The organism is Maridesulfovibrio sp. (genome assembly GCF_963677005.1).
In the GTDB taxonomy this organism is placed as follows: domain Bacteria; phylum Desulfobacterota; class Desulfovibrionia; order Desulfovibrionales; family Desulfovibrionaceae; genus Maridesulfovibrio.
Genome location: NZ_OY781616.1, coordinates 1,374,311 through 1,489,653, shown reverse-complemented (window position 1 = coordinate 1,489,653; position 115,343 = coordinate 1,374,311). Strand labels below are relative to the sequence as shown.

Here is a 115,343-nt window from a genome sequence, read left to right as displayed (position 1 = left end):
GCATAGAGTTTAAGCATGGCCGGAAGGTCTGCGGGGTCATTTTGAAGGTCCGCATCCATTGTGGCAACCTTCGGAGCGCGTGCTTCATCAAATCCAGCGCAGAATGCAGCGGACTGTCCTCTGTTTTCTTCAAAGGAAATATATCTGGCTTCGGTGAATGTTTCTGAAATATCCTTTAGAACGGCAAGGCTGGCATCGGTGCTGCCGTCGTCTATAAATATGACTTCATATGAGAGATCAAGCGGCTTCAAGGCCGAATCGATTTCCTGCATCAGTTTTAGTAAATTGTCCTGTTCGTTGAATACAGGAATCACGAGAGATAGTTCGTATTGGTTTTGCATAGCGAGAGATGAGATAAGAAAATTTAAGAAATTTGTAAATAGCTGTTGACAATGTCAGCCCCGCTCTGTAGAACCCTCTTCACGTGACGCGGGGTGGAGCAGTTTGGTAGCTCGTCGGGCTCATAACCCGAAGGTCGTTGGTTCAAATCCGGCCCCCGCAACCAAGTAAATACAACGGCTTGTAACCAATCGGTTGCAAGCCTTTTTCGTTTTTATGCACTTATTGTTCTACAAACATTAAATGTATTGAGTTCGGTTGACCGGATTCTTTGTTGAGGTGAGTGCTCGATACTTAGTCAGGACACTACTCCGGAAATACTTCAGCGGCGAATTCATTGTGCCTTTTTATGTCTTCTGGTGCTAAAAAATCTTGATACCTTTCCTTGCATCCTTCTAAGTATTTATTGTTTATGATAGTATTTATCCTGTTTATGACTCGTTTTCCCCAAGCATTTTTAGTACATCCCACATATGCAACTATATAATCGTCAGCCTCTCTGATGGGGATATACTTCATTTTGTTTGTTATGTTTTCGTGAGTCGATATCCATGACAAGACTTCTGGATATTCAATGACATAATCAACCCTTCTGCCTGCAGCCAAGGCTATTATGTGTTCTCGAGATACATTTTTGTCATGACTTTTTATTATTTTAGGTGAGTTAGGGGCCCTTGTTATAATATCGTCTACGGCTTTCATATATTTCCGCCCTGACGAAATTCCCATTTTCATGTCCGATTCTTCAAACAATCTGTTTATCGAGATATAGCCGGATTTATCGATGAATGGCTTGAACTCAGCTAGGCGACTTTCAAGGATACAAACACCGCACGGTAAACCGACAATAACTGGTTGGCTGAATTCGAGTATTTTTTTTCGAGCAGGAGTTTTTAATAAGGTTACGCAGCAACCATTTGAAATTCCCAGCTGTTTAATGATTCTGGAGAAATTGGCTTCGAATGAGGTGTGTTCGTATTCATGAAGGTTTGTTTGCAGAGTTTTCATTACCATATCACCAAAACCAGATCCTTTTGATTCTCCTCTTGCAATTGTACATGGCGGAAAGTCTGCATAATACCATTCGATTCGTTCATCTGAGCAAAGTCCGGTTATAGGTAGCATTATTGTCATCAATAAGGTTAACAAATATTTCACGATTCTTGTCCTGTGCATATGTTTAACAGATCAGAGTCATATTTGTTTATTTCTAGCTGTATTTAGTCCTAAATAATAGTATGTTGTCAAATCGTTTTCTTTTTTCTATACTTTATCCCTGCTTTTTTGGATCAACCGAATATAAAATAGTGCACAAAAAACAATTCCCCACTCGATCCACAGAATCGTTTCAAATAATTAACTGCACATCGTGCTCAAATTCGTAGCAAACAAGACCATTCTGTTTTATTTGTGAATATATATGTATGTTTTTTAGAAGACTTTTATGGTTGAGCCGAGTAGAAATTTAATGGCATAAATATAGATAAATAATGTCTGTGAGGTAAGTATGTTGAAGATGCTTTTTGTGATTTTCTTTATGCTGCTTTTATCTTATAGCCCTGCAATATGTTATGCCGAGGGAAATGTTTTTGCTATACTTGGTAAAAGTAGAGACGATTATAATTTTAAATCTGTTGTCGATGGATGCAATAAATTTGCTAAACGTAATGGTGATTCTTGTATAAATATTAGTAGTGAAGGTGCTGCCCATCCTCGAAGTCAGTCTAAAGCTCTTCTTAGAGCTATACGAAGGTTTCGTTTGCATGCTGTTGCTGTGTCTGTTGTTAATTCAAAATCATTAGCTAAAATTATTAATTGGTATAAGTCTAGAGTGCCAATTATAACATTTGATTCTCCTTTTAGTTTAGCTGATATAGAAGCAGAAATGGTATATATTGGGCCTAATAATGTGTCTATAGGGCGAAGCTTGGCGGCTATTGCTCAAAAAAGTTACCCAAACGGTGGAACTGTATGTATAATGACTGATCGAAATGATCCTAATTTACTGCAAAGAGTTAGCGGGGTGAGAATGGAGCTAAGTTGTAATTCATCATTTCCTGGGGATAAGCGGCTTGAAGGTGAAAATGGTTGGACTGAATCGGTGTTTAGTCCTATTAATTCCGGAGATTGTGTTGATAGAACTTTAGCTATACTAGATAAGATTGTTAACCAGATTAAACCGGATGTTTTTATTGCTGTTGGACACTGGCCCATATTAGATGCCTCTGGGTATAGAAGAATTATGGAAGAACATAATACTATTCTGCCTGATGAAAGGGTGTTTATAGCCTGTGCAACAGGGGAGGCTACAGATGAGATGAAAAAACTTGTCGAAGATAATTTGTTAAATGCAATCGTTGGATTTGATTTTTTTAAAATTGGCGAACTTTGTTATGAATGTATGGATTTGTTGAGCAAGAAGCAACCTGTACCTTTGAAAGTTGATGTGCCATTATTTACAATTACCAGTGAATCTGGGAAATAAACTGTTACGATTCAGGCTTGTTACATATTTTCAGATTTCATGGTTATTTAACGGTGTGAACTTGAAGGATATTTTCAGGTGGTAATAGTTGTGTCTTTTGTTTCGGATGATCAATTACCCGGAAACGGGCAATCGAAGACGGAAATTTAGTTGATGTGGCAACTCAAGCAAAAATAGACCGAATTTAAGATTTCATAGGCTGTTTCTCTGAATTATAATGAGAAGTACATTATACCTCCTGTCGGATTTGAAGACGAAAATGTGACTTATTGGTTCTGTTGTCAGGGCGAACAATTCTTATCTATCCGTGTTTTATGTTTATGAGTTTTTTGGCGCCAAGGTTGCATTAATTGGCGGTTGATATGGTTTAGGCAATTTTGTCCGGTGTACCTGATGGTGTGTTGTTTTCTGCATCCGAACAACCACGTCTTATTTACAGACATTGGAGAAGTTATCCTTGACGCCTATGGTGCGAGGGCTTATTTTTTTAATGACAGAAAATGTTCTTAGTCTGGGGAGACGGTAATGAGAAATATATTTGCTGCATTTATACTGCTTTTTATTTTGGTTGTTCCAGGTATGGCGAACGCTTCGTCATATTATCTGACCTTGTCCGGAACTGTCGGGTCCGTTGAGGATGGAGGAGGCCTGGTGAGTGCGGCTGGTATTTCCATCGGTGATACTTTAAGCTACGTGGTCAAGATTGATACTGATCAGACCGGTTCCGTTACGGCTTCATGGGGTACACAGGATAAGTATGGGACAATTTACTCTTCCTTGTATTCAGGAGTTCTAAGCGGCATGAATACGCAAAGTGATAACTATCTGCAGACTTATTGGGAAGGGTTTTATTCCCGTACAAGCGGGGATGATTCAACTATTGAATTTCAGAACTGGACTTCCGATCTTGCCAGCCTCACCGTTGGTTCCAGTATCTCTACTCTGAATGAATTTGCTTATAACTCCAACTATGGTTTTTCCAAGGTTGTGCTGGACGGAGTTACCGTAACCAGTATATCCGAAACCGCCCCGACTCCCATTCCCGGAGCAGGGTTGATGATGCTTGGAGGGCTTGGGGTTGTCGGTTTTGTAAGACGCAGATTTTCAAGCTAGGCGGTATTTCGCTGGTCATCCTGACTGGTTCTATACTGAAAGAATTGATAACGCGGACAGCCGGAAGGCATCCGCGTTTTTTATTTGGCAATATTCAACGTTGTCTTACGGTTCGAAAGGTATTATTTGTTCACTACTGTTTAATCAGTTTCTCCGTTGAGACTATAAAAGGGGCGTATACAATGGCAAAGGATTATCAGCCGAGGATGCATTCGGCAGAGCATATTCTCAATCAGGCTATGGTCCGCAAGTTCAATTGCGGAAGATGCTTCAGCGCGCATATAAATAAAAAGAAATCCAAGTGTGATTATCTTTTTGACCGGGCCATTACTGATGACGAGGTGAAGGATATTGAACGTTCTGTGAACGAGGTTATTTCTTCCGGGGTTGCGGTTACTGAGCAGACAGTCAGTCTCGAAGAAGCGGAGAGACTGTTTAACCTCTCCAGACTTCCCGAAGGGGTTACTAGTGTCAGGGTTATCAGAATAGGTGATTTTGATGCCTGCCCGTGTATCGGTGAGCATGTGGAAAATTCAAGTGAAATCGGTGAGTTCAAAATTGTTTCCAGCAGTTTTGAAGACAATGTTCTGCGTATCCGCTACAAACTTATACTGGCCTGAATTGAAAGGGGGCTGCAGAAATATGTTTACAGCCCTATGATCTGTTGTTAACTAAAGAACAGCTTTTTGAATACGTGTTCCGTGCTACTGGCGATGTGATGTAGAATTAACTACAGGGAAACACGGAACTTATTATCCAGCCGCTCGCCTGGGCCTCGTCCTTTCCGGACGTGTATCCTTTCCTCTGAAAAGAGGTGCAATCTAAAGGAGTGCCCATGCAGCAATATCGAGAACTTCTCCAGAAAAATGATCAGGATGTTTTTAATGCCCTTTCCGGCGAGGAAGCTCGTCAGAAGGCAGGTATTGAACTTATCCCTTCCGAAAACTACACCTACCCTGAAGTGCTCTGTACTTTGGGGAGCGTCTTTACAAACAAATATTCCGAAGGTTATCCCGGCAGGCGTTACTATGGCGGACAGGAATTTACCGACACCATAGAGGACATCGCACGTGAACGTGCGAAGAGTCTTTTCCGCTGCGAGCATGCAAATGTTCAGCCCCTGTCCGGTTCTCCTATGAACCAGGCTGTTTATCTCGGCCTGCTGGAACCGGGTGATACAATTCTCGCCATGGACCTCTCTCATGGCGGTCACCTTACCCATGGTGCTCCCGTTTCATTCATGGGCAAGCTGTTCAATTTCATTCGCTACAAAACAGACCCCACCGACGGCGCGATAGATTTTGATGAGCTGCGCAGAATCTCTTTGGCTGAAAAGCCGAAGATGATTCTTTGCGGTTACACTTCCTATCCTCGCGATCTGGATTACTCCCGTTTCAAGAAAATTGCCGACGAGGTCGGCGCCATAACCATGACCGATGCTTCCCATTACGGGGGTCTTGTTGCCGCGGACGTTCTCCGCAATCCTTTTGATTTCGGTTTTGACGTTGTTACCACCACATCGCATAAGTCTCTTCGCGGACCGCGCGGCGGTATGATTCTGTGCCGGAAAGAGTTTGCAGCCCGGATAGACAAGGCTGTCTTTCCCGGACTGCAGGGCGGACCGCACATGAATACCATAGCCGGTATAGCAGTGACGTTGAAGAAAGCTGCCGAGCCTGAATTCAAGGAGTACGGCAGACAGGTCCTGCTCAACGCTTCGACCCTCGCAGATGAGCTGGTAAAGAACGGTGCCTCACTTGTCACCGGCGGCACCGACAACCACATGATGGTTTTGGATACTGAGAAGAGCTTCGGAATTAACGGTAAAATCGCCGAGGAACTGCTCGACAGTGTCTCCATCACTACCAACAAACAGATAATTCCCGATGATCCAAATCCGCCGCTCAAGCCGAGCGGGATAAGGATCGGAACACCTGCGGCCACTACGCGCGGTATGAAAGAGAAAGATATGGTCAGGCTGGCCGATTGGATGCTCCGTATCCTCGGCAATCCGGATGATAAATCTCTGGCCGCCTCCACCAAAGCGGAGATAGAAGCTTTCTGTTCAAGGTTCCCGGTTCCGGGGATCTAGCCACTTCATTCCTTCCTTCCCATATTGTCCGGGGCCGCCTCCTCCCCGCGGTCCCGGGCAAGAGATTAAAAAAGGCCTCTATCCTCGGATAGGGGCCTATTCTTATGTTGTTCAGGTAGTCTCGAAAGGTCAGGAATAATCTTGCCGCATATTTTTTATTTTGTGGCGTCCACTAATGCAGATCAATCATGAAGTTGATCAATCAAGCCGTTTAGTTCACTCGCCAACTGGGCTATTTCGGAAAGCGCTGCTGATGACTGTGACATTGACTCCGATGTTTCCGAAGCAATGCGGTTTATTTCTCCGGTGGATCTTGCAATCTGGTCGGATGCCGCGGACTGCTGTTCTGCCGCTGTTGCAATTGCACGGACCTGATCGGTCGTTTCTGTTGCCATATCAAGAATTCTATTCAGTGAAGAAGAGGCTTTTTTCACGAGTGAAGAGCTTTTGTAGACTTCTTGCGCAGCCGTATCGGTTTCCGCGATATTTCTGCGTGCGCCGTCCTGAATTGCGACTATGACGTCACTTACTTCTTTGGTGGCAAGCATTGTTTTTTCCGCCAGTTTCCGGACTTCGTCCGCAACTACCGCAAATCCACGTCCCGCCTCGCCTGCTCTCGCTGCTTCAATGGCTGCGTTGAGGGCCAGCAGGTTGGTCTGGTCCGCAATATCGTTGATCACATTGATTACGTTGCCTATTGAGTCGACATGAACTCCCAGTTTCGACATGCCTTCTTTGAGACCATCCGTCATAGAATGGACCAGTCCTGTTGATGCTATCATCTCATCCATTATTTCCATTCCCTCATCGGAGCATCTGCGGCTGCTGTCGGCAGTTTCAAAAGCTTCTTCAGCATTTCTGGCAACCTCCAGAACCGTGGCGTTCATTTCTTCCATCGCGGCAGCTGTTTCGGTGGTCATATTGCTTTGTTCAGCCGCTCCCTGGCTTGATTCCTCAACCTGTGCCGATAACTCCTCCGTGGCCGAAGACAGGCTTTGCGATATCAGGGCCGCCTGATCCGCAACTGCGGTCATTCTCTTTCTGGCATTTACTATATCGGTTTGGTCTACAACCACCTCGAAGGCGCCGATGGCGCGGCTGTCTTCGTTAACAATGGGAACAGCAATATACTTGATTTCAAGTTCGGAATCTGCCGGAGAGGCATGTGTTTCCGAGTGCGACATCTCTTTTGTCTGCATGGATCTGGTGCAGGCGCAATTAGGTGTTTTGCAGTCATTAGTCTTGAAATGGTCAAAACATTTGGTTCCCTGAACCTGCTGCACGGATTTTCCCCCCGCCTTTGCGCCGGCCTTGTTCATGAAGAGTATGTTCAGATCATTGTCAACGCTCATAAGGGGCATCGGAATGGCATCAAAAAAGCTCAGCAGGGTCTCCGCCAGCGTGTTGATATGGGCCAGCATCTGGGCATATGCGCCGTTGAACTTGGAAGTATCTCCCGTTTTGCGCAGGTTCCCTTCCTGAATATGTCTGCAGGTTTCAGCCACTTCGTTGGTGAAAAGTCCTATATTCTGCGGTATCTGGCGCATGGCATCGGCCAGTATGCCTATTTCGTCTTTCTGGACCACATCAAGTTTTCGGTCCAGATCTCCTTCCGCAATGGCCTTGGCAAATGTGACCGTTTTTTTAAGCGGTGAGGTCAGGGATATTGCCACCAGAAGCGCGAGAACAACGATGACCAGAGCTGAGACTGCGCCTGCTGTTATGACTGAATTGCGCAGCGATATTACCGGCTGCAGAACTTCCGATTCGTTCATTTCAACCAGCAGGGCCCATGTTTTTTCCCCTATATGTATCGGAGTGTATGCGGAAAGCACCAGATTTCCGTTGTAATCTTTGATTACCCCGATTCCGGTTTTGCCTGCCAGAGAGTTGCGGACAGCCTCGGTATCCACGGAGCCCTTGTCCGGGTTTTCAAATGATGCCCGCACGCTATGGGTGTCCGGCGTCAGGAAAGAATCCGAGCGCATGAGTTTGTCGGAGCCCACAAGATAGGATTCGCCTGTTTTGCCGAGACCTGCGCGGTTGGACATTACAGCTGTTATCCGGTCCAGCGGAATCTGGAAGACAGCTACGCCGACCAGTTCATCGCCATCATAAATCGGAGATGAGATGAAGCTGGCCGGAGCTTCGTATGAAGGAGTGTACGGTTTGAAATCAGTGAGACAAACATAGTCTCCTTTCGGAGCCTGGCATGCCTTGCGGAAAGCCTTGCCAAGATTGGTGTCGCTGTACGCGCCGTTTTTGAGTGATGTTGTGAAGTCCAGTTCCTTGAAAACCGTGTACACAATATCACCGCTTTTGGCGTCAACCAGAAAAATGTCGTAATAACCGAATTTTTCGAGAAAATTTCTGATCGTGGGGTGATATTTTGCATGTAGGCTGCTGTATGATGAAGGGTCGTCTGCAGCGTCAAGCAGGTGTTTGGAGCCGAGCTTGTTCCTGTTGGCTTTTATGTATTGATACTGGAGGGCAATGGAGTCAGCGTCCAGCGCTGCAAGAAGCTCCATGGCGTTCGGAGACTTGCCGTGATGCTGTTTTTTATACTCGGCCGTAAAATCGCCGGTATAGTATGAGCCAAGCTCTTTTTTCATCCGGGCAACATCTTCCGAATTGAAGTTGTTGTCGGCTCGGAATTGCTGAAACGCGGAATCAAAATCCCTCATCGCATCAATAATCATACGGTCTTCGGAAAAAGTCTGAATCTGGTCGTGAATTGTATTGAAAAAGAATTCAAGACCATCTTTTTTTATGTCCCGAATGCTTTCAAGTTGCGAGTACGTTTTGGCTGTAAGGGCTGTTTCTGCTTTTTCAAGTGACAGCCAGCCGACAATACTCAGAGGTATGAGCCCAAGAATGAGCATGATTATGATCAATTTCGGCTTCATGGGTAGATTTTTCACATTAAGCACTATTCACCTCGGTTGCTTATAGAAGTATATGTGAATTTGTATTTGGCTGTTGGGTCCGGAAATCAATTATAATATGCAAAAATACATATTTGTATGTTTTATGTTGGTGCAATCGGCTTAAAATCTATTCTTTTTCGTTTTTGTTAATCAGCTGGTGATTTTTTATTCAGATAGTTTTATGAGTGCTGACTCGGAATTAACGGTTAAGTGTAATCTTTTTTTTCGGATGGACAGTCTTTGATGTATTGGGTAAAAGCTATAGAATTGACAGATATACCATGTGAATTGAGTTGTGGTGAACGAGACTCTTCGTTCAGGGTCGGTGAAGATTTGCATGATGAGAGATGCTGGGACAATGCAACTGGTAATCGGGTCGGTAGTAAAGTGAGATTAAGCTGCAGCCATTTGTCGCCTCCTTTCTCGTCGGGGAGTATCGGATATGTTTACAGCAAGGCTGTCTGATGATTATTTTCGCTGTCTTATAGAGGCCATTCCTGATCTTGTCTGGCTCAAGGATCCGGATGGAGTGTATATATCGTGCAATAAGGCATTCGAATCTTTTTTCGATGTGAAGGAAGAGGAGATAATAGGTAAGACCGATTATGACTTTATAGAAGAATCACTTGCCGACTCTTTTCGTGAAAATGATAAACTTGCAATGGCTGCCGATGGTCCGCGAGTCAATGAGGAATGGATCACCATGGTCAGGACCGGAGAAAGCCGTCTTGTGGAAACCATAAAGACTCCGGTGAGGAACGTTTCCGGCGAGTTGTTAGGTATCATGGGGGTGGCCCGCAATATAACGGCAAGGAAGAACATTGAAGAAGCGCTGGAAAAGCGCATAACAGCCCTTACCAAACCCATTGAAGATTCGTCCGGGTTCAGTTTTGAAGATTTGTTCAATCTTGACGATATTCAGCGTTTACAGGATGAGTTTGCCGAAGCAACCGGTGTCGGCTCATTGATTACCCGTCCGGACGGAAGTCCTATAACCAGGCCCAGTAATTTTTGCAGGTTGTGCAATGATATTATCAGAAAGACCGAGCTTGGGTTGGCGAATTGCTATAAATCGGATGCCAAACTCGGAAAGCTGAAAAAGGACGGTCCTTCGATTCAGAATTGCATGAGCGGTGGGCTATGGGATGCCGGAGCCGGAATATCCGTGGGCGGACATCACGTGGCCAACTGGCTTATGGGGCAGGTCCGTGATGAAAATCAGGATGAAGAAAAGATTCGGGTTTACGCCCGTAAAATAGGTGCCGACGAGGATGAGGCGGTCGAGGCTTTTATGGAAGTCACTTCTATGCCTTTTGAGCGTTTTGAGCGAATTTCCAAGGTCTTATTCACTCTTGCCAACCAGCTTTCCGGAATAGCCTACCAGAATATGCAGCAGGCCCGCTTCATAAATGAACTGGAGAGGACAGAAGCGGAATTGGCAAAAACCAGAAACCTGTTGTCCAATATCATAGATTCCATGCCTTCACTCCTCATAGGAGTGGATGCTAATTGTACGGTGACGCAGTGGAACATGGGGGCGGAAAAAGCCACTTCCATTTCCCGCAAGGAGGCCTTGGGAAAACCTCTGCAGAGTCTGCTGCCCCGTTTCACCTTGGAGCTGGATAACGTCCGGGAAGCAATACGTACCAGGAGTGCGAAGTCCGATTGTCTGAAGACGAGAACCCCCACAGGGGAGACCCGGCATGAGGATATGACCATCTATCCGCTTATTGCCAACGGGGTCGAGGGAGCCGTGCTGAGAATTGACGATGTCACGGACCGGGTAAGGCTGGAGCAGATGATGATCCAGTCGGAGAAAATGATGTCAGTCGGCGGCCTTGCCGCAGGTATGGCTCATGAGATCAACAATCCCCTTGCCGGAGTTCTGGGATATGCCCTGAATATGAAAAAAAGAATTTTCGGCGATCTGGATAAGAACATGGCTGCTGCCGAGGAATGCGGTATCTCTCTGAATGCAATCCGCGAGTACATGGTAAAAAGGGACATCCCGAAAATGATAGACGGAATTCACAGCGCCGGAACCAGAGCGGCTGCAATAGTTGCCAATATGCTCAGCTTCAGCCGGAAGAGTGAAGATAAATTTATGCTCCATGATGTTTCCGCTCTGCTCGACAGTACAATTGAACTCACAGCCAATGATTTTAACTTCAAACGTAATTATGATTTCAAGAAAATAAATATAGTGCGCGAGTATGCGGCTGATGTCCCGGAAGTTTATTGCGACCGAAATGAAATTCAGCAGGTTTTTCTGAACCTGCTTAGAAACGGTGCAGAGGCCATGATGGATAAAACGTTCTGTGATGAAGAACCGCGTTTCATCTGTCGGGTTAAAAAAGACAGGAAATGGGTCGTTGTTGAGATTGAAGATAACGGTCCGGGAATGGATCGGGAGACCCGCAGGCGTCTTTTTGAACCTTTTTACACCACAAAGGATGCCGGAAAGGGGACCGGGCTGGGACTTTCGGTATCGTATTTCATCATAACCGACCAGCACCGAGGACGAATCGAGGTTCATTCCAATGCCGGAAGCGGTTCCTGTTTTGTAATTAAACTTCCGGCTGAGGAAGCGCCCGTCTCAATGAACTGATCGGATAAGCCCGGCTAGATGCTGAATGATCAGTAATGCATGGCCGGTAGCTGACCGCAGGTTTAAAGTAACTGGGCCGCAGTTGTATTCATCTGCGGCCCTTGTTTGTTTCTTATTTAAGGAGCTTGCGAACTTCGTCTCCGGACTTTGCTTTCATGGCTTTTACAGCCAGATTAAGGCAATCTTCCATGGTGACGGAACGGATAGCCTCCTTAACATCAGGAATGGCCGGGCCGTTCATGCTCAGTTCATCAAGTCCCAGACCCAGCAGCAGGGGCAGGGCCTTGCTGTTTCCTGCCAGTTCACCGCACATGCCGACTTCTATTCCGGCTTTGGCCGCCGCATCGCAGGTTATGGAGATCATGCGCAGCACTGCGGGATTAAGGCTGTCGCAGAGCTTTGAAACAGAAGCGTTTCCTCTATCTGCGGCCATAACGTACTGGGTCAGGTCGTTTGTGCCGATGCTGAAAAAATCGCAGCGTTCCGCTAGCTTGTCTGCCACGGCAACTGCCGACGGGACTTCTATCATGATTCCGGTCTTGACTTTTTCGGCTGTCCTGTATCCTTCCGCTGCAAGTTCATCTCTGATGCCGTCCCTGAACTGAAGTACTTCTTCAAGCTCCTGTGCATCCGAGATCATTGGGAACATTATCCAGATATTCTGCTCGGCCGCAGCGCGGAGCAGGGCACGAATCTGGGTCCTGAACAGTTCCGGGCGGGCCATGCAGAAACGCACTCCGCGTTCGCCGAGGAACGGGTTGTCCTCTATCGGCATATCCAGATACTTTATCTGCTTGTCTCCGCCTATATCAAGGGTACGGATGATAACCGGCTTGCCCTTCATGGCTTCTGCCGCCTCTACATATGCAGCGTACTGTTCTTCTTCATCCGGAGCCTGGTCGCGGTCCTGGAATAGAAATTCCGTCCTGAAAAGTCCGACTCCTTCCGCACCGTATTCCAGAACTCTCGGAGCATCGGCCGGGACGCCTATGTTGCCCATGACCATTATTTCCGTCCCTTCCAGAGTTTTGGCAGGGGCGGCTCCCTTCTTCTTTGCTTCCTCCCGCTCGGCAAGCCATGCAAATCTTTTTTCCGCAAATTCTTTCTGTACCGCACGGTCCGGTGAAACCCAGATTTTTCCGCTGAATCCGTCAAGAGCTATGGTGCTGCCGTTCTTTATATGTCCGGCGGCTTCTCCGGCACCGATTACTGCCGGAATACCCATGGACCGGGAAAGAATCGCGGCATGGGAAGTGACCCCGCCAACTTCAGTGATGACGGCCAGAACTTTTTTCAGGTCCAGTCCTGCAACATCGGAAGGGGAAAGGTCGTGGGCCACAATAACGGCTTCTTTGTCCAGAACGATTCCATGATCCCCGGAGCCGCAGAGAATACGCAAAACCCGTCCTCCGCAATCCAGCACATCGGCAGCGCGTGCCTGCATGTACGAATCATCCAGCTTGCGGTAACCGTCGGCCACTGCATTCATTACTTCAAGCCATGCGAATTCGGCATTGACCTTCTGTTTTTCAATTTCCGCAACGGCTCTGTCTCGCATTTCCCGGTCGCCGAGAATCAGCCCGTGCACTTCGAAAATTGCGGCATTGGCTTTTCCGGCCGTTTTTTCCGTTTCCTTTTGCAGGGTCTTTATTTCTTTCAGGGCGTCGGCAATGGCGCTGTCCAGTTTTTGCGTTTCAGCCCCGGTATCGGATATTTGAGCTTTCTTGACTTCCGGGAGGCTTGCCTGATGCACGTAGGCAGGGCCGACTGCATAGCCTGCAGATCCCGGTGCCCCGGTGATTACGCCGTCTACAACCGAGGTCGGAGCAGCGGCGGTTTCCTGAGGAGCGACAAGGATATCTTCATCCCGTTCGCCGAAATTATCTTCATGCAGGGCTTTCAGGGCTTCCAGTGCTTCTTCCGCGTCCGTTCCGCAGACGGTAACGGTTATGGTATCGCCATTTTTTACGGCAAGCAGGGCAACCTGATTTATGCTTTTGGCGGAAGCGCTTTTATCAGCCTTGCGGACGGTTACTTCGGATTTGAATTTTCCGGCCGTGGAAACAAGATTGGCTGCCGGGCGGGCATGCAGCCCCATTTTGTTGACAATGAGCAGTTCCATGCTCAATTCTTCGCCGCCGGTTTCTGTTGCAGGTCCTGCTTCCGGAGTGGATGAAAAGGTTTCACCGGTAATCGGGGCCAACTGCTGTATTTTGACCCCCAGAGCCGCACCGGCTTCATTGCTGACTTCTTTAAGAGAAGCCCCGACCGAAGCCTGAACGGCCGCCGCCATGGTTCCTTCCACTATGGGCGCGGAGCAGAGCAGCACTTTTTCCTTGATTTCATCGGGTAGAAAATCGAGAGCTGTTTCGGCGCTCATCAAAGCGCTTCCGAGATCCATAATGACCAGGACTCCGTCTTCGGATTGAGCGGCAACGGATTCTATGGCCGCCATGACCTTCATCGGGTCCGTACCGATCGGGTTGTCCGGATCATCAATACCGCCGGCAGCCTCCATGACCACGGACCCTCTGGTCATCTGTTCGGCGAGTTCCAGCACTCCTTGCGCCAGTGTCTGGCTGTGGGAAACAATTACTAATCCAACCATGAGTTAACTCCGCAATTGGCCCTGCTTTTCAGGGGAGTGCAGGACATCTTTTTTCAAGTCTGAATTGCAGGCCGAGAGTACGGGATTTATACGCCCTGTATTACCGCAAATGCCGTGATCGGCTTTCTCGACATAAAATTGTGATGAAACAAAATTATAAAATTTTAAAATAATACAGCTTGTTAGGTGTTTTTTTGCAATAAACCGTGGAAACAGCCACGGTTAGAAAATCTGTTAAGGCCTCCGGCTTGGTTGCCGGAGGCTCTTTGCTTTATCTGTTCTTTCCCGGTCGAAAACGGCCATCGGGATAAGCGGCTAGGCCAGAACTTCCTTCAGGGTTTCAAGCATGTAATAGGAAGAGGTTGCGCCGGGATCCTGATGCCCTATGGATCTTTCTCCAAGGTAGCTGGCCCGGCCTTTTCTGGCCTGAAGCGGAACTGTTCCCGCAAGGGCTTTTTCTCCCACGGGAAGAGCCGCATCGACTATGGCAGTCACATCGGAGCCGTTTCCGGCTTCTGCAGCAACTGTTTCAAGGACAGGGGCCCATAAATCGTACATGGTTTTGTCCCCGAGCTGCGGTCTGCCGCGCTGAAGGATGCCTTCCACCCCGGCCTGTATGAATTTGTGAAAATCTTCGGAATCAATTTCTTCCTTGCCGGCCAGGACCATTCCGCCCTTCATCCAGAAAGTACCGTACAGCGGGCCGCTTGCTCCGCCCACGCTGGACATGAGGGTCATGCCTACGGTTTTGAGGATGGTGCCGATGTCCTTGTCTTCCACGGTGGGGAGTTTATCCATGACCTTTCCGAATCCTCTGTGCATGTTGATGCCGTGGTCGGCATCTCCGATGGCGGCATCAAGATCGGTGAGGTAGTCTTTTTTATCAGTGTAGACTTCGTTCAGTCTTCCGAGCCATGCAATGAGTTGTTTTTTATCCATTTCATTTCCTGTGCTTGATGACCCCGCCCGGTCACGTTGTTCCGAAAAAATTATTAGGCGGATTGCAAAGAATTAAATTAATGCGGGCGGAGGAGTCAATCCTCTGAAACCGGAACGCAGACGCGGAAAATTGATCCCCGCGCCTGCGCATTCTTTTATCTTTCTATAACTCAGTCTGCTACCAGGTCAGGCCGGGAGTTTTGACCGGTGCGTCCCAGAATTTCAGAATTTCATCATCTACTTTGAGCAGTGTGATTGAGAAACCCTGCATTTCCAGGGAAGTAATATAGGGCCCCACAAGGTTGCGGACAATTTCCAGACCCTTGGCCTTGCATACTTCGTCCAGCTTTTTGTAGATAGCGTAAAGTTCGGACACGGGAGTACCACCCATGCTGTTTACGAAAGCGATGACCTTGTCTCCGCTGGCGAAAGGTTCGTCGGTAAGAGTTTTTTCAACCCACTCGCTACCGTCCCATTCACGAACGATGCGGGTGTATGCGGGGTCGTCGATGATCTGCTCGGCAGCGTACGCGGTCATCTCGTCAACGGACTTGATGGGCATGCGATGGGTTCCGGGTTCGCCGTGAATTCCGATACCCATTTCGACTTCGTCTTCGCCGAGTTCGAAGGTCGGTTTTCCTGCTGCGGGAACAGTGCATGAAGTAAGCGCAACGCCGAAGGAACGGCCGTACTGGTTAACCTTGCGGCAGAGATCGGCGCATTTGTCGAGGTCATAGCCTTCCTCAGCTGCGGCACCGACTATTTTTTCGGCCAGAACAGTGGTTCCAACACCGCGTCTTCCGGCAGTGTAGAGGCTGTCCTTGACCGCAACGTCATCATCAATGAGAATGTTCTGGACCTTGATTCCTTCGCTCGCAACCAGTTCTGCAGCTGCTTCGAAGTTCATCACGTCACCGGTGTAGTTCTTGACCATGAAAAGAACGCCTGCTCCGCCGTCAACGGCTTTGGCGCATTCATACATCTGGTCCGGAGTAGGGGAAGTGAAGACTTCACCGGGGCAGGCGCCTGCGAGCATTCCTTTACCTACAAAACCGCCGTGCATGGGCTCATGCCCGGAACCGCCGCCGGAAACAACGGCCACTTTGCCTTTTACGGGAGCATCGGCCCGGCAGACATAGAACGGTTCCAGATTGACCGTAAGCTCCGGGTGAGCCAGAGCCATGCCTTCGAGTTGTTCCTTGACGACATTTTCCACATCATTGATCAGTTTTTTCATAGTAAAATCACCTCTATGTTCTGGGTTTCCTTCCGTTACTTCTAATTATATCAAAAATGAAAAAATGTCGATAAATGAACGCATTATTTTTCAATTCCATCAAATTGTTTTTGCAATTCAACCTCAACTTGTTCGAATTCGCTCATAAATGTTCGTTTATATGACGGTAACAGGTTATAATTATTCATTGTAGTCGAATCGGCTCGGATGCATGGTCTTATGTTGCCTGCGCGCGCAGGTGTCGACCGGTGATAACGAGTGATTCAAGGAGCAGTTTGTGGTTGGATAATGATGCTATCGGCAGGTCTGTTGCCGGGGCTTCGGGCATGTTAGAAAATGTATGGAAACCGGCAGGAGCCGGGCTGTGCTATGGACAGGGCATAACTATGAAGGTACAGGTTAAGCCCTGTCTTCCATTATTTATGTATCATTCAAACCATGACGGTAAAACAATATGGAAATAATAAAAAATCCGCAGGAATTACAGAAACGGGCTCTTGAGCTTCGCGCACAGGGCAAAAAAGTGGCCCTTGTGCCGACCATGGGATATTTTCACCGTGGGCATGCGAGTCTCATGGACGCAGCCCGGAAGCTGGCCGACGTTGTGATCGTAAGCCTGTTCGTGAACCCTACTCAGTTCGGTCCGGGAGAGGATCTGGATAATTATCCTCACGACCTTGAGCGTGATGCCGCTCTTGCGCAGGAGCACGGCGTGGATATCCTTTTTACCCCCACAAGGGATTCCATGTATTATGATGACCACTGCACATGGGTTGAAGTCCCTGAACTGGGAGTCAATCTGTGCGGCAAGTCCCGCCCGGTACATTTTCGCGGCGTGGCAACAGTGGTCACTAAACTTTTCATGGTGGCGCAGCCGCAGGTGGCTGTTTTCGGGCAGAAGGACTGGCAGCAACTGGCCATTCTCAAGCGTATGGTCCGGGATCTGAATATTCCGGTGGAAATCCACGCTCACGAGATAGTGCGTGAGGAGTCCGGTCTGGCACTCAGTTCCCGGAATACCTATCTTACCACGGAAGAGAAAAATGTGGCCCCCTTGCTCTGCAAGGGGCTTAAGATGCTTCGTGAAATGGTCGAAGAGGGAGAAGAGAGTGCCGCAAGACTCAAGGATGAGCTTGAGGCTTTTTACGCAGCCAATATTCCCGGCAGCAGGGTTGACTACATTGAGATTGTCGATCCGGACAACATAACCATTCTTGAAAGGGTGGACGGCCCTGCTTTATGCGCCGTGGCCGTGTATCTTGGTAAGGCAAGATTAATAGACAATCTGCTCATAAAAGTGTAATGTGTCCTCATTCTTATATGTCAATTTATTTATATAGCTGAATCAAGCTATATATTTCAAGGTGTTGACGGGGAGTGGCCCCGTCCCCCTTTTTTCTAATACTCAGGAGGAACTTTTAATGATCTGCAGCAAAGGCAAGTACTTTTTTACCTCTGAATCCGTAACCGAAGGTCATCCCGACAAAGTCGCCGACCAGATTTCAGACGCAATTCTCGACACCCTGCTCGCTCAGGACCCGAATTCACGAGTTGCCTGTGAAACTCTGGTGACAACCGGTATGGCATTTATCGCAGGGGAAATCTCCACCAGCGGTTATGCCGATTTCCCGGCAATCGTGCGCGATACCATTCGTGAAATAGGTTACGTGAACTCCGATATGGGGTTTGACGCTGATACCTGCGCAGTTATTTCTTCCATCGACAAACAGTCCTTAGACATCGCACAGGGTGTTGACCGCGAGTCCCCCGAAAGCCAGGGTGCCGGTGACCAGGGCATGATGTTCGGCTTCGCCTGCACTGAAACCGATACCCTGATGCCCGCTCCCATTTACTGGTCCCACAAGCTTTCCCGCAAGCTGGCCGCAGTACGCAAGGACAAGACCATTCCTTATCTGCGCCCTGACGGAAAAACCGAGGTTTCCTTCGAATACTTCAACGGAAAACCCATCCGCATCGCCGATGTAGTTATCGCTGCACAGCATGACGATGGTATCGAGCAGGAACAGATCTACGAAGACATCAAGCGTGAAGTTATTCTCGCAACCCTGCCCGAAGACATGGTCGACGATGCAACCAAAATATACATCAACACCACCGGCCGTTTTGTAATCGGTGGCCCCATGGGTGACTGCGGACTGACCGGTCGTAAGATCATCAATGACACCTACGGCGGCATGGGTAACCACGGCGGCGGCGCATTCTCCGGAAAGGACCCCTCCAAAGTTGACCGTTCCGGCGCATACATGGCCCGTTACATCGCCAAGAACATCGTTGCCGCCGGCCTTGCCGAACGTGCCGAAGTTCAGGTTGCCTACGCAATCGGTGTTGCGGAACCCGTTTCCGTACTCGCAACTTCCCACGGCACCGGCCAGGTAGACGATGAACTCCTGACCAAGGCCGTCAAGGAAGTTTTCGACCTGCGTCCTTTCTACATTTCCAAACGTCTGGACCTCAGACGTCCCATTTACAAGTCTTCCGCATGTTACGGTCACTTCGGCCGCAACAATCCCGACTTCACCTGGGAACGTACCGATGCAGTAGAAGACCTCAAAACCGCCTGCAAACTTTAGCGGTTCGGGTTTATCTCGTGAAAGCAATCCCCGGAAGCCTCTGCGGTTTCCGGGGATTTTTTACACTTGAGGCAATGGGCAGGACAATGTAAAGGAAAACTCTTTGCACCACGGAAAACAAGTCAGGAGATTTAAATATGTGTGCCCTTAAAGTTGTGGAAATGCAGGCTCAGCCCGAATTCAATATCTTTTATTTTGCGGAACTTAACGGAACCACCCGTATAGAGCATTCCCTTATGGAGAGCCTGGAAAAATACTGGAACGAATGGCTTCCGTCTCTCAAGGTTTACAAGCTGCAGCAGCCTGAGGGCGGCAAGGGAACTGATTTTCTGCTCATGTACCTTGAAAAAGAGGTTGAAGACGCAGTTGAGGAAATCTGGCAGGCAACTCCCACGGAAGGACTTGCCCACCACAACCTGGCCATAACCATGGTAATGTCCGCTGCACAGTCGCTGATTCCCGAGCTTGAAGAAGGCAAATGCGCACCGCTGCCCAAACCCGGTGAAGCTGCCCTTGCCGCTTTTGAATCACTCGGTCTTACATGGAACGCCGAAGGAACCGTGAACAGGCAGTATGCTGTGTTCACCCCGTTTCCGTATTCCGGTGGCTGTGAAGTCTGCTATCTTGAGGATACCTGTCCCAAAAGCCGGACCAAAAAATAGCCCCTGCTTTTAAGCGGCTCAATGCCGAAAGATTGAATCATAAGTCCCGCCGTCAAACAGATTGCGGGACTTTTATTGTTTTTTCGCGATCAGAATTCTGGATAGTGCACCTTGTTAATACGGCTGTTGCTCTTCAGGAAATATTTACATGCGACCATATGTGGCGTATTGTAGCTACACGAAGGAGTTGACATATGCAGGATACGATTAGAGCCAGAGTTGATTCGGAATTGAAGAAAAAATTTGAACTTGCAGCCAGTGATCACGGGCAGAGTTCTAGTCATATTTTGCGCGAATTCATGGCTGAGTTTGTACGTAATCACGAAGAACAGAAGAAGCGTGAAGTCGAGACCCTTCTGGCAATTGAAAGCATTGAGGCTGGACGATTTATCGAAGGCGATGAAGTTTTTGCATGGATGGATAGCTGGGGAACCGGAAACGAAACGGATGTTCCGGAATGCAAATAAGATTTTCTCCTGAATCCGTAGAGGACCTAAAAAGAATTTTTGAATTTATAGCATTACATGATCCTGATTCTGCCCGTACTGTTGTCCTTAACCTCAAGAGTGCCATAAACCGTTTTTCACAGATGCCTTATCTCGGAAGAGCTCTTGAGGAAATCGAAAATGTCCGGGAATTCGTTTTTGGCAGGTATGTAATTAGATACCTTGTGAGAAACGACGCTGTGTATGTCCTTCGACTCTGGCATTCCAAGGAAGACAGGTAGGGCTAACCTGCCGACCTTGGTCGTGTCATGTTGAGGTATTTGCAAGCATGAATCCGAAGAGAATCCTCCCCCTTCAAAATTTCAGGCATTGATCGCCTTTTCGGCAAGATTTGCGGCAATGGCCCACATGGTTATGCCGATTACAATATCCAGAACCCGCCAGGTTGATTGCTTTCTGAACAGCGGTGCAAGTGCCTGTCCTCCCAGCCCTAGGGAGAAAAACCAGAGAAATGATGCGCTGATTGCCCCGAGGCCGAAGGCGTAACGGCCTTCTCCTGCATACTGCCCGCTCATGGAGCCCAGCATGACTACGGTATCCAGATAAACGTGCGGGTTGAGCAGGGTAATGGCCAGCGTGAGCATAATCAGGGACCGCAAGCCGGTTTCGGTATCATTTTCAGCAACCAGACTTCCACCCTTTATCGCAGAGCGGAACGATCCCAATCCGTACCAGGCCAGAAAAGCGGCTCCCCCCCATGCAGCAGGCTTGAGCAGCATGGGATTGGATGCCACAAGATCACCTGTGCCAAGCACTCCCAGACTTATGAGCACTGCGTCGCAAAGCGAACAGACCAGGCAGATGATCAGGTGGTTGTTTTTCCGTATGCTTTGGGAAAGCACGAACGCATTTTGCGCCCCGATGGCGATGATCAAACCAGCTCCGGTTCCAAGTCCTTGTAAATATGGTACTATCGTTGTCATTGAATAACTCCTTGATGTTGTTCAAGGCACAATAGATCGATAACTTTCATAAGTTAAATTAAATATTTTCATTTTAGATAAGTTTTGCTAATAACCTAAGCATGCTTGATACACGATTTCTTGAAGCCCTTGCGGCAGTGGTGGAGGAGGGCGGCTTCGATAAAGGGGCCAGACGTTTGCACATCACCCAATCCGCTGTTTCCCAGCGTATACGAAATCTTGAGGAACAGCTGGGACAGGTGCTTGTGGTGCGATCGGTACCCCCGGAGCCGACTGAAGCCGGGCAGAAGCTAATCATGCATTTGCGGCAGTTGCAGATGATGGAGCATGAGCTTGGGGAGTCTCTCGGTCTCAAACCTGCAGGAGAGTTCGTAACCCTGCCGCTGGGAGTTAATGCCGATACCCTGGCCACATGGTTTCTGGACGCCATGGATGAATTCCTGCGTGAAAATAAAATTCTTCCGGATATTTATGTGGACGATGAGAACCGCACTTATGAAATGCTCAAGAACGGTGAAGTGGTAGGCTGCATAGGTACCGGAGCCGGAGCTTTAAAGAACTGCCGCAGCGAATATCTGGCAACATTCGATTACCTCTGCCTGAGCACGGCAGATTTTTACGAGCAATGGTTCCGGGACGGATTTACATCCGAAACAGTATGCAGGGCTCCTACGGCTTTGTTCAACCGCAAGGACGAGACTCAGGGCCGGATGTTCGAAAAACTGTTTCCCGGCGAGAAGCTTGTCTATCCTGTTTGCTTCGTTCCTTCGTCGGAAGCGTTTGTGGACGTACTGCGCAGGGGGCTGGCATACGGAATGGCCCCTGAATTCCAGGTGGCAGAGGAGCTAGCGGCCGGAACCCTTATAGAAGTCATTCCGCAGGGACGGGTACCGGTAAGCCTGTATTGGCATTCCTGGAACGTGGAAACTCGTTTGCTGAACGATCTGCGCAATGCGCTTGTCGGCTATTTCAGCAAAGAAAGCAGCAGTAAAAATAATAATATTTAAAATAAGTTAAAAGAATGTCGTATTGCTGTTGACAGAGGCAGGGCTAGCATGTAGAAGTCTTTTCACATTGACGCGGGGTGGAGCAGTTTGGTAGCTCGTCGGGCTCATAACCCGAAGGTCGTTGGTTCAAATCCGGCCCCCGCAACCAAGTAAATACAAACGGTTTGTGATCTAAGATCGCAAACCGTTTTCTTTTGTACGTATTGTGCGCCAAACTATTAAATCACGTAAAAAACGGTTAAATAACCGATCATAATTACAGCAGACTTATCATCATCTCTAGTGTTGAGTCCTCACAATTGATCCTGACTTATTTGATCCCAATATCCGTGACCAAATTAAAATTTTTTAAGCTTGCTGGGAAGATGGCCTATCTTTTCTTTAAAATTTTGGTGATACGGTTTGTTGACTTATTTCTATTTGCTGGATAAATATTCCCGATCGTATCTATCGGTTTTTTTTATTGGTTGTGCTCTGATTCTTCAGATCCTAGTTCCGATATCTGTCGAATCCAATCATGCCCCTAGGTTTTCTGATTATCAAAAAATCATGACACATGGTCACTAGGGAAGATTGAGCATGATCCAGAAAAATTACATTTATCGTTTTAACAGGCAAAAGAGAGTGCAACGATGAGTATCTTATTTCGATACAATAAGGTCATGGGGTGTATCGCCATAATTTTGGCGTTACTGGGAACAAGTTCTTCTGCTTACTCTGCCGCTCAGACATTGTCAGTAGTGGCCGCGTATGGTGACAAAGAGGCTATCTTTGCAGAATTTACTAAAAAAACAGGTATAGAAGTTCAGTTTGTAGACATGTCGTCAGGGGAAGTCCTTGCCAGGAGCGAGGCAGAAGGCGGGAGACCTATGGCTGATCTTTGGTTTGGTGGCGGGGCAGACAGTTTTATTGCTGCCGCCGACAAAGGACTTCTATATTCTTATGTATCCCCTGAGGCTGCGACTATTCCTCTGCAATACAGAGACCCTAAAGGGTATTGGACGGGAATCTCTTTGGTTATGGCAGGATTTCTTGTAAACACTGAAGTTCTTGCAGAGAAAAATATTGCAAAACCAGAGAAATGGGCTGACCTCGCCAAACCGGAATATAAAGATGAAGTCCTTATCGCTAATCCTGCAATATCCGGAACGACCTATGCTGTTGTCGCGTGTCTTCTTGAGCAAATGGGGGAAGTGAAAGGCTGGACCTATTTTGAGAATGTCGCCAAGAACGTGCCTTTTTTTGCAAAACGTGGTGGTGAACCTCCGAAAAAAGTTGCCATCGGTGAAATGGCGGTAGGTGTTGCCCCGCTTTCCGGAGAATTCATCAATATGAAAGCAAAGTTTCCGGTAGAGACTATATTCCCTAAGGATGGAATTCCATGGCTTCCTGCTGGAATGGCAATTTTTAAAAATGCAAAAAATCTGGAAGCGGCAAAAGCTTTTGTAGATTGGGCTCTTTCTTTGGAAGGACAAAAATTTATCCAGAAAAGAGATCCTCGCATCATGGTTCGACCTGAAATTGATCCTCCCAAAGAAATGGCTGGCTTTGTGCCGTCTGATCTTATTCCGGTGAACATATTTGCAATTTGCGCGAATCGAAAACAGATTCTTGATACATGGGCACAGAGAGTAGACGTGAAAAAGTAAGAGGGCTTCTTCTTGCTTTGCCAGTCGTTATATTTATAGCATGGCCTGTTTTTGAAGTACTTGTTAAAAGCTTTTTTCCCGATGGTACTTTTTCTTTTACCGTCTACCAAAAGCTTTTTGCGGAAAAAACAGGCCTGCTTTGCGATAGTGTTGTGTGTGCATCTTTGTCCACAACTCTCACTGTTGTTTTTGCTGTAAATATAGCTGTATACATAGCGTTCTGTTCAGCCTGGTTCAAGCGTTTCATTTTGGGTGCGCTTATGCTGACCATGATTTCCCCTCCTTTTATTTCATCGCTTGCCTATATTATTCTTTTTGGCAAACGAGGGTTGATAACATACCACTTACTGAGAATATCCTGGAACCCTTACGGGATGCATGGTGTTGTGCTGATGGAGGTGCTGGGAAACATTTCATTGGCTACTTTGCTTATTCTGGGAATGTTTTCAGTCATTGATTCACGATTGCTTGATGCCTCACGTGATCTAGGTGGGAAGCCTTGGCGTACTTTCCGGCGCATCATCCTGCCGCTTAGTGTGCCGGGTATAGTTGTTGCCGGATTTATTGTTTTCATAAAATGCCTTTCTGACTTCGGCACCCCGATTATCATTGGCGGCAGGTTCACCTTGCTGGCTACAGAGGCTTATCTAGAGGTCATCGGTAGGGGAAATTTGGACATAGCCGCAGGAATGAGTGCTCTTATCTTTATTCCATCTCTGCTGGCTTTTTTTTTCTATCGGCATTTTGTCAATCAGCAACACGGTGATTCTGTAGCATTTCAGCGTATTGGCAAAAACGGCTTATCTGGTTTCACCATGGGACCGTTAATAACTCGATTGCTGGCTTTTGTGACATGGGCTTTTCTGCTGATTATGCTGTTGCAGTATGCAGTGATTTTTCTGGGAACCATATTTGATTATCGCCATGGTGATTTTGTTTTCACAATGGAACATATCCAGGCTGTCCGATTCGGGAAAATGGCTAGCTTTCTTCGGAGTTGTAAATATGCGTTCATTGCCGCTGTGGGGGTAAGTCTTTTCGGTGCGGTCCTCACATATTATCTGGAGCGGCATAAAGGTTTTTATTCAAGAGTTATCGATTTTCTCGCCACACTGCCCTATATCATGCCCGGGCCGTTTTTTGGAATTGGTTACATCCTTGCTTTTAATGACGGACCTCTCGTCCTGACCGGAACCGGCATCATTGTAGTTCTTAACTGCATGTTTAGACAATTACCGGTCAGCACCAAAGCTGTGAGTGCCGGTTTAAGCAGAATCAGTCATGAAACAGAAGATGCGGCCGCTGATCTTGGCTCTGGTAGATTTCGTCTTATTTTTCAGGTTATTATCCCGCTTCTTAAACCGGCAATGGTGGTCAGCTTCATCAATACCTTCACTGCCACGATGACAACTGTGGGGGCTATCATTTTTATTGTATCTCCGGTGTCCAAAGTGGCGACAGTAGAATTGTTCAATGTTTTAAGAGATGGAGATTACGGACTGGCGTCTGTTTTGGCGTCAATGATCATAATTGTCACGCTAGTGGTAAATTTATCCTTTGCCGGTTGGGCAATGAGTCGGGGGCAACGCGCATGAATCCTGTTTTTCTCCGTGTAGACGGATTGTGTAAATCTTTTGCTTCAAAAGCCGTAGTTGCTGACCTTAGTCTTGATATTCAAAAGGGAGAGCTGATTTCACTTCTTGGACCGAGCGGCTGCGGCAAGACAACAACCCTCCGCCTGATTGGCGGATTTCTTTCTCCGGATGCCGGTTCCATTCTTTTGGATGGTACTCCGATACAGAATTTGCCACCGGAAAAGCGTCCTGTCTGTACGGTCTTTCAAAGCTATGCCCTTTTCCCGCATATGACCGTTTTAGAAAATGTTATGTATGGCCTTCGCTGTCATGGGGTCGTCCATACCTCGGCAAAAGATAAGGCGCTTAATATGCTGAAAACGGTCGGTCTTGGCAAACAGGCCGACATGGGGATCAGAAGCTTAAGCGGAGGCCAGCAGCAGAGGGTTGCCCTGGCTAGAGCGCTAGTGCTGAATCCCAAAGTTCTTCTCCTTGATGAGCCCTTTTCAAATCTTGATGCCGGGTTGAAAATCATGCTGCGGGAAGAAGTTCGCAGTTTGCAGGAGCAGTTTGAACTGACCACCATTTTCGTCACACATGACCGGGAAGAGGCGATGGCACTGTCAAACCGCATTGCTGTAATGCAGGACGGCAGGATTGCCCAGATTGACTCTCCACGAAAAATTTATTCTTCACCTGTAAACCTCCACGTTGCGGAAGCTACCGGGCAATTGAATAAAATACGTCTCGGAGATGATTTGCTTTTTGTCCGTCCTGAAGATGTTATTTTGAGAGAATCCGCCGAAGGTCTTAGTGGAACAATTATTTCCGTTTCCTATCTCGGGTTAATTACGCGTTATTATGTTGAATGCTCGGGAAATCGGATAGTTGCTGATGTTATAAGCGACCAGACGCAAGTCTTTCAGGTCGGAGAAAAGGTCCACTTGTCATTTCGCTCAGTGTTGTCTTGCAAGAAGTGACATAAAGATACGATTGTTCGATGGTTAGTCGATATTCTTATGCAAAATAGTTGGTTAATAATAAACAAGGTAAAATAACTATGTCGTTATCTCCTGTCTTTTTTAATTGCCATGATCGTCCAATTCGAATTGCCGGTTCTGCAAAATATTATGAAGAGATATCCAAGCCTGATTTCTTGGCCGATAACGGTCTGAGCATCGAGTACACTCCAAGCATGCATGAATTGCATGGGCTGCAGTCTTCTTTGCGACCATACCTCGAAAGAGGGGTCGCTATTCGGCATCATGCTTTTTTTCCCGGACTTGAATTGGCTGATGAAGATGATGAGAAATCTACGCAATCAGTTGCCTTACACAACCAGATGCTCGATTTGATAGCAGGATATGGAGAACAGATCATTACTGTTCATATCGGAGTTGACACAACAGTAAAACTTAATCCTGCGAAAGCTGTGGACAATCTGAGCAGCCTTGCAGAGCGGGCTCGGAAGCTGGGAATAACACTTAGCCTTGAAAACCTCAGAAGAGGACTGACATCGGACCCGCATATCGTATTGGACTGGGCAACCCAGGCAGGAACTTCCATTACGCTTGATTTGGGACATGCCCTCTGTTCAGAGTTCAGCATGAATGGAGGACCAGACATTTATGAAGTGATAAGATTGTTCGAATCTCGACTCGCTGAAGTACATTTTTATGAACGGGAAACAGATCGTCATTACCCACCGGAAGACATGGTCTTGCTCGGTCCGATAGTTGATGCGCTTGTTCAAACTCCGTGCGATTGGTGGACCATAGAATTGGAATCAACCACGGAAATACAACAGACATGCGGTTTGTTGGTAGATCACGGTACCGGAATTGGGAAAATGTAGATGCTTAAGAGCGTGTATGAGCTAACTTGTAAGGCAGGATCATAATAAGGCATATGACTGTTGCACCATGGTAAATAAACTGTTATTAAGGTGTCAGAATTATAATAATACTGCTGCTAAAATACAACACTCCGCATGACGCTAAACAGTTTACTCCTGTTAATTTAAGGTCGTTTTTAAAGGAAAAACATGGACTCACTTGCCAAATTACTTTCTGCACTATCTTCTCTAGCATGGCCTGTTATATTTGGGCTTATGCTATACAAATTCCATGAGCCTATTGTGAACTTAATTAAATCTGCTCAGGGGAGAAAGTTTACCATTAAGGTTGCAGGAAATGAATTGACTATGGAAGAAGCTTCTGAGCAACAACGCAAAATAGTAAATGATGTTCAGTCAAGGCTAGCTGAAATAGAGAAGAATATTCGCTCCAAGACCTTTGAAAATAGCACTAACAATGATTCAGGCAAAAACATTAGTAAATCTATTCTTTGGGTTGACGATAGTCCTAAAAATAATAGTTTTTTGATGGCATCATTACAGGAAAGAGGCCATACCGTTGTCGTTTCACTTGATACTGAAGATGGGTTAAACAAATTTAATTCACGACAGTTCGATATTGTAATATCAGACATGGCTCGGCCAGAGGGCAAAAAGGCAGGAATTTATCTTGCCAAGCAAATAAGAAAAGTGAATGAACACGTCCCATTTTTTATATTTTGTAGCAGCTGGGCTGCTAAAAATTTAAAAGATGAGGCGAGACAAAGTGGTGTAACGGATATTACTTCATCTGGAACAACTCTTTTGGGCTTGCTTCCACTATAATCTAAGATCGCAAACCGTTTTTTGTGTGTCTTAAATGTAAATCAAGTCTAAAAGGGTCACTGATAGTAAGATAAAAAGAAAGGCATACCGAGCCGATTCGATATGCCTTAAAATTTGATGGGTTAGTTTTCCAGCACAAGCCTGCCTAACTTCCAAAATAGAGAACATTGACCAGATTAGCCATAAGCCACATGGCTGCTACGTAGTGAATATTGCTCGCCAGTATTGACCGTGACGACACATTGTAGCGGCTTGTGAGTACAAGGCCCACTCCGGATAACGGGCTGCTGCCTGTTGAGATGGCCCAACTGGTCAGGAACAGGAAGGCCAGCCGGGAGCTGTCCGGGTGCAGGGGCAAAAGCATGGGGCTGACTATGGAAATTCCTACCAGCGGATGTACACCGATAAGTCCCAGAACAATCAGCAGAGCAGAGATGGTTGCAAACAGGCCGGGAGTGAATGTTTTGCCGGCAAAGTTGAATATCTCCGGGTAGACCTGAATAACCGAAGTAATCCCGATAGAGAAAATTCCGGCAGTGAGGAACAGTACGAATTGGTTAACGGTTGAAACGATCCGGTGGCTGATAAAATCCTGCAGTTGCGGAAGTCTGGGTCTGCTGCGCATCAGCAGTATTGCAGCCGGAGGAGCCACGAGGCAGATCAACAGGATCATGCCCATTTCCGGGAAAAAATGATGGCCGGTTATTACTGCCACAGCCAGCAGGAATGGCACGGTCAGGCTTTCCATGCGTACAGGGTAGCCTGTGAATTCCATCCTGCGAATGAAACCGACCTCTATAATAGAGTAGCAGATTGCAACCGCGCAGAGTATAAGGCCGGGTACTATTGTCCGGTTGTACTGCATTCCCGGTGCATAGGTCAGCGCAACACCGGCAGAGATGAAGAACGGAGACCACCATGCTGCCGCGCAGAATGTACGGCCCAGAAGAATAGCCTGTGGCCTCGTAAGCGTATTATTGCGCTCCAGACGATCCCCGAAAACGAACAGAATGGAAAGATTGATTACCGCGCCGAGCAGATTCGTGCCGACAGCAGTTGTTACAACTGCCCGTTTTCCGCGCGGCAGGTTGTCATCCTGCGCAGCCGGGTTGGTCAGTGCCAGAAAGGATACGGCTATGAACATCGGCAGCAATTGCAGGTTCTGGGTCATGATTTTCTGCCAGCCCAGAAAAACACCCTGCTGAGCCGAGAACAGCAGTGCGACAACTCCGATTCCCAGAAGGAAATACGCCTGCCTGCGTGCACCTGCGGAAAGTCTGGTCCATTCCACAATGACTACCAGCCATGCGATTACGGCGACTGCGATAAAGAGAGAGGGGACGAGTTTGCTGCAGATAAAAAGCAGCAGGGTGGCCAGAATCAGCCAGCCGGTGTATCTTTGTAAGACGGTAAACATGATTGATCCGGAACAGGACGTTCGGTTTTGAAAGTTGGTAGCTGAAATTGAAAAAAAGGATTTATAAAACCGCTTGTGGAAACAGGCAAGTTTAAACTGGCTCACGGAGCCGATTAAAACCGCTCCGACTTATATCATCTTCGTCTGATTTATGATCAATGACCCGATGCCGTCACGATCAATTTATGTTTAATCAGCAGAGTCCATTAAGCTGCATCCTGAGGAATTGTTGCAGATCTGCTTACCGTCACGGGCGGAATCGTTCCGAAACCTTTTCGCTGAGCAGATATTTCCAGATTAACCAGACAGAAACAGCCATGCAGAATCCCATTGCCCATCCGGCCATAACATCGGTGGGGAAGTGCTTGCCCAGATAAAGGCGTGAATACCCCACGGCAAGTGGAAGGAAAAGCATCCACGGCCTGAGTGTCTTGAAGAACAGCATGAGCATCACGGCAAGTGCCATGGTGTTTGCGGCATGGGCGGATGGGTATGAGTTGCCGCGTTCTTTGGTCTGTTTGAAATCGAGCGGGCGGCGCTGCCATCTGCCGTCTTCCTTAAGGTAGGTCAATGCCACGGAGTTAAGCGGTCTGACCCTGCCGATGCTTTTTTTTATTAGATTGGTGGAAAAATCAGACAGTCCCATTGCGGCGATTGCCAGCAGTATGATGACAATGAATTTTGCTCCTTTCCTGTAGAACCCCGCAGCGGCAGCAATCGATATCAGCACCCAGAGCAGAGCAGCGGAAGAAAGCAGAGGCATGACGATATCCATCCAGTGTTTGCGGAAAACCTGATTGGCAAGGATGAAAATCTGCATGTCCAGCGGTTGGGTAGAGAAAGGCATCAGCGCTCCTTAACTGCGGTTTTTCTTGGCAAGACGGCTGTTTCGGACTAACATCTGCGCCCGTTGCTTTTATCGGCGGGTGTATAAACAGGTATCACCGGAGAATTTTCCGGTCGGCCGTCCACAAAGCGACTATCAGTATAAATCGGGGCGGGCAAGGGAATTAACCCTGCGTGTCCTGCAGAACAAAATACCGCACCAGAGCCGGAAATCATATGAAAAAAATCGCCATAATACTTCCCCGTTTCGGCCGCTACGGCGGAGTTGAACGGTTCGGATACAATCTGAGCGCCGCACTTGCCAGGGCCGGTTACAAGGTTGATTTTATCTGTGCCAGAGCCGAGGAAGAACCTCCTGCGGGAGTTAGTGTGGTTTCCGTGGGGCGGTACGGTTTCTGCCGTGCCGGAAAACTGTTCTGGTTTGTCCTCGCTGCCGAACGGATACGCTTGAAGGGCGGTTACGATCTCTGCATAAGCCTCGGCAAATCCCTGAATCAGGACATACTGCGTGTCGGCGGGGGGCCGCTGAATTCTTTCTGGCGTCTTTCTCAGCGGGCCTGGGATGCCGGTTTTTCACGTTCCTTCAAGATGTTTCGCCGCCGGGTTTCGCCGGTGAACATTCTAATAAACTACATCGAAAAACGTCAGGTCACCTCCGGGTGCCGTATTGTCTGCGTTTCACACCGGGTGCGGGACTGGATGGTGGAATCACATCCGCAGCTTTCGGAAAATCTGCCGGAAGTTGTATACAACAAGCCTGATCTGGACCTCTTCAAGCCCCTTGAGCCCGAACTGCGCAGTGCCGGGCGAGCCGAATTTTCGCTTACGGACAGTGATATCCTCATTTCCACGGCCACGACCAATTTTGCGCTCAAGGGAGTTGCCTCGCTCATCAGGGCACTGGCGGATCTTCCGGAAAATTACCATCTGCATGTAGCCGGAGGACGCAATCCGGCGAAATACATTCGTCTTGCCGAAAGTCTCGGTGTTGCGGAAAGGGTGGTTTTTCTTGGGAAGGTTGGTGATATGCCTTCCTTTTACGGAAGATCGGATATTTTCGTGCTTCCGTCCTTTTATGATGCCTGTTCCAATTCCGTGTTGGAAGCACTGGCCTGCGGCGTGTCGGTCATAAGCTCGCGAGATAACGGGAGCAGTTTTTTTCTGCCAGAAGAACAGGTCATAGATGACCCTGCGGATTACCGCTTACTGGCTCGGATGATCAGCGAAACAGCCGGAAAGAACAGCGCAAACGTATTTCAGTGGCCGGATGATGTTCCGTGCGGGTTGGAGCCTTATCTCAGGATTGTTGAGGAGCGGTTGGGGTAGGACGGATTTGTGAGCATGGCTGCCGAAGCTTTCTATGATGAAATATCCGACTAACGGTCATCTCTTATCCAAAAAACAAAAAAGCGGAAATTCTGCAAACCAGAATTTCCGCTTTTGTTTTTTTACTGACAGAACGGTAATCCGCACTGCCGCGTTGGATAGCGTTAATTATTCCACGCGGACAAGATTGCGTTCAATGAGAGTCTCGGCAATCTGAACCGTATTCAGAGCGGCACCCTTGCGGATGTTGTCGGAAACAATCCACATGTTGAGGCCGTTTTCAATGGTATCGTCTTCGCGGATGCGTCCTACGAAAACATCATCCTCACCAGCGCAGTCGACGGCCATGGGATACATGTTCTTTTCAGGATAATCTACCACGGTCACACCGGGGAAATTGGCCAGCAGATTGCGGCATTCTTCGACGGTGATTTTTTCTTCGGTTTCGATGTTGACGGATTCCGAATGGCTGTAGAAGACCGGTACGCGAACGGTGGTGGCGGTAACCTTGATGGAATCGTCACCCATGATTTTCTTGGTTTCGTTGACCATCTTCATTTCTTCCTTGGTGTAGCCGTTATCAAGGAATACGTCGATCTGCGGCAGGCAGTTGAATGCGATCTGGTGCGGATAAACGTTGGCAACGATGTCCTTTCCGTTGAAGAGCCTGCTGACCTGTGTTTCCAGCTCGTTGATGGCTTTCTGCCCGGTTCCGGAAACAGCCTGATAGGTGGAAACTACAATACGTTTGATTTTCGCCTTGTCATGCAGGGGCTTGAGGGCGACAACCATCTGTATAGTGGAGCAGTTGGGGTTGGCAATGATGCCGGGATGCCAGTCGAGGTCCTCCGGGTTTACTTCGGGTACGACAAGGGGGATTTTCGGATCCATTCTCCATGCACTGGAGTTGTCTACTACCACGCATCCCGCTTTCGCTGCCAGAGGAGCGAATTTTTCGGAGGTTCCGCCGCCTGCGGAAAAAAGAGCCAGATCAAAGCCTTCGAAGGAATCTTCTTTAAGCTCGAGTACGGTAAGCTCTTCACCCTTGAAGGGTACTTTTGTTCCGGCGGAACGGATGGAAGAAAAAGGAACTACTTCGGATGCGGGAAAATCCCTCTGCTCCAGAACTTTGAGCATTTCGCGGCCAACCGCGCCGGTTGCTCCGACCACAGCGACTCTGGGATTTTTAGAACTCATGGCTAAACCTCCGTCTTATTATGATCCGGACCTTTTTTGATCAGCCCGGTTTTATCTGTTAATCTCTTAAGGTAACCCCGATTACCTTGCACCAGCCGGATTAAAATTTGAGAGCTTTTCCTATTTCAAGGCATGCTTTTGCCCGGTTGAGCGTATATAGATGGACCCCCGGAGCCCCACCGTCAAGCAGTTCCTGGGCCTGTCTGGTGGCGAAATCTATTCCGAGCCTGTAAACCGCATCATCGCCTCCTTCCGCATGGGCTTTTTCCAGTGCACTAAGAAACTTACCCGGAATAGCCGCTCCGCAAAGGGAGAGAATGAATTTTGCGGACTTGAGGCTCATGATGGGCAGGATTCCGGGAACCACCGGAACATTGACGCCCATTTCGGAAAGCCTCTCGCAAAAGTCGAAGTAAACCCGGTTATCGAAGAAGAGCTGGGTGATTATGAGCTCGCCGCCTTCATCGATTTTGTTTTTCATCCACTTGAAATCCTCTTTTATGGAAGGAGATTCCAGATGTGCTTCCGGGTAGCCTGCTACAGCTATTCCCGTGCCGGGATGATTTTCTTTCACGTAGGTAACCAGATCGGAGCCGTGCTTGAAAATCTGGGTGTTGAAGTCAAAATCTTCATCTCCGGCAGGGGGATCGCCACGCAGGGCAAGGATGTTGTCAACACCCGCATCTTTGAGTGCGGAAACGAAATTACTGATGTTTTCAGGGCTGGCACCGACGCAGGTCAGGTGTGCGAGAGGTTCTATCCCGGCATCCTGCTTCATTCTTTTCACAATTTCAAGCGAATTTTCCTGTGTTCCTCCGCCTGCTCCGTAAGTGACGGAAGCGAAAAGGGGATTCAGAACCTTCAGCTTTTCAACAACCTCGAAAAAATCAGGCCATGAATCACGGTTCTTCGGCGGAAAAAATTCCAGTGACAGAAACGGTTTGTTTTTCTTGATCAGGTCTACTATTTTCATATCTACTCCGGGTTATATCCGGATGTTCCCCGCCTGCACGGCGCGAAATCCGGTGCGCATGGCGCTTGACAGAAAGATTTGTTTTCGGTGTTCAAGGGATTGGCCTCAGGAGGAATCCCAGTCCTTTTTAGAAGGTTGCATGCAAAATTTCAAACAGTAAAAGCAAGTTTTTTTAAGTTCTTACAGTGTGATATTTTGAGAAAATTGAAGTAGTTTAATTTTGTAAAGAGGATTTAAGTTCTCTTTTTTTCAGCATTTCAAGGATTTCGTAGTTTACGGGCAGAAACCGCACATCCCTTACCCTGCGCAGATCAAACCAGTCGAACTTCTGTTTTTCCATGGCGCTGATATTTCCGGAAAACTCGAAGACATCGAAAAAATTAAGATGAACCGTATATTCCGGATATTCCACGACCCTATCCATCCAGAAGGCGTACTGCGTTGGAGTTATATCAAGCTCCTCCTGCAGTTCACGAGCCAGCGCATCCTGCAGGGATTCGCCGGGTTCAACCTTTCCGCCGGGGAATTCCCACCATCCGGCGTAGTCCTTTCCCTCGGGACGTTCCGCGGAAAGGAACAGGCCGTCTTGCCAGATTATTGCAGCCACTACCTCGACCGGGGATGATTCTGCCACGGGAACTCCTTTGCGTCAGCCTTCTTCCAGCAACTGCTTTTTGCGTTCTTCAAGTTCGCTGATCTCTTCTTCAAGGACAGCCATCTTTTCCATCAGCTGCTCGGCCCAGGCGCAGGTTTCGGTGTAGCGGGAATTCAGTTCCACTGCGGCTGCACCGTCCGCGTAGAGTTCCGGATCGTTAAGCCTTTCTTCCATCTCGGCCTGCTCTTCCAGAACCTTTTCCAAATCCCTTTCAAGTTTTTCGTATTCAGCTGCCTTGGGTTTGAGTTCCTTGTAAAGGGCATTGCGTATCTCGGCCTGGCGGCGTTTATCTTCCTTGGAAAGTTTACGCTTGGCGGACTTGTCTTCTTCTGCGGTTTCAGCCGGAGCGGTTACGCCATCAGCTTTTCCTTTACGATAATTATCGTATTCCGCGAAAGAAAAAAACGTATCGATTCCGGAATCAGTTATAGCCCAGATTTCCTCGGCAACTTCTCCCAGCAGGTAGCGGTCATGGGCTACGAAGAAAAGTGTTCCATCGTAATCCTTTAGGGCCTGTATAAGTCCTTCACGGCTTTCAAGGTCCAGATGGTTGGTCGGTTCGTCCAGAATGAGCAGATTCGCCCGCGAGAGAAAGAGAGTCGCCAGAATAAGACGGTTCTTTTCTCCGCCGGACAGGGCCGCGACCTTGCGCTCGAAATACGGTTCCCCGAGCAGGAACAGGCCGAGCACGCTTTTGAGCTGCTCCTCGGTGGTATCCGGGTCGCTAAGGCGGCGTATTTCCGATAATGCCGTGGAATCGTCACGCAGGATTTCGCTCTGGTGCTGGCTGAAATAGGCCACAGACGTATTCGTACCAATTTTAGCATAGCCGGAATTGGGCTTCAGCATACCCATGATCACCTTGAGCAGGGTTGATTTACCTGCGCCGTTGGGTGCGGCCAGCGCAATCTTTTTGCTGCGGAAAAGCTGGAAATTGAGCAGGGGCCATATCGAAGGAGGTCTGCCGTCGTAAGAGAATTCAAGATCAACCACGCTGATGGCGGCCTTGTCCCCGCGTTTGGTGGGTGGCAGTCTGAAGCTCAAGGTCTTGCCGGAGCGGTTGAGTTCCGCATCTTCCTGAAGCCTGGAAAGTTCCTTTTCCAGTTTTTCCACCTTTTTGATCTTGGACTGGGCCTGCGCAGCCTTGCGGGCTTTGACCCGGAATCTGCGGATGTATGAATTTTCGTTTTCTATGCGCGCGGAGAGTTTGGCTGCTTCGCGGGTGCGCTGCATGGCATTTTCTTCTCTCCATTCCAGAAATTCGGTGAACGACCCGCGCCGCATGGCGGGTTTGCCGGATCCCAGAAAAAGGACGTGCGTGCCCACGCGGTCCAGAAAAATCCTGTCGTGGGCCACGTAGACGACTGCTCCACGGAAGGAAAGCAGGTAGTTTTCCAGCCACTCTACGGCTTCAAGGTCAAGGTGGTTGGTCGGTTCGTCCAGAAGCAGCAGGTCCGCCCCCTGCAGAAGAACCCGGCCTAGCTTGGCACGCTCGCGCCAGCCGCCGGAAAGTTCTTTGATCCTGCTGAGCATGTCATGTTCGGAAAAACCGAGACCGGTGAGGATTGTGCGTGCCTTGTGTTCCGGATTGTAGCCGAACTGGTGTTCAAGTTCGGCCTGTTTTTCGGAAAGTCTGGTCATGTGGGCATGGTCTTCGCTGCGTCCGGCCTCTTCCCACTCTTCCCAGAGTCTGTTCCAGGAGGGCAGGGCCGAAAGCACCCAGCTCAGGAGCGAATGTTCCAGTATTTCCCCGGTGAGTTCCTGAGCCACATAGCCTATGCGTGCACCCTTGGAGATGGAAAGCACCCCTGCATCCGGTTCGATGAGCCCGGCAATGAGCTTGAGCAGTGTCGATTTTCCGCAGCCGTTTGGTCCGGTAACGGCAAGGCGCATACCGGCGGATACTTCAAATGACAGGTCGGTGAAAAGATCTTCTCCGTTGTAGGACTTTTCAAGGGACGAAATAGTGACTCTGGGCATAGGGCTCCAAGACGGGAAAGCGTGATGGACTTACCCGAAAGACAAAAATGATGAGATGAAAAAAGGACCGCGGATATCTGATCCCGGCCAAACGAGCAGAATAAATTACAGTCAAGCACGGCAGAATGCAAGAAAAACAGCTTGGCGATCAGTTGGCTATGCACACCCTGTTTCGCCCTTCATTTTTGGCCTGATATAAAGCCTTGTCAGCGTCATTCAGCAGTCTCGCAACCAGCTTGTCCAAGTCAATGTCTGCGTATCCGTCGATAAAATTTATACTTGAGATGCCCACGCTGATAGTTACATGGATATCGGTGCCTTTGTAGTTTGTCGGCGTTTCTTTAATCGTTGCCAGAAGCCGTTTTGAAAGTCTCTCTGCATCCTGCAGGCCGGTCTGTGGCAGCAGAATGGCAAATTCTTCTCCTCCGTATCTTCCGCAGATGTCGCTGCTGCGCAGGATACCCCGAAATCCTTCGGTAACGTTTTTCAGTACATAGTCACCGGCAGTATGCCCATATGTGTCATTAATTTTTTTAAAATGATCAATGTCGATAAGAAGAAAAGAAAGGTAGCCTTTCTGTTGTGAAATCTGCTCCAATTTCTGCTGACATGACTCCATGAAAAAACCTCTGTTGTGTACCTGAGTCAAGGTATCAATTGTGGCCATCTGGTGCAGCTTGGTCATCATCAACTTGTTATCGGTTATATCGAACAGCAGGACTATTGATCCAAGAAATTTTTGTTTGGAAGAAAATAATCTGGTGATGGATCCACTGTAGTGACGTGTTTTTACCTTTGTTTCGAATTCTGTACCGGAATCATCTGCACCGGTTATTTTTTGAAGAAAGTCCTTGTGTTCATTCAGAACATCCCATGCGTCCTGATTGATACTTTTCGAGGTCAATTCTGGAAAAAGACTGCATGCGTAATTATTGAAATCAACGATGAAAAAATCCTTGTCCAAAACTAGAACCGGGGAATTCATGGTTTCGAATACCTTGTCCCTTGCTATGGGAACGATGTTGAACATTCTCAATCGGAACATGGCAAAGGCAAAAACAGGTACGGATAACGAAAGGAAAAATGGAGCTATGTCTATACCGTACGGATGCCCTGCCATTACGCTAAGCACATGTCCGGCCCAGGGAATCAGCGAAGCTGAAAAAATTATTTTTGCCTGTTTTTTTCGGTACCCCTTCGTCTTGGGAATCATGGTGTAAAAGAGTCGTATGCCGACCAGACTGAGAACTGTTTCATAGATAAATCCTATATAGTACCATGTTCCCTTACTGTAAGATGCCGCTGGGAATGGGCCGCTGGAATCAATTACCAAACTTTTATACTGCAGGTGGTGCAGTTCATTGGTGTAAAGCATGATAACAGTGATTATAGGGATGGCGAATATAGATGTATATATCAATTTATTGTTTATTTTTATGTTGTTATAGCCCATTGCAAATAAAAACCAGAACACGGAAATAAACGGAACGCCTAAATATTCCAATTTGATGGCCAAGTATATTGCCTCGTATGAACTGCTTGACAGTTCAAACATATATCCGAAGGAGTATACAAATACACTTAGCATAAAGAGGATAAATGACCTTGATCCGGGGGTGTCCAGTAATCGTATTGAGTAATAGACAAGGCCTAAAATACCGGAGCAGGTTATGCATAGTAACAATATGGCGAGTTCTCTGATTTCCATTCTGTTGGTGTATACTGGTTAAAATTTAAATCTCTGATTGGCTTTATAGCAAAAACAAAATTTATCGCCAATGCCTGGATTTTGAGTGTGTTTTTAAAATAAGTCTTGTTGCCGACGTAAAGCACATCAAATCCCCTCTTTGCCGCAGGGGGGTACTAGTGTATCAAACCCGTATGAACACATGGCACGTATACCTGTTGAGATGTAAAGACAATTCCCTGTACTGCGGGGTCACCACCGATCCGGTACGGAGATTGGCTGAACATAATGCCGGAACGGGCGCAAAATATACCCGCGCGAGACTCCCTGTCGCAATGGAGGCAGTGGAGCGTTTTCCCGATAAACGGTCCGCATACCGGGCAGAATACGCGGTGAAGCAGAAAAGAGCCGCTGACAAAGTGTCTTTTCTGAAACAACTTGCCATGGAGGAAAACAGGTCGTGATGAAACATACGGCTTCTTTATAGTCTAATCCTGCGATTTCAAACTGTTTGCTGTAGTATTTCTTTGCTCTGGCTCCGCTCTCCACATCCTCTCCCGTTTAAAATAATCAATTACCTACTTGTCTGCTTTCCGCATTTTTGGGGGAATCCGGACAGTAGCAGCACTTTTTTGCTTGCCTTGAGGGTCAGACCAATGGTATTGGTCTGACCAATTTAACGGAAACAAAAAACGGCAGGTTCGATTTTGAGCAGACAGAAAGATAACAAGCCGGTTTACCGCAAGGTGGCCCGGCAGATAGCCGAGCTCATCAAGTCCGGGGAACTTAAACCCGGAGATAAGTTGCCGGCAGAACGTAACCTAGCTGAAAAATTGAATGTTTCACGCAGCTCCGTCCGTGAGGCCATCAAGACGCTGGCGCAGGGTAATCTGGTGGAAAGCCGCCGGGGAGACGGAACCTATATCAAGGACCCTGAAGGCGGAGATTTTACCGAAGCTTTCGCACGAATCTTCGCTGCCCGCGAAAAGCGCATCAGCGATATTTTTCAGTTTCGCAGAGTTATCGAGCCGGAGATGGCTGCTCTGGCAGCAGTCTCCATGGATGACGAGACTCTTGATCGTATGAAGGTCATAGTCTGCAATCAGCAGATTCAGGCTCAAGCCGGTAAAAACGCCGGGGTTCTGGATTCAGATTTTCATCTGGAAATAGCCCGTGCCACAGGAAACTCCATCTTCCCGGAAATGATGGTGGCACTGGATCGCATAATAAAGGAAAGCCGTTCCGAATGTCTGCAGACAGCGGAAAGGCAGGAAATATCGATCAGCATGCACTTCAAGCTGCTGGAGGCATTTGAAAACCGTGACCCTGAGACCGCCCGCATGGTGATGAAGCAACATATTGCCGAAATCAAGGCGGCCGCAGTCAGCGCGGAATCTGACACTTAACCAACACCCTTTTGTGAGGGGGAAAAGATGATTTCTACACTGCTTATCTTTGTCATTCTCGGTGTCTTCGCCGGTATCCTGGCCGGGTTGCTCGGTATCGGCGGCGGACTGGTTATTGTTCCTATCCTTGTGTTTACTCTGCCTCCCCTGGGTATACCGGAAGTGCATCTCATGCACATTGCCCTCGGAACTTCTCTGGCAAGTATCATCTTCACATCCATATCCAGCATGCGCTCACACAATAAACGCGGGGCCGTGCGCTGGGATATTTTCAAGACCATAACTCCGGGGATTCTGGTCGGAACCTTCCTGGGGTCTATCTCTACGTCCTTCATGAATACAAATTTCCTCAAGGGGATATTCGTTGTATTTCTGTACTATGTGGCTTCACAGATGCTTTTCGGGCTCAAGCCCAAAGCTTCACGGCAGGTTCCCGGTTCCAAGGGAATGTTTGCAGCCGGGGGGGTAATCGGTATATTCTCCAGCCTGGTCGGAATCGGCGGCGGGACCTTGTCCGTACCGTTTCTGAGCATGTGCAACGTTGTGATCCACACAGCCATCGGAACCGCTGCAGCAATCGGCCTGCCCATTGCTCTTGCCGGGACTGTCGGATATGTCTGGACAGGTCTGGGAGTAGAGGGACTGCCTCCGTACTGCATAGGATTTGTCTATCTGCCCGCGCTGGTAGGTATAGTCTGCGCAAGCATGCTTACCGCTCCCATCGGGGTTCGCATGGCACACAGCATGCCGGTGGCAAAGCTCAAGAAAATTTTCGCCATCCTTCTTATAGTGGTGGCCACGAGAATGCTGTTCAGCATTTTCTAGTAATATTCGGCACGAACTGCACTGAAAATATGATAAGTCCGGGAACATTATGCCCAGCCTGACCGGTGAGTTGATACGAGGGCGACCAGTCAAATGAATCTTACGGCCTGAAAAATTTCAGCAGTAAGACAGTCCTCCCCGGCAGGCATGGAACAAGTTGAATCCCGGCAGGGCGGCGTGATGCATTGATGCAGACACGCCAAGCCTTAGACCAAGGAGAGAAGTATGAAGGAAGTACGCAACAAAGCCCGTGAGATGATGAAAGGTTTCTGCCGGGTCTGTCCGGTGTGCAACGGCAATGCCTGCGTCGGGGAAGTACCCGGCATGGGCGGTCTGGGCACCGGAACGAGCTTCAAGAACAACGTAAAAGCTCTTGAAAGTCTTAAACTGAACATGCGCACCATACATGAATTCAGTGAACCGGACACCTCGGTTGAGGTTATGGGTATCAAGCTGGATATCCCCGTAATCGCAGCCCCCATCGGCGGAGTTGAGTTCAATATGGGCGGCAAAGTCAGCGAGCTGGACTATATTACGTCCAAGCTCAAGGCCTGCAAAAGCAAGGGTATTATCGGCTGTACCGGTGACGGTGTCCCGCCTTTTATTCATGAAAGCGGTTTTTCGGCCATCAGGGAAGTGGGAGGCCACGGCATCCCGTTCATCAAACCCTGGGAGGAAAAGGAACTTGCCGAAAAACTGGCTAAGGCGGAAGAAACCGGATGCCGGATTGTAGGCATGGATATCGACGCAGCCGGACTGATCACCCTTAAAAAGATGGGCCGTCCGGTGACCCCGAAACCTCTTGAACGGCTGCGTGAAATCATCGGTTCGGTCAAGGCTGACTTTATCGTCAAGGGCATAATGACCCCGGATGAAGCCAGCATGGCTGTAGAAGCCGGAGCCAAGGGAATTGTCGTTTCCAACCATGGCGGAAGGGTGCTTGATTCCTGTCCCGGCACTGCTGAAGTTTTGCCTGAAATCAGCAAGGCCGTGGCCGGTCAGTGCTGTGTTATGGTGGACGGCGGTGTGCGTACCGGCATAGACGTGCTCAAAATGCTCGCCCTCGGTGCCGATGCAGTAATGATCGGAAGGCCGTTCTCCATCGCCACAGTAGGGGAACTGCAGGAAGGAGCTGAAAAATACATCGACCAGCTCAAGGCGGAACTCACTCAGGCCATGGTTCTCACCGGAGTCGGCAAAGCTTCCGTGGTGGATAGCAGCATACTTTACCGGTAGAATTAACACTGCTCAGGCTGCTGTTGCCGCCTGATGAAAGATAGCAAAAAATGGCCGCCCTTCCGGGAGCGGCCATTTTTATTTAAGAAATTTGATTTGATGCGCTTCGCGTTTTGGATATTTTGAGTTCGCCTCCGGCGGCCAAAGGGTCCGCGACCCTTTGGAATCCCAATTAATTTAACAACGCTTAGTCAGACCAAATGGCAAAGCCTTATCAAAATATGATTTTGTTAGTTAGGAAAATTTTAAATCAAAGTGAATGTTATCAATACAGTAACCATAAATTATTAGGGATTCCAAAGGCCCATCAGCCCTTAGGCGAGAAGTTTCGCTTCGAGTCTTAGGGATGTGGAGGGCAGAGATGGATTATCCCCTTAAAAATCTACTTATCAATGCAGATTATATCGAAGTTGTTCCCGGTAATGCATCTGCTTCCGGTTTCGGTAATTTCGAAGGTGTTTTCCACTCCCACCATGCCGATTCCGGGTATGCCGTGTTTCGGTTCCAGGGCGAAGACCATTCCTTTCTCGATGGGAATGTCGAATCTGCGGGCGATGGGCGGAAATCCGTCCACGGTAAGCCCTATGCCGTGTCCGATGAAGGACACCTTGTTGTCTCCGAGTCCCATGAATCCTTCCGAAAAACCGCGTTTTTCCGCTTCGGCGAGAACAATTTCATAAACATCGCTGACAATTGCGCCCGGCTTGAGGTTTTCCGCCGCGAGGGTCTGCATGTCCTGACAGAACAACTGGGCGTCCAGCACTTCTTTGGGGATGGAGTTTTTAGGCCCGGACCAGTAAACCTGTGTTTTGTCGGTGTGGTACCCTTCCATCACAAAACCTGCGTCTACGGCCAACGGAGAGCCTTTTTCCCATATTTTGGCTGCGCTGCCCATGTAGGGTGAAACCGGGTGCACGCCCCGGAGTCCGAGCGGGCCGTCAAATGAGCTGGGGTAGTTTCCCGAATCCCCGGCGGAGACATGGCCGAGAAATATTTCGGACCCGAAGGTCTGCATCCTCATATTGCCTTCGTGCCCGTATTCGAAGAAGACGTTCCAGGTGTATTTGGATATTTCAAGTTCGGTCATGCCGGGTTCTATGACTTCGGGAAGCACATCGACCAGTGCGGAGTTGTGCCGTTCGCCCACCTCGCGCATGATTTCGAGTTCCCATTCCGATTTTACGGCCCGGGCCATGGCCAGCACGTTGTCGCCGGGTACGAATTTGTATTCGCTGAGGCGTGAGGTCAGCATTTCTCCCAATTGCCAGGTCAGTCCGGCTGTTTCCGCTCCGAGAATTTTGCTCAGCGGCCTTCCTGCCTCTTTGGCGAGCGGCGGCAGATCCTTGAATGATTTGAATGGAACAATGGTCTTGATGCTGCTTTCGATTTTCGCGCGGTCATAGGATTTGCGAACGAAAAGCACGGGTTCTCCTTCCAGAGGCAGCCATATTGCACCGTTGACAAATGAACCGGAGAGATAATAAATCTGCAGTCTTGAAAAGCAGAGCAGGCCGCCTGCCTCGGGGGCGGCTTCGGGGAGAAAACGGCGGCATTTGGCCCAGCGTTTTTCAAGTTCTGAACGGGGCACCACATTATTGATGTTCAAATCGGACATTGTATCCTACTCCTAAAAAAAGTTTCAAACGGAACCGGGAATTTTTAATTCGAAAAAGGCGGAATGCCCAAAAACGGGCATATAAAGAGAACTTTTGCAAGTAATCGGGCTTTACTGTAGCATGCTCAGAATTATACAAGCTCGGAGGGAGCCTGCATGCTTCTGTTTGACGAAAAAAAGCTAGCCGCACTTTTGGGTGAGGTCAAGACCATTGCCGTAATCGGAGCAGTGGACAAACCCGGCAGACCTGTGGATATGGTCGGCCGGTACCTTATTGAAGCCGGTTTCAAGGTTATTCCCGTGCATCCGAAAAGACAGGATGTATGGGGGCTTGAAACATTCAAGTCGGTTCTCGATATCCCGGAACATATAGATCTGGTGGATGTATTCAGGGCTTCGCAATTCTGTGCGGACCACGCACGGGAGTGTCTGGAACTCGGCAGCACCCCCGGAATCTTCTGGATGCAGCAGGGCATATCCAGCCCTGAGGCGCGTGAAATACTTTCTCCAAAAGGTGTTACTGTCATTGAGGACAGATGTCTCATGGTCGATCATAAAAATTTAGCAGGCAGAATATAAATGGATCAGGCTTTCGAGTGCCGCATGTGCGGCCATTGCTGTCAGGGTGAGGGCGGAATCATAATGACCGCCAAGGACAGAAAAAGACTGGCCGGGCATCTCGGTATTTCCGAGGAAGAGCTGGTCGAAAAATACAGTGAATGCGTGCATGGCAAAATCCGTCTCGTTTCCCGCAAAGACGGTTACTGCGTATTTTATGATAACGGCTGCGGAGTTCATCCCGGACGGCCGGACATCTGCCGGGCATGGCCGTTTTTCCGCGGAAATCTTGTTGATGAAACAAGCTGGGAAATGATTCAGGAGTATTGTCCGGGTATCAATCCCAAGGCCGGGCATGCCGGTTTCGTGGCTCAGGGCAAGGAGTACATCAAGGCTGAAGGACTGCGCCAGCACGATCCCGATGTTGCTCCCAACGCACTTATCACCGACGAATAAGCGGCTATGAACACCAGACAGGCACAGAGCATTCTAAACGTCGGTCCCGATGCGACCGAGGCGGACATCAAAAGGTCTTTCCGCAAGCTCGCGTTCAGCATGCATCCGGACCTCAACCCCAGCCCGGATGCCGCTAAGAAATTCCGGGAACTGAACGAGGCATATGTTTTCCTCAAGAACGTGACCGCCAACAGCGGTTCCAAGTCCTCTGCCAAAGATAATTCATACACGCGACAGAAAACCACATTTACAGGCAAGGCGGAGAAAAAAACAGCTTCACAGGGGGCGCAGGCCTACCGGAAGCAGCAGTCGTCCGCCCGCAGTGAAGCCCGGCGCGATAAAACTGATCGGGCTCAGCAGAGCAGGTATTTTTTTCAGAAAGAGGAGGATGTCCTCAAGGATATCCTGAACGATCCGTTCGCACGGCAGGTCTTTGAAGACATCTACAGCCAGATCAGCAAGGACAGGACTGTACGAAAACCCTCCGCCCCGGTTCAGGAACGTAAACTGAATGTAAGCTGGGGAGAGAAAACCGCTTCCGTAGATGTTTCATCGGGGATTTTTGACGGGATCGGCTCATGGATGAAGGGGCAGATGGATGACGAGCAGACCGTGTATTTCCCTGCCTCGGCACTGCATCCCGGCCGCACCGTCCGCATAACGGTCCAGCAGGGAATCCGTAAAAAGACAAAGACGCTGGAAATAACGCTTCCCCGTGATTTTGTCATAGGACGTCCCATCCGTCTCAAAGGACAGGGCCGGAAACTCGGACCGTTCAAAGGCGATCTTTATCTGCGTATTCTTGCCAAATAGCCTATAACGCAGCCGGAAATAAAAAAATATTGCAACAGCATATTTTTTCTTGTTTTCCTTCCGTTTTTTTACTAGCCCCTATCTATAGGACAGAACCGTAAAGCACTGCCTGCAAGGCAGCCTTTCTTTGGGGAACAATTCAAGGTTTCCTGAAATATATCCCTCACACCAACAATTTTATCCTGCGGTTCAATATAAGCTTTAACAATTTAAGGGGGCCCCTCTCATGCTGGCTATTCTAGATTACAAGGCCGGAAACCAGACAAGTGTCAAGCGTGCGCTGACCAAGCTGGGTATTCCCAATGAAATTACTGCGGACAAGAAAAAGCTTGCCGAAGCCACGGGGATTATTTTTCCCGGTGTAGGCGCAGCCGGGCAGGCTATGGACGAGCTCACCTCCGGAGGGCTTGACGAACTGCTCAAGGACCTGGTCCACCAGAACAAGCCCCTGCTGGGCATCTGTGTCGGTTGTCAGATTCTGCTCGATTACAGTGAAGAAAACGATACCAAGGCCCTTTCCGTTATCCCCGGCGAATGTCGTCTGTTCAATCCTTCCTGGGTTGATTACGAAGGTGTGCCTATCCGCGTACCGCACATGGGTTGGAACCAGATCGAGCTCAAGCAGGATTGCGTCCTGTTCAAGGACATTGATCCTGAATCGCACTTCTATTTCGTGCACAGCTATTATCCTGCCCCGGAAGCCAAATATGTGATCGGTGAAACAACCTACGGGCAGCCTTTCTGTTCCCTGCACGGGCGTGAAGGCCTCTGGGCCGTTCAGTTCCACCCCGAAAAAAGCGGCAGACCCGGTCTGAAACTGCTTTCCAACTTCTATGAATACTGCAAGGAGGTTTCCGATGCTCAGTAAAAGAGTAATCCCCTGCCTCGACGTTAGGAACGGAATCCTCACCAAGGGCATTAAATTCAAAGGAAATGTGGACATCGGCGACCCTGTCGAAACCGCAAAAATTTACTACGAACAGGGCGCGGACGAAATCGTGTTCTACGACATAACCGCTTCAGCCGAAGGCCGCGGTATTTTTCTCGATGTTGTTGAAAAAGTGGCCTCCGAAATTTTCATCCCCTTTTCCGTGGGCGGAGGAATCAATTCCGTACAGGATATGCGCGATGTGCTTCTTGCCGGAGCCGAAAAGGTTTCCGTCAACTCCGGTGCGGTCAAGAATCCTGACATCATCAGTGAGGGGGCAGCAGCTTTCGGTTCCCAGTGCATCGTGCTGGGCATGGATGTGAAGCGCGTTGAAAAGTCAGAGAACATCCCGTCCGGTTTTGAAATAGTCATCAACGGCGGACGTAAATACATGGGCATTGACGCTCTGGAATGGGCAAAAACCGGTGAAGCTCTCGGAGCCGGGGAAATCTGCCTCAACTCCATAGACGCTGATGGAACCAAAGACGGGTACGACCTTGAACTGACCAAACTGGTTGCGGAAAGTGTCACCATTCCCGTAATCGCATCCGGTGGAGCAGGGCATCCTCAGCACATGGTGGACGCCGTAACCGAAGGACGCGCCACGGCTGCGCTCATAGCTTCCATTGTCCATTACGGAGAATACACCCTGCCGCAGCTTAAGGATTACATGGCTTCGAAAGGAGTACGGGTCCGCAACAGCTGGTAGGAGATGTTTCCGGCGGCCTCGCGGGCGCCCTGCCGGGGGCCTTAAACCCTTTTGCAAAAGGGTTTAAGAATCCCAAAACCTTTTTATATGGTTTCGTTTTTCTTTTGGCAGTACTTCATTGCTGTAGAGAGTGCGGTTTGAACCAAAAGGTTTGAATAGAATATAGCGTATTAAAAAGTGTAAAAGGGTTAGTTGATTTTTTCAACTAACCCTTTATTTCACATCAATATCAAGCCCTGTGGCGGTCTTGATTATTTTCGGTGCCGGAGTCTGGCTCTTGAGGTCCATTACCATACGGATTTTGTCGTCATATATTCCTATGCGGAAACGGGAGAATATCGGGTTCTCCGGGCGCAGGGTCGTTGGCCCGTAGTATTCCCAGTTGCCGTGAATATCGACTACCAGACGATCCGGGTTGCGCAGGAAAAAGGATGTATAGGAAAGCGGTGATCCGCCAAGGTCCAGTTCAATCCTTGTTTTGCCGTCAACAGCCTTGAAGTATATGGAACGAAGCTTTCCGCCTTGCAGACCAAGGTCCTGTTTCGGCTGGTCGGTCTGTTTTGCGGTTCCCGGCAGGGGAGTTGTAGAATTGGTCAGCCCTGTTCCGTTGAAGGCCATTATGGTTTTTGCCGTGGCATTGCCTTCCGTGCCGTTGCTTTCAGTACTGTTATCTGCAAGTTGGCCGGTACTGTTACCATGGTCGTTTTCAACAACTGAAATGGTGCCGTTCTCAACGACGATTGAGCTGTTGGTTGCGTTGGCTATGGCCATGCTGAGCAGCGGAAGCGGGTCGGTGCTTTCTTCGGAGGTCGGAGCTGTTTCGACTTTGTGCTCGACCGGAACCTGCTCCTTGAGCAGCCAGTGTTCAGGCAGCAGCAGGCTCGGATTGATGAAAGCAATTATCGCCAGCAGCCCGAAGATGTGGATCAGTGCCTGCTTGCTGGTGAAGTAGTTTCCGTATTTGCGGAAACTACGGCTGCACGAACCGCAGGTGTAAGACCTCACAGGCGTTACCAGCGAAATGAGTATATCTGCGACAAGACCCCGTCTGAAATACAAACGGTTGCTGTCACAAAAAGGGCATTGAATTATGTTTCTGCTCTTTTCAGCCATTTCTCCACCTATCAACCATGCTGAATCCTAAGCAAAACAGAGCTGTTTGCCAAGAACGGAATGCCCTTATCCCTCAATTGCCTCCGAAAGGATGCATTCGAGCTCTTCCGTGGTCATCTCCGCAGGGGTGCATTCGAAAAGTTTTCCCATGGTTTCCTGCGCTATATTCACCAGTTCCGGCACATCTTCCTGTTTCAGGCCATAGGTTTTAAGCGATTCGTCATTGAATCCGGAACGTTCGAGAAGGGAGCGCAGACCTTCCAGAAAGACTGTCGCGCGCATGTTTTCATCAAATTCCCCGGTATCGTAACCCATGGCCATGGCCAGATCTTCGAATCTTTCCGGAGCACCGGGAATCAGTCGTTTGAAATAGGGAACGGAAAGTTTTGCCAGCCCCAGTCCGTGCGGGAGTTCCGGGTATTTGGCACTCAGTGCATGCTCAAGCGAATGCTGGGAAATGCAGCGGGAAAGGGTTTCGCACATGCCTGCTGCGGTGCTGGACCAGGCCATGACTGTCCGCGCTTCTATGTTATCGCCTTCCGCAATGGCCATAGGCAGGTAGTTGCTGATCAGGTGCACCGCTTCCAGAGCAAGCATGTCGCTTATGGGCTGATGCTGGGTGGATACGAAGGTTTCCACTGCATGGAAAAAAGCATCAATACCGGTATACGCGGTCATGCGCGGCGGGACACTGACCATGAGTTCCGGGTCCACGATGGAGATAACCGGGAAGGTGGAATCATTGCCGAGGCTGATTTTTTCGGTGCCTCCGGCTTTGTTGATGACGGCCCACTGGTCCGCTTCGGTTCCTGTGCCTGCCGTGGTGGGGATGGCGATGAGCGGTACTGCGGGTTTATCCGGGTTGACCCCTCCGCCGGAGCCGGAATGCATATAGTCCCAGCACCGACCGGGGTTTGATGTCAGCAGACATATGGCCTTGGACGCGTCTATGGTGGAACCGCCGCCCAGTGCGACAACAAAGTCTATTTCGTTTTCCCGGGCAATCTTTGCAGCCTGATCGACCTGTTCTGAAGTGGGGTTGGGAGCAATCTTATCGAACACCAGTGTGGATACGTCCTGAGCCGCCAGAGCAGCCTGCACCTTGTCGAGGTATCCATTCCTTATCATCGCACCGGATTCGCCGATGACAACCATGGCTTTTTTCCCGGCGGGCAGGCGAACCGTACCCAGTTCGGATATTTTGCCGGGACCGAATATTATGCGGGTAGGAATGAAAATCTGGAAATTGAGCATGGTTGTCCTCTGTATGTGATATTGAATTGTTGTTTGATGTCGAATCTGGATAGTTAACGTACTGAAGGCCCGGCGTAAAGGGCCGGACCGGGTCAAATTGAAAACGACCGGGAATTATGCCCGGTCGTTTTTTTATTTCAATGTCTGTCTGAGCGCGTCATCCATTTGTCCGGATGTGTACAGGTCCCGGATTACAGTAGGTGAGTATGTGCTGTTTCCCGTGCCGAAAATTGCGGCCAGCGGAATGGACCTGCTGCCCAGAGCCCGCAGGAACGCGTCGGCTCGCTTGTCCGGCAGGGTCAGGTCCACCTTGATGAAGGTCAGCCCGTATTCTTCCTGCCAGCGGTTCAGGTTGGCAGGAGTCAGTGCAGTCTGTTCAAGCACTTTGCAGGACGGGCACCAGTCGGCGGTGAATTCCACCAGAAGAGGATCGCGACCCAGTCTGGCGGAAAAGTCATTCTGCTCGAAGGCTATCCAGTTGGCGGAACGCTCCGGTGGGATCGAGGCCCAGAATCCGACCGAGACGCAGAGTACGAGCGCAGCAATGCGCAGCAGGTACATGGAGGATCTGGTGTCGCTTGATCCGGCCAGACCCCACATCCAGGCTCCCACCGCTGTGAACCACATGAAGATCAGGGCCGGTATGAACATGTTTTCCGGCAGAATGCTCAAAAGATATATGCATGTCCCGCACAGGAAGAATCCTGCAGCACGCTCAATCCATATGGTCCAGGCGCCGGGTTTGGGGAAACGGGCGGCCAGAGCGGGGAAAATGGCCATCAGGATGTAGGGCAGGGCCATCCCGGTTCCAACGCTTAGAAATACGGAGCCGATAACGTAATGCTTCTGCACCATGGCCCAGCCGAGCACGCCGCCCAGAAAAGGCCCACTGCAGGGGGTGGCCAGCAGGGTGGCCAGTATTCCCGTGAACAGAGCCTGTCTGCGCGGTCCTCCCTTTTCGGCGCTGATTTTAAGGTCCACCACCGGAAGATTGAACAGGCCGAACAGGCTGAGGCTCAGCGCGAAGACAATTCCTGCCAGGGCAATGACCACGGGAGGCTTCTGGAAGATCTGTCCCCAGGCCATGCCGGTGGCACCCAGAATACCGCTCAGCAGTCCGAAGTAGATTAAAATCCCGAGGGCGAAAAATATGTTGTGCTCGCGGAAGCTGCGTTTCTGCTCCTCCCGGTTTTCATGTTTTGCTCCGGCCATCAGCGTGGACAGTTTGAGGCTTATGACCGGCAGCACGCAGGGCATGAAGTTGAGCAGCAGCCCCGCCAGCAGACCGAAGAATATTGCTGTAGAAAGGTTGGTAACCTCAAGGCCGGGAGTGAACGGCTTCGGGGTCAGTTTTTCAGGCTTGAATTGAGCTGTGGTTTCCTCTTCGGGGTGGGCCGTCTCCGCGTTTACTGCTTCCGGTAGGGTTTGTTGCTGCGTTTTTTGTTCAACACCCGGCGCAACAGGCTTTTTCTTAAGCTGTGCACTCATGTCTTTTAGCAGGATTCTGCTGCCGTCTTTATCCTGCACAGCTTTCAAGAAGTCGGGCCACCACTTCTGAGCGTTCGCGGCCGGGAGTTTTTCTTTAGCCACGCCCATGCCGATAAAGTTGAATTTGTCTTTGTAAGGCTGACAGGCCGTATCGGAGCACATCAGCAGGGAAAGCTGCGTGTTCAGAGTGAATGTCTTATGCGTGTCCGGAATGGGAATGAGAATGGGGGTCGCGTCCGGGTATGTTTCTATTTTTCCCCCCTTGTTGAAGGGATCGTCTTTTATCTTCCCCGGCAGGTATATGGGCGATATCACGGTTTTTCCGGGAATAAGCGTGACTTTCAACGTGGTGGGCTGGCCCATTTTTCCCGGTGTGTGGGAGTAGGTATACCATCCGTTCTGAGGAGTAAGGACAAGAGCGGCTAGAATATCGCTTTCTATGCCCGATGCCTTACGGCTATCCGGGCTTAAACGGTATAATTTCCAACTGGTTGACAGGTTGGGGTTTTGGTTTTCGGCGCTGCAGGCCGGTTGAGGGGCAATAAGAACGGTTAAGGATATAAAGCTTAATAAAACAAATAAAATTAACTTCAAACGCATTAATGTGCCTTTTGGGTAAAAAAAATGAAAATTGTTGTTGACTTCTTTCGCGAAGATCTCTAAACCCTTTTTCACGACGCGGGTCACTAGCTCAATTGGTAGAGCAGCGGACTCTTAATCCGTTGGTTAAAGGTTCAAGTCCTTTGTGGCCTACCACCCGCAAATACAGGGGTTTAGACGAATAGTCTAGACCCCTTTTGCTTTTCTTTTTCCGGCTTGTACGGTTCCTGAATTTTTCATGTGGCAGTGCTCGCAAAGGGGTACACTGCTTTTTCGCCAGCCCTGAAATTATGGCTGATTGTTGGCGTGGTGTCTAATTTTTTAGCAGGTGTTTAAAATGTTAAAGGGTTAACTCCTTTTGGAGGTAACCCTTTTTTCATGTCTATTTGCGGTGGTTTGTGCTCGTTAGGGCAGGGTGCCGGGGTTCCAAGTTTTTTGTGTTTTGGGCGTGCTGTTGTGTAATCTATGCAATCTTCCGGACTGTTTTTATTCTTACCCCTGCCTAAATCCATTGACCATTTTTATTTCAGTCTTCAGGCTGCAATGACGGGGTTTGGAATGGCCATAGGCCCTGAGCCTATGGTCCGGGACGATATTAAGCAGGGACTGCTTGCGGCTCCATATGGTTTTAGAACAACACCTGTTGACTACGTTATCCTTTCACTCGAGTTGCCTGTGAGAAATAAGGACATGAAAGTTTTTATTGAATGGATTTCAGATAAGTTAAAGCTCCCAAATGATGCCGCGTAAGTCATATTGCTTTTCTTGAAAATGTCTTTGTCCTTCTTTAGGGTATAACCCTTCCTATTCGTAAAATACATGCGCTCCCGTGAGTGTTCATCATCTTGAAGGTAACCGTAACCCGGAGTTTCAAATTGGATTTTTCAGCTGTTATTTTCGATCTTGACGGCACCCTTCTTTATACTTTGGAAGAAATAGCCACAGTGGGCAACAACGCACTAGCCGGATTCGGGTATGCGACACATCCTGTAAGTGCGTACCGCAATTTTGTCGGCTCGGGTGCCAGAGTTCTGGCCTTGCGAATCCTGCCGGAGGAAGCTAGAACACCGGAGAACCATGAACGGGTATTTGCCGCTGTTCTGGATGAATTCGAACGGCTGCTTAATACGCTTACGCGACCATACTCCGGTATTCCCGAAGTGCTTGATCTGCTGCAGGTAGCCGGGAAAAAGCTTGCGGTGCTCTCCAATAAACCAGATGCCTTCACCAAGGCTGCCATGGCTGAATTTCTGCCGGATACCGATTTTTTCGAGATTCGCGGCGGAAGTCCGGATTTCCCACTCAAACCCGCGCCGGACGGAGCCCTTGCCATTGCCGCGAATATGGGAATTGCTCCGGAGCATATTGTTTTTGTGGGTGACTCCGATGTGGATATTAAGACAGCCATTAACGCCGGAATGATTCCCGTGGGAGCAGGGTGGGGATTTCGCGGGCCTGAAGAATTGGCTGCAGCAGGAGCAAGTGTTGTTTTCAGCAACCCCGGTGAATTGGAAAAATTGCTCTATCCCATCTAAATAACAGGTCATAGATTATATCAATATGAAGCCGCTTCGCTTGTGCGAGGCGGCTTTTTTGCGTTTGTTTGCAAAAAAAGTGACCGGCCATGCATTGAATCATGACCGGTCACTATGTGGTTTTACTGGCTGGGCTGGAGAGTTGTGTGGTTTATCAATCTCCCGATCAGAATCAGCCTTTCATCTGGTTGATGAGATTCTGCAGAACCTGAGCCTGCCTTGCGAGTTCGTCAACTGCTTTTGCCGATTCGTCCATGGCTTTTGCCGTTTCGGACGAAATTTCGGCAACCTGTGCCAGGGAGCGGTTGATTTCTTCGCTGGTCGCGGATTGTTCTTCAGAAGCGGTTGCTATGTTGTGCACCTGCCCGGAAGTAGTATCGACGAACGAAACAATGGCATCAAGAGCTTCCCCTGATTCTCCGGAGAGTTTTGCTGTTTCGTTGATCTTTGTCACCGCCTGCTCAACGTGGTTTATATTGGATCTTGTTCCATTCTGTATGTCGCTGATGGCTTTGCCTACTTCCTGAGTCGCAGTCATCGTTTTTTCGGCGAGCTTGCGGACTTCATCCGCGACAACGGCAAAGCCTCTGCCTGCTTCCCCGGCTCTTGCCGCTTCAATGGCTGCGTTAAGGGCGAGAAGGTTGGTCTGGTCGGCGATGTCGGAAATGACTTCCATGACCTGGCCGATGCCTTCGGCATTTTGTCCAAGCGTTGTTACATCTTCCTTGAGCTGCCCTGCTATTCTCTGTACGTCGCTCATGCTGTCCAGAACCTTGGCGACAACCTGTGATCCAGTTTGGGCCTTGTCCTTGGTCTGGTTGGCAGATTCAGCAGAATCAGAGGCGCTTCGTGCCACTTCAAGTACCGTTGCGTTCATTTCTTCCATGGCAGTGGCGGCTTCGCTTATCTGGGCGTACTGCGTTCTGGTACTTGTGCTGGATTGTTCTATCTGTGCAGAGAGCTGTTCCGATGCAGAGGTCACGATGTTGACGACCTCTTCCAGATCTCTTGCCGCCTGAAGTTTTCCTTCTTTTTCCGCTCTTGCCGCCTGTTCCTTGGCTTTGTTGGCTTCCTCAACCGCAAGGTTGGCCCTTGCTGCCGATTCTTCCGCGGCTTTGCTCTTTTCTTCTGCTTCGGTGATCATTTTCTGGAGGTTGCCGACCATCTTGCGCAAGGAGTTCGCAAGGGCTCCGATTTCGTCTGCCAGATCAATATCCAGCGTCTGCGAGAAATCACCCTCGGCCACGCTTTCGGCATAGCTGACGGACTTTTTGATCGGACGAACGAGTCCGCCTGCCATAAACCAAATGAATACGCAGGCAAGGACAATTATGGAAGCACCGGCTATCAGGGCAGTAACGTAGCTTTCATTGGCGTTGGCACGCATTTCCTCATTCACTTTCAGTACATCGGCAAATACGATATTACGGTCCACTTCAATCAGGATGGCCCACGGGGTTCCTGTGCGGGCAAGAGGAATGGGGGCCATAACCTGAACAAGACCGTCTTCCTTGCCGAGATTTATGTACGGCTCTCCACTTTTGGTCAGGCTCAGGATTTTGTCCGCATTGTGCGACTCGGTCTGGGTGATCGGCTTACCTACATTGCCGGCATTTGAACTGTCGGCAACGACTATTCCCATATTACTCACGACCTTTAGGGTCGCTTTTCCGCCATATATATTGCGTGCCACGTTTTTGCAGAGGTTCTGGACAAAATCGAGCCGTAAATCGGTCCCCGCGATACCCAGAAATTTGCCGTTGATCTTGACCGGTGCGGACATGGTGGTGAGCCAGTCTTTCTTTCCCTGAACGATGTACGGAAACGGATCAAGTATGTTTTCCCTTCCTGTTTCACGGGGGGAGAGATACCAGCCGCCTTTTCTTACGCCGTTATCATGCTGGCTGTCGTCTTCATACCCGACAAGGGCCTGACGGGCTATTTTCCCGCTTTCATCCCTGTTCCAGTAAGATATGAATCGGCCTGTTTCATCATAACCGTCTTCCTTTCTGCCTGCGTATGCAGCATCGTTGCCATCAACGGCATCGGGTTCCCATGCGCTGTATGTGCCGAGAAACTCTTTGTTGTCCTGAAGTACTGTTAAAAGGATGTCGTTAAAAACAGTGCGCAGGTTGTTCGGCCTTTCAGATTCGGGAATCGAACGCAATGTTTTGAAAATGCTGGCTATGGTCCGGGCTGTATCCAGGTTTACTTCCAGTTTGGAGCGAATAACTCCCGCTTCGGCCCTGGCAATTGCCAGCAGGCTTGTCTGCGTGCTTTTGTCAATCAGATCATCAACCTTTTCGTGGACAAATGTCTGCGTTTTGTTCTGATTCATGATCTGAAGACTGATCAGCGCTGCTGCTGAAACAATCGTGCAACAGGCAGCCATAAGAATGATTTTCGTTTTGATCGACTTTAATTTCATACCCACTCCCTTTCCCTCTACTGGCGTTTGAAAAATTACATGCCCGTTCATTCCGACAGTTGTCTAATATTTACTCTACTACACCTTTTGGCTATGGACAATAAATTATAATTTATTGTGTTCCATAGTTATTTTCGATAGTTTGGCTTCAATGAATTTGTGGAAATGCCTTGGTGCGTTTTCTTTTTCGTCAGTAATTAGCAGCAGGCGGTTTCTGTTTTTGTAAAACCGGTCAGGGTCGGTTTTAGCGCATTGTTTTACCCCATGCCGTGAGGACTAAATCTAAGTTGAAGAAATGTTCAGAACTGCCGGATTTATTTATTGTCTCGTTTTGACAAGATTTACACCTGCGGTTATTTTATAGCGATAGCATGCAAGTGCTGTTGCTCGCCTGCACGATTCGTATGTTTCTGCTGCGTAAAGGATAATCAGAGGAGTGGCAGATGCCCCGATCCCGTTCCATAGGAATCCGTTTCAAACTGATCGTAATTTTTGTGTTCATCAAGGTGCTGCCGTTGATAGCTCTTGCTTGGGTCGCCTGGAATGGGATTACTCTTCTGGGAGAACATGTGGAGGATAACGTTGCGGCTCTTTCCGAAGAAACGGGGCGTGCGGTAACCGGAATAGGAAACATGGCTGTGGAAAGCTCCATCCGGGCTCTTGATCTTAAATCCCGGGAGGCCATAGAACGTCTTACGACAGATACCGCAAGGGATGTGGCAGCGTTTTTATATGCCCGCGACAATGATGTGCGGCTGGCTGCCGGCATTGATCCTTCCGAAGATAATTACAGAAAATTTCTTGCTCCCCTTAATGGGTTTATTACCGAGCACGGACCGTATGTTTTGAACAGCGAAGGTAATGCCTGGGTGCCGGAACATCCAGCTGTACCTGATAATAAAATAGTCCGGGCGCGCAACTCCGACAACGCCAAGGATTTTCACTCCCGTCCGCCGGAAACCGGGTTCATCCGTAAAAGCAGGCCCCTGTTTCTGGAAATGACTTTTGTCGGTCTTGATGGCGTGGAGCGGGTCAAGGTGACTACTTCAAAGCTCGTGCCGGATGAAAAAAGGGACGTTTCAAAAAGCGCAAATACTTACTGCAAGGCGGAAACATATTTCAACGAGCTTAAAAAGCTTGCCCCCGGTGAAGTCTTTGTATCCGAAGTCATCGGCCCATACCTGAAAAGCCCGGTTATCGGGGCGTACACAAAAGTAAGTGCCCATAAGAAGGGAATTCCCTTCGAGCCGGAAAAGGCGGCCTATGCCGGCAAGGAAAATCCGGTAGGCAAGCGTTTTCAAGGACTGGTGCGCTGGGCTGCTCCTGTGGTGAAGAAGGGGAAGATAATAGGATATGTGACCCTTGCCCTGGACCATACACATATAATGGAGTTTACCGACCATATTGTTCCCACCGAGGAACGCTATACCCCCATATCTGACGCCTCTACCGGAAACTATGCATTTATGTGGGACTATAAAGATAGGAATATCTCTCATCCCAGAGACTATTTTATAGTCGGATATGATCCGCAGACCGGGCTTCCGGCCGTGCCTTGGCTTTCCCGCGCCATGTATGAGGATTTTTCCGAAAGCGGCGAGGGTATAGTGGAGTGGGAGGAAAATGCCCCTGAATTCAAAGATCAATCACTGCGAAAGAAGCCTGCACCGGAACTTACCGATGCGGGACTGCTGGGGCTGGACTGCCGGTATCTTAATTTTGCGCCGCAATGCGAAGGCTGGAATAATCTGACCCGTGACGGCGGGTCGGGGTCGTTCGTGATTCTGTGGAGCGGCTTGTGGAAGCTTACTACTGCGGCGGCAATTCCGTATCATACCGGCATCTATTCCGGTCCCCGCGGTTTCGGTTTTGTGACCATCGGGGCCAACGTTCCGGAATTCCACAAGGCGGCGACCATGACCGGAAAGCAGATTGACGGTATGGCCGAAAACTTCCGCAATTCCATGGAAGAGCGTAATGCCGAAATTCAGGAACATCTGCGTTCCACGCAGGCGGCCACTTCAAGAAAACTTACCATGTCCACTGCCGGCATGGTTGCGGTTGTTATCCTCATCGCGATCTGGATGGCTTCTATACTGACCAAGAAAATCACCGATATTATTGCCGGAATGAGAGAGTTCAAGAGCGGCAGACTGGATAGACGCCTCAAGGTGGAATCCGGAGATGAGTTCGGGCAGCTTGCGCTTACATTCAATGAAATGTCCGATGATATACAGGACCTCATAACTGATCTGCGTCAGGCTGAGGAAAAATTTCGCGGAATTGTGGAGAACGCTACGGAAGGTTTTTTCCGCAGTACGATTGACGGGCGTCTGGTAAGTGCCAACCGGGCCCTGGCCAACCTGCTTGGGTATGAAACACCGGAGCAGCTGATGGAAAATGTCAAAGATCTGGCTTCGCAGTTGTATGTGGATGCCGGGCGCAGGCAGGAAATGCTCAGGGAGCTTGAGAAGCATGGAACAGTACGGGATTTCGAGTATGAAGCACGGCTTCCGGATGGGCGGACCCGTTTTCTGAGTAACTATTGCAGGCTCATCGCCGAAGATGACGGACAGGTCTATCTTGAAGGGATGGTAACCGATATTTCGGAACGCAAACTTAAGGAAAAGGCGGAGATAGACAAGGAAGCTGCCCAGGCCGCCAACGAAGCCAAGTCGGAATTTCTAGCTAATATGAGCCATGAAATACGGACTCCTCTGAATGCGATTCTCGGGATGACGGAGATGCTCGCTGAGTCCGGACTCAGTGAAGAGCAGAAGCGTTATGTTGCTCTTTTTGAGTCCGCCGGTAACGGATTGCGCCGGTTGATAAACGAGATTCTTGATTTTTCCAAAATCGAGGCCGGGCAGATGATAATCTGTGAAACCCCTTTCAGTTTTCGTGAACTGATGGATAACATTGCCAGCATTATGAGTGTTCAGGCCAGAGCGGAAGGACTTGAATTTGAAAGCATAATCAGTGCGGATGTCCCGGAATGCCTACGTGGAGACGGTCTGAGATTAAGGCAGGTCTTGATGAATCTTTTAGGCAATGCCGTTAAGTTTACAGAGAAAGGAACCGTCAGGGTCGCTGTGGACGTGGCCGGAAGCGATGGCGGAAGCGTACGTCTTTTTTTCAATGTTATTGATTCCGGGATAGGCATTGAATCTGAAAAGATAGGAACTATTTTCGAAAGTTTTACCCAGGCCGATTCCTCCACGACCCGTAAATACGGGGGAACGGGATTGGGACTGGCCATATCTCGTCGGCTGGTTGAACTGATGGGCGGGGATCTTTTGGTTGAAAGCATTCCCGGTACAGGGACAACTTTTTCCTTTTCACTTCCTTTTGAAATCTGTGTTCCCGGTGAACTGGACGCCTACAATGCAGAGCAGGATTACGGTGTTGCGCCGGGCTGTGACCGACCCAGAAAGGTGCTCGTGGTTGAAGACTCCAAGAGCAATCGTATGCTTCTTGAGCATTATCTTAAGAATACGGATCACGAAGTGGTCATGGTGGAAAATGGGCGCGAAGGGGTGGAAATGTATAAAAACAATGTGGATATAGATATTATCCTCATGGATATGCAGATGCCTGTCATGGACGGAGTGGAGGCAACAAGGGCTATCCGAAATTATGAAAAGGATCACGGCCTCGAACCGGTCAGAATAGTAGCCCTTACCGCCAATGCATATGAAGAGGACAAGCGGAAGTGTCTGGACGCCGGATGTAACGGGTATCTCGCAAAACCCGTAAGTAGGACCGATCTGCTTAATGTCCTTGGCGATATAAGCTGAGAACGGAAAAAATGTGTTTTTTAAACCGGGGGCCAGTGATGACTCCCGGTTTTTTTGCGTCGCAAGTCACTACACCGATGTTATTTTGCCTCCCTAGTGTAAAAATATTATATATTGTTATTTTTTGAACAATATTTGGTCTATATGAATTCAAATTAACAATTTTACGATCCTCTGCTGTGAATTTAGTCACGATTGATTTTATTTTTAACCGCTGTTGTTCAATTCCCCTGTCCGTGTTAATTTATTCCCAAGCGGGTGATAAAATTTTGTACGGTTCGGAGGGATCATAATAATGAAGTTAAACGTTAAATTCATAGCTCCGCAGGTTGCGGTCGTGGTTGTTCTCGGCTGCCTGAGCTTTTATTTCATAGATAGTTCTTTTGGCAAATTAAAAGAAATGTATGTTTCGTCCGTGGTCGGAAGTGCTTTTACTTCTGTCGTTACGGGAATAGATGATGCCTCTCTGGCCGCTCGCCAGGAGGCTTCGCTTTTTTCTCAGCGGCCGGGAATAGTTGATGCGTTCAAGCTGGCTCACTCCGGAGATATTTCGGATGAAAATTCGCCGGAATCACAGCGGGCCAGGGAAGATATTCGCAAACTCCTCAAAACTGACCTCAAGGGCTTTCAGTCATTGGGCGGGGGCAAGCTTCGCCTTCATTTTCATCTTCCCAACGGCAGAAGTCTGGTCCGTCTGTGGCGTGACAAGCAGGCCAAGCGCGGCGGAAAGTGGGTAGACATTTCCGATGATATATCAAGTTTCAGACAGACCGTTCTTGATGTGAACAGGCAGGGCGTTCCTCTGGGAGGGATTGAACTCGGAAGGGGCGGATTTGCCATCCGAGGGCTTGTTCCGGTCAAGAGTGAGTCCGGAGAATCGTTGGGTTCTGTCGAAGTTCTCAAGAATTTTGCCCCGATCCTTAAGGGTGTTGAGGACGCGGGCATCTCGACCATGCTGTTCATGAATAAGAATCTACTCGAAACCGCGACCTCGCTTCGCGATACATCCAAGTATCCGGTGGTTAATGATGAGTATGTCCTTGTAAGCTCCACCAATGCAGATAAATACATACCTCTTATAAGCAGGGATTTGCTTGATCAGGGCCGAAATGAACAGGCGATCCTCAATATCGGCGGTACTGCCTTGGCAACCCTGCCGATACGCGATTACAAGGGCAGACAGGTCGGAATTCTGGTCGGGGCGGTTAACCTCGAAAATATGGTGCAGCTTTCCAGGAGCGCCAACATTTCTCTGCTGGCCTGTCTTGGGGCCATCCTTTTCGTTCCGCTTGCCATAATCTATTTTATTCTGCGTGCTCAGGTTGTTAATCCCGTTCGGCAGATTACCTCCAAAATCAGGGATATCAATGAAGACAAGGCTGATATGGAAAGCTGTATGGCTGTCCGCTTTCGTGATGAGATCGGCGACATGTGCCGGGAATTCAATTCTCTTCTCGGTAAGCTTTCCAGCATGATGAACGACATGCAGGTTTACGTGGACGTGGTCAATGCCGTGCCTGATCCTGTTTTTGTAGTGGACAAGGATTTTCATACTATTCTCGCAAACAAGGCCGTTGCAGATTTTGCCGGTCTGAACATTGATGAAGTGAAAGCCAGACGTTGTTCCGCCATCTTTAAGACCAGAGTCTGCTCGACCGGTAAATGTCCCATTGAAATGGCCATGCGTTCCGGAAAGAAGGAACTGACCGAGATTATTTCCGTGCATGACCGGGCCGGCAATGAAATATTCATACAGCCGGTGGCCATGCCGCTGCGGGATTCAGAAGGCCGGATAGTCGGTTATCTTGAGGTGGCCCGCAATGTGAGTGAGCTTGTGCTGAAAGAGAACAGCATTAATGAGCAGCTTGAACGGATTAATGAAGTAAACAGTTCGACAAGGGCTGTTTCTGCCGATGTCTACAACAGTTCCGAGGACCTTGATAGGGAAATGTCGGCCGTTGATGATGCGGTTTCATCGCAGAAAAGGCTGATTGAGGAGACTGTAAGTGCTTTCGGGCAAATGAATGATAGTGTTGTTGATATTGCGGAAAATGCCGGCAGAGCATCCGAAAAGACGCTTGAAACCAGAGAAAAGGCCGAAGACGGGGCAAAAATTGTCTTTGAAGCGGCTGAGGCAATCACAAGTGTAAGTCGCCAGACGGAAGTCATGAGTGAGATCATGGGTAAGATGGAAGGACAGGCTGACAGTATCGGACGGGTGTTGAGCGTTATTAACGATATTGCCGATCAGACCAACCTGCTGGCCCTGAATGCTGCTATAGAAGCGGCCAGAGCCGGTGAGGCCGGGCGCGGATTTGCTGTTGTCGCGGATGAAGTCCGCAAGCTGGCGGAAAAGACTATGGAGGCAACCAGAGAGGTGGAAGAGGTTATCACCGGTATTCAGACCCAGACCAAGAGTTCAAGGGAGCTGACCGATGAAACCAGGACTCTTGCAGCCAAGGCCGCGGAATTTGCCGAAAAGTCAGGCAGTTCGCTCAAGGATATCGTCGGTCTTGTTCAGGAATCTTCTGCCGATATGGGCAACATAGCCGCGGCTGTGGAACAGCAATCGGCCAGTTCCGAAGAGATTAATCGGGCCATGAAGGATGTTCATGAACTTGCCGTCAAGGTGTCGGAGAGAGTGGATGCCTCTTCCGATTCTCTCAAAAATCTGGTCCGGCTGGCCGGCAGACTGGATGAGATTGCCGCCGGATAATCTCCGGTATACAGTAAGTGCGGCTTAGGCCGTTACCTTTGAGGGTGCTTGATAAAACGGGTCGGAAGGAAATTTCCGGCCCGTTTTTTTTGATGTTTTTCAGGGGTGTGTACAAAATTGTAAGAAAGGCTGCTGATGGCAGTCGTTTTTTTAAAATAAAAACGCAGAAAATTTAAAAAAGAAATAAAATTTTAGAATTAAATTTAACAAATCACGTTTTTGTGGATCAAAAACTTTGATAAACATTCCGACTAGACAATTTTATGCATTTTTGTTGTCCGATTTTGAGTGCCCGTTTAAGATCCCTGGACAACATAACGGCATAACATCTTGTTTTAGTTGTTAATTGCCCTGTCTCTTGTTGCTCTGGCATGTAAATTGATAATCGTGTCAGACCGGCTCCTGAATTCGCGTTAGCGGCCTTCAGGGGCTGACGGAAGAGTTTAGTTTGATAATCCTGTAACCTGTTTTCTGCAGGTTCGCATGCAGATATGAAATCGAACCTGATTGCAAATCAAGATCAAAAGTAAAAGGGGATAGTAACCATGTTTGAAGCACCTTACCTTCTGTTTCTCGGAGATGCTCCTGACGCTCTCGGAGCCAAAATGGCTCAGGGAATTTACGATTGGAGACCTGAAGCTGTTGCCGGACAGCTGCGTATGGACGGTTGTAAAGCCGACCTCGGAATTAAGGATCTGACCGTCAAGGAAGCTGTTGCAGCCGGTGCAAAGACTCTGGTTGTAGGCGTTGTCAACCGCGGCGGAATCATTTCCGACAGCTGGAAGTCCGTACTTGTTGAAGCTCTTGAAGCCGGTATGGATGTGGCTTCCGGGCTGCATACCCTCCTTCGCGATCAGCCAGAACTGGTAGCTGCTGCTGAAGCCAGCGGCAGTTCTCTGATTGATGTACGTATTCCCACCGTCAAGTATCCCATCGCAACCGGTAAGAAACGCACCGGTAAGAGATGTCTTGCTGTCGGAACCGACTGTTCCGTTGGTAAGATGTACACCGCTCTGGCTATTGACCGTGAAATGAAAAAACGCGGTATCAAATCCGATTTCCGCGCCACCGGACAGACCGGTATCCTCATTGAAGGCGGAGGCGTTCCTCTGGATGCAGTTATCGCCGACTTCATGGCCGGAGCAGTAGAATACCTCACTCCGGACAACGATCCTGATCATTGGGATATCATTGAAGGGCAGGGCAGCCTTTACCATGCCTCCTATTCCGGTGTAACCATGGCACTTGTACACGGTGGTCAGCCCGATGCTCTGATTCTCTGCCACGAACCCACCCGTGAACACATGCGCGGTCTGCCCGATTATCAGCAGCCCACTCTTGAAGAACTTCGCGACACTGCACTGACCCTCGCCCGCGTGGTCAACCCCGAATGCGAAGCTGTTGCCATATCCGTAAACACACAGCATATGTCCGAAGATGATGCTCTGGCATACCTTGCCGAAGTTGAAAAACGCATGGGCATTCCCGCTGTTGATCCTTTCCGCCAGGGTGCAGAAAGACTGGTCGAGGCTCTGGTCTAATGAAAATATCGGTTGCAAGAGACGTATTTCCGCTGGCACAGGTCTTTACCATTGCACGCGGCTCCCGGACAGAAGCTGTAGTTCTGCGGGTGGAGATTGAGCAGGACGGGATAGTCGGGCGCGGTGAATGCGTCCCGTACGCCCGCTACAATGAAACCGTCGAATCCGTAACCGCGCAGATTGAAAGTCTCGAAATGCCTCTTTCACGCGAACGGCTCCAGTCGGCTCTGCCGGCCGGGGCCGCCCGCAATGCCGTTGATTGCGCATTATGGGATCTTGAGGCAAAACTTGCCGGAGTTCCTGTATGGAAGTTGGCAGGAATCGAGGAACCAGCAGCGGAGATAACCGCGTATACTCTTTCTCTGGGTACTCCTGAGAAAATGCGCAGTCAGGCTGCTGAAAATTCATTTCGTCCCCTGCTCAAGACCAAGCTCGGAGGCGGACTTGAAGACATCGCCCGCATTGAGGCCGTACGCAGCGGAGCACCGGATTCACGTATAATAGTAGATGCCAATGAGGGCTGGACCCCGGAAATCTACCGTGAACTGGCTCCCGTACTTGTACGCCTCGGTGTGGAAATGGTGGAACAGCCGCTTCCCGCAGCGGATGATGACGCATTGCTTGATATGGACCGCGTGCTTCCTGTCTGCGCTGATGAATCGTGTCACGACCGTGCCTCGCTTCCCGGGCTTGCAGGCAAGTATGATATGGTCAACATCAAGCTGGACAAGACCGGTGGTTTGACCGAAGCTCTTGCCTTGCGTGAAGCCGCGCTTGCGGCCGGATACAAGGTCATGGTCGGATGCATGGTAGGTTCTTCCCTTGCCATGGCCCCGGCTGTGCTTGTTGCCCGTGGTGCCTCTGTCGTGGATCTGGACGGTCCTCTGCTGCTTGCAAAGGACAGGGAGCATGGACTTGAGTATGATGACAAGTCCGTCTTCCCGCCGCGTCCGGAACTCTGGGGATAACCGTTCAGTGTCGCTTGCCGGGAGTAACTTGTTTCCCGGCGGTTGTTCTGGATTTTTATATGATTTAAATATGTTTCGCGTCCCAGACTTGTAAATAGGTAAAATGCCTGTCCCTACAGCCTGTTAGGGCGTGAGACCTAATAAATTTAAAAGGTGACTGAAAAATGAGTCGTACAGTATATGTCAATGGCGCATATGTGCCTGAAGAAGAAGCTATGGTATCTGTTTTTGACAGAGGTTTCCTTTTCGCAGATGCAATCTACGAAGTAACCGCTGTTCTTGACGGCAAAATCTGCGAATGGGACGGCCATATTGCCCGTCTGCAGCGCTCTCTCGGTGAAATCGGTATGCCCATGCCCATGAGCTCTGAAGAACTTCTTGAAGTTCATCGTGAAATCGTAAAGCGCAACAATATGGAAGAAGGCGCAATCTACCTGCAGGTAACCCGTGGTGCCACCGATCGTGACTTTGTCATTCCCAAAGATCTTCCCCAGACCGTTGTCCTTTTCACCCAGGCCAAAAGCCTCACCGGCACCAAATCCGGCCTTCGTGTAATTTCTGTTCCCGATATCCGCTGGGGACGTCGCGACATCAAGACTGTTCAGCTGCTCGCCGCTTCCATGTGCAAGAGCGAAGCAAAGAAACAGGGCAAGGACGATGCCTGGATGATAGAAGACGGTTTCGTAACCGAAGGCTCCTCCAACAACACCTACATCGTTACTGAAGAAGGCAAGATCATTACCCGCAACCTCTCCAATTCCATTCTCCCCGGCATTACCCGCAAGTCCGTGCTGCGTATTGCAGAAGAGCTTGATCTGGAAATTGAAGAACGCCCCTTCACAATCGCCGAAGCCCAGAAAGCTGTTGAAGCTTTCATGACTGCTGCCACCTCTTTTGTTACCCCTGTTATCGAAATTGACGGCGTAAAACTCGGTGACGGAACTCCCGGCCCCGTAAGCAAGCGCCTCTGCGAAGTTTATATCGAAGAAAGCCGCAAGGCTTCCTGCTAGATTTCGCACACAACTGTCCGGCGGACGTCGTACTGCGCGGCATCCCTATTCATACAAGACGAAAGGAATCCCCGAATTTCTTTCGTCTTTTTTTATAATTGGAATTGTGGTGAGAATTTGTATTTGTTTTGTTCGCAATGACGGGATGTGTTGCTCATTTTCTGGCTGTGGAGTAACATTATAACCCCCAGATAAGCGTATTGGTAATTTGTTTGCTGTAGTATCGGCCTCTATGTGACCTTTTATCAATGTTATATCAAATGGTTGTCTTGTTGAGGTGACATGAAGATCGTCCGTTTTCTGTTTTTACTGCTGAGCCTGCTGTCAGCCTTGAGCTCAAGTGCTTTCGCCGGACTTCCCAGGATCATGATAGTCAACAGCTACCATGCCGATTTTTTGTGGGTGAAAGATCATAATTCAATATTGAAGCGAGGGCTTGAAGGAAAGGCGGACCTTTCTTTTCACGATCTTGATTACAAACGCAGGTATCCGGACAATTGCGCCGACAATATTGCCCGGGTCAAAGCTTTCAGCGAACATTATAAACCTGATCTGGTCGTTCTGACTGATGATTTTGCGGTCAGGGAACTTGGCGGATATTTCGAGTCAAAGGGAATTCCGATCATTTTTCTGGGAGTTAACGGCAATATCCGTAATTATGTGTCAGATACAAGGCATATGACCGGAGTGTTCGAGCGACCGTTAATGAAAAGATCGATTTTCTACCTGCGTGAACTGGTCGGCCCGTCTCTCAAACGAGCTCTGGTGATAATGGACGATGGACTCAGTGCAAAAGCCCTCATGGAGGAGTCGTTCAATAATGAATCATCGTTTAATGTCTCTGACACTCATGTGGATGTCGAGCTCCTGCCAAGTTTCTCCAAGTGGAAAAAAAGCGTTCTTTCAGCCAAAAAGCGTGGCTACAATGCGTTGGTGGTGGGAACATACCATATTTTCAAAGATTCTCATGGCAGAATAATTGAGAGCAAAGAAGTCATGCACTGGACGGCTGAAAATTCTCCGCTTCCCGTTTTTGCTCTTTGGGCTCTTTCGGTTGGAAAAGGGCGGGCAATCGGAGGATACGTTGTTTGCGGCCTTGATCAGGGCAGAGAGGCTCTGAAGTTGATCGAAAGAGTTTTGAACGGTGAAAAAGTTGAGGACATACAACCTGTTATGAATAAACAGGGGCACCTCCTGTTCAGCGCGCCTGAATTGAAACGCTGGAATATTGATCCGTTCAAAGGGTTCGGGGACAAAGGTTACCAGATTCGTATAATGCGCTGATTAATCATGACATTGATTTTACAGCTGCCAGCGCGCACTTTTCTCCGTCCATGGCGGCCGAGATAATTCCTCCTGCATATCCTGCCCCCTCACCGCAGGGGAAAAATCCTTTTATCTGCACGTGCTCAAATGTTTCCCGGTCTCGCGGTATACGTACCGGTGAACTTGTTCTGGACTCAACAGCCAGCACTTTAGCCTCGCTGCTGTCGAATCCCTTGAATTTGCGCCCGAGGTCCTTAAGGCCGGTCCTGAGTGCCTTGCTTTGTATGGCAGGCAGCAGTTCATGTACGGGAGCGGAATATATGCCGGGAATGTAGGATGTTTCCGGTAATGACTCCGAATTCTTTCCGGCGATGAAATCGGAAACTCTCTGTGCAGGAGCCTGCAATCCTTTGGTCCCGTCCGCCTCGAATATGCGTTTCTCTGCCGCAGCCTGATATTCAAGGGCACAGAGAGGGTTGCCATTTCCCTCCAGATCATCAAGTAAGACCTGTGCCACCAGACCGGCATTAGCGAACGGGGCATTGCGGGCGGAGAGGCTCATTCCGTTCAGCACTAATTCTCCGGGAGCCGTGGCAGCCGGGACTATGTACCCTCCGGGACACATGCAGAAGGAAAATACTCCGCGTCCGTCCACCTGCGTGGAAATGCGGTAGCTGGCTGCGGGAAGATTCTCGTGGCGGGGTGAACTGTGGTAGAAAATTTTGTCGATCATCGGCTGCGGATGTTCAATGCGCACGCCGAGGGCAAACGGCTTTGCCTCTATGAGTATACTGCGGGCGGCAAGCGCGTGAAAAATGTCGCGCGCAGAATGGCCGGTGGCCAGGATTACCGCATCGGTCATGAGTCGTTCTCCGTTGTTCAGGACCACTCCGGTCATGCGGTTTCCTTCAATCAGAAAATCATCAACTCTGGTGTTGAAATGTATTTCTCCGCCGCAGGCTATAATGTCTTCGCGTATTTTACGGACTATACGCGGCAGTACATTGGAACCGAGGTGCGGATGGGCGTCTATGCGGATATCTCCGGGTGCTCCGTAGGCGATGAGCAGGTCCAGAATGCGGCCTACATTTCCGCGTTTGGTTGAACGCGTGTAGAGCTTGCCGTCTGAATAGGTTCCGGCTCCGCCTTCACCGAAGCAGTAGTTCGAGTCAGGGTTGACCAGGCTCTCCGTATAGATTTTCTTCAGGTCCTTGCGGCGCAGCTTAACATCTTTTCCGCGCTCGATGATAACCGGTTTGACCCCGTGTTCCAGCAGGGTAAGGGCGGCAAAATAGCCGCCAGGTCCTGCTCCGGCAATTGCCACCGTTTTACCTTCGAGTTTGCGGGGGGTAAAAACGGATTCCTGCGGTTCTATGGTTTCCCGGTCACCTACTGCGACCGTGAGCAGGTAGTGCGGAGTGCGGGAGCGCGCGTCTATGGAGCGGCGCAGCACGCGTGTGGAGATTTGCTTATTGTCAGGGCAGTCGGCCTGTTTCAATGCCGCTTTGCGGATTGCATCGGGGCGGTTTATGTCTTCAGGGGAAATCTTGATCTGTACCTGCACCTGTTTCATGTCCTTTCCATCCTCACTGGAGTGTTGTTGCTGCGATGAGCCAAGTCCGGATTTAGCTGTACCGACTGGGCGGCTAATGTCAACGCTTATTCCTTGCGGCAGTGTTTTTAACCATTTTTTGTGCTCGGACCGTCAGTAAATTGGGGTTCTTAAAAATTTTTTTATTGTTTGTTTCATAGCGGTAAGGAATTGTTACATGTTTATGAGTTAAGTTATAGTGTACTTTAACAGTATGGCTTTGTTGGCTAAAAATTTTGCGAATCTGATTTTTATAAGTGTTCAAATCTTGTTTGTGAAAAAAAGAATAAGTATTTTTGAAATGTGAAAAAAAGAATTAATGCAGAACTGTTGACGATCCTTATTTTATGAGTACAATCCTCATTGACTAGACATAAAAAGGAGCAGTGAGATGACTGTTGAAATGTACTTTGCAATTGGCGTGTTGTGTTTTGTAACCATAAGTATAATCTTGGAAGTAGAAAGAATTGTAGAGGAACGTATTTTCGGCAGTGCTGAAACTTCTTACGCGGTGCTTAACAGATTTTGTCTAATGCATGAAAAGGTTTGCCGCGAAAGCAACGAGTTTTATTGCTTTTTCAAGAAGAGTGCATTTGATGTAGATTAATGTGCCTTGATATATTGCAACAGCAACGCCCCGTTCTGAATCCGGAACGGGGCGTTGCTGTTTGTTGGTGATGTGAAAAGGCGGACAGGTAATCTGTTTCCCCTATGCGCATCCACAGGTAAGCCGGATGGTATCGGCCTGCAGTCTGGCTTTTGAGTACAGGGCCAGTGCTGCTACGGCTCTGTCGCATACTGGAAAAACAGGTATACCATTGTTCATCAGCATGTCTCTGAACGGATCATAAAGCCTGCCTCCGTCAATTACTCCGATAATCGGCTTGGTGCTGGCCTTTGCCGTCTCAATAAGCAGTCCTGCTATGGCGTTTTCATCTTCCATCGCAAATGCCTTTGTGTTCGTTTCCGCGAGTGTGTGCATAACCGGAGAGAGCGGGTCCAGCCCTATTACAATGGAGTCTACTTCCGCTGCATCAACCAGCACTTTTGCTGCTTCGGAATGTGTTTCATCATCGGCACTGGGGGTTATGTCCAGAGGGTTGCGGACCGTTACAAGCTGCCGGAGTTTTTTCTTTTCCAAAATTGTATCTAGTGCGGAGACTGTTTCCTTGCTGAAAACGGCCAGTTCCATGTCATAATCGTCGGACTGGATTGAATCGGCCATACCCACTGTTTCAAATCCCGCTCCGCTTATTGCTCCGAGGCGGTTGCCGCAGATGTTTTTGCCGGACAGTTTTTCGGCCAGCATGAACAGATCCTGAAATTCCTGAAAAGTCCTTGCCACGATTGCACCGGCCTGCTGCACGCAGCTTTCGCAGACCATGTAATCTCCGGCCAGCGATGCTGTATGCCCGCTGGTTGCGGTTTTGCCTTCGGGGGTGCGTCCTGCCTTGTAGAATACCACCTCCTTGCCGTTGAGGACGGCCTGCCGGACGGCCCTGCAGAATTCCAGCCCGTCCATATCCTTGAAGCCTTCCGCATACACGGCAATTACGTCCACTTCATCGCTGTCTTTGAAGTGATGGAGCATGTCGCCAAGCGTGAGGTCGGTCTGGTTGCCCATGGAAACCATGTAGGCCGGGTTCAGTTCGGGGCACTGGCTGGAACGGTGCAGCATGAAGGCTCCGCTCTGGCTTACCAGCGCAGCCCTCTGGTATTCTGTGCCGCGTGCCTTGGGAAGTTTTTCTTCCGGTATGAACCATGTGTCGTAGCTGCCCGGGCGGGAAACAACCCCCATGCAGTTGGCTCCCAGAAAAACCGGTCCTCCGCCGGGCTGGCTGTGCTTTTCATTGATGCTCTCAATGACTTTTATGGCCCGTTCCCTGCTGTCCTCTGTTTCGCCCATTCCGCCGGGGATCAGCATTACGCTTTTGGCACAATCCAAGCTTACAACCTCATCCACCAGTTCCGGAACCTGAGCGGCGGATACCGCGACCACGAAAAGGTCCAGAGTTCCGTCCAGACTTTTCAGGTCCGGCACGCAGCGCACTCCGTCAATCTCATCAAAGCCTTCCCTGATAAGGACAATGTTTTCCTTGTCAAAACCTTCGGCCAGTATGTTTTCGAGGATTATGCGCCCGAAGTTGCGGCGGGTGGAGGATACTCCGATTATGCCTATCCGTTTCGGATGCAGCAGGTTGTCAATTTTCCCCACCGGGCGTGCGGCCGGAGCAGAGTCCGGTCTTGAAAAACGGCACATCCCGTCCAGCGGGACCATGAGAAACTCCGTGAATGCGAAGGGGTTGATTTCCAGTTCTTCAATGACGAAAGGAGCCTCCGGGTTGGAGGGAGAAAAGAATCGGCCCATGGAAATGAAGGAGTCAAAGCATTCGATAAGCTGTTCATCCGTAACTACGCGCCGCTGTCCACGGGTCAGTCCGGCCAGCTTTTTATAGGAGATGGTGTTTCTGAAAAGTTTGAAAAACTGCTGGCCGTCCACCATTTCCGTTGAAGCAGCCACTATAGCCTGCCCCTTGCGGAATCTTTCGGCATATAGTTCCGTATCCGTGCCGCCCAGACCTGCGCTTATGATAGTACCGAATTCTCTGGTCCTGCGCAGTCCCACGATAAGTTCATTGCCGAAAGAATTGGAGTCCGGGGGCATGAACTGCACCTGAAGAACCCCTTTCAGATCCCTGCTGATTGCCTGGATCAGTGCCTCTCCGCGCAGGCCGCGATAGCTTTTGGGTGCGTGGTCCGGATTGCGTTCAAGCATTGCGCAATAGTTTTCCGGGACTTCATACATCATCGATCTTACGGCGGATCTTATTTTGGAAGCTTCTTTGCGCACTATGCGGACGCCGCCTACTTCCGTCTTGTGGATGATGTTCGGTGAAACAATTTTCAGCACGGCCTTTTCGCCGGGGATGGCGGTCAGTTCTTCATCGGAAAAACGTGCACCACGCGGCAGCAGATTGGCTGCCGGGGGTGTTTCCGCTCCTGAATTTGCCAGGAGATTGTATACTTCGTATTCATAGAGAAAGTTTCGCCTGTCAGCTTCGGCGCTGCAGAACAGTTCCGTTATGGCTTCAAAATTTATGCTGCAATCCATCAGCATGCCTGCTCCTTGTATGCTTATTGACTTGTGATGTCTTGTGAGTCGGTTACAGGTTCAATATTCACATTATTTAGAGCGTAAACTCTGGTAGAAGTTCGCCTTTGCCGCCATACTTGTCAACAGCATGGATATACAGAGGCTGAAAAGAAAGAGGGGAAAAACTTCTGCTGAAGTTTTTCCCCTCTTTTCCGCTACAGGTCCTGCTCAGCAGGAGCTTCGCGGATTAAAGAAAGAAGTCCACAGCCAGAAGGCCGGTAATGGACATGGTTATTGTGTAGGGCAGCGCGAGCATTACCATGCGGCCGTAGGAAAGCCGTATGACCGGAGCAAGTGCGCTGGTGAGCAGGAACAGGAAGGCTGCCTGACCGTTCGGTGTGGCGACAGACGGAATGTTGGTTCCGGTGTTGATTGCGACTGCGAGGCGATCAAGCTGGTGCATGAGTGCACCGACCTGTGCTCCGGCCTGCTGGGGCAGCGAAGCGATTACATCGGCGCGGACTACATGCGGATCGGTGAGTTTTTCCATGAGAGCCTGTCCGGTCATGCCGATGCCGGGGATATTTCCGAGCTGGTGGATGAAGTGCATCTTGGTTTCGGAGATGTAGACAGTGGCAACGAAGACGTTGTCCGAAATGGCGGAGAGCACACCGTTGGCAATGTAGTAAGCCATCAGCTGAGACTGTCCATGCAGACTGAGTACGTATTCAATGATCGGAGCAAAGAGCTGCTGCGAGTGGATTACGGCTACAACGGAGAAGAAAACCACCAGCAGGGCGGTGAAGGGAAGTGCTTCCTCGAAAGCGGGTCCGATGCGGCCTTCTTCAACTACGCCGGTAAAGGCGGTGAGCAGGATGATAACGGAAAGACCGATCACACCTACAGCTGCAAGGTGGAAAGCAAGTGCTACGATGAGCCAGATGCCGGTAAGACCCTGAATTACGAGTTTAAGTTTTCCGGCCTGCCCCTGTTTTTCTTCGTTGCGCATGGCTTCTTCAAAAAGAAAGGAACGGATGTTGCCGGGAAGCTGATAGCCGTATCCGCAGATTTTAAACTGCTCCACTGCGAGGCAGGTAAGCATGCCGATGACGAAAACCGGCATGGTGACAGGCATTACGTTGATCATGAAGGGCATGAAGTGCCAGCCCATTTCACTGCCGACGAGCAGGTTCTGGGGCTCGCCGACCAGAGTACAGACTCCGCCGAGCGCTGTTCCTACAGCACCGTGCATCATGAGGTTGCGGAGGAATCCGCGGAATTCTTTGAGTTCATCCCTGTTCGTTTCCTTGAGGTGCAGGTCGGAAGCCAGGCTGTGCGAACCTTCGCCGCTCTGGGAGGAAATGTACTTGTGGTAGACGCTGTAAAAACCGTAGGCAACGGCGATAATAACCGCTGTAACCGTCAGGGCATCGAGAAATGCGGAAAGAAAAGCACCAGCGAAGCAGAAAAGCAGTGCGATTATTTTTTTGGAGCGGACGTTAACAAGGATACGGGTAAAGGTGAACTGCAGGAAGTCTTTCATGAAGTAGATACCCGCAACCATAAAGATAAGAAGCAGTATGACTTCAAAGTTGTTGTGTGCTTCGTGGTAGATGGTTTCCGGCGTGGTCATGCCGATTGCTACCGCTTCAATGGCAAGCAGTCCTCCGGCGGGGAGCGGGTAGCACTTGAGGGCCATTGTAAGGGTGAATATGAATTCAGCGATGAGAGCCCATCCTGCAATGAAGGGGCCTGCAACCAACAGCAGTATCGGATTGAGTATAAGGAACCCCACGATGGCCAGCTTGTACCACATGGGAGCGTGACCCATGAAAGTGTCCATGAAGGTTCGTGCCATTGTCTTCGTCATAGATCTCTCCATTTTTTCATCGGTATACGGGCCGGGATGAAGTAGAGGTGAGACAATTTCCGCGGCGTATCAGAGTGGCCCGGAAGTGCGGAAAAAGCCTTTAGCTGGAAATCCGCACTGGGAGGCAGTTACGGAAAAATTCAAGGAACAACCGTACCGGAATCGCAGACGGTTTATAGGTTGGCCATCTGCAAAAGACTCCTGTACTTGGGATGAGTTGGACAGGGGTGTGAAAGATAACCCTTACGGCGGATTTTTATATTCCTGTGCTGATCGTATGTCCAGTTTTGAAGAACAAAAACATATATATTATGTTCCATGTTTATTATAATTGTTATTATTTTCACAATATCTATTTTTTGTGGGGATATTTTAACGACAGTCTTTTTTTAATGGCAAATATTTGTGTAACAGTATATTTTTAAAGAATAAAAAAACGCCATGCCGTTGTTGGAAAATGGATTTATTGTATCCGTTTTTCGAATGTGGAATTGTTGCCATTCACTTGTTACAAAGGTAACTGCATAGCGTGATCCGGTGGCCTAAGGCATTTGACAGTGGTGTTTTTTGTGTAATTTCCGAGATAGATCTGTACTTGCGTTGTTTTGTGATGTTTAGGCTTTAGCGCCAACATTCCTGATTCTTATGCTTTACGAGGTTGGAATATGAAAAAAATATATATGGCGGCAGTATTTTTGTTTTTCTTTGCTTCACAGGCGTCCGCTTCTTCACTTGAGGCTGTTTGGGGAGATGTTCATCCTTTGCTGCACAAGGCTGTAGCAGACCTTGAAAAGAGGGTGGACGTGCCGGATTCGGATTGGAATCCTCTCAAGGATGATAAAAAGAGTCTCGACAGGGAAATAAACAGTCTTTTGGATGAATGTATCGAAATTCTGGGATTGTCGGATATGTCCGAAACAAAACAGGCCATACAGAATCTGCAGGATGAATCCCGTAACTGCCGGGAAAAGATTGCTGAATTGAAAACCGAACGGCTGGCAGCTCCTTCAAAGGTAAGCAAGTGGGAAGTCTGGAAAAAAGATGCCGGTGCTATTGACGAGGAGGTTGCCGAGCTGGAACTTCGCATTGGCGAGAATGAAAAACGGGTGGACGAGCTCATTGACCGCCTTGTAACCGAAATGCGAGCCATAGGTATGAAGGTGGATCGTGAGCAGGTGGAGACACTTGTTTACAGCGTTACCGGTAGTGACGATGTGCAGCTTGTTTCCGTATTCAATAACGTCAAGCTCATTACTGCCGAACTGCAGCGGCTGACATCCGAGACTGATGAGAATATTGAAATGGCAAAGCGGTACTACGGCATGCATACACTGCTTTTACGTATCCTGCTCAATTTGTATCAACATTATGAAGATAAAATCAGCGGGACATATCTTGTAAAAATAGAAGATATCATCAGAAAACAGCAGGAGTTGATCAGGAAGACACAGGAAAGCATCGAGCGCGAACCTGCAAAATATACGATGATATACAAGACAAACCTGATTGCACAGGGGCTGACTGTGCGTACAGCACGGCTTTATGCCGAATATCTGGAAAAAAACAGAAAAAGAATCGAGAAGGCCAGGGCTGACGTTCAGGACGAATATGAGGTGGCTCTTAATACCTACGAAACTGTACAGGGAGCCCACAGCCTTATTTCGCTGATGCGTAACGCCAATTCAATGCTTGATCGTCTTTCCGAGCTGCAGACCCCGGAACTTATCGTTTTTCAGAATACGGATATGAGAAATGAATTCCGCAAACTTACCGGCATGTTGAATTCAGGAAAATAGATTTTTTATCCAGCCGGACTAAAAATCATACTGAAGTCTGAGCCGGACCTGAACCACGTCCTTGCCGCCCATTGAACGGTCTGCATCCTGGTATCCGACCTGATTTTTAATCGAAAAACCGTCCAGCGCTCCATCGAAATTGTAATTGAAGTTGAGGTCGCACTCTCTGCGGTCATAGGATGCGTTTGGGCCGGAGTTCGGTGTCTCGCCGAAAGCCGTTTTAAGTCCGGCTGAAAATCCTTTCAGACCGAGTCTTGCGAAATCGTAAGCAAGGGCAAGGTACAGGGCTTTTTCTCCGGCACGGTTGTAATCTCCGATCATCATGTGGGTGAAAAACGGGTTCACGCCCCATGGCGTGAGGATGTTGTCGGTGTCATCGGTAATGCTTCCGCCTATGTCGGCCGTCAGCCCCATGAACTTGATGCCAAGGAGCAGTCCCCCTTCAAGGGCATCATATACTCCGAGGATGTTTTCTCCCGTGTTCCGCTGGTTGACTCCTTGAAAGCGCACATGTCCTTCAAGGGAATCGCTGATGTCGAAACTGTATTTAGCTTCGGCATAAAGAGTGTTGTCCATGTCCGGCGTATAGTAGTTCCAGAGCCGCAAAGCGGTCTTCTCGCCTTTCCAGTCGGCACCGAGCATGACAGTCCCTCCATCAGTGTCGGCTCCTGCGGCTTCGGTCATGCTGATGAACTCGTCGCTGTCTCTCTTTTTTATCTTGTCCAGCCACGCGGCATGCAGCTTGAGTCCGGAAATGTCGTTCGATTCCAGTCCGTAGGCTTCGAAAGTGCTGGGCAACAGACGGGAGTCGTTGCCGTTGACGTAAGGCGTTTCAATTCTTTGTCTGTATAGTTTAGCGATGGTCCCGGCGTATCTGGCTCTGAAAAAGGCCTCCCCGATGACCGCGTATCCCTGGTTCTTGTTATTCAGAACACCTGCTCCGGAGTATCGCTCACGGTTAAGGTCATCAAAGAGCGGGGCGGCGAGAAATCCGTTGACCGTACCGCCGAAATGGTCGGCCAGCCATGGTGTTTCGTATTTCAGCTGTCCGCCGATAGCAAAAGATTCCTTTGATTTGCCGAATGAATTTCCTGACGGGCTGTCTTCCTGCAGAAAATAGTACATTCTTATCCGGGCTGATATTTTACCGTAATCCCTGGTTGCATTTCTCTGAGGTGTATCTGCAGCCGATGCTGTTTGTAAATTTGTGAACAGCAGGAATAGAAGTCCGTAAAGGAGTATCAAGAAATGTTTGGTAGATCTCATTGAGCCATTTCCAAGTTATAATGAAGTCGTGATTTACTGTTTCCCTAATCTCATGTATTGAAATTATCAAGGGGTTCCGGAAGTGGGATTATCTAGCGGTTGTATATCAGGCATGCAGTATCTTCATGATCTGTACCTGTTTTTCGGGAGGAACAGGTGTAGTTTGAAGGATGTTCTTTTCGTGCTGCCGTGCATCATGTCTGAATTATTGTAATTTTGAATCAGCCGTTACGAAAAATCTTTTCCGGTGAGGTCAAAACAACGCCAGGGATCGGTGATGACTGAAGGGAAACTGTTTTTCGGTATCTTGCAGCTCAACTCTTTTTTCGAAGAGTTGGGCAGCCTTGTCTTTTTTAAAGCCATGCGGCGTTCTCTGCTGCTGGTTTTTCCGCTCATCGTCGTTGGGTCATTTGCCCTGTGTCTACTGAATTTTCCGTTCGAATCGGTTCGGGGAATCATGTCCGAAAGTTTTCGTCACGCACTGTCCGCTATTGTTGACGGAACTTACGGAATTACCTCGCTGGCAATGCTTTGCAGCATGAGTCTGTGTCTGGGCGAGATGTATAACGCTCGTGATGAAAAGGCGTCAATTCATCCTTTTTTATACGTAGTAGTCGCTTCCGGATCTTTTTTTACTCTTGCTGCGGGGTGGGGGATAAGTTCCTTTGCAGAGGTGACTTCTCTGTCGGCCAGCATGCCTGAGTCCATATTCACCGCTTACGTTTCCAGTTGGCTTTTGCACAGGATTGTCAGGCTTTCATCAAGACTGCCGGCAGCAGGAGCCGGTTACGATCCTTTTTCCGTACAGGTTTTTTCCGTTGCCCCGGCCTGTATGGGGGTGCTCGCTGTTTTCGCGTTGATCAGGCTTGTTGTGAACAGTGTCGGGTTCGTGTCCTTTTCAGATATGATGCAGGATCTGGTCATGGCTATTTTTGCCTTGAGTGACAACCAGCTGTTCACCGGAGTTCTGTATCTTTTGCTGTGCCAACTGCTCTGGTTTTTCGGTGCACACGGCCCGAATATGCTCCACTGTGTTGAAAGCAGGATTTTTGCCACCAACCTTGTGGACAATATGAATATCCTCTCGGGAAATGCTGACGGGGGGAATATCCTCACCAAAGGATTTGTTGATGCCTATGCCGTTATGGGCGGTTCAGGAGCTACCTTGGTCCTGATTTTGGCCTTGCTGCTTTATGGGCGTAATTCCAGGTCCAGAAAATTTTCCGGCATGGCTCTGGGGCTCGGTCTGTTCAATATCAACGAGCCGCTGCTGTTCGGAATTCCGCTGATTCTCAACCCCGTGTTCATGATTCCCTTTATTCTGACCCCGGCCATACTTTACAGCATTGCCTACGGGGCATGTTCTCTGGGACTTATTCCGCTGGTGACGACTTCATTTCACTGGACCACTCCGGTCTTTATAAGCGGATACTATGCATCCGGTTCGTGGAACGGCGTCATTATGCAGCTTATTCTCATCATGGCCGGCGTATGTATCTACCTGCCTTTTGTGAGTCTTTCAGATCATATGGAAGAGGCCAATTTTCGATGCAGCATGTCCAGCCTGCTGCAGGCGGCAAAGAAGTCGGTGGCTTCCAGGGCCTGCCGCTGTCTGTCCATGAACGGAGAGGAAGGAAGTGTTGCCAGATCACTGGCCAAGGATCTTCTTCAGGCTGTGCGCAAGAAAAATCAGTTTTTCCTCGTATATCAACCGCAGGTCAACACCGAGGACCCGGAAAGTCTGGGCGCTGAAGCTCTGTTGCGCTGGAATCATCCCCGTTTCGGTTTTATCTCTCCGGAACTAACGATTGCTCTTGCCGAGGATCTCGGTTGCATAGAGGAACTCAGTTATTTTGTACTTACGGAAGCGTGCAAACAGGGGGCGGAGTGGGGAATGATGCTCGGAAAACCTGTCCGGGTATCAGTCAACTTCACCCCTTCTTTGATTACCGGGAAAGTTGCCGAAAAAGTCTCCGGCGTAATCGACAGAACAGGTTTTGATCCTAAATGTCTGGAAATCGAGATTACGGAATCTGAAGCGCTTACTTCCCGCAGGGAAACAGCAGAGCGTCTGAGGGAACTGCGCCGTCTGGGTGTCCGCATTGCAATTGACGATTTCGGAATGGGGCATACTTCCCTGCGTTACCTGCGTGAGATGGATGTCGATAAGATCAAGATAGACCGTTCACTCACCCTTGAATCCGTTACCGGTATTAATATGCATATTGTTGCAAGTATACTGGGCCTATGCCGCAAACTCGACCTGAAGGTGATTATTGAAGGCGTAGAAACCGGAGAACAGTTCAGGTGTTTCAGGGAGATAGGCGGTGATCGGTTTCAGGGGTTTTATTTCAGCCGACCGGTTTCTCCTGATCTTTGCAGGCTTTTTTTCGATAAATGGGCCCAGGATAACAGCAGTGTCGGCTTTGCAGTCGGCAGGGAGTATGAAAGAAGAGTATAGGGAAGTGCTCTAATTTAAGAATACCATGGACATAAAGTAATCCCGGTGGCATTGTTATACAGTATACGTATTTCTTTGTCGTACCTTATTAATTCGGGAGATAAGTTATGTCCGGAACTGTCATCCTTCACTTACTGGAGCGGCTCAAGGAGATCGGGGTTACCGATTATTTCGGTGTCCCCGGAGATTATGCCTTCCCTGTCAATGATGCCATCTGCAACGATCCGGAATTGCGTTGGATCGGTTGCTGCAATGAACTTAACGCCGCGTACGCAGCAGATGGCTATGCCCGAATAAAAGGTCTTGCTGCAGTCTGCACGACTTACGGTGTCGGCGAACTCAGTGCGATAAACGCCATCGCCGGGAGTTACGCCGAGAATCTGCCTGTATTTCACATAGTAGGCATGCCCAAATGTTCCCTGCAGCAGAACGGGAACATCATACACCATACCCTGGGCAACGGGGAATTTGACCTTTTCCACAAAATGGCCGGGCCGGTGGTCTGCGCTAGCACTATTCTTTCTTACGAAAATGCCGTTTCGGAAGTCGATAGGGTGATTACAGCCGCTCTTACCGAACGGAAACCCGTGTACATAGCCGTTCCGGCCGACCATGCTCTTATGGAACTCGGCTGCACAAAGCCGTATTCCAGACCAGTTGTCGCAAGCGATCCTGATACTTTGGAAACGGCGGTTTCACTGATTCTCGAAAAACTCGGGAAGGCAGGGTCGGCAATGGTCATGGTCGGAGCCCTGATAGGGAGGTTCGGGCTGCAAAGTTCCATGCTCGATTTTATAGAGAAGTCCGGATTGCCTTTCACTTCCATGTTTATGGCCAAGGGGACTCTTTCCGAAGCCCATCCCAATTTTATAGGCGTTTATAACGGACGCATTCTTGATCCGGGCGTGCAGCAGACCGTTGAAAACTGCGATCTTGTAGTCAGTTTCGGTGCCATACGTTCAGATATCAATACCGGCGCCTTTACCGTCAAAATAGATACCCACCGAGAAATACGTATTTATCCTGACCGGGTGTGCATAGGCCATGCTGTTTATCATAAAATACTGATGCAGGATGTTCTGCAGGAGCTTTGCCAGCGTATCGGCAATCTTGGTCTTCCTGTGCCGTTTCGTCCTGCCGGACTCGGATATCCGCATGGAGCTCCTGATGACAGCATTACACCGGCCTCGCTTTATCCCCGCATCGAACGTTTCTTTAAACGGAATGACATAATCATGGGCGAAACAGGAACCGCTTCCATGGGGCTTGCAAATGCCAGACTTCCCGAAGATGCGGTATTTTTCAACCAGACCCTGTGGGGCGCAATCGGCTGGGCCACACCTGCTGCATTCGGTGCTGCCATGGCAGCTCCGGACCGAAGAGTTCTGCTTATAACAGGCGAAGGATCGCATCAGATGACCGTACAGGAAATAGGGCAGTTCGGAAGATTCGGACTCAAGCCGGTAATAATCTGCCTGAATAATGACGGATATCTGATTGAACGCATGCTCTGCGAAAATCCGGACATTTATTACAACGATCTTGCCGAGTGGAATTACAGCCTGTTGCCCGCCGCTTTCGGCTTGAAAGACTGGTACTGCCAAAAGGTCGTAAACAACAGGCAGCTTGATGCTGCTCTGGAGGCCGCCGAAGCATGTACAGGCGGATGCTACATAGAGGTGGTGACCGACAAGATGGCTGCTCCGGAAATGGCGCTCGCTCTGAACCGTATTGTCCTCAATGGTCCCGGCTGGAAGTCCTGACAGCATTTTGAATTGTTGTCGTTGATAGTTTATAATTGCTGTAATTGATTTATTTATTGATTATCTATAATCTTTTTATAGTTTTAGCCGATATCCAGTTATGAATGTGACAGGAGGGTATTTATGCTGAATAACATTTGCATCAGAACAAAATTGTTGCTGATTTTGGGTATTAACATTGTTTTGCTGGTTGTTATGGGAGTCGTTGCCGAGTTCGGCGCCAAGAGCATCAATTCCAAGTTGGAAGGGGTCTTTAACAGAGATCTTAAAGGGATGGTTTTCCTGCTTGAAGCGGACCGGGACCTGCATCAGGCGTTTATAGCGGAGCGCACCATGATTTTTGCCAAACCAGGGACAGAGCAGTTCCGCAACCAGATGAAGGACTATACTGACAATAAGGGGCAGGCGGACACCAGAGTAGGTAAATTTGCCAAAACCACCACGGATCCGGAACAGCTTGAACTCGTCAGCCGATACACTGATGACCGGGCCAAGTGGGATGCCGTGTCGGTCAAGCTTCTTGAAGACAGGCAGTCCGGGGCAGATGCTGAAGAACTGGCAGCTATTTCGTTAGGAGAAGGAGCGAAGCGTTTTGACGCCATGCGCGAGCATATCAATGTGCTGACAGAGGCCCTGCAGCATCAGGCCGAATCAGCGCATGAAGCCGCAGCAGATGCTTATGGAACCCTGTTCATGATTATTATCGGTCTTACTCTAGGGAGTGCTTTGATAGGGGCTTTATTTACCCTGCTGGTAACCGGCAACATAACCGTACCCCTGCGTAAGGTCGTTGAGAGTGCGGGGATGCTGGGGACCGGTAATTTCCCCGCTCTTATGGAAATGAATCGCAAGGACGAAGTTGGGACTCTTGCGGATTCTTTCGATGACATGAATACCACCCTGCAAAGCAATCTCAGGGAAATTGAAGTGAAAAGCCGTGAAGCCGAAGAAAAGGCCGCGGCTGCCGAAAAAGCCATGCTTGAAGCTGAGGAGGCGCGCAAAGCAGCTGAAAAGGCCAAACAGGAAGGTATGCATCAGGCTGCTGGGCATTTGGAAAGTATTGTTGAGCAGATTTCTTCCGCCTCCGAGGACCTTAATTCACAGATTCAGGAATCCCGCAACGGATCGGACGTTCAACGTAACAGAACTTCGGAAGCGGCAACTGCCATGGAAGAAATGAATGCAACGGTACTTGAAGTTGCCGGGAATGCTTCCAGCGCTGCGGAAAATGCCCGTAATGCCAGAGAGCAGGCCAGCGACGGTAAGGCCATGGTCGGCAAGGTTGTTGAGTCTATAGAGGAACTCAATGCCGAGTCAAAGCAGTTGTATTCGGAGATGAGCGAACTGGGGGAACAGGCTGAAGCAATCGGGCAGATCATGAGCGTGATCAGTGACATTGCAGATCAGACTAACCTGCTTGCACTCAACGCGGCCATTGAGGCGGCAAGGGCCGGGGAAGCCGGACGCGGGTTTGCCGTGGTTGCCGATGAAGTGCGTAAACTTGCGGAAAAGACCATGACCGCCACGCAGGAAGTGGGCAGTTCCATAGGAGCTATTCAGGAAAGCACCCGCAAGAGTATTCAGTCCATGGAAAAGACTTCTGAAATGGTTGCCGAGAGCACCGGGCTCAGCCGTGAGGCCGGAGTCTTTCTGGATAAAATCGAGGAGTATGTAAACGATACCGCTGATCAGGTTCGTGCGATAGCAACAGCTGCGGAAGAGCAGTCGGCTACTTCAGAGGAAATAAACCGCAATACTGATGAGATAAATGCGATTGCGGCGGACATTGCAGACGCCATGTCCAATTCGGTTCAGGCAATGGAAGACATGGCCGGGCTGTCCGAAGAATTGCGCAATCTTGTTCTGGAGTTGAAAAAGTAGGTTTACAGCTAATCTTGTACAGGAAACATTTCAGACCGAGATGTCTGTAGGTGGAGAGGGGAGCCATATCGGTTCCCCTCTTTTCTTTTTCATCAGGCTATCCATGGATATGGTCGTGTCCGTCTCCGTCTGTGTGGGCATGGTCCATGTCATGGCTATGCGAACCGTGTTCGTGTTCATGCTCTCCTGCATGGTTGTGGTCGTGACCGTGGCAGTGTTCATGAGTGTGGGTGTGGGAATGCTCATGCGTGTGTGTGGTCCCGTCTGCATGGGTATGTTCGTGCATGTGGGCATGCTGGTGCTCATGCCCGTGCTTGTGCTCATGGTTTCCTTCATGGGAATGTTCATGAGTGACCTTACCCTTGCCAAGATTGCATCCGCAGTTCTTACACATGATTTACTCCTTATGTTTGCTGGTAAAATTTAATATATATGTTTTAATCATAGTCCTTTTTTTCAAATAAAAAAGCCCCGTTATAAAATAAATATTCTGAGTTGCCCTGCGTGTACCCGACTTTGTTCCGTGGCATTTTTTGGCACTTGCTGAAATTTGGTTTGTTTGAAGGTTCAAGCTTTGCTCATGTTTCGGCTTTTTATTCATACAAAAATAGAAACGTTATACATGTGGAGCTTTAATGTTTATAATTAATGTAAGTTCAAGTCTGGGCCAGCCTTGATCTTCTTACCGCACATACAAATTTATGTATGGGTGTGCTCACTATTAATTTTAAATTAATTTAATAAGATATGTTAAGAGTTTCGTTGAAATATAATTGGTAATACTATAGAGTCGCTCGTCATAACAATTGTCGGACAGGGGTTGTTGCGGTCCCGGAAGATAGTTCCGCGTTATCCGGTTGCCGATCTTCAGCAGGGCCGTTGCCTGTCCGGGCATCTTTCTCTCATACCGTGATTCATCTTGCTTCATGGAAGATAAGGGATTTCTCCCTTTTCAGTTCATCCACAGATACCCTTTGAATCATGTTAACTGCATGGCGTGCGTGCTCCTAAAAAAATGACCGATGGTCATTCCTTCCTGTTCCGGTATATATGCCGGTGCTTCCGCTTAATTTATGCAGGGTTATGCGTTTCGGTACGCCATGAGAGTTTTTCCCGAGTCCATCAGCGAAGGACCTTGTCCCTTTTCCATAGGGCAGTCAGGCAAAGCGGCTTAAACAATTTAACCTTATAAAAAAATGAAAAAAATAATTCCAGCTCATCTCGCCATTGCGTTTGTATGGTTCAGTTCGCATTTCGGGGGCGGATTTGCCTCCGGACGACAGATTGTCGCCTTTTACCTGAACCATCAGTGGACTTCCATTTTCATGCCTGCCGTTTCCATGCTGATTATGGGGTTAAGCTTTTATTTTTCCATGGTTATTGCCGCCAGATTTTCTGTTTTCGATTACAGCAGCTGGTCCAGAAAGCTTTACGGTGGAATAGCATCGTTCATGGCTCCGCTGTATGAACTGCTTTTCAATACCCTGCTGGTGCTGGTGACGGCAGTGGCTTTCGCTACCGGAGGGTCGACGATCACAAAAGCTTTCGGCACCTCCTACATACTCAATACGGTGGTCATTGCTGCGATTATTTTTGTCCTTACTATTTACGGGGCCGAGTTGGTCAGAAAGTCGGCTACAATTGTGTCCATCATTCTGATTGCCTGTATTTTCATTATATATGTTCCGAATATAGTATATTTTTTCCCGGACATAGTAAGCAACTTCAAGGCAATCAAAGCCGGGACCATTGCAACAGGCGGTTCCGGAACGCTGCTTGATTCAATCTGGTGGGCCGCAAAATACGGAGCTCTGCAGTGCTGCGCCATAGGTGCTTACATCGTGCACACCCAGGCCTGCCCGGACAAGGCCAGCCTCAAGAAAGCCGCTGTGGTCGGATTTTTCATAAACACGGGCACAATGTACCTGACCTACTTCGGTATTCTCGCCTTTGCCGATCAGGGTGTTCTTAAAGAGGCCGTTCCCTCCCTGTTCGTGGTAATGCACGGGGTAGGCGGAACATGGATGACTGTCCTCATCTCCCTGTGCATAGTTATAGGAGCTGTCTCCACCGGGGTTGCGTTGGTTTACGGAACCACAAACCGGTTGGTCAATTTCATGGGCAGGAACATGACTGCAGAGCAGCGTACCGGAAAACGTGCAATTCATTCCATTTGCGCTTCAGCCATACTTGTCATTGCCTGCTGGATTGTTGCTCAGCTTGGACTCATACCGCTTATCGGTAAAGGTTACGGCAACGTCGGCTGGGTCACCCTTCTTGTTCTTACTGTACCTGTTCTGCTGCGCGGATTCGGTCTCTGGCGTTTTCCCGAAGATTCTGCGGAAAAAGTCCTGGCCGAATAGATGCTTTAGTCACAACCATTTACCTACAATAAACCAATGAATAAAATAATTCCCGGCTATCTGGCCATTGCACTTGTCTGGTTCAGTTCCCATTTCGGGGGCGGTTTTGCGTCCGGGCGGCAGATTGTGGCTTTCTATCTCAATCACGACTGGACTTCCATTTTCATGCCTGCTGTATCGATGTTTATCATGGGTATCTGTATGTATTATTCCATGGTTATCGCAGCCCGGTTCAAGGTTTACGATTACAGTTCATGGTCCAAGAAACTGTACGGCGGCATCGGCTTCTTTGCTGTGCCGATTTATGAGATTCTGGTCAACGCGGTCCTGCTGCTGGCCACTGCGGTAGCCTTTGCCACAGGTGGAACCATTCTCACCAAGCTGTTCGGGACATCGTACATGATGAATACCTTTTTCATCGCAGCGGTTATCTTCGTCTTTACCATTTACGGCTCCGAACTGGTCAGGAAATCTGCGGTTGTTGTTTCCGTTATGCTCATTGCGAGCATGCTGCTCATATACCTGCCGAACATCATCCATTATTTCCCGAAAATAGTTCAGAATCTCAAGGCTATCAAAAGCGGGGAGATTGCGGTCAGCGGCTCCGGATCGTTTGCCGATGCCCTGTGGTGGGGTGTTAAATACGGCACTCTGCACTGCTGTGCCATCGGTGCCTACATCGTTCACGCTCAGGTCTGTCCTAACAAAGCCTGTCTGAGAAAAGCGATCGGAATCGGCATTCTCATCAACTGCCTGATCATGTACCTTACTTACTTCGGTATTCTCGCTTTTGCCGATCAGGGAATCTTCAAAGAGGCCGTCCCTGCGCTTTTCGTTGTAATGCACGGACAGGGCGGTGCCTGGATGACTACGCTTATCTCCGTCTGCATTGTTGTTGGAGCTGTTTCCACCGGGGTGGCGCTTGTTTTCGGTACCACCAACCGTCTTGTCGTCCTGTTCGGGCGCAATCTTGATGAAGCGGAAAAAGTCCGCAAGCAGCGTGTCCATTCCATGGCCGCCTCGTCCATACTTGTCGTCATCTGCTGGATGGTGGCCCAGTTCGGGCTTATTCCGCTTATCGGCAAGGGGTACGGCAGCATGGGCTGGGTCACCATGATCCTTCTCACCATTCCCATTGTTCTGCGCGGACTTGGTTTGTGGCGTTTTTCCGAAGATATGGCCGGAAAGGAGCTTTGCGTTGAAGAAGCTGATTAATGATATGAGGGCTGTTCTGCCCTCCGAGTGTATCCATGATCATCCTGCTCTGGTTTCAACCTTTGCGGTTGATGCCAGCTATTTCGAGCCGAAGGCCAAACTCGTTGTCGATGTACGCAATCTTGAAGAGGTTTCCGCTGTCCTGCGTGTCTGTTCCGAAAACGGAATCGGGGTTACCTTTCGAGGGTCCGGTACTGCTGTAAGCGGACAGGCCTGCGGCGAGGGCGTTCTTGTCCGGTTCAAGGGCCGTGCGTGGAAAAAAATCGAAGTTCTTGATGAAGGCGCAAGGTTCTGGTCCGGGAGTGCGGTGATCGGGATTGAAGTCAATGCTGCTCTGGCTCCGTTCGGGCGCATGATGGGTGCAGACCCTGCTTCAATCGCTTCAGCCACCATGGGCGGGATAATTGCCGACAACTCCGCCGGTATGTGCTGCATGGTTGAAGAGAACAGCTACCATGCCATACGGGGGATGCGGCTTATTCTTGCAGACGGAACCTATCTGGACACCACCGACCGTGAAAGTGTTGATGCGTTCCGTAAGTCCCATGCAGCGTTGCTGGACAAGCTTGCGGAGCTGCGTGGGAAAGTCCTTGCCGACGAAGACGTGGTTGCGCGCATCCGGCGCAAGTATTCGATTAAGAATACAATCGGGTACACGGTTAATTCGTTCGTGGATCACGAAGACCCCTTGGATATCCTGATGCATCTGATGGTCGGATCGGAAGGGACTCTGGGATTCATACACGAAACCCTGCTGGAAACCATTCCGACCCAGCCTGTCCGGGCGGTGGGGCTCATGTTTTTCCCTTCACTGGGAGTGGCCACCGATATCGTCATCGCCATGAAGGACACATGCAGCATCAACGCCGCGGAGGTGCTTGACTACAACTCCCTGACCGCCATGCAGAACCTGAAGGACATCCCGGATGTCATGCGCAATCTGCAGGAAGGTTCATGCGCCATGCTCATCGAGACCAAGGCCTGGGATTCGGAGCGGTTACAGGAGAATGTGGACGGAATTCTAGAAGTGCTGGGCCGGTTCCCGGCTCTGTCCGAACAGGAATTCACCACTGATGCGGTCGAGTGCGAAAAGATCTGGAATATCCGCCGGGCCTTGTATCCGGCCATTGCGAACTTCCGCGAACCGGATGAATACGTGCTTACCGAGGATATCAATATTCCGGTCGACCGGCTTGCCGAAGGGTGTGACTGTTTTCAGGAGCTTTTCGACCGCTACGGTTATGCCGCAGGAATCATGGGCCACGCTTTCCACGGCAACCTGCATTTTTCCATTCCGGTTAAAATCGCCGATGCACAGGAAGTGGACAAACTGCACCACTTCATGGTCGACCTCGTGGAACTCATTACCGGGCGTTTTGACGGTTCCCTCAAGGCCGAGCACGGAACCGGCCGGGCCATGGCTCCCTTTGTGCGCCGGGAATGGGGCGATTTCCTGTTCGAGATAATGTGCGAAGTCAAAAAAGTTTTTGACCCCGAAGGAATCCTCAATCCGGGTGTTCTCATCAGTGAGGACGAGAACGCCCATATCAACGGACTTAAAAGCCCGGTGGCAACCCATCCGTGCGTGGACCTTTGCGTTGAATGCGGATTTTGCGAGCCCATATGTCCCTCGCGGGATATCGGACTTTCTCCGCGTCAGCGGGTCAGCCTGCTGAGGGCTGTTACCAGACTCCGGTCGGAAGGCAGTGCCGAGATGGCCGATGACTGGGACGGAGTGTTCCGCAAGTACGGGGAACAACTCTGCGCCACGGACGGATTGTGCAAACAACGTTGTCCGCTGGGGGTTGATGTAGCGGCTCTGATTCGTGATATTCGCGGAAAAGAAGCTTCGGACCGTACCCTGCGGATTGCCGATTACGTGACCGGGCACATGGGTGCCGTTCTCAAGGTCGCATCGTTCGGCCTGCACGGCATGTCTCTGGCTCAAAGAATGATCGGTGATTCTGCCATGCAGCGGCTTGCCGGTGGTGCCAGATCAGTTTCCGGCAACAGGTTGCCCATGTGGAACAAGGCGATGCCCGAAGGCGGGAGCCGTGTTCCGGTTGTTTCAGGCAATGCTGCGGGCGCGGACCGGGTGGTCTACTTTCCGTCCTGCGCTATCCGCTCCATGGGACCGGCCCGTGGGGACGATTCCGATCCGTTGATGGATGTAACCGTCCGGTTGCTTGAGCGGGCAGGGTATCAGGTTGTGTTTCCTGAAAACATGGATCGGCTGTGCTGCGGCAAGGCCATGGAAACCAAGGGACTGTTTGCTCAGGCTGATGAACTTTCCGCCGGACTTGGGGCCGCGCTGCTTGTGGCGAGCGAGAACGGAAGATATCCGGTTCTGTGTGATACAAGCCCTTGTCTTGAGCGCATGAAAAGGACTCTTGACGAGCGCCTTGTACTGATGGACCCGATAGAATTCGTGATGAAGAATTTGAGCGGACGGCTCAATTTCAGACAGCTGCCGCGGACCGTGGCCCTGCACCCGACCTGTTCAACAAGGACCATGGGGCTTGAAGGGCAGTTCCGGGAACTGGCCTCCAGATGTGCCCGGAGTGTAGTTGTTCCCAAGGGAATAGGCTGCTGCGGGTTTTCCGGGGACAAAGGGTTTCATAAGCCGGAACTGAATGCTGCCGCCCTCGAAAGTCTGCGTGAGCAGGTTTCCGATTGTGATGAAGGATACAGTGTTTCACGTACCTGTGAAATAGGGCTGACTCTTCACGGCGGCAAGACCTATCGCAACATTCTGTATCTGGTGGAAGAAGCCACCAGAGATCAGGCATAGTGCTGGTAATAAGGAGAATCCGTTCAGCAGGCATTTTTTGGAAAATTTAAGTAGACTGCCTGTACGGTGTAATTGCACAGCTTGAATAAATGAAAGGCCGCTTTCCATATAAAGGAAGGCGGTTTTTTTTATACCGGTTCTCTTCAGTCTTTGTTGACAGTTTCGAACAACAGATTTATTGACTTGGTCAATTGTTGATAATGTCAACAATAAAGGATGAGAAATGACTGAAGATGAAATAATTAAATTTGAACAGGAATCACCCATTCGCATGGTCAGTAAGCTTAACCGGCTTACCCTTAATTCGTTAAGTGAACCGCTTGCATCAGTAGGGATTGCCCGTGGAACACTACCGTTCCTGATGGAAGTGTACTGCCGTGAGGGAATAATTCAGGAAGACATCACCAGAATACTGACAATTGATCGGGCTGCAACAGCCAGAGCACTGCGGCAGTTGGAAGAAAACAGTCTGGTGGAACGCGAAGAGGATTCCGAAGACCGGCGCTGCAAACGGGTTTACCCTACAGATAAGGCGCTGGAAATGCGTGATGATATAATGGATATCCTGAAAAAACAGCGTGAAATTATGTTTGCCGGTTTTGATGAAAAAGAGCGAGGTCAGTTTATGGATATGCTGGACCGGATGGTCAAAAATACGTTCAGGGCGGTTGGATCATGATTCCTGCCTGTCTACTTCCGCAATAGCAATCTTCTCTTTACCCTACTTCTGGGTATCCCTTTCAGTCTTGACTTTTCAATTTATGTTCAGGTTAACCGACTGAGACTTAACCAACATTACAGGATAATAAAGTGAATTTCCTTAGCAGGGCTTCAAGCATAGCAGTTTTTATTCTGGGACTTTTCATCATGGCTCTGGGGGTGTCGGTTTCCGTTAAGGCCGATCTCGGCGTTACCCCCATTTCATGTGTGCCTTATGTGTACAGCCTGAGTACGCCCCTAACCCTGGGCGAGTTGACCATTTTTATGAACGCATTCTTCATAATCGGGCAGATAGCCGTATTGAGGAAAAAATATTCGCTGTTTCAGCTTATTCAGTTCCCTGCAGTAGCAGTACTCGGCTATTGCATTGACTTTACACTGCAACTTATTTCATGGATCAGCCCGGCAAGTTACGTGGAGCAGTTGTTTTGGCTCATGGTCAGTTGTCTTTTGCTCGCGTTAGGGGTGTTCCTTGTTGTGAAAGCGGGCGTTACCTACATCCCCGGTGACGGTCTGATTGCCGTTATTGCCGAGACTTACAAGAAAGATTTCGGCAAGATGAAGATGTGTTTTGACAGCTCCATGGTGGTAATAGGACTGCTGAGTTCGTTTGCCCTGCTGGGCAGGCTGGCCGGTATAAGGGAAGGCACATTCATCGCAGCCCTGACCGTGGGATTCCTCATACAGGTCTACAACAAGGCTTTTACCCGTGTTGCGTCCCTTATGAATAGCCGCAAGGTCTCCGCAGAAGTGTCTGATGTCCCCTTGCAGTCCTACGGATTGTATCCCGTAATAACCATTTCCAGAGAATACGGCAGTGGCGGACATGAAATAGGCAGACTGATTGCCGATGAACTCGGTTTCACGTTTTATGACCGGGAACTGATCGACCTGACGGCAGAGCAGAGCGGATTTACGGCTGAATTTATCAAGGACAAAGAACAGAAACTCACCAATTCACTGTTCTACGATCTTTATGCGCAAAACTATGCTTACGTGCAGGAGGAACTGCCGCCTACGGATCTGCTTTTCCTGATACAGAGTAAAATAATTCGGGATATATGCGCGAAGGGGCCGTGTGTGATAGTCGGGCGTTGCGCAAACTTCATCCTCAAAGACAATTCGGCCTGTTTTAATATTTTTATTCATGCAAATGATGAATTCCGCAAATCCAAAATAATAAATTCGTACAAGGCCGCATCGACCTATTCGTCAAAGGACCTTGAACTTGCGGACCGCAAGCGCGCGAATTACTGCCTGCATTACACCGGCAAAAATTGGCGGGACTCGACCAACTATCATATGACTGTGGACAGTTCCCTCTTCAGTACGGAAAGCATTGCCCGGCAGATAATCGGGATGTTCAACAGTTCAAGAGGTTCGGGCAGAATCTGAAATGTCAGGCAGACTGGATAAACAAAGAAAGGCCGCCTTCCGCGAAAACGGAAGGCGGCCTTTTACTATTCCCGCAAAGGGGATTAATCCCCCATGATCATTTTTCGGCAGCTGTTTGCAATCATTGTTATCGAGGGTATGATACTTTCAAGCTCTACATACTCGTCCAGACGATGGGAATTGGCTCCCACCGTGCCCATGCCGTCAATGGTGGGGATTCCTTTGGCTGCGGTCCAGTTTCCGTCCGAGCAGCCTCCGGTGGAGATGTAGGAAGATTCCACACCGGCCTTTCGGCCTTCCTCTGCGAGAATATTCCAAAGTTCTACAGTCTTATCCGTGCATTCCATGGGCGGGCGGTCCACTCCGCCGGAAACGGTAATCGAAGTGTTTTCGATGTAATTCTTTTCCGGAAGTCTGCGGAAGAAATCTTCCACGACTTTCATTTCATCCATGGTGGCTACGCGCACATCAACATCAAGTACCGCGGTGTCGGGGATGATGTTTGTTTTTTCTCCGCTCCTGATTACCGTGCACTGGGCGGTAATACCGTCGCCATTGTCGTTGAGAGCATGGATTGCCGGGATATGGCTTGCCAGTTCGACCAGAGCGTTGGCGCCTTTTTCCGGGTCGGCTCCTGCGTGGGAGGAAATGCCGTGTGCGGTAACCTTTATTCTTCCGCCGCCCTTGCGATGCAGGACGTGGCGGAAACCGATGCGGCACGGTTCGAAGACGAAAACCCTGTCGCAGGATTCGGATGTTTTTTCAATCAGTGCTTTTGAATCCGGGGAACCGATTTCCTCATCGCCGTTGAAGCAAACGCAGATTGCTATTTTATCGAGCAGTCCCTGCTCCTTCAGCCGTTCAATTACGTTTACGGCAACGAGCAGTCCGCCTTTCATGTCGGATACTCCGGGGCCGAGGGCGTGTTTTCCTTCAATGGAAAAGGGGCGCTTGGCAGCTTCTCCGGTGGGAAACACAGTGTCCATGTGTCCCAGGAACATGAAGTCGTAACGTCCGTTTTTGGACTCGGTGCAGGCTTTGAGGCAGGGGGTGCCGTCTTTGCCTTCGCGGGTGATTTCAGCTTTCAGTCCCGCTCTTTCCAGCTTGGCTTTGAGGAATTCGGCCACTTCGGCGATTCCGTCATGGTTTTCGCTTGCGCTGTCGGTATTGACCAGTGTTTTCAGATCGGCGACGAACCGGTCGAATGTGTTCTGTTGCTCTTCGGTCATTGTCTGTTTCCGTGTAACTCTATGGTTGCTGGTTTTTGTGTCAGCGGCTGAGCTTGGGATTCATTTCATCTCTAAGCCAGTCGGCAAAAAGGTTGATGCCCACTACGAGAAGGATGAGGGCGGCTCCCGGAAAAAGGGTCATCCACCACATTCCGGCGTAAATGTAGTTCTTGCCTATGGATATCATCATGCCCAGTGACGGTTCGGTAAGAGGTACTCCTACTCCAAGAAAGCTGAGGGTGGCCTCAAGCATGATGACCACTGCCAGGTCCACGGCCATGACTACGAAAATAGGCGGCAGCGCATTGGGCAGGATGTGCTGGAAAAGGATGCGGAAGTCTCTGGCTCCCGAAGCTTTCGCGGCCATGACGTACGGGTTGTCCTTGATCTCCAGCACGCTTCCGCGAATCGTTCTGGCGTATTTGACCCAGTCCGCAATGCAGATGGCGAAAATTACCGTGCCCACTCCCCGTGTTTCGAAGACCCCAAGCAGGAGAACCGCAAGCAGGGTGGTCGAGAAGGAGAAAACAGTATCGGCGCAGCGCATGACGAATGCATCGATGATCCCGCCGTAGTATCCGCCGATCATGCCGAGCGTTATGCCTATGCTGCCGGCAATGGCAACCACGGACCCTCCGACTACGAGCGAAGTGCGCATGCCGTAGAGGATTGTGGACAGTATTCCGCGGCCCTGATCGTCCGTACCCAGCGGGAAAGAGATTGATCCCCCGTCCATCCAGAAGGGCTGCATAAGGTAGTTGCCCAGATCCACGGAACTTAAATCATAGGGGTTCATGGGAGCCAGCAGGGGGGCCAGTATCCCGGCTGTGATGAATACCAGCAGGATTGATGCCCCTATCATGGCCGGCGTGTCGTTCCTGAAACTGTTCAGACGTTTTTGAAATAATGATCTGTTCATGTGTGAGCCTAATCGTAACGGATTTTTGGGTTGAGCACGGCGTAGAGCAGGTCGACCATAATGTTGATGAACAGGATTATGAAAGAAGCCAGCATTATGTAGGTAACGACAATCGGCTGGTCGGTTTCGAATATCGAAGTCAGGAGCAGGTTGCCCATTCCCGGCCATTGGAAAATGGTTTCGGTGACAATGGAGAAGGCGATGAGTTCCCCGAAGGAAAGACCGGCGATGGTCACTACGGGGATCATAACGTTTCTCAACGCATGCTTAAGGATTACCTTGGCCGGGGAAAGTCCCTTGGCCCATGCGGTCTTGATGTATTCCTCTCCCATGACTTCGCGCATGCCCGCACGGGTAAGGCGCAGCATAACCGCAAGCTGGTACCCGGAAAGGGTCAGGGCCGGAAGTATGATGTGCTTGAGCCCGTCCAGGGTCAGCAGCCCGGTTCTCCACGGGCCTATGGTAACGGTCTCTCCCCGCCCGAAGGATGGAAGAATATCCAGATATACCGAGAAGAACATGACCAGCAGAATACCGATGAGGAACGTGGGTATCGATATCCCCATCAGAGAACCGGCCATTATCGATCTGCTGACGAATCCTTTGGGTCGTATGGAAACTACTATCCCCAACCCGACTCCGACGGTGAAGGAAATGAAGATTGCCGTCAGTGCCAGTTCGAAGGTGGCAGGAAAACGTTCCAGAATGGTGTCCAGGGCGTCCACCTGGCTTATGTATGATTTACCGAAATTGCCCTTGAGCACTCCGCCGAGAAATTTGACGTACTGCACATAGGGCGGCTGATCCAGACCGTAGGCCTTGCGCACCATTTCGCGTTCCTGCTGTGTGGCGTATTTACCGGCCAGCATGAGCACCGGGTCCCCGGTATAGCGGAACAGGCAGAAGCATACGAACGAGACGGCCAGAAGTACCAGTAGTCCCTGCAACAATCTTCGAAAAATGTATGATACCATAATGAATCTTGACAGGGCCGCCGGAGCGGCCCTGCTATGCTGTATGTTATTTTATTTCTTTTGCAACGATCCAACGGTCGGGGCGGGGAGTGAACTTGATGCCTTTGCCCTTGACCACAGCGTACATATCCTCCTGATAGTGCAGGGGAATGAAGGCTACGTCTTCCATGATCATCCTGTTGAGTTTCTGCAGTGCTTTTTCGCGTTCTGCGCGGTCGAGGATGGAGGAGGATTCGATAATCAGCTTGTCGGCTGCGGGGTTGGAGTATACTGCGCCGTTGTATGCGCCCATACCTTTATCCTGGTCCCAGGTGTGTACGTTCTTTTCAGCGGTGCGGCCGAAGTCGTAGGAACCGTCAAACCAGCCGATCAGATAGAAGGGGTGTTTGAACTCGGAGGTTTCGTCAAAGAATATGGATTTGGGTTTGACGTCGAGGGTTACTTTCAGGCCGATTTTTGCAAGGTATTTTGCAATGGCTTCGCAGATTTTTTCATCGTTGATGTAACGGTCGTTGGGACCGGCGAGGGAGATTTCAAAACCGTCTTTGTAACCGGCTTCCGCAAGAAGTTTCTTGGCCAGTGCCGGATCGTATTCAAGGCGTTTGATGCTGCCGTCGTAACCGATTGTGGGAACGTCGGGAATCTGTGCGGCCTTGGCTGCATGTCCCTGCATTACCTTGGCGATGATTTCGTCTTCGTTGATGGCGTGGGCAAGAGCCTGTCTTACACGTTTATCAGCGAAGGGGGTTCCGGGCTTGTTGGAAACCTGGAGGTAGATGCAGCGACGTGCGGGACGGGTGATGGTTTCAACATTGGGCATCTTGCTGATGCGTTCGTAGAGGGTCAGCGGAACACCGTTCACGATGTCGACCTGATGACCGGCCAGGGCTGCGAAACGGGTTGCTTCCTCAACGATGGGACGCATTTCAACGGTTTTGTACTTGGGTGCGCCTTCCCAGTAGTCGGGGTTGGCATGCATGCGCAGGTAGGAACCTTTTACCCATTCATCAAAGATGTATGCGCCTGTGCCGATGGGGTGGGTGTTGTAATCGCCGTCATCGCGTTTCAGGGAAGATTCCTTGTCGACGATAAACATCTGGGCCATGGTTTCCGCAAACCAGGGTACCGGTTTGAATGTGTGGAAAATTACGGTGTATTCGTCCGGGGTTTCAATGGATTCAATTGCGTTACCCATATTCAGGAATCTTGAATACTTGGGGTCTTTCATGCGTTCGAAGGTGAATTTTACGTCTTCGGCATTGAATGCGTTGCCGTTGTGAAATTTCACGCCCTTGCGCAGTTTGAATTTCCATGTTTTGCCGTCCACGCGTTTCCATTCAGTAGCAAGCGCGGGAGCGAGTTTTCCGTCGGGAATGGTGCGCTGGAGAAGTCCGTCAAAGAAGTTGGACATGTAGGAATAGTTCGCGTCGGAAGAGTACGCATGCGGGTTCATGGATTTGGGCGGTGCATCCATGGCGATGACCAGATCAGCCTTGGCCATGGCGAAAGAAGGTAATGCCAGCATTGCAACAAGAGCTGCAACGAACAACAAACGTTTCATCTTTTCATCCTCCTGTGAAGGGTTTTTGCCTTTGAATCGTGCCGGTTAAATCAGAACAAATGGCATGAAGCCTGATGTCCGCCACCGAAATCGGTGACCGACGGAATTTCCTGTGAACAGATCTCGGTTGCCTTGGGGCAGCGTGTGTGAAAACGGCAGCCGGTGGGCGGATTTATGGGGCTGGGTACGTCCCCGGTAAGAATCTGCCTAGACCTTTTGCGTCGCGGGTCCGGGATGGGAACCGCGGAAAGAAGAGCCTGTGTGTAGGGGTGCTTGGGGTCACTGTATATATTGCTGTAGGAACCTGTTTCCACCACTTTGCCCAGATACATTACCACGATGCGATCGCAGATGTATTCCACTACGGCCAGGTCATGGGAAATGATGATCATTGAAAGGTCGAATTTCTGCTTGAGGTCCATGAGCAGGTTGATGATCTGGGCCTGTATGGACACATCCAGTGCCGAAACAGGTTCGTCCCCTATTATTACCGAAGGGTTGAGCGCAAGGGCGCGGGCGATTCCCAGCCGCTGGCGCTGGCCTCCTGAAAATTCATGCGGATAGCGCAGGCCCTGATCGGCATTCATCCCGACGGTATTCAGCAGGAATGCGAGTCTGTCCTCGCGTTCCTTGCCGCTGTAGAGTCCGTGGACGTCCATGGGATTGGATAGAATCTGATTGACGGTCATGCGCGGGTTGAGCGAGGAGTACGGGTCCTGAAAAATGAGCTGCATTTCCTTGCGCAGAGCCCGCATTTCCTTCGCGGACATACTGCCCATATCCCGGCCTTTCCAGCGTACTGTTCCGCCGGTGGGCTGGATGAGTCTCATGAGAGCCAGTCCCGCGGTGCTTTTTCCGCATCCCGACTCGCCGACAATGCCCAGCGTCTCGCCCTTCTGCAGTTCAAGGTCGACACCGTCAACCGCGTAAACATGGCCTACGGTCCGTGAGAGCAGCCCTTTTTTTATAGGGAAGTGAACTTTGAGGTCTTCTGCCTGTATTAAGAAATCATTCATAACTAATGTGGGATATGCAGCCAGCACCTGACGGCGTGACCGGAGTTTATTTCCGTTAACTCAGGGTCCTGCTCACGGCATATCGGCATTGCTGCCGGACACCGAGCCTGAAATTTGCAGCCGGAAGGAAGGTTGTACAGGCTGGGAACCATGCCCTTGATCTCATTGAGTCTTTCAAATTCTCCTGCGGTGCGGCGTCCGAGAACCGGAGTGGAGTTCAGCAACCCACGCGTATAAGGATGAAGAGTGTTCTCGAATAATTCTATGGTATCGGCCTGCTCCACAACCTTGCCCGCATACATGACGACTATGGAGTCCGCTGTTTCCGCAATTACGCCCAGATCGTGGGTGATCATTTCCACGGCGGTTCCGAAGTCGTCCTTGAGTTTCAGGATAAGGTCCAGAATCTGGGCCTGCACGGTCACGTCAAGGGCTGTGGTCGGCTCGTCAGCGATAAGCACTTCTGGGTCGCAGGAAAGAGCCATTGCGATCATTACCCGCTGGCGCATGCCCCCGGAAAGCTGATGGGGATACTCCTTCACTCTTGCTTCAGGTGCGGGAATCTGCACTTTGGCAAGCATTTCCACAGAAGCGTCCAGCGCATCCTTCATGATCATTTTTCTGTGAAGAATGAACATTTCCGCAAGCTGGTCTCCAATGGTGAAAACCGGGTTGAGTGAAGTCATGGGTTCCTGAAATATCATCGATATCCTGTTTCCACGGATATGGCGCATTTCCGCAATGGAAAGCCTGGTCAGGTCCATACCGTCAAACAGGATTTCGCCCCCGGCGATTTTTCCCGGAGGGCAGGGGACGAGCCTCATGATGGATTGGGCCGTCACGCTTTTTCCGCAACCGGATTCTCCGACCACTCCCAGAACTTTACCCTTAGAGAGGGAAAAGGTGGCTCCGTCCACTGCCTTTGCCACTCCATCGGAAGAAACAAAGTGAGTCTGGAGGTTCTGGACTTTTAAAATTGCGTTTTTGTCAAATAGTGTCATTCTAGAGTCTCGTTGGCATGTTTTGATAACCTGAAATGTGAATTAATAAAAAAGTTAAGCTTTAGTCAAATAAAAACAATGCATATGGTTGAAAAAAAAATTAAACCGAGTTTGACGCAACTTTTTATCCTGCTGATAATGCGTGAATTTTACCGGTTCAGAATATTTTGAATTCGGAAGTATCCATAAGCTCTTCCATGGCTTCATCGAAGAGGTGGCCAACTTTCCATTCGTCAAATTTGCCGGATATGTAATCCCTGAATCCTTCCGGAGTGTTGCGCCGGTCTTTGGATGCGGCGGCTTCGCACATATCCGTTTCTATCTTGAAGAGGTTCAGCATGTTCGGGGAGGTTGTGGAAAAGCCTTCAAGGTTGTGCTGGTCGTATGGATTGTTGAATGAATGTCTGCTGTTGCCCGTGAAGTTGAGTACCGGTTTCTTGCCGTCCGCGTTCTGAATAAGGAATTCGAACATGGAGCAGCGCTCGGTTATACGCAGTTTGTGCTGCTCCGGAAATTTGATTGCGCAGGCGGTCGCGTTGGCCAGAAATCTCGAAAAAAGCTGCAATCTGCCCATATCGTTATTCGCAACAGCTTTCCCGATTGTTTTATCAAGGGTTTCTTCCAGGCATTCCCTGCACATATATGTGGTTATCTTGTGTCCTTTGGTGCAGTTTTCCTTGAAAAGCTGCAGTCGTTCCAGAACAACCTGACCGGTGAGGTTATACAGAAAACGTTCTGCCTCCCCGTCCAGTTCAAGCTGGAATTCCTTCATCATATACAGTTCATAGGGCTGGTATATGCCGCTCGGTGTATCTTTTATAACAATTTTGGAACCGCCGATATGTTCAAACACAACCAGCATGAGTTCGAAATACAGCCGGTCATAGTGGGGCATCAGCGGTCCTTCCACCTTTCTGCGCCTGTTGTTGTTCAGAATAGCCGGGATGTCGTGCCGGTTAAGCGGTTGATAGTCGTACTCCGCCAACACTGAGTTTATGTCTGCTATGCGGTGGTTCAGGGCCAGAAGGATGGAAGCTATCTTGTCTTTTCCGGGATGGTTGATCTTGTTTCTGCTCAGTTTGGTCAAGTAGGTATTGGAAACGCCGGAAAGTTTGCTTATGCTGTTCAGGTTGAGTCCGCTTTTTTCAATGATGCCTATCAGGGTGCTGGGATATTTTCTCATTTTCTTAGTATATTCTGTTATTGATTACATTTGAAGTAACTTGTATAGGTGTTAACAAAAAATGAAACAAAGGTTAATTTTTTTTTACACCAAAAAACCGTTAGTATGAAAATTGTAAATATATACGCAAAGGCATGGAGATGAACGGCAACAGAAAAGTAATCGGGCTGATAGGTGGCCTCGGCAATGAAGCCATGGTGGATCTTGCCCTGAAGATGAGCTGCGTTTCGGGAAATACAGGCAATGCTTACGTTGTGTACGGTAATTCAAGGCTGGCTTACAAGCCGAAGGAAGTCGGATGTGACTGGGCGGATACGGACGAGCCGGAACTGCGCAGGGCCGATACCGCCGATTATACCGCTCGGCTGATGTGTCATCTCGGTTGTTCGGCAGTCGGGCTGGCCTGCAACAGCGCTCATGATCTGTTTCGCAGGGTGATGGGAAATGTGCCGGCAGAGTTTGTTGACATGATTGTCGAAACTGCCGGAACCTTCCGGGAAACCGGCGGCAGGGTGCTGGTGCTCGGGGTTACCAGTCTTGTTGATTCCGGACTATATCAAACAGCCCTTGAAAAATGCGGCGTGACTGCCTTGAGAGCTTCTGCCGGAAACCAGCGTAAAATAATGTCCGCGATTTACGATGCCGAGTTCGGCATAAAAACCGCCAAGATTACGGCCGAAGCACAGTCTCTGATTTGTGAGGTGTTGTGTGACGAGTACGAAAGGAAAAAATACAGTCACGTGGTGCTTGGCTGCACAGAGCTTCCATTAGTGCTGACCCCGGAAAGGTTCATTCGTTTCAGACGTGACGGATTGATTCCGCGCTCTATAGAAGTTGTGGACGCTTCCTCTGTTCTGGCTCGTAAACTGGTCGCAGCAGGCGATACATGTACGTCTGGCGGAGAGGTTGATATGAGTTTGGGCAGCCATACCGACTGGTTTCCTCCGGCTGTGTTTCAGGTTGAAAGCCTAGGCGAACTGGCGGACATTCAATCCCGTGTGATCAGTCTGACTGCAAAGTATCTTGATAAGCGCGGCAGAAGGCTGGAGGGAAGTTACATGCATTTGCCGACTTTTTTCGGCGTTGGCGAAGTTCCCCATTTTGCAGAAAAGGTTTCATCGCTTTCATCAAATTTTCTTGCTCAGCAAAATGATTGGGAGAAAAAGATTGATTCGATTCTCGAAGCGCATTTCGATTCCATCAATTTAAAATAGATACCTCCCTTCAATATTATGTGAACCCGGTATCCTGTCATGACAATGGTCAGGATACCGCACATGATCCAGATTCCTTTCTATTGGAACTTGCAACATCCGGTTTCGGCAGCGGACTCTTAATCCATTGGTTGAAAATTCAAGTCCTTTGTGGCCTACCACCTGTAGCTTTTCCAAAATCTGCCTTCCCCTTACTCTTCCCCATAAAATCGGAAAAAGTGAAAAATGTTTGATTAAGCTCAAATTTTCCACTTTTTCTTTCCCATGTTGATTTTTGCAAGATTCCCTTAATTGTTTTGCTATTTGAAAAAAACATAAAATCCAACAACTGAATGTTTTTTATATTGCTTTTGCATGATAATAATTTAAATTAAAAATAACCAAAATAAGGAGAGCTATAAGTGACTGAAGATAAAGAATTACTATTGAACCAATATAAGATGCTATGTGATCTTCACAAATTTTATTTAAATATGGTTTTGACAAGTGCGTTTTTTGTTAATGCTATCATGTCTGGAGTTGCTGTTTATATTATTGAAAATAAAGATAAAAATGAATATTTGATTTGGGCTCTATTGTTCCCGATATTCATATCTCTCTCTTACAGTTTAATACTCTTCAGGGCTCAACCTAAATGCATAGATTTTAAATGTGCTCTAGATACAATTGTAAAAAAAATTGATGTTGGGGTTGGTCCACACGTTGATTTAACAATAGATTCAATAGGCATATTTAAATATTTATACTTAGCGTCAAGCTTTGGTTTATTTGTGTTTCTATTGGCATAGTGTGATCCCGCCACACATTTCTAAATAGTAAATTATGCCACAAACATATTTTCCTGACAGCTGATTTTAAATTTCACAGGTGACAGCCTTCTATTACGGGAATGGAGGCTTCTGCTATTGGAGTTGGCCTCAATATGATGGAACAGGGCTTTTCTACCGTCATTAACCGCTTTAATTTCCCGGCGAATGAACACATTCTCCTATGCCTCATGTTCGGATGCAGCAAAGGATGCATAATTCTCAGCAGCCCGGCTCATCCTTCAGGGACTCAAGCCCTTTCGCCATCATGGTCGGGATGAACTGGGTGACTTCGTAATTCGCAACTCCGTTGATATAGAACGGATCTTCGGACAGTACCGATTCCAGTTCGTCAAGATCTATATTGCGGACGAGTATTATTCCGCCGTTGCGCGGTACTTTGCGGCCGGAAGCAATAAAAATTCCTTTTTCATATTGTCGGATCAGAAATTCAACGTGTTTCTCAAGGAAAGCATCGATCTCGGAAAGCGGCTTAATGTAGGTGAGATTAACAATATACATCTGCATTGATCTCCTTTCATTGTGATGGTACTTATAGTTGTGACATGCACACTGTTTGGTGCTTTTACGTTTCCGGTGATGCGTATGTCTATTCTTTTTCACATTTCAACAAAAAATTGTTGTGCCGGGGTCGGGCTGTGAGCCGACAATGTGGGAGAAAAAGGTATGAATCTGATCTGGAAAAGATCCGGACGCTACCTTGTGTTGAGAATTGATACCGACAAAGTCGATGCAACCAATGCCTTGGATTTGAAGGAAATTCTGCTGGATATTGTGGGAGCCGGTGAAGATAAACTGGTGATAGATCTTTCCGATGTCGGTTTTATGGATTCAAGCGGTCTTGCCGGCCTGTTGCCTATCGTAAAGGCTTTTCCTCCGGGCGGGCATCTTATGGTGGCCGGTCTGCAGCCAAGAGTCCGGCAGCTTTTCAAGCTCACGAAAGTAGATACCGTCATGGATATCCGTTCCTCTGTGGAAGATGCCACAGGCACGGGGAAGCTTCTTTCGGTGCCTTCTCTTGACTATGACGGCACGATAGTTAATTAATACCCGGTTTTTGAGTCAATAAGCAGAAAAGACGAGATGAAGGAGTTAATCTAATGCCGTCATTTGATATTGTAAGCCAGGTTGATTTGCAGGAAGTTGATAACGCTGTAAACAACGTGCTCAAAGAAATAGATACCCGTTATGATTTTCGCGGGGTGAATACCGAGCTGTCCCTGAACAAGAAGACCAATGTCATAAGCCTTGTTACAGGTGACGAAATGAAAATCAACGCTGTGCGGGATATGCTTATCACCCACTTCACCCGCCGTAAGGTTGATCCCAGAGTACTTGATTTCGGTAAACTGGAGCCGACATCAAACGGCAGATTGAAACAGGATATCAAGCTCAAGGAAGGCATAGACAAGGATACGGCCAAGAAAATCGTAAAAATGATCAAGGATTCCAAGCTGAAAGTGCAGGGAGCCATTCAGGATGAACAGGTCCGTGTCACCGGTAAGAAGCTTGACGACCTGCAGCAGGTTATCTCTCTGGTGAGGGATTGTGATCTGGATATGCCGTTCCAGTTCGTGAACATGAAAAAATAGATTTTGATCATTTTGTTCCCGGTGTCTGCCTAATTGGGTTGCAGACATGAAATTCCGGGAGAAATGACATTGCAGAAAATCCTGAAACAGGAGCTGGCCGGCTTCCTGTTTCAGGATTTTCTGCATCTGGGCGACAGCAGGGCAACTGCCGGTGAATTTATTTTTTCAGGAAATGTTCTTCATAGCTCGTTACAGTTTCCATTATCTCCCGGCACGTGTGCTCGCCCTGACGCCTGACCAGTTCCGGGGCTGCGCTGATTGCTATTAAGCGGTCAAGCTCCACCTTCTCGGGATAGTCGTCCAGACATTCCTCTTCAACCGTGTTTTTGTCCGGTTCATATTTTCTGGTTGACTGTACCCTGTGGCCTATGGCGCTACCAAGGTGGTTCAGCGCGGCGATGACCAGTTCGCGTTCTCCTTCTTCGTCAAGCATGGAGAAGAGCAGGTGCAGCCGATCCAGCGGATTGCGCTGATGGTCTTCGTGAATGGGCGAAGAACAGTAGCGGTTGATCTGGCTCTGGCCGCGTGAAAAGATTTTCTGCATTTGCGTGGCTCCCAGAATATCCCGGCAGCACTGCATCATTTCCCATGTTTCAACAGCAGTGACCTGTTTAGGTGATTTCATTTTCAACTCGTTGGATTTTTGCTAAATGATGCTGTGGAACCGTTTTGAGGACCCGGTCTGCAAGCGTGGGGGCAAGATGTTTATTTTTCCCCTCGCTTTTTACTGGCAACAGTTCCAATATAAAAAACGTGGATAAGTCTTACCGCTGAAAGATATACATAAAACGGTAGGTTTTTCAATAAGGTCTATGTTGCCGCTGCCGTTTTAAGCGGTCTGCCGGTTCCTGAAAGCGGGCTAGGGGTGGTAGATGTGAATATTTTTTTCAAAGAGGTTTGACCTGAAGGCTGATTCTATGTATCAGCTTGTAATCCTTTGATTACCTTCTTTGACTGATTCTGTCGGGATAAGAGAGGCCGGTTAAGGCGGTTTTTGTTGCCAAGATATGAAAATATGATATAAATATATCGATTGATTTGCTAAAGTTTTGATAGGTTTGTTCATGCATCCTGCACTGTGAGGCTGCATGTAATATATGTAGCAGTTAATGTCGGGATATCCCGGCTGAACAGAGGAACAATAATTTTCAAAAGGAGAGAGTCATGAAAAGAACCATTTTGCTTCTGGTTGCCCTGTTTAGTTTTTTTGTGGTGCCGTCAATCTCCCTGGCTAGTGATTTGCCCAGGCTGATGATTGTGGGGGAAGATGCTGATACCGATACCATCCCCCGCAACAACCGGGTGTTCAAACGCGTTCTCAATGCAATTTCCAATGAACTGGTCAATCGCGGTTTTGATGTTAAAGACGAAACCGCTCTGACCCATATGACCCATGTGCAGGGCCGTACCAGACGCAATGATGCCGAACTCATCCAGATTGCCAAGGATGCCGGTATCGATGTGCTGGTTATTTTCAGCATCTATCCGAATGTTAAGCAGAATCAGAACAGCGTGCGCGCTACCGCAAGGGTGGAAGGTCGTCTCCTTTCCGTATGGGACGGCTCAAGGCTTGGCAATTTCGAGGCAGAACCTCAGCAGTATCAGCTTGTTCCTTCTCCCTACAGCAGAAATGATGTGCTTGAATCGGTAGGCAAGATGTCCAAGATCATCGGTGCCGATGTTGCCGCTGTGTTGGCAGACAGGCTTGAAGGCTACTATCCTGAAGGTGGAGGAGATTCTTCCGGCTCCGGTGCTGTCGGTTCCGGCGGCAGGGTCAAGGAATGGGTCATGATCTTTGACGGTTTTACCGATGACGATATGCTTGATGTTGAAGACTACATCACCATCTTCACCGGTTATGATAGCCACCGTCCCAAGTCCAACGCCCTCAATACCTCTTCACATCATGAAATGTGGTACAACACCTCCATTGATTCCGCTCACCTCAAGAGAAATATCACCCGTATGCTCAGGAAGATGAACATGAAGGGCCGGGTTTATATTTCCGGACAGGAAGTCAAGGTTGTTAAGCAGCATCGCGTAAAGCAGCGCAAGCAGCAGAATAACAACGATTGGTAGTCAAGGGATTTAAACAGAAATAAAAGAGGTCTCCATGTCCTTCTTGAAATTGTACTCCAAGATGGTCGTAATTTCTCTGGCACTCCTTCTTTGCGCCTCCTCGGCTTTTGCCGTGGAGGCCACCGGGGAGGGCATAGACCGCCATCAGGCTCTTAATTCGGCCCTGCGGTCTGCTGTTGAAATTGCCATCGGAACCGCCATTGCTTCAGATTCCATTGTGGAATCCGGAGTGCTTGTGCGTGATGAGATTGCGAGCCATTCCAAAGGTTATGTTTCGTCCTACAAGGTTATAAGCGAAGGCGCGTTGCCTGACGGATATACAATAACCATCAATGCGGAAGTGAATGCCGACCTTCTTTACGGGGATTACGGCACTCTCGCCATATTGCAGAAGATGTCCAATCTTCCCCGGTTGCTTATTTTCGCTTCCGAATCCGGTTTCAGTTCCGTACCTCCGGAAGCCATGAAATCACTTGTTCACGATGTTTCACGTGTTTTCGGAGACAAGTTTCGGTTCGAAGTAATCGACTGGCCTTTGACCAGGGCCACCTATCATTCAATAGAAGGACAGATGAATCTGGACAAGGCTGTAAAATACAACAGCATGTTGAAGGCCGATTATGTGGTGAACGTGGAACTTGAACTGCCGCAGTCGGCCAACCCGGTCCTGCATATGTCCTGTATCCGTATTTCCGATCGTCTCAAGGTGGCGGAAGTGCGCAGACCTGTCGAAAAGTATGTGTCTCTCTCCGGAAAGCCCGCACAGCGTTACGCCGAGGCCACCGAGGCAGCAAAGCCGGAAGTGTACTGGGCATCTGTGCGTATTGCCCGCGACATGTTGAGCTACATGGAATCCGAGTTGGATCGGGGGCAGGGCTTCCGTTACGAACTGCTCTTTACCGGGTTCCCGGAAATTGATCAGGTCGGGCGTGTTCTGGAAGATGTTCCGGGATTTGTGCGCAAGGAAGTAAAGCGCAGAAATGAAAAGAATATGGAACTTGTTTACTGGTCCACACTTCGTCCTGAGGCTTTGTTCAAACGGGTTCAGAGTTCGCTCAAGGACATAGGTGTAGAGAAGTTCAAGAGCAAGATGGATGGAAGATCATTGAAGTTCCGCTGGGAGAATCCAGAAGGCTTCTAAACGGAGAACGCCGGGCGAGGGGATTGCGGACAGTTTTTTACCCTCGCTTGTTTTCCAGCATGGTTTATATATGAATGAACCATGATCGCTGTCGGATGCATCCGCAGTAAGGAGGAATACCCGATGAAAAAAAATCTGTTACTGTTGACCGGCCTGCTTCTGGTTCTATCCCTTGCGGGCTGCGGGAAAAAGGTGCAGCCACAGTCTGTTGAAGACAATCCGGCGCATCATTATCTTATGGGCATGGAACTGATTGATCAGGGAATGCCGGATAAGGCTTTTGTGCGCTTTGAACGGGCCGTTGCCCTTGATGATGAATACGCACCGGCCATAGCAGGCAAGGCACTGGTCTATGCGCTGCGGGCCGAGGCTGAAAGCGATGCCAAATACAATGCAGCGGATGCCGAAAGGGCAATCGACCAGTTTGATAAGGCCGTGCGGGAAGCAAGGCGTGACCGTTCGCAGAAATTCAGTGTGTATGTGACCGGGATAAGGGTCTACACCCACATTGCCACCAGAGGGTGGCTGCAGCGTGCGGAAGATCTTTGTGCCGACGCAAAGCTTATGATCAAGGAAGTAAAGGAAGAGGCTCTTCCGTACTACCGTAACATCGAGGCCCTGTATTATTTCATGGGGCAGGCATATTTCAAGGGTGGAGAGTTCCGCAAGGCCGAGGATTCCCTTGGAATGGTACTGGCCGCTTCTCCCGGCAAATGGCATGACAAGGCCAACGCTTTGTACAGCAGGGCCCAGAAGATACTTCGGGCCATGAGCAACTATACTCTTACCGATGTGGCCAAGATGATAGCGGTAAAGGAAAAGGTTGATCGCGCCGATGTCGCCGCGCTGCTGGTGGATGAACTGCATCTGGACCGTCTGTTTGCCGGTCGCATTCCTGTTCCGGGAAGTGATCCCAAAGCGGATTTTGTTCCCGCCGATGTTACCCAGCACATGTTTGAGCCGGAAATTCTGACTGTGCTCAAGTGGCACGTGCGCGGACTGCAGCCTTCCTATGATCAGAAGACCAGGGCGGAGCTGTTCTACCCGGACAAGCCGGTAACCCGCAAGGAACTGGCACTGGTGCTTGAAGATGTCCTCATCAAGCTTACCGGTGATGAATCCATGTCCACCCAGCATCTAGGACAGAGCAAGTCTCTTTACCCCGATGTCAAGGCAACTGACGCCTGTTACAACGCCGTGGTTACTGTCGTTAACAGGAACCTCATGGAAACGGATCTTTCCGGTGCTTTCCGTCCGGATGACAATATGGACGGTGCCGACCTGATTCTTTCCCTCATGCGTTTGCGCAACATAATGAATATTTATTAGACGGAGTGGAGGATAAAGTGAAAAAATTACTGTTTGCCATTATTGCGGTGATGCTTTTTGCAGGTTCCGCTCTGGCCGGAGATAACATTGTTGAGGTGGTTCAGCCCGATGACGTTTTTCAGAAGGGTTATATTCAGGTAATAGGTGAGTCCGAAGCCGGGCAGAGCCGTTACCGCGCAAAACGTGCAGCAGAAGTTGTCGCCCAGCGCAGGCTGCTGGAAATCTATCAGGGATTGCGGCTTTCCGGCAAAACGACTGTGCGTGACGGAATGCTTACCAGTGACAACATCAAGACATCCGTGGAAGGTTCTCTGCGCGGGGCGGTTCCCTGCGGAGAAGCGTATGACCGCACCGAAGGTTATGCCCGTGTTTGCCTGCGTCTGAACCTGCATGGTCATGACTCAGTCTACAGCGCGTTCGAAGATATTATTTTAAATAGACCTCAGGAACTCAAGGTCCGTGATATCCCGGCATTCAAGCCTGAATCCGTACCCGAAATTGTCCCGCTGCCGGAAGAAACCAAGCCTGCGGTTAAGGCCGAAACTCCTGCCGTAGCCGAAACCAAGCCTGCCACGGAAACCGCTCCTGCCGCAACAGAGCAGAAACCCGCAGCCGGGGAACAGGTTGCCGCAGCAGAAGAGAAGCCTATCCCGACAACTGAGGAAACAGCAGGAAAGATTCAGGATGCTGTAAAGACTCCCATTGACGGTATTATCGTTGATGTTCGCGATTTTGATTTCAAGCCCGCTCTGGTCAACCGTATTCTGACCGAGAACAACGAGGTTCTGTTTGATCCTTCCAAGGTCCTCAATCAGGTTCTTATAGAACGCGGTTGCGGTGGTTATACCACTGATCTGCAGAAGGCTCGCGCACTCCTCGAATCATGGGGCTCCAAGTCCCCTGTCGTGCTGAAGGGCAGGACTGTGCAGAACGTGACCGACGCAGTGGTCAGTACTGAAGACGCAACAGCAGTCTTCGCTTATGACCAGCAGTACAATCTGCTGGCACAGGCAAGAGTCGTGTTCGTACTTAAATAATCAATGTGGATAAACGCCTCCGGCAACACTGTCGGAGGCGTTTTTTAGTCCGCAATACCGCATTTAAGATGCTGAATTTGATGCGCTTCGCGCTTTTGATAATTTAATTTCGCCCCGGCGGCCAAAGGGGATAATCCCCTTTGGAATCCCTCGTTGTTTAAGTAGGCTATGGTAATATTGTCTGTTTTTATTTAAAATTATGAGCAGTTAAGGCAATAACCATATTTTATAAACATAATTTTTTGATACAATCTTTCAAATTTCAAATCGGTATATCGCTTTCATCGGCGAAGCCGGGTTAAAAGTTTTTGAGGGGATGTGGTCCGGGGAAGGGGAACTTTTGCAAAAGTTCCCCTTCCCCGGCCGCCGGAGGCCGCCCCTAAAGGGCCGGCTTCCGCACGGTTGCTTCGTGGACAGTCTTAAAGAAGGCGGTGCAGGGTGTTACGCAGAAAGGGACTGATAATTTTCGGACTGGTTGCAGCGGTTCTGATCATCGGGTCGGGGGTGCTGGTCAGGGTCTATTTTGCAGAAGCCGCGCAGAAACTGCTTTCTGAAATGACCGACATGGGTATTGAAATGGAAGATATAGAATTCCATTATTCCCCGCTTCCTTCGCTGAGAATCCGTAATCTGCGGGTACATAACGGGGTTGATACCGTAAGTGTGCCTATGCTGGAAATATATCCGGATATCGCAAGTCTTCTTACCGGCGATGTCAGGCTTAGGCATGTGGTCCTCAATGACCCGGCCGTGCAGGCTGCTGCACACAGGGAAGGTTCCGCTGATTCGGGAGGAGACATCGTTCTTCCGTCTGTTTTTCCTGACCGGCTGGATGTCGTTTCCGGACAGTTGCTTCTTACCGACGGATATAATCCGGGACCGCTAACGGTTTCCGCTTCCATGGAAAAGGAAAGTCAGGGTTTCGCATTCAATGTGCGCAGCGCAAGCATTGCCGAACTTGGATTCAAATTTTCCGGTCGACTGGATATGGTTTCCACATCGCCGCTCAAGCTGAATCTTCAGGCCACGGAATGCGCAATTGATCCGGCTGCTTTTCTGGGATTTCTGACCGGATTCGGTTACATGGGCAACAACACTGTTCCCGAGCTGGCCGATGCGGGCAGGTTTGAGACCACGGGGCTTGATTTCAGCGTGGACAGCGCAGCCGGAACAATGGATTTGCGGGCCGGAGGACTGGTTCTTGATTCGACTGAAGGTAAGAATCTTTCCATGAAATTGGGTCAGGGCGGGGCGTTTGAGGTTACGCTTGAGGAGGCCAAGCTTGATGCCGGACAGCTTTTTGCAATGGCCGGAAAGAGCGAGCGAGGCCGCAACGCTACCAGAAGCCTGTGCGAATCTGCAAAGCTCAAGTCCATTACCCCCAGGGGAACACTGGTGATAACCGGGCTGACCCTTTATTCTCCTGCCGGGACCGCTGCCGGTAAAGCCAAAATGTCCGGCAAGATGACAGTTTCAGCCAAGGACCTCGTGCTGGAACTGGAGTCGCTTGAGGGCCGGAAGCAGGAACTTTCCATATCCGATATCGATGTCGACCTTGAGATCAAGGATGGCAAGCCTGTTGTTTCTGTGCGGCGGTTCAATCTGGCTTCTGCAACAGGCGGAAGTTGTAACATGCAGGCTTCACTTGCATTTCCATTTGATATGAATAAGGCTCGGTTCAAGGCAGAGGCGCTTGATTTTTCACTGTTTGATTATCTGATTACCTGCTCGGCTGAAAAAAAAAATTCTTTTCAGACCGTCTTCGATACGGAGCTGACCTACAAGGATACCAGTATTTCCGCTTCTGGAAGGCTTAATACCCCCCGATATAAGGGGGAAGCCTATGAGGCGCAGCTGAAATCCATGAGCATCCGTAGGCCGGGCCAAAAGGATAACGACAGTGACTCGGGTGCGGAACCTGTATCTAAAACGGCGGATGCACAACCCTTCGATTTTTCGCCGTTGCTCGGCAGAGCCCTGAGCGGCAAGGCTTCCATCAGAAAATTTTATTACAACGACTGGCCTTTCAGCGATGTGGCCGTTTATCTGCAGAGCGGAAAATCAAGGGCGGTGCTCAAGGCCAGCGGTAAGCTTTTCCATTTAAACCTCAATGCCGACGTGGTGTTTGCCGGTGACAGCATGGCCGCACAGTGCAATGTGAAGGGGCGCGGAACCAGTCTGCCAAGTCTGATTGCCTGTTTTGCAAAGGACCTCTCGGTCTCCCTGCGCGGTCGGATTTACCTGAACGCAAATATGTTCGTGCAGGGCTCCAATCCGGAGGCCTTGGCCGAGTCCGCAAGGGGGGACGCCACAGCCAAGATAGACGGCCTTCAGATTTTCAATCTTGCCAATCTTGATCCGCGACTGGGATTTTTTATCGATTTTCTCGATGCCGTTTCCATGAGCCCGCATGCCGGGGAGGGGCTTAATTTCGATTCCGCTACACTGCGCGCAAAATTTGCCGGGAAAAAACTTGTTCTCAATTCCTTTAATTTCAAGGGAAGAATTCTGCAGGCCTGGGGTGGGGGGACGTATTCACTGGAAGACCGAAGGCTGACCATGGATGGACAGGTCCGGTCTGTGCTCGGTACAGTGAATTCGTTTAATGTGGACCGTAAACTGAAGTCGTAAGAGCAATGAAAGTTAATTACAGAATTTTTATACTGATGCCGGTGTTGTTGTGTGTTCTTGTCATGGGCGGCTGTCTGGGCAAGAAAACACCGCAGTCTGTTCAATATACCGAGGAAGAAGCGATTCCATACAGGATTGCCGTTCTTCCTGCTGAATACGTTGAGCATGAGAGCAATTCAACCGAGCACAAGTCCGTGCTCGTGATGGATGATGACCGGGTTTTTGTGGCGGATATTGCCCGCGCGGCCATTTCCAACCAACTCGCAGGTAAGGGATTCATGCCGATCCAGAAAGGGGTTGTGGATAACACGCTGGCAGGTCTGGGACGCGACAACGGCTGGAAAAAGCTCAGCGATGCAGAATTGTGCAAGGCCCTTCAGGCCGACGGGCTTGTCCGGTTGGATATATACAGCGCCGATATGCTCAAGGCGCTGGCGTTTGATCTTTTTCAGCTTGATGCCGAAGTGCAGATGGTGAACGCGGCCGGAACATTGGTCGGAAAATGGCGGGACAGCGCTTCAAAGCGCAGGGTTTCCGTACCGACCGGAGTCTTTTCCCTGGCCGGAACAATAGTGGAGGAAGTCTTTTCCGATCCCATCCGGCGGCAGATGCGTATGGTCGTTTACGACTGGGCCTGGAACATGGCGCAGATGCTTCCCGATTGCCCCAAGGGGCCGAAGCTTCCGGAAGTAATCGCCGTGGATACCAACGTGGATAACCGCCTTTTCGGTGTGGGGCAGCGCATCACTGTGCGCGTTGATGCCGAACCCGGACTGAGCTGTTCGTTCGATCTCGGTGAATTCAGGAAAAACATACCCCTGCCGCAGACTTCGCAGGGAGTCTATGAAGGTTTTTATGTTGTCCGTGAAGGGGATAAAGGTGCCAGTGAGCCGCTGATGGTGCATATGCGCAAGTCAAACGGAGTGGATCGTCTTTGGCTTGAATCCGGTTCATTGATTGATATAGACGGAACGCTGCCGCCCAAACCGGACGACGTTGAATACCGGGCTGATCGTGACGGAGTACATCTCCGCTGGAAGGTCCCCGGTGCAGATGATCTTGAGGAGTTCATAGTTGAGAAGTCCGCCGATCCGGTCGGAGGCTTTGAAACGGTTGTCCGTACCAGGGAGAACAGTTATCTCGACCCGGACATTATGCAGGGCGGAACAATCTATTATCGTGTCCGCAGTGTGGATAAGGCAGGAAACCTGTCCGCTCCAAATGGACTGGTCAAGGCCGTTATGCCTCAGTTCGATGAGCGGGAGCTTTTCGGGCAGCTTAGCGGGACACTTGTAAAGGGCAATTATCTGCTCTCGGTTCCGGCTGCCGTTCCGGAGGGAGCAAAGTTTACGGTCCCGTCCGGGACCAGAATCCGTTTTCTGACTGCGGCACGCATTGATGTGCATGGTGAATTCGAATCCGTCGGAGATATAAGTTCCCCAATCCGCTACAACTCCAACGGTTCTGCAGGAATTGTTGTTCATCCCGGTGGAAAGGCGCTGGTAAGTCAGTCCGAATTCAGCTGTTTTCGTGATGCTGTGGTGGATAAGGGCGGTTATTGCGAAATTCGTTCTTCCGTTTTTGCCGGTGGAAAAACCGCTGTTTCAGTGGACGAAAGCGGAAATTATGATTTCAAGGGGTTGCATATAAGCGGTGTTGAAACCGGAATTGCCATAAGCGCCGGTAACGGTTCGGTTGTACGCAGCAGCATCAGCAATTGTACTGTCGGGGTTGATTTTGCCGGAGGCGATACCTCGATCAGTGACTGCAATATATTCGACAATAAAATAAATATAAGGGCCGCAAGCCGTCTGGCTGTCGCCGGTAATTATCTGGGAACCTCTTCTGCGGAAAATCTGCTTGTGGAAGGGGATGTGCTGGTTAAAAGCATACTGGATGCTCCGTACCCGCACGGGCGCATGATAGTTCTTGTTGATGACCGGCCGGTTACCCCGGAAGTGCTTGAAAAGCAGTTCTCTGATTTGAAAAAGCAGGGGATTGCAGCGTTTCACAGTCAGCATTACGGTGATGCCTACCAGGCCTTGAACAAGGCTGTTAAAATCAAGGATGACCGGGATATCTATCTGTACCTGGCCTATACGCTACTGGCTCTGAGCGATGATCTTGCTCTTGCGGAAGTGCTTGATGAGGGAATTTCCAAATTTCCCTATGATGTTAGGCTTCATCAGCTTTATGTCCGCTATCTGCTTAACAAGGGAGATTTCAGGCAGGCCCGGCAGGTATTGGAAAAGGCTTTGCTGCTGAGCCCTGCGGACAGCAATCTGCTGTACATGAAAGACTATCTTGATCAGTTGGCGCCCCGGCCGGAAGAGGGCTCCCCCAAGTCTCCGGCAGGAGCACCGGTCCAGAATGATTCCGGGAAGCAGTAAAATGACCTTTCCCTCCACCGGGTGGAAGATTAAGGTTGTCCGTGATCGAAGGAATAAATATGGTATGGAGTTAGTTTTATGAAGTCCGTATTCTTTAAGATTTTCATCTTATTCATTCTGCTGGGGGCCGTTTCCGTTCAGGACGTTTCGGCACGCACTTATTCTCAGGTTGAAATCGAGGATCAGGCACAGGCGCAGTGGCACATCAACTACGCAAGTTATCTGATAGACATAGGTAAATATTTTGAAGCGCTGGAACAGTATGATACCGCGATAGACTTCTCGCCGGTAGCCAAGACCAGAGTGAATGCAATGTTCGGCAAGGCCATGGTGCTTTCAACTTTTCTGGACGCGCCGGAAAAGGCTGCGGATATTTACCGGATGGTCGGGCGCAATTACCCGGACTATTCCGAAACAGCCCTGTATCGGCTGGGGTTTCTCTATTATCAGATGAATCTGTATGATAAATCCCGTTCGGTCTTTAAACAGTATCTGAAATATTTCCCGGACGGCAAATTCCGGTATCAGGTGGAAGCCGTTGTTTCGACAATGGAAGTGAAGAAAAAACCGGAAGAAAAGCCTGAAGTAAAGGTCCCTGTCGGCAAGGAGCCCGAACTCCGGGTCTGCCTGAGCCGCAGTGTAACTTCCATGGTGGTAACCGCCGGGGGAAAGGAAGACAGCATCTGCACCGATGCCATGGGCTGCGGAAAGAAATACACGGTCGGACTGAAGGGAGACAAGCTTGTTCTGGACGGCAAAACCGTGTCTGCGAAGCGGATTAAATTCACCTCCAAGACTCCGCTCAAGGTGGCTTACGGTTCGGAGAAAAAACGGGTGCGCGGTGTTGTGGATGTCAGCATCCGCAAGGGTAAACTCCTTATCCTCAACCTTGTCGATATCGAGGATTATCTTAAATCCGTAGTACCGGCGGAATCCTACGCGTCATGGCCTGCCGAAGCTCTTAAGGCTCAGGCGATTGCAGCGCGTACCTACGCCTACTACCAGAAGCTGCACCGTACTCACCTTTTTTATGATGTCTACGCTGACACCTACGATCAGATGTATGGGGGAGTTGATCGTGAGGACAAAAGGACCGATGCAGCGGTAAAACAGACACGCGGAAAGGTGCTGGTGTACAAGAAGAAGCCTATTCTTTCTCAGTACACAGCGAACAGCGGCGGGTATACCGCCGATGCAAAGGCTATTTTCGGTACCGGCAAGGATTACCTTGTTGCCCACAAGGACCCGGCCAGCCTCAAGGGAAAGATGGCGACATGGACCAGAAAATTCAAAGTGGCGACCATAGAAAGTAAACTCAAGAAAATCGGCATTTCAGTGCCGGGCATTAAGTCAATAGAACCGCTGGAAAAGGGACCGTCCGGGCGTATTACCAAAGTCCGTATCAAGTACAGCGGCGGACATCGCGACCTGAGAACGAGGACCACGCTCGGCAGTTCGAGGGTGTTGAGCCTGCCGGATATCCTGCTGCGGATTGATCGGGAAGGCGGTTATTACGTATTCAAGGGTAACGGATGGGGCCACGGGGTCGGCTATTCACAGTGGGGTTCTGCGGAACTGGGGAAAACAAAGAAATACGATACCATTCTCAACTTCTACTATCCCGGAAGCTCCATTGATCAGTTGTGGTAGAGAGTGCGGTTCAAGGTAACGCAATGAACAGAATTGAAAGAATTGTCTGGGTGGTCTGTGTTGTTGTCACCCTGGGGATATTGTTTACTCTGATTGAGTGCCGGGCTGCGGAGCCCGGTACTGCCGGAGCAATTGAGTCCGAACTGGCCTGCGGGCGCAGGGGGCAGGAACTTATCGACATCAAGGAGTACAGTCAGGCTGTACAGGTGTTGGAAGACTGCCTGAGAGATCACCCTGATTCGGACTGGCTCTGGAGTATGCTCGGCAGGGCCTATTACAAGATGGGGGATCTTGAAAAAGCCGAGGCCCAGTTCCGTAAGGCACTTGAAATAAACAAGAACAACCCTGTCGCCAAGCGGCTTATCGTGGAAATGCGCAAAACTCAGGATCTGCTTAAGGACAGGGATATTTCCGAGTGGATCAATATTGCGCAGGAGCGTGTTGCCGATCTGGTCACTCTTGTGGTCGGGGTCTGGCTCGGAACTCTACTTTCAGGTATATCGGGCAGATTTTATTCGCATTTTGTCAGGACAAATTTTCGCAAGGCTCTGGCTAGGCGCGATTATGATTACGCTGCCGACCTGCTGGAAGACCTGCATGTAAAACGGGAGAAGGCGCAGTTGAGAATGCGGTTGCGCGAGCTTCTGCATGACATGGGGCTTGAAGAGTCCAAAAAGATGATCATCGAATATGTGGATGATCAGGATGTTGAGAACAAGCTCCTGCGTTTCCTGGAAAAAGTTGAAAAAAGAATGCGAGAGAGCTGACGGCCCCGGTAATTTCCAAACGTACAGAGGAATAAGTTCATAATTGCTGTTTATTAAATTGCAGGTTTCTGATCAGCCCAGCCCGGTGATGAAACGTATTGCTTCTTCCTTAACTCTGTCTAGGTTTTCGGTTATGGGGTGGTGGGTTGCGATGTGACCTATCACGTGGCCTACTGTTGCAAGCAGTCTCTGTACCTCGTTTTCGCGCACCGGGCCGTGCATGGCTTGGATGAAGTCGCCCCTGCTGCTTACCTCGAACCCCTGTGGGACAAGTGCTGTCCTCAGGAAGACTATGCGGGCCATGCGTTCCTCCG

Annotated in this window: 88 protein-coding genes, 3 tRNA genes, 1 pseudogene and 1 riboswitch (2 of these 93 running past the window's edge); of the genes and pseudogenes, 59 read left to right on the top strand and 33 right to left on the bottom strand. The window is 49.5% G+C overall.

The features are described 5' to 3' along the window. Positions 1–341 carry the beginning of a glycosyltransferase family 2 protein gene (locus ACKU4E_RS06850; protein ID WP_320170334.1) on the bottom strand. The gene continues 394 nt to the left of window position 1, outside the view, so the window shows 341 of its 735 coding nt (coding positions 1–341); its start codon is at positions 339–341; its stop codon lies off the left edge, out of view. Between the two features lie 87 nt (positions 342–428). Between ACKU4E_RS06850 and ACKU4E_RS06845 the strand changes: the two genes are divergently transcribed. Beyond that, positions 429–505: transfer RNA gene (locus ACKU4E_RS06845), tRNA-Met, on the top strand. A gap of 140 nt (positions 506–645) precedes the next feature. Here ACKU4E_RS06845 and ACKU4E_RS06840 read toward each other — a convergent pair. Then, entirely contained in the window at positions 646–1,497 is an 852-nt protein-coding gene (locus ACKU4E_RS06840; protein ID WP_320170333.1) for a TIGR02285 family protein, read from the bottom strand. A gap of 349 nt (positions 1,498–1,846) precedes the next feature. On the opposite strand from ACKU4E_RS06840, the gene ACKU4E_RS06835 reads away from it, so the two are divergent. The 4 genes from ACKU4E_RS06835 to glyA all read left to right on the top strand — a co-directional run bounded on the left by ACKU4E_RS06835 (position 1,847) and on the right by glyA (position 6,029). Next, entirely contained in the window at positions 1,847–2,824 is a 978-nt protein-coding gene (locus ACKU4E_RS06835) for a substrate-binding domain-containing protein (protein ID WP_320170332.1), read from the top strand. A gap of 525 nt (positions 2,825–3,349) precedes the next feature. After that, positions 3,350–3,937 carry a VPLPA-CTERM sorting domain-containing protein gene (locus ACKU4E_RS06830; protein ID WP_320170331.1) on the top strand — a complete coding sequence of 196 codons (588 nt, stop codon included), beginning with the start codon at positions 3,350–3,352 and terminating at the stop codon, positions 3,935–3,937. A gap of 182 nt (positions 3,938–4,119) precedes the next feature. After that, positions 4,120–4,557 carry a hypothetical protein gene (locus ACKU4E_RS06825; protein ID WP_320170330.1) on the top strand — a complete coding sequence of 146 codons (438 nt, stop codon included), beginning with the start codon at positions 4,120–4,122 and terminating at the stop codon, positions 4,555–4,557. A gap of 73 nt (positions 4,558–4,630) precedes the next feature. Beyond that, positions 4,631–4,718, top strand: a riboswitch (ZMP/ZTP riboswitch). Positions 4,719–4,772: 54 nt separating this feature from the next. Further along, entirely contained in the window at positions 4,773–6,029 is a 1,257-nt protein-coding gene (glyA, locus tag ACKU4E_RS06820; protein ID WP_320170329.1) for a serine hydroxymethyltransferase, read from the top strand. 182 nt (positions 6,030–6,211) lie between these two features. On the opposite strand, the gene ACKU4E_RS06815 is transcribed toward glyA, so the two are convergent. Next, the gene (locus ACKU4E_RS06815) at positions 6,212–8,959 is read right to left on the bottom strand and encodes a methyl-accepting chemotaxis protein (protein WP_320170328.1); all 2,748 of its coding nucleotides are present in this window, start codon (positions 8,957–8,959) and stop codon (positions 6,212–6,214) included. Between the two features lie 439 nt (positions 8,960–9,398). On the opposite strand from ACKU4E_RS06815, the gene ACKU4E_RS06810 reads away from it, so the two are divergent. Further along, entirely contained in the window at positions 9,399–11,564 is a 2,166-nt protein-coding gene (locus ACKU4E_RS06810; RefSeq protein ID WP_320170327.1) for a PocR ligand-binding domain-containing protein, read from the top strand. Positions 11,565–11,676: 112 nt separating this feature from the next. Here ACKU4E_RS06810 and ptsP read toward each other — a convergent pair whose 3' ends face one another. The 3 genes from ptsP to dhaK all read right to left on the bottom strand — a co-directional run bounded on the left by ptsP (position 11,677) and on the right by dhaK (position 16,348). Then, complete coding sequence (gene ptsP, locus ACKU4E_RS06805; RefSeq protein WP_320170326.1) at positions 11,677–14,172, bottom strand: phosphoenolpyruvate--protein phosphotransferase; 2,496 nt, start codon at positions 14,170–14,172, stop codon at positions 11,677–11,679. Positions 14,173–14,487: 315 nt separating this feature from the next. Then, a complete protein-coding gene (gene dhaL / locus ACKU4E_RS06800; RefSeq protein WP_320170325.1) occupies positions 14,488–15,111 on the bottom strand; it encodes a dihydroxyacetone kinase subunit DhaL in 624 nt (207 codons plus the stop codon). Between the two features lie 178 nt (positions 15,112–15,289). Next, on the bottom strand, positions 15,290–16,348 hold the full coding sequence (gene dhaK, locus ACKU4E_RS06795; RefSeq protein WP_320170324.1) for a dihydroxyacetone kinase subunit DhaK: 1,059 nt from the start codon (positions 16,346–16,348) through the stop codon (positions 15,290–15,292). Between the two features lie 454 nt (positions 16,349–16,802). On the opposite strand from dhaK, the gene panC reads away from it, so the two are divergent. The 5 genes from panC to ACKU4E_RS06770 all read left to right on the top strand — a co-directional run bounded on the left by panC (position 16,803) and on the right by ACKU4E_RS06770 (position 20,328). Further along, positions 16,803–17,651, top strand: coding sequence for a pantoate--beta-alanine ligase (gene panC / locus ACKU4E_RS06790; protein ID WP_320170323.1), 849 nt, complete (start codon positions 16,803–16,805; stop codon positions 17,649–17,651). A 118-nt stretch (positions 17,652–17,769) separates the two neighbouring features. Beyond that, on the top strand, positions 17,770–18,939 hold the full coding sequence (metK, locus tag ACKU4E_RS06785) for a methionine adenosyltransferase (RefSeq protein ID WP_320170322.1): 1,170 nt from the start codon (positions 17,770–17,772) through the stop codon (positions 18,937–18,939). A gap of 137 nt (positions 18,940–19,076) precedes the next feature. Next, on the top strand, positions 19,077–19,601 hold the full coding sequence (locus ACKU4E_RS06780) for a hypothetical protein (RefSeq protein ID WP_320170321.1): 525 nt from the start codon (positions 19,077–19,079) through the stop codon (positions 19,599–19,601). 194 nt (positions 19,602–19,795) lie between these two features. Then, a complete protein-coding gene (locus ACKU4E_RS06775; RefSeq protein ID WP_320170320.1) occupies positions 19,796–20,068 on the top strand; it encodes a hypothetical protein in 273 nt (90 codons plus the stop codon). Beyond that, positions 20,059–20,328: a type II toxin-antitoxin system RelE/ParE family toxin gene (locus ACKU4E_RS06770; RefSeq protein WP_320170319.1), complete on the top strand. Its 270-nt coding sequence runs from the start codon at positions 20,059–20,061 to the stop codon at positions 20,326–20,328. Before ACKU4E_RS06775 ends, ACKU4E_RS06770 begins: the two co-directional genes overlap by 10 nt. 81 nt (positions 20,329–20,409) lie before the next feature. On the opposite strand, the gene ACKU4E_RS06765 is transcribed toward ACKU4E_RS06770, so the two are convergent. Continuing rightward, positions 20,410–21,030, bottom strand: coding sequence for a LysE/ArgO family amino acid transporter (locus tag ACKU4E_RS06765; protein ID WP_320170318.1), 621 nt, complete (start codon positions 21,028–21,030; stop codon positions 20,410–20,412). A gap of 101 nt (positions 21,031–21,131) precedes the next feature. Here ACKU4E_RS06765 and ACKU4E_RS06760 point away from each other — a divergent pair, with 101 nt between their 5' ends. The 7 genes from ACKU4E_RS06760 (at position 21,132) to ACKU4E_RS06730 (ending at position 27,940) form a co-directional block, all read left to right on the top strand. Next, the gene (locus tag ACKU4E_RS06760; protein ID WP_320170317.1) at positions 21,132–22,037 is read left to right on the top strand and encodes a LysR family transcriptional regulator ArgP; all 906 of its coding nucleotides are present in this window, start codon (positions 21,132–21,134) and stop codon (positions 22,035–22,037) included. A 71-nt stretch (positions 22,038–22,108) separates the two neighbouring features. After that, positions 22,109–22,185, top strand: a tRNA-Met gene (locus ACKU4E_RS06755). 484 nt (positions 22,186–22,669) lie between these two features. Beyond that, positions 22,670–23,686 carry an ABC transporter substrate-binding protein gene (locus ACKU4E_RS06750; RefSeq protein ID WP_320170316.1) on the top strand — a complete coding sequence of 339 codons (1,017 nt, stop codon included), beginning with the start codon at positions 22,670–22,672 and terminating at the stop codon, positions 23,684–23,686. Next, positions 23,656–25,281, top strand: a complete 1,626-nt coding sequence (locus tag ACKU4E_RS06745; protein WP_320170315.1) for an iron ABC transporter permease — start codon at positions 23,656–23,658, stop codon at positions 25,279–25,281. Before ACKU4E_RS06750 ends, ACKU4E_RS06745 begins: the two co-directional genes overlap by 31 nt. Further along, positions 25,278–26,240 carry an ABC transporter ATP-binding protein gene (locus tag ACKU4E_RS06740; RefSeq protein ID WP_320170314.1) on the top strand — a complete coding sequence of 321 codons (963 nt, stop codon included), beginning with the start codon at positions 25,278–25,280 and terminating at the stop codon, positions 26,238–26,240. The genes ACKU4E_RS06745 and ACKU4E_RS06740 overlap by 4 nt, the downstream gene beginning before the upstream one ends. Before the next feature lie 50 nt (positions 26,241–26,290). Next, positions 26,291–27,115 carry a TIM barrel protein gene (locus ACKU4E_RS06735; protein WP_320170313.1) on the top strand — a complete coding sequence of 275 codons (825 nt, stop codon included), beginning with the start codon at positions 26,291–26,293 and terminating at the stop codon, positions 27,113–27,115. Between the two features lie 189 nt (positions 27,116–27,304). Beyond that, positions 27,305–27,940: a response regulator gene (locus ACKU4E_RS06730; protein WP_320170312.1), complete on the top strand. Its 636-nt coding sequence runs from the start codon at positions 27,305–27,307 to the stop codon at positions 27,938–27,940. A 145-nt stretch (positions 27,941–28,085) separates the two neighbouring features. On the opposite strand, the gene ACKU4E_RS06725 is transcribed toward ACKU4E_RS06730, so the two are convergent. Continuing rightward, positions 28,086–29,357, bottom strand: a complete 1,272-nt coding sequence (locus tag ACKU4E_RS06725) for a hypothetical protein (protein ID WP_320170311.1) — start codon at positions 29,355–29,357, stop codon at positions 28,086–28,088. Positions 29,358–29,604: 247 nt separating this feature from the next. After that, positions 29,605–30,204, bottom strand: coding sequence for a phosphatase PAP2 family protein (locus ACKU4E_RS06720; protein ID WP_320170310.1), 600 nt, complete (start codon positions 30,202–30,204; stop codon positions 29,605–29,607). Positions 30,205–30,419: 215 nt separating this feature from the next. Between ACKU4E_RS06720 and ACKU4E_RS06715 the strand changes: the two genes are divergently transcribed. Further along, positions 30,420–31,529: a glycosyltransferase family 4 protein gene (locus ACKU4E_RS06715; RefSeq protein WP_320170309.1), complete on the top strand. Its 1,110-nt coding sequence runs from the start codon at positions 30,420–30,422 to the stop codon at positions 31,527–31,529. A 168-nt stretch (positions 31,530–31,697) separates the two neighbouring features. On the opposite strand, the gene ACKU4E_RS06710 is transcribed toward ACKU4E_RS06715, so the two are convergent. From ACKU4E_RS06710 to ACKU4E_RS06690, 5 genes are all read right to left on the bottom strand, one after another. After that, positions 31,698–32,726 (bottom strand): aspartate-semialdehyde dehydrogenase, encoded by a 1,029-nt coding sequence (locus tag ACKU4E_RS06710; RefSeq protein WP_320170308.1) that lies wholly within the window; start codon positions 32,724–32,726, stop codon positions 31,698–31,700. 100 nt (positions 32,727–32,826) lie between these two features. Then, complete coding sequence (locus tag ACKU4E_RS06705) at positions 32,827–33,699, bottom strand: methylenetetrahydrofolate reductase (RefSeq protein WP_320170307.1); 873 nt, start codon at positions 33,697–33,699, stop codon at positions 32,827–32,829. 214 nt (positions 33,700–33,913) lie between these two features. Beyond that, entirely contained in the window at positions 33,914–34,333 is a 420-nt protein-coding gene (locus ACKU4E_RS06700; RefSeq protein ID WP_320170306.1) for an NUDIX domain-containing protein, read from the bottom strand. A gap of 15 nt (positions 34,334–34,348) precedes the next feature. Then, on the bottom strand, positions 34,349–36,334 hold the full coding sequence (locus tag ACKU4E_RS06695; protein WP_320170305.1) for an ABC-F family ATP-binding cassette domain-containing protein: 1,986 nt from the start codon (positions 36,332–36,334) through the stop codon (positions 34,349–34,351). 148 nt (positions 36,335–36,482) lie between these two features. Continuing rightward, on the bottom strand, positions 36,483–38,042 hold the full coding sequence (locus tag ACKU4E_RS06690; RefSeq protein ID WP_320170304.1) for a histidine kinase N-terminal 7TM domain-containing protein: 1,560 nt from the start codon (positions 38,040–38,042) through the stop codon (positions 36,483–36,485). Positions 38,043–38,200: 158 nt separating this feature from the next. On the opposite strand from ACKU4E_RS06690, the gene ACKU4E_RS06685 reads away from it, so the two are divergent. The 4 genes from ACKU4E_RS06685 (at position 38,201) to ACKU4E_RS06670 (ending at position 41,488) form a co-directional block, all read left to right on the top strand. Further along, complete coding sequence (locus tag ACKU4E_RS06685; protein WP_320170303.1) at positions 38,201–38,485, top strand: GIY-YIG nuclease family protein; 285 nt, start codon at positions 38,201–38,203, stop codon at positions 38,483–38,485. A gap of 243 nt (positions 38,486–38,728) precedes the next feature. Next, positions 38,729–39,427: a FadR/GntR family transcriptional regulator gene (locus ACKU4E_RS06680; protein ID WP_320170302.1), complete on the top strand. Its 699-nt coding sequence runs from the start codon at positions 38,729–38,731 to the stop codon at positions 39,425–39,427. Positions 39,428–39,454: 27 nt separating this feature from the next. Then, a complete protein-coding gene (locus ACKU4E_RS06675) occupies positions 39,455–40,252 on the top strand; it encodes a sulfite exporter TauE/SafE family protein (protein ID WP_320170301.1) in 798 nt (265 codons plus the stop codon). A gap of 225 nt (positions 40,253–40,477) precedes the next feature. Beyond that, positions 40,478–41,488 carry an alpha-hydroxy-acid oxidizing protein gene (locus ACKU4E_RS06670; RefSeq protein ID WP_320170300.1) on the top strand — a complete coding sequence of 337 codons (1,011 nt, stop codon included), beginning with the start codon at positions 40,478–40,480 and terminating at the stop codon, positions 41,486–41,488. Between the two features lie 382 nt (positions 41,489–41,870). Here the strand turns inward: ACKU4E_RS06670 and ACKU4E_RS06665 are convergent, their stop codons facing one another. Continuing rightward, positions 41,871–43,103, bottom strand: a complete 1,233-nt coding sequence (locus ACKU4E_RS06665) for a Xaa-Pro peptidase family protein (protein WP_320170299.1) — start codon at positions 43,101–43,103, stop codon at positions 41,871–41,873. Between the two features lie 156 nt (positions 43,104–43,259). On the opposite strand from ACKU4E_RS06665, the gene ACKU4E_RS06660 reads away from it, so the two are divergent. The 5 genes from ACKU4E_RS06660 to hisF all read left to right on the top strand — a co-directional run bounded on the left by ACKU4E_RS06660 (position 43,260) and on the right by hisF (position 46,567). After that, on the top strand, positions 43,260–43,682 hold the full coding sequence (locus tag ACKU4E_RS06660; protein WP_320170298.1) for a CoA-binding protein: 423 nt from the start codon (positions 43,260–43,262) through the stop codon (positions 43,680–43,682). Then, entirely contained in the window at positions 43,683–44,117 is a 435-nt protein-coding gene (locus ACKU4E_RS06655) for a YkgJ family cysteine cluster protein (protein ID WP_320170297.1), read from the top strand. 6 nt (positions 44,118–44,123) lie between these two features. Continuing rightward, positions 44,124–44,930 carry a DnaJ domain-containing protein gene (locus ACKU4E_RS06650; RefSeq protein WP_320170296.1) on the top strand — a complete coding sequence of 269 codons (807 nt, stop codon included), beginning with the start codon at positions 44,124–44,126 and terminating at the stop codon, positions 44,928–44,930. Between the two features lie 226 nt (positions 44,931–45,156). After that, a complete protein-coding gene (gene hisH / locus ACKU4E_RS06645) occupies positions 45,157–45,798 on the top strand; it encodes an imidazole glycerol phosphate synthase subunit HisH (RefSeq protein ID WP_320170295.1) in 642 nt (213 codons plus the stop codon). After that, positions 45,788–46,567, top strand: coding sequence for an imidazole glycerol phosphate synthase subunit HisF (gene hisF, locus ACKU4E_RS06640; RefSeq protein ID WP_320170294.1), 780 nt, complete (start codon positions 45,788–45,790; stop codon positions 46,565–46,567). Before hisH ends, hisF begins: the two co-directional genes overlap by 11 nt. A 213-nt stretch (positions 46,568–46,780) precedes the next feature. Here hisF and ACKU4E_RS06635 read toward each other — a convergent pair whose 3' ends face one another. The 3 genes from ACKU4E_RS06635 to ACKU4E_RS06625 all read right to left on the bottom strand — a co-directional run bounded on the left by ACKU4E_RS06635 (position 46,781) and on the right by ACKU4E_RS06625 (position 51,022). Continuing rightward, the gene (locus ACKU4E_RS06635; protein ID WP_320170293.1) at positions 46,781–47,680 is read right to left on the bottom strand and encodes an AMIN domain-containing protein; all 900 of its coding nucleotides are present in this window, start codon (positions 47,678–47,680) and stop codon (positions 46,781–46,783) included. Between the two features lie 66 nt (positions 47,681–47,746). After that, on the bottom strand, positions 47,747–48,934 hold the full coding sequence (locus tag ACKU4E_RS06630; protein WP_320170292.1) for an iron-containing alcohol dehydrogenase: 1,188 nt from the start codon (positions 48,932–48,934) through the stop codon (positions 47,747–47,749). 132 nt (positions 48,935–49,066) lie between these two features. Beyond that, positions 49,067–51,022, bottom strand: a complete 1,956-nt coding sequence (locus ACKU4E_RS06625) for a cytochrome c biogenesis protein CcdA (RefSeq protein WP_320170291.1) — start codon at positions 51,020–51,022, stop codon at positions 49,067–49,069. An 80-nt stretch (positions 51,023–51,102) separates the two neighbouring features. Here ACKU4E_RS06625 and ACKU4E_RS06620 point away from each other — a divergent pair. From ACKU4E_RS06620 to ACKU4E_RS06610, 3 genes are all read left to right on the top strand, one after another. After that, positions 51,103–51,178, top strand: a tRNA-Lys gene (locus ACKU4E_RS06620). 402 nt (positions 51,179–51,580) lie between these two features. Beyond that, positions 51,581–51,772, top strand: a complete 192-nt coding sequence (locus ACKU4E_RS06615; RefSeq protein ID WP_320170290.1) for a hypothetical protein — start codon at positions 51,581–51,583, stop codon at positions 51,770–51,772. Between the two features lie 125 nt (positions 51,773–51,897). Then, the gene (locus ACKU4E_RS06610; protein ID WP_320170289.1) at positions 51,898–52,557 is read left to right on the top strand and encodes an HAD family hydrolase; all 660 of its coding nucleotides are present in this window, start codon (positions 51,898–51,900) and stop codon (positions 52,555–52,557) included. 172 nt (positions 52,558–52,729) lie between these two features. Here ACKU4E_RS06610 and ACKU4E_RS06605 read toward each other — a convergent pair whose 3' ends face one another. After that, positions 52,730–54,985, bottom strand: coding sequence for a methyl-accepting chemotaxis protein (locus ACKU4E_RS06605; protein ID WP_320170288.1), 2,256 nt, complete (start codon positions 54,983–54,985; stop codon positions 52,730–52,732). Between the two features lie 443 nt (positions 54,986–55,428). Here ACKU4E_RS06605 and ACKU4E_RS06600 point away from each other — a divergent pair, with 443 nt between their 5' ends. From ACKU4E_RS06600 to ACKU4E_RS06575, 6 genes are all read left to right on the top strand, one after another. Further along, positions 55,429–58,782: an ATP-binding protein gene (locus tag ACKU4E_RS06600; protein WP_320170287.1), complete on the top strand. Its 3,354-nt coding sequence runs from the start codon at positions 55,429–55,431 to the stop codon at positions 58,780–58,782. Between the two features lie 295 nt (positions 58,783–59,077). Further along, complete coding sequence (locus ACKU4E_RS06595; RefSeq protein ID WP_320170286.1) at positions 59,078–61,498, top strand: methyl-accepting chemotaxis protein; 2,421 nt, start codon at positions 59,078–59,080, stop codon at positions 61,496–61,498. Between the two features lie 545 nt (positions 61,499–62,043). Further along, complete coding sequence (gene dgcN, locus ACKU4E_RS06590; protein WP_320170285.1) at positions 62,044–63,039, top strand: N-acetyltransferase DgcN; 996 nt, start codon at positions 62,044–62,046, stop codon at positions 63,037–63,039. Next, positions 63,039–64,007 carry an N-acetyl-D-Glu racemase DgcA gene (gene dgcA / locus ACKU4E_RS06585; protein ID WP_320170284.1) on the top strand — a complete coding sequence of 323 codons (969 nt, stop codon included), beginning with the start codon at positions 63,039–63,041 and terminating at the stop codon, positions 64,005–64,007. Before dgcN ends, dgcA begins: the two co-directional genes overlap by 1 nt. A gap of 164 nt (positions 64,008–64,171) precedes the next feature. Next, a complete protein-coding gene (locus ACKU4E_RS06580) occupies positions 64,172–65,017 on the top strand; it encodes a D-amino-acid transaminase (RefSeq protein WP_320170283.1) in 846 nt (281 codons plus the stop codon). A gap of 282 nt (positions 65,018–65,299) precedes the next feature. Next, on the top strand, positions 65,300–66,301 hold the full coding sequence (locus tag ACKU4E_RS06575) for an ABC transporter substrate binding protein (protein WP_320170282.1): 1,002 nt from the start codon (positions 65,300–65,302) through the stop codon (positions 66,299–66,301). Between the two features lie 4 nt (positions 66,302–66,305). Here the strand turns inward: ACKU4E_RS06575 and ACKU4E_RS06570 are convergent, their stop codons facing one another. The 3 genes from ACKU4E_RS06570 to nhaB all read right to left on the bottom strand — a co-directional run bounded on the left by ACKU4E_RS06570 (position 66,306) and on the right by nhaB (position 72,838). Further along, positions 66,306–67,856, bottom strand: coding sequence for an FAD-dependent protein (locus ACKU4E_RS06570; RefSeq protein WP_320170281.1), 1,551 nt, complete (start codon positions 67,854–67,856; stop codon positions 66,306–66,308). A 727-nt stretch (positions 67,857–68,583) separates the two neighbouring features. Continuing rightward, complete coding sequence (locus ACKU4E_RS06565) at positions 68,584–70,986, bottom strand: acetate--CoA ligase family protein (RefSeq protein WP_320170280.1); 2,403 nt, start codon at positions 70,984–70,986, stop codon at positions 68,584–68,586. A 229-nt stretch (positions 70,987–71,215) separates the two neighbouring features. After that, the gene (gene nhaB, locus ACKU4E_RS06560) at positions 71,216–72,838 is read right to left on the bottom strand and encodes a sodium/proton antiporter NhaB (RefSeq protein WP_320170279.1); all 1,623 of its coding nucleotides are present in this window, start codon (positions 72,836–72,838) and stop codon (positions 71,216–71,218) included. A 665-nt stretch (positions 72,839–73,503) separates the two neighbouring features. Between nhaB and ACKU4E_RS06555 the strand changes: the two genes are divergently transcribed. Next, complete coding sequence (locus tag ACKU4E_RS06555; RefSeq protein WP_320170278.1) at positions 73,504–74,634, top strand: hypothetical protein; 1,131 nt, start codon at positions 73,504–73,506, stop codon at positions 74,632–74,634. An 18-nt stretch (positions 74,635–74,652) separates the two neighbouring features. On the opposite strand, the gene ACKU4E_RS06550 is transcribed toward ACKU4E_RS06555, so the two are convergent. Next, positions 74,653–75,900: an OprD family outer membrane porin gene (locus tag ACKU4E_RS06550; protein WP_320170277.1), complete on the bottom strand. Its 1,248-nt coding sequence runs from the start codon at positions 75,898–75,900 to the stop codon at positions 74,653–74,655. Between the two features lie 277 nt (positions 75,901–76,177). On the opposite strand from ACKU4E_RS06550, the gene ACKU4E_RS06545 reads away from it, so the two are divergent. The 9 genes and pseudogenes from ACKU4E_RS06545 (at position 76,178) to ACKU4E_RS06505 (ending at position 90,489) form a co-directional block, all read left to right on the top strand. Further along, complete coding sequence (locus tag ACKU4E_RS06545; RefSeq protein ID WP_320170276.1) at positions 76,178–78,361, top strand: EAL domain-containing protein; 2,184 nt, start codon at positions 76,178–76,180, stop codon at positions 78,359–78,361. 107 nt (positions 78,362–78,468) lie between these two features. Continuing rightward, positions 78,469–80,124 carry a thiamine pyrophosphate-binding protein gene (locus ACKU4E_RS06540; RefSeq protein WP_320170275.1) on the top strand — a complete coding sequence of 552 codons (1,656 nt, stop codon included), beginning with the start codon at positions 78,469–78,471 and terminating at the stop codon, positions 80,122–80,124. 135 nt (positions 80,125–80,259) lie between these two features. Next, a pseudogene (locus ACKU4E_RS06535) lies at positions 80,260–82,005 on the top strand (methyl-accepting chemotaxis protein); the annotation flags it as partial. 40 nt (positions 82,006–82,045) lie between these two features. Then, positions 82,046–82,432 carry a hypothetical protein gene (locus ACKU4E_RS06530; protein ID WP_320170273.1) on the top strand — a complete coding sequence of 129 codons (387 nt, stop codon included), beginning with the start codon at positions 82,046–82,048 and terminating at the stop codon, positions 82,430–82,432. A gap of 769 nt (positions 82,433–83,201) precedes the next feature. Further along, the gene (locus ACKU4E_RS06525) at positions 83,202–84,368 is read left to right on the top strand and encodes a hypothetical protein (RefSeq protein ID WP_320170272.1); all 1,167 of its coding nucleotides are present in this window, start codon (positions 83,202–83,204) and stop codon (positions 84,366–84,368) included. 36 nt (positions 84,369–84,404) lie between these two features. Continuing rightward, positions 84,405–85,583, top strand: coding sequence for a hypothetical protein (locus tag ACKU4E_RS06520; protein WP_320170271.1), 1,179 nt, complete (start codon positions 84,405–84,407; stop codon positions 85,581–85,583). After that, the gene (locus ACKU4E_RS06515) at positions 85,567–88,374 is read left to right on the top strand and encodes an FAD-binding and (Fe-S)-binding domain-containing protein (RefSeq protein ID WP_320170270.1); all 2,808 of its coding nucleotides are present in this window, start codon (positions 85,567–85,569) and stop codon (positions 88,372–88,374) included. The genes ACKU4E_RS06520 and ACKU4E_RS06515 overlap by 17 nt, the downstream gene beginning before the upstream one ends. A 223-nt stretch (positions 88,375–88,597) precedes the next feature. Next, positions 88,598–89,053, top strand: coding sequence for a MarR family transcriptional regulator (locus tag ACKU4E_RS06510; protein WP_320170269.1), 456 nt, complete (start codon positions 88,598–88,600; stop codon positions 89,051–89,053). A 131-nt stretch (positions 89,054–89,184) separates the two neighbouring features. Beyond that, positions 89,185–90,489, top strand: a complete 1,305-nt coding sequence (locus ACKU4E_RS06505) for a cytidylate kinase family protein (RefSeq protein ID WP_320170268.1) — start codon at positions 89,185–89,187, stop codon at positions 90,487–90,489. 83 nt (positions 90,490–90,572) lie between these two features. On the opposite strand, the gene ACKU4E_RS06500 is transcribed toward ACKU4E_RS06505, so the two are convergent. From ACKU4E_RS06500 to ACKU4E_RS06470, 7 genes are all read right to left on the bottom strand, one after another. Next, positions 90,573–91,718, bottom strand: coding sequence for a M20 family metallopeptidase (locus ACKU4E_RS06500; protein WP_320170267.1), 1,146 nt, complete (start codon positions 91,716–91,718; stop codon positions 90,573–90,575). 40 nt (positions 91,719–91,758) lie between these two features. Next, positions 91,759–92,637, bottom strand: a complete 879-nt coding sequence (locus tag ACKU4E_RS06495; protein ID WP_320170266.1) for an ABC transporter permease — start codon at positions 92,635–92,637, stop codon at positions 91,759–91,761. A gap of 8 nt (positions 92,638–92,645) precedes the next feature. Further along, positions 92,646–93,611 (bottom strand): ABC transporter permease, encoded by a 966-nt coding sequence (locus ACKU4E_RS06490; protein ID WP_320170265.1) that lies wholly within the window; start codon positions 93,609–93,611, stop codon positions 92,646–92,648. Positions 93,612–93,657: 46 nt separating this feature from the next. After that, the gene (locus tag ACKU4E_RS06485) at positions 93,658–95,172 is read right to left on the bottom strand and encodes an ABC transporter substrate-binding protein (RefSeq protein ID WP_320170264.1); all 1,515 of its coding nucleotides are present in this window, start codon (positions 95,170–95,172) and stop codon (positions 93,658–93,660) included. 50 nt (positions 95,173–95,222) lie between these two features. Next, positions 95,223–96,188, bottom strand: a complete 966-nt coding sequence (locus ACKU4E_RS06480) for a dipeptide ABC transporter ATP-binding protein (RefSeq protein WP_320170263.1) — start codon at positions 96,186–96,188, stop codon at positions 95,223–95,225. A 2-nt stretch (positions 96,189–96,190) separates the two neighbouring features. Next, complete coding sequence (locus tag ACKU4E_RS06475) at positions 96,191–97,189, bottom strand: ABC transporter ATP-binding protein (protein ID WP_320170262.1); 999 nt, start codon at positions 97,187–97,189, stop codon at positions 96,191–96,193. A 157-nt stretch (positions 97,190–97,346) separates the two neighbouring features. Then, positions 97,347–98,372, bottom strand: a complete 1,026-nt coding sequence (locus ACKU4E_RS06470; protein ID WP_320170261.1) for a hypothetical protein — start codon at positions 98,370–98,372, stop codon at positions 97,347–97,349. Positions 98,373–98,512: 140 nt separating this feature from the next. Between ACKU4E_RS06470 and ACKU4E_RS06465 the strand changes: the two genes are divergently transcribed. Both ACKU4E_RS06465 and ACKU4E_RS06460 read left to right on the top strand, forming a co-directional pair. Then, entirely contained in the window at positions 98,513–99,586 is a 1,074-nt protein-coding gene (locus tag ACKU4E_RS06465) for an aspartate/glutamate racemase family protein (RefSeq protein ID WP_320170260.1), read from the top strand. A 401-nt stretch (positions 99,587–99,987) separates the two neighbouring features. Beyond that, positions 99,988–100,374, top strand: coding sequence for a hypothetical protein (locus ACKU4E_RS06460; RefSeq protein ID WP_320170259.1), 387 nt, complete (start codon positions 99,988–99,990; stop codon positions 100,372–100,374). 240 nt (positions 100,375–100,614) lie between these two features. Here the strand turns inward: ACKU4E_RS06460 and ACKU4E_RS06455 are convergent, their stop codons facing one another. Then, a complete protein-coding gene (locus tag ACKU4E_RS06455; protein ID WP_320170258.1) occupies positions 100,615–100,914 on the bottom strand; it encodes a YciI family protein in 300 nt (99 codons plus the stop codon). A gap of 165 nt (positions 100,915–101,079) precedes the next feature. Here ACKU4E_RS06455 and ACKU4E_RS06450 point away from each other — a divergent pair, with 165 nt between their 5' ends. Together ACKU4E_RS06450 and ACKU4E_RS06445 are read left to right on the top strand one after the other, a co-directional pair. After that, on the top strand, positions 101,080–101,460 hold the full coding sequence (locus tag ACKU4E_RS06450) for an STAS domain-containing protein (protein WP_320170257.1): 381 nt from the start codon (positions 101,080–101,082) through the stop codon (positions 101,458–101,460). 53 nt (positions 101,461–101,513) lie between these two features. Beyond that, positions 101,514–102,005 carry a YajQ family cyclic di-GMP-binding protein gene (locus ACKU4E_RS06445; RefSeq protein WP_320170256.1) on the top strand — a complete coding sequence of 164 codons (492 nt, stop codon included), beginning with the start codon at positions 101,514–101,516 and terminating at the stop codon, positions 102,003–102,005. Between the two features lie 157 nt (positions 102,006–102,162). On the opposite strand, the gene ACKU4E_RS06440 is transcribed toward ACKU4E_RS06445, so the two are convergent. Continuing rightward, the gene (locus ACKU4E_RS06440) at positions 102,163–102,630 is read right to left on the bottom strand and encodes a hypothetical protein (RefSeq protein WP_320170255.1); all 468 of its coding nucleotides are present in this window, start codon (positions 102,628–102,630) and stop codon (positions 102,163–102,165) included. Positions 102,631–103,169: 539 nt separating this feature from the next. On the opposite strand from ACKU4E_RS06440, the gene ACKU4E_RS06435 reads away from it, so the two are divergent. From ACKU4E_RS06435 to ACKU4E_RS06400, 8 genes are all read left to right on the top strand, one after another. Continuing rightward, complete coding sequence (locus tag ACKU4E_RS06435; RefSeq protein ID WP_320170254.1) at positions 103,170–104,084, top strand: hypothetical protein; 915 nt, start codon at positions 103,170–103,172, stop codon at positions 104,082–104,084. Positions 104,085–104,118: 34 nt separating this feature from the next. After that, entirely contained in the window at positions 104,119–105,225 is a 1,107-nt protein-coding gene (locus tag ACKU4E_RS06430) for a hypothetical protein (protein ID WP_320170253.1), read from the top strand. A 123-nt stretch (positions 105,226–105,348) separates the two neighbouring features. Next, entirely contained in the window at positions 105,349–106,554 is a 1,206-nt protein-coding gene (locus ACKU4E_RS06425) for an S-layer homology domain-containing protein (RefSeq protein WP_320170252.1), read from the top strand. A gap of 17 nt (positions 106,555–106,571) precedes the next feature. Then, on the top strand, positions 106,572–107,591 hold the full coding sequence (locus ACKU4E_RS06420) for a hypothetical protein (RefSeq protein ID WP_320170251.1): 1,020 nt from the start codon (positions 106,572–106,574) through the stop codon (positions 107,589–107,591). A gap of 438 nt (positions 107,592–108,029) precedes the next feature. Beyond that, positions 108,030–110,222 carry an AsmA-like C-terminal region-containing protein gene (locus ACKU4E_RS06415; RefSeq protein WP_320170250.1) on the top strand — a complete coding sequence of 731 codons (2,193 nt, stop codon included), beginning with the start codon at positions 108,030–108,032 and terminating at the stop codon, positions 110,220–110,222. Between the two features lie 5 nt (positions 110,223–110,227). Next, positions 110,228–112,612: a hypothetical protein gene (locus ACKU4E_RS06410; RefSeq protein ID WP_320170249.1), complete on the top strand. Its 2,385-nt coding sequence runs from the start codon at positions 110,228–110,230 to the stop codon at positions 112,610–112,612. A 78-nt stretch (positions 112,613–112,690) separates the two neighbouring features. Next, complete coding sequence (locus ACKU4E_RS06405) at positions 112,691–114,262, top strand: SpoIID/LytB domain-containing protein (RefSeq protein ID WP_320170248.1); 1,572 nt, start codon at positions 112,691–112,693, stop codon at positions 114,260–114,262. Between the two features lie 23 nt (positions 114,263–114,285). Continuing rightward, a complete protein-coding gene (locus ACKU4E_RS06400; RefSeq protein ID WP_320170247.1) occupies positions 114,286–115,029 on the top strand; it encodes a tetratricopeptide repeat protein in 744 nt (247 codons plus the stop codon). Between the two features lie 72 nt (positions 115,030–115,101). Here ACKU4E_RS06400 and ACKU4E_RS06395 read toward each other — a convergent pair whose 3' ends face one another. Next, positions 115,102–115,343 carry the 3' end of a PEP/pyruvate-binding domain-containing protein gene (locus ACKU4E_RS06395; RefSeq protein WP_320170246.1) on the bottom strand. 1,708 nt of this gene lie beyond the right edge of the window, so 242 of the gene's 1,950 nt are visible here — the last part of the coding sequence; its start codon lies beyond the right edge, outside the window; the stop codon is at positions 115,102–115,104.

Bases quoted from the DNA above. Each gene is read 5' to 3' on its own strand.
- panC (WP_320170323.1), top strand. From the start codon at position 16,803: ATGGAAATAATAAAAAATCCGCAGGAATTACAGAAACGGGCTCTTGAG.
- ACKU4E_RS06750 (WP_320170316.1), top strand. From the start codon at position 22,670: ATGAGTATCTTATTTCGATACAATAAGGTCATGGGGTGTATCGCCATA.
- ACKU4E_RS06405 (WP_320170248.1), top strand. From the start codon at position 112,691: ATGAAGTCCGTATTCTTTAAGATTTTCATCTTATTCATTCTGCTGGGG.
- ACKU4E_RS06635 (WP_320170293.1), bottom strand. From the start codon at position 47,680: ATGGCTGAAAAGAGCAGAAACATAATTCAATGCCCTTTTTGTGACAGC.
- ACKU4E_RS06670 (WP_320170300.1), top strand. From the start codon at position 40,478: ATGAAGGAAGTACGCAACAAAGCCCGTGAGATGATGAAAGGTTTCTGC.
- ACKU4E_RS06720 (WP_320170310.1), bottom strand. From the start codon at position 30,204: ATGCCTTTCTCTACCCAACCGCTGGACATGCAGATTTTCATCCTTGCC.
- ACKU4E_RS06430 (WP_320170253.1), top strand. From the start codon at position 104,119: ATGTCCTTCTTGAAATTGTACTCCAAGATGGTCGTAATTTCTCTGGCA.
- ACKU4E_RS06835 (WP_320170332.1), top strand. From the start codon at position 1,847: ATGTTGAAGATGCTTTTTGTGATTTTCTTTATGCTGCTTTTATCTTAT.
- ACKU4E_RS06575 (WP_320170282.1), top strand. From the start codon at position 65,300: ATGAAGATCGTCCGTTTTCTGTTTTTACTGCTGAGCCTGCTGTCAGCC.
- glyA (WP_320170329.1), top strand. From the start codon at position 4,773: ATGCAGCAATATCGAGAACTTCTCCAGAAAAATGATCAGGATGTTTTT.
- ACKU4E_RS06530 (WP_320170273.1), top strand. From the start codon at position 82,046: ATGTCTGTAGGTGGAGAGGGGAGCCATATCGGTTCCCCTCTTTTCTTT.
- ACKU4E_RS06570 (WP_320170281.1), bottom strand. From the start codon at position 67,856: ATGAAACAGGTGCAGGTACAGATCAAGATTTCCCCTGAAGACATAAAC.
- ACKU4E_RS06810 (WP_320170327.1), top strand. From the start codon at position 9,399: ATGTTTACAGCAAGGCTGTCTGATGATTATTTTCGCTGTCTTATAGAG.
- metK (WP_320170322.1), top strand. From the start codon at position 17,770: ATGATCTGCAGCAAAGGCAAGTACTTTTTTACCTCTGAATCCGTAACC.
- ACKU4E_RS06710 (WP_320170308.1), bottom strand. From the start codon at position 32,726: ATGAGTTCTAAAAATCCCAGAGTCGCTGTGGTCGGAGCAACCGGCGCG.
- ACKU4E_RS06565 (WP_320170280.1), bottom strand. From the start codon at position 70,986: ATGGATTGCAGCATAAATTTTGAAGCCATAACGGAACTGTTCTGCAGC.
- ACKU4E_RS06650 (WP_320170296.1), top strand. From the start codon at position 44,124: ATGAACACCAGACAGGCACAGAGCATTCTAAACGTCGGTCCCGATGCG.
- ACKU4E_RS06540 (WP_320170275.1), top strand. From the start codon at position 78,469: ATGTCCGGAACTGTCATCCTTCACTTACTGGAGCGGCTCAAGGAGATC.
- ACKU4E_RS06660 (WP_320170298.1), top strand. From the start codon at position 43,260: ATGCTTCTGTTTGACGAAAAAAAGCTAGCCGCACTTTTGGGTGAGGTC.
- ACKU4E_RS06665 (WP_320170299.1), bottom strand. From the start codon at position 43,103: ATGTCCGATTTGAACATCAATAATGTGGTGCCCCGTTCAGAACTTGAA.
- ACKU4E_RS06435 (WP_320170254.1), top strand. From the start codon at position 103,170: ATGAAAAGAACCATTTTGCTTCTGGTTGCCCTGTTTAGTTTTTTTGTG.
- ACKU4E_RS06495 (WP_320170266.1), bottom strand. From the start codon at position 92,637: ATGAACAGATCATTATTTCAAAAACGTCTGAACAGTTTCAGGAACGAC.
- ACKU4E_RS06770 (WP_320170319.1), top strand. From the start codon at position 20,059: ATGCAAATAAGATTTTCTCCTGAATCCGTAGAGGACCTAAAAAGAATT.
- ptsP (WP_320170326.1), bottom strand. From the start codon at position 14,172: ATGGTTGGATTAGTAATTGTTTCCCACAGCCAGACACTGGCGCAAGGA.
- ACKU4E_RS06730 (WP_320170312.1), top strand. From the start codon at position 27,305: ATGGACTCACTTGCCAAATTACTTTCTGCACTATCTTCTCTAGCATGG.
- ACKU4E_RS06600 (WP_320170287.1), top strand. From the start codon at position 55,429: ATGCCCCGATCCCGTTCCATAGGAATCCGTTTCAAACTGATCGTAATT.
- hisH (WP_320170295.1), top strand. From the start codon at position 45,157: ATGCTGGCTATTCTAGATTACAAGGCCGGAAACCAGACAAGTGTCAAG.
- ACKU4E_RS06510 (WP_320170269.1), top strand. From the start codon at position 88,598: ATGACTGAAGATGAAATAATTAAATTTGAACAGGAATCACCCATTCGC.
- ACKU4E_RS06725 (WP_320170311.1), bottom strand. From the start codon at position 29,357: ATGTTTACCGTCTTACAAAGATACACCGGCTGGCTGATTCTGGCCACC.
- ACKU4E_RS06475 (WP_320170262.1), bottom strand. From the start codon at position 97,189: ATGACACTATTTGACAAAAACGCAATTTTAAAAGTCCAGAACCTCCAG.
- ACKU4E_RS06745 (WP_320170315.1), top strand. From the start codon at position 23,656: ATGGGCACAGAGAGTAGACGTGAAAAAGTAAGAGGGCTTCTTCTTGCT.
- ACKU4E_RS06740 (WP_320170314.1), top strand. From the start codon at position 25,278: ATGAATCCTGTTTTTCTCCGTGTAGACGGATTGTGTAAATCTTTTGCT.
- dgcA (WP_320170284.1), top strand. From the start codon at position 63,039: ATGAAAATATCGGTTGCAAGAGACGTATTTCCGCTGGCACAGGTCTTT.
- hisF (WP_320170294.1), top strand. From the start codon at position 45,788: ATGCTCAGTAAAAGAGTAATCCCCTGCCTCGACGTTAGGAACGGAATC.
- ACKU4E_RS06480 (WP_320170263.1), bottom strand. From the start codon at position 96,188: ATGAATGATTTCTTAATACAGGCAGAAGACCTCAAAGTTCACTTCCCT.
- ACKU4E_RS06630 (WP_320170292.1), bottom strand. From the start codon at position 48,934: ATGCTCAATTTCCAGATTTTCATTCCTACCCGCATAATATTCGGTCCC.
- ACKU4E_RS06445 (WP_320170256.1), top strand. From the start codon at position 101,514: ATGCCGTCATTTGATATTGTAAGCCAGGTTGATTTGCAGGAAGTTGAT.
- ACKU4E_RS06520 (WP_320170271.1), top strand. From the start codon at position 84,405: ATGAATAAAATAATTCCCGGCTATCTGGCCATTGCACTTGTCTGGTTC.
- ACKU4E_RS06425 (WP_320170252.1), top strand. From the start codon at position 105,349: ATGAAAAAAAATCTGTTACTGTTGACCGGCCTGCTTCTGGTTCTATCC.
- ACKU4E_RS06500 (WP_320170267.1), bottom strand. From the start codon at position 91,718: ATGACCGAAGAGCAACAGAACACATTCGACCGGTTCGTCGCCGATCTG.
- ACKU4E_RS06655 (WP_320170297.1), top strand. From the start codon at position 43,683: ATGGATCAGGCTTTCGAGTGCCGCATGTGCGGCCATTGCTGTCAGGGT.
- ACKU4E_RS06490 (WP_320170265.1), bottom strand. From the start codon at position 93,611: ATGGTATCATACATTTTTCGAAGATTGTTGCAGGGACTACTGGTACTT.
- ACKU4E_RS06545 (WP_320170276.1), top strand. From the start codon at position 76,178: ATGACTGAAGGGAAACTGTTTTTCGGTATCTTGCAGCTCAACTCTTTT.
- ACKU4E_RS06605 (WP_320170288.1), bottom strand. From the start codon at position 54,985: ATGAAATTAAAGTCGATCAAAACGAAAATCATTCTTATGGCTGCCTGT.
- dhaL (WP_320170325.1), bottom strand. From the start codon at position 15,111: ATGGATAAAAAACAACTCATTGCATGGCTCGGAAGACTGAACGAAGTC.
- ACKU4E_RS06400 (WP_320170247.1), top strand. From the start codon at position 114,286: ATGAACAGAATTGAAAGAATTGTCTGGGTGGTCTGTGTTGTTGTCACC.
- dgcN (WP_320170285.1), top strand. From the start codon at position 62,044: ATGTTTGAAGCACCTTACCTTCTGTTTCTCGGAGATGCTCCTGACGCT.
- ACKU4E_RS06555 (WP_320170278.1), top strand. From the start codon at position 73,504: ATGAAAAAAATATATATGGCGGCAGTATTTTTGTTTTTCTTTGCTTCA.
- ACKU4E_RS06760 (WP_320170317.1), top strand. From the start codon at position 21,132: ATGCTTGATACACGATTTCTTGAAGCCCTTGCGGCAGTGGTGGAGGAG.
- ACKU4E_RS06615 (WP_320170290.1), top strand. From the start codon at position 51,581: ATGGCCATAGGCCCTGAGCCTATGGTCCGGGACGATATTAAGCAGGGA.
- ACKU4E_RS06690 (WP_320170304.1), bottom strand. From the start codon at position 38,042: ATGGAAATCAGAGAACTCGCCATATTGTTACTATGCATAACCTGCTCC.
- ACKU4E_RS06485 (WP_320170264.1), bottom strand. From the start codon at position 95,172: ATGAAACGTTTGTTGTTCGTTGCAGCTCTTGTTGCAATGCTGGCATTA.
- ACKU4E_RS06595 (WP_320170286.1), top strand. From the start codon at position 59,078: ATGAAGTTAAACGTTAAATTCATAGCTCCGCAGGTTGCGGTCGTGGTT.
- ACKU4E_RS06775 (WP_320170320.1), top strand. From the start codon at position 19,796: ATGCAGGATACGATTAGAGCCAGAGTTGATTCGGAATTGAAGAAAAAA.
- ACKU4E_RS06675 (WP_320170301.1), top strand. From the start codon at position 39,455: ATGATTTCTACACTGCTTATCTTTGTCATTCTCGGTGTCTTCGCCGGT.
- ACKU4E_RS06410 (WP_320170249.1), top strand. From the start codon at position 110,228: ATGAAAGTTAATTACAGAATTTTTATACTGATGCCGGTGTTGTTGTGT.
- ACKU4E_RS06765 (WP_320170318.1), bottom strand. From the start codon at position 21,030: ATGACAACGATAGTACCATATTTACAAGGACTTGGAACCGGAGCTGGT.
- ACKU4E_RS06455 (WP_320170258.1), bottom strand. From the start codon at position 100,914: ATGTATATTGTTAATCTCACCTACATTAAGCCGCTTTCCGAGATCGAT.
- ACKU4E_RS06715 (WP_320170309.1), top strand. From the start codon at position 30,420: ATGAAAAAAATCGCCATAATACTTCCCCGTTTCGGCCGCTACGGCGGA.
- ACKU4E_RS06780 (WP_320170321.1), top strand. From the start codon at position 19,077: ATGTGTGCCCTTAAAGTTGTGGAAATGCAGGCTCAGCCCGAATTCAAT.
- ACKU4E_RS06695 (WP_320170305.1), bottom strand. From the start codon at position 36,334: ATGCCCAGAGTCACTATTTCGTCCCTTGAAAAGTCCTACAACGGAGAA.
- ACKU4E_RS06705 (WP_320170307.1), bottom strand. From the start codon at position 33,699: ATGAAAATAGTAGACCTGATCAAGAAAAACAAACCGTTTCTGTCACTG.
- ACKU4E_RS06465 (WP_320170260.1), top strand. From the start codon at position 98,513: ATGAACGGCAACAGAAAAGTAATCGGGCTGATAGGTGGCCTCGGCAAT.
- nhaB (WP_320170279.1), bottom strand. From the start codon at position 72,838: ATGACGAAGACAATGGCACGAACCTTCATGGACACTTTCATGGGTCAC.
- ACKU4E_RS06625 (WP_320170291.1), bottom strand. From the start codon at position 51,022: ATGCGTTTGAAGTTAATTTTATTTGTTTTATTAAGCTTTATATCCTTA.
- ACKU4E_RS06550 (WP_320170277.1), bottom strand. From the start codon at position 75,900: ATGAGATCTACCAAACATTTCTTGATACTCCTTTACGGACTTCTATTC.
- ACKU4E_RS06830 (WP_320170331.1), top strand. From the start codon at position 3,350: ATGAGAAATATATTTGCTGCATTTATACTGCTTTTTATTTTGGTTGTT.
- ACKU4E_RS06825 (WP_320170330.1), top strand. From the start codon at position 4,120: ATGGCAAAGGATTATCAGCCGAGGATGCATTCGGCAGAGCATATTCTC.
- ACKU4E_RS06580 (WP_320170283.1), top strand. From the start codon at position 64,172: ATGAGTCGTACAGTATATGTCAATGGCGCATATGTGCCTGAAGAAGAA.
- ACKU4E_RS06450 (WP_320170257.1), top strand. From the start codon at position 101,080: ATGAATCTGATCTGGAAAAGATCCGGACGCTACCTTGTGTTGAGAATT.
- ACKU4E_RS06525 (WP_320170272.1), top strand. From the start codon at position 83,202: ATGAAAAAAATAATTCCAGCTCATCTCGCCATTGCGTTTGTATGGTTC.
- dhaK (WP_320170324.1), bottom strand. From the start codon at position 16,348: ATGAAAAAACTGATCAATGATGTGGAAAATGTCGTCAAGGAACAACTC.
- ACKU4E_RS06470 (WP_320170261.1), bottom strand. From the start codon at position 98,372: ATGAGAAAATATCCCAGCACCCTGATAGGCATCATTGAAAAAAGCGGA.
- ACKU4E_RS06440 (WP_320170255.1), bottom strand. From the start codon at position 102,630: ATGAAATCACCTAAACAGGTCACTGCTGTTGAAACATGGGAAATGATG.